At 36.2% G+C, this 115,343-nt stretch carries 113 protein-coding genes and 1 pseudogene (1 of these 114 running past the window's edge); 44 read left to right on the forward strand and 70 right to left on the reverse strand.

The genetic code is table 11. The features are described 5' to 3' along the window. Positions 1 to 222: 222 nt before the first annotated feature. From CHRY9293_RS01220 to CHRY9293_RS01395, 36 genes are all read right to left on the reverse strand, one after another. Positions 223 to 594: a septal ring lytic transglycosylase RlpA family protein gene (locus CHRY9293_RS01220; RefSeq protein WP_122635824.1), complete on the reverse strand. Its 372-nt coding sequence runs from the start codon at positions 592 to 594 to the stop codon at positions 223 to 225. A gap of 484 nt (positions 595 to 1,078) precedes the next feature. Then, on the reverse strand, positions 1,079 to 1,822 hold the full coding sequence (locus tag CHRY9293_RS01225; protein WP_162031245.1) for a hypothetical protein: 744 nt from the start codon (positions 1,820 to 1,822) through the stop codon (positions 1,079 to 1,081). 35 nt (positions 1,823 to 1,857) lie between these two features. Next, a complete protein-coding gene (locus CHRY9293_RS01230; protein ID WP_162031246.1) occupies positions 1,858 to 2,487 on the reverse strand; it encodes a hypothetical protein in 630 nt (209 codons plus the stop codon). A gap of 396 nt (positions 2,488 to 2,883) precedes the next feature. After that, complete coding sequence (gene rimO / locus CHRY9293_RS01235) at positions 2,884 to 4,185, reverse strand: 30S ribosomal protein S12 methylthiotransferase RimO (protein WP_162031247.1); 1,302 nt, start codon at positions 4,183 to 4,185, stop codon at positions 2,884 to 2,886. Positions 4,186 to 4,284: 99 nt separating this feature from the next. Further along, on the reverse strand, positions 4,285 to 4,830 hold the full coding sequence (gene rfbC / locus CHRY9293_RS01240) for a dTDP-4-dehydrorhamnose 3,5-epimerase (RefSeq protein ID WP_162031248.1): 546 nt from the start codon (positions 4,828 to 4,830) through the stop codon (positions 4,285 to 4,287). Between the two features lie 50 nt (positions 4,831 to 4,880). Further along, positions 4,881 to 6,077: a hypothetical protein gene (locus CHRY9293_RS01245; protein ID WP_162031249.1), complete on the reverse strand. Its 1,197-nt coding sequence runs from the start codon at positions 6,075 to 6,077 to the stop codon at positions 4,881 to 4,883. Positions 6,078 to 6,094: 17 nt separating this feature from the next. After that, positions 6,095 to 7,042: a sugar transferase gene (locus tag CHRY9293_RS01250; RefSeq protein WP_162031250.1), complete on the reverse strand. Its 948-nt coding sequence runs from the start codon at positions 7,040 to 7,042 to the stop codon at positions 6,095 to 6,097. 96 nt (positions 7,043 to 7,138) lie between these two features. Then, entirely contained in the window at positions 7,139 to 7,885 is a 747-nt protein-coding gene (locus CHRY9293_RS01255; protein ID WP_162031251.1) for a glycosyltransferase family 2 protein, read from the reverse strand. 1 nt (position 7,886) lies between these two features. Then, positions 7,887 to 8,906: an NAD-dependent epimerase/dehydratase family protein gene (locus CHRY9293_RS01260; RefSeq protein WP_162031252.1), complete on the reverse strand. Its 1,020-nt coding sequence runs from the start codon at positions 8,904 to 8,906 to the stop codon at positions 7,887 to 7,889. A gap of 19 nt (positions 8,907 to 8,925) precedes the next feature. Beyond that, positions 8,926 to 9,651: a glycosyltransferase gene (locus CHRY9293_RS01265; RefSeq protein ID WP_162031253.1), complete on the reverse strand. Its 726-nt coding sequence runs from the start codon at positions 9,649 to 9,651 to the stop codon at positions 8,926 to 8,928. An 11-nt stretch (positions 9,652 to 9,662) separates the two neighbouring features. Further along, positions 9,663 to 10,484: a glycosyltransferase gene (locus tag CHRY9293_RS01270; protein WP_162031254.1), complete on the reverse strand. Its 822-nt coding sequence runs from the start codon at positions 10,482 to 10,484 to the stop codon at positions 9,663 to 9,665. 11 nt (positions 10,485 to 10,495) lie between these two features. Further along, a complete protein-coding gene (locus CHRY9293_RS01275) occupies positions 10,496 to 11,566 on the reverse strand; it encodes an EpsG family protein (RefSeq protein ID WP_228455436.1) in 1,071 nt (356 codons plus the stop codon). Between the two features lie 26 nt (positions 11,567 to 11,592). Next, a complete protein-coding gene (locus CHRY9293_RS01280) occupies positions 11,593 to 13,935 on the reverse strand; it encodes a GumC family protein (RefSeq protein ID WP_162031256.1) in 2,343 nt (780 codons plus the stop codon). Positions 13,936 to 14,030: 95 nt separating this feature from the next. Further along, positions 14,031 to 15,089, reverse strand: coding sequence for a glycosyltransferase family 4 protein (locus CHRY9293_RS01285; protein ID WP_162031257.1), 1,059 nt, complete (start codon positions 15,087 to 15,089; stop codon positions 14,031 to 14,033). Between the two features lie 4 nt (positions 15,090 to 15,093). Further along, positions 15,094 to 16,374, reverse strand: coding sequence for an O-antigen translocase (locus tag CHRY9293_RS01290; RefSeq protein WP_162031258.1), 1,281 nt, complete (start codon positions 16,372 to 16,374; stop codon positions 15,094 to 15,096). Positions 16,375 to 16,469: 95 nt separating this feature from the next. After that, a complete protein-coding gene (locus CHRY9293_RS01295) occupies positions 16,470 to 17,096 on the reverse strand; it encodes a DUF3575 domain-containing protein (protein ID WP_162031259.1) in 627 nt (208 codons plus the stop codon). Positions 17,097 to 17,113: 17 nt separating this feature from the next. Beyond that, positions 17,114 to 17,656: a sugar transferase gene (locus CHRY9293_RS01300; RefSeq protein WP_228455437.1), complete on the reverse strand. Its 543-nt coding sequence runs from the start codon at positions 17,654 to 17,656 to the stop codon at positions 17,114 to 17,116. 198 nt (positions 17,657 to 17,854) lie between these two features. Further along, on the reverse strand, positions 17,855 to 18,991 hold the full coding sequence (locus CHRY9293_RS01305) for an aminotransferase class I/II-fold pyridoxal phosphate-dependent enzyme (RefSeq protein WP_162031261.1): 1,137 nt from the start codon (positions 18,989 to 18,991) through the stop codon (positions 17,855 to 17,857). Between the two features lie 65 nt (positions 18,992 to 19,056). Beyond that, positions 19,057 to 20,073 carry a GNAT family N-acetyltransferase gene (locus tag CHRY9293_RS01310; protein WP_162031262.1) on the reverse strand — a complete coding sequence of 339 codons (1,017 nt, stop codon included), beginning with the start codon at positions 20,071 to 20,073 and terminating at the stop codon, positions 19,057 to 19,059. Then, positions 20,055 to 20,792 carry a GNAT family N-acetyltransferase gene (locus CHRY9293_RS01315; protein ID WP_162031263.1) on the reverse strand — a complete coding sequence of 246 codons (738 nt, stop codon included), beginning with the start codon at positions 20,790 to 20,792 and terminating at the stop codon, positions 20,055 to 20,057. The genes CHRY9293_RS01310 and CHRY9293_RS01315 overlap by 19 nt, the downstream gene beginning before the upstream one ends. Further along, the gene (locus CHRY9293_RS01320) at positions 20,770 to 21,384 is read right to left on the reverse strand and encodes a sugar transferase (protein WP_162031264.1); all 615 of its coding nucleotides are present in this window, start codon (positions 21,382 to 21,384) and stop codon (positions 20,770 to 20,772) included. Before CHRY9293_RS01320 ends, CHRY9293_RS01315 begins: the two co-directional genes overlap by 23 nt. A 1-nt stretch (position 21,385) precedes the next feature. Continuing rightward, positions 21,386 to 22,582, reverse strand: coding sequence for a glycosyltransferase family 4 protein (locus CHRY9293_RS01325; RefSeq protein WP_162031265.1), 1,197 nt, complete (start codon positions 22,580 to 22,582; stop codon positions 21,386 to 21,388). A 4-nt stretch (positions 22,583 to 22,586) separates the two neighbouring features. Beyond that, complete coding sequence (wecB, locus tag CHRY9293_RS01330) at positions 22,587 to 23,726, reverse strand: non-hydrolyzing UDP-N-acetylglucosamine 2-epimerase (protein WP_162031266.1); 1,140 nt, start codon at positions 23,724 to 23,726, stop codon at positions 22,587 to 22,589. 15 nt (positions 23,727 to 23,741) lie between these two features. Continuing rightward, positions 23,742 to 24,875, reverse strand: a complete 1,134-nt coding sequence (locus tag CHRY9293_RS01335) for a polysaccharide biosynthesis C-terminal domain-containing protein (RefSeq protein WP_162031465.1) — start codon at positions 24,873 to 24,875, stop codon at positions 23,742 to 23,744. 50 nt (positions 24,876 to 24,925) lie between these two features. Continuing rightward, entirely contained in the window at positions 24,926 to 25,333 is a 408-nt protein-coding gene (locus CHRY9293_RS01340; RefSeq protein ID WP_228455438.1) for a WxcM-like domain-containing protein, read from the reverse strand. Positions 25,334 to 25,374: 41 nt separating this feature from the next. Further along, positions 25,375 to 26,406 (reverse strand): polysaccharide biosynthesis protein, encoded by a 1,032-nt coding sequence (locus CHRY9293_RS01345; RefSeq protein WP_162031268.1) that lies wholly within the window; start codon positions 26,404 to 26,406, stop codon positions 25,375 to 25,377. Further along, positions 26,403 to 27,470, reverse strand: coding sequence for a glycosyltransferase family protein (locus CHRY9293_RS01350; RefSeq protein ID WP_162031269.1), 1,068 nt, complete (start codon positions 27,468 to 27,470; stop codon positions 26,403 to 26,405). The genes CHRY9293_RS01345 and CHRY9293_RS01350 overlap by 4 nt, the downstream gene beginning before the upstream one ends. A gap of 193 nt (positions 27,471 to 27,663) precedes the next feature. Then, positions 27,664 to 29,013: a hypothetical protein gene (locus CHRY9293_RS01355; protein ID WP_162031270.1), complete on the reverse strand. Its 1,350-nt coding sequence runs from the start codon at positions 29,011 to 29,013 to the stop codon at positions 27,664 to 27,666. Beyond that, on the reverse strand, positions 29,006 to 30,301 hold the full coding sequence (locus CHRY9293_RS01360) for an oligosaccharide flippase family protein (RefSeq protein ID WP_162031271.1): 1,296 nt from the start codon (positions 30,299 to 30,301) through the stop codon (positions 29,006 to 29,008). The genes CHRY9293_RS01355 and CHRY9293_RS01360 overlap by 8 nt, the downstream gene beginning before the upstream one ends. Before the next feature lie 20 nt (positions 30,302 to 30,321). After that, the gene (wecC, locus tag CHRY9293_RS01365) at positions 30,322 to 31,530 is read right to left on the reverse strand and encodes a UDP-N-acetyl-D-mannosamine dehydrogenase (protein ID WP_162031272.1); all 1,209 of its coding nucleotides are present in this window, start codon (positions 31,528 to 31,530) and stop codon (positions 30,322 to 30,324) included. A gap of 23 nt (positions 31,531 to 31,553) precedes the next feature. Continuing rightward, the gene (gene wecB, locus CHRY9293_RS01370) at positions 31,554 to 32,675 is read right to left on the reverse strand and encodes a non-hydrolyzing UDP-N-acetylglucosamine 2-epimerase (protein WP_394351016.1); all 1,122 of its coding nucleotides are present in this window, start codon (positions 32,673 to 32,675) and stop codon (positions 31,554 to 31,556) included. A 6-nt stretch (positions 32,676 to 32,681) separates the two neighbouring features. Further along, the gene (locus CHRY9293_RS01375) at positions 32,682 to 34,037 is read right to left on the reverse strand and encodes a nucleotide sugar dehydrogenase (protein ID WP_162031273.1); all 1,356 of its coding nucleotides are present in this window, start codon (positions 34,035 to 34,037) and stop codon (positions 32,682 to 32,684) included. Positions 34,038 to 34,075: 38 nt separating this feature from the next. Beyond that, the gene (locus tag CHRY9293_RS01380) at positions 34,076 to 36,424 is read right to left on the reverse strand and encodes a GumC family protein (protein ID WP_162031274.1); all 2,349 of its coding nucleotides are present in this window, start codon (positions 36,422 to 36,424) and stop codon (positions 34,076 to 34,078) included. A 10-nt stretch (positions 36,425 to 36,434) separates the two neighbouring features. Beyond that, positions 36,435 to 37,148 carry a polysaccharide biosynthesis/export family protein gene (locus CHRY9293_RS01385; protein ID WP_228442069.1) on the reverse strand — a complete coding sequence of 238 codons (714 nt, stop codon included), beginning with the start codon at positions 37,146 to 37,148 and terminating at the stop codon, positions 36,435 to 36,437. Between the two features lie 189 nt (positions 37,149 to 37,337). Beyond that, entirely contained in the window at positions 37,338 to 38,144 is an 807-nt protein-coding gene (locus tag CHRY9293_RS01390) for a polysaccharide biosynthesis/export family protein (RefSeq protein WP_162031275.1), read from the reverse strand. Positions 38,145 to 38,193: 49 nt separating this feature from the next. Further along, complete coding sequence (locus CHRY9293_RS01395; RefSeq protein WP_162031276.1) at positions 38,194 to 40,161, reverse strand: polysaccharide biosynthesis protein; 1,968 nt, start codon at positions 40,159 to 40,161, stop codon at positions 38,194 to 38,196. A 1,265-nt stretch (positions 40,162 to 41,426) separates the two neighbouring features. Here CHRY9293_RS01395 and CHRY9293_RS01400 point away from each other — a divergent pair. The 4 genes from CHRY9293_RS01400 to CHRY9293_RS01415 all read left to right on the forward strand — a co-directional run bounded on the left by CHRY9293_RS01400 (position 41,427) and on the right by CHRY9293_RS01415 (position 46,186). Further along, positions 41,427 to 42,341 carry a hypothetical protein gene (locus tag CHRY9293_RS01400; RefSeq protein ID WP_162031277.1) on the forward strand — a complete coding sequence of 305 codons (915 nt, stop codon included), beginning with the start codon at positions 41,427 to 41,429 and terminating at the stop codon, positions 42,339 to 42,341. Between the two features lie 310 nt (positions 42,342 to 42,651). After that, a complete protein-coding gene (locus CHRY9293_RS01405; RefSeq protein ID WP_162031278.1) occupies positions 42,652 to 43,623 on the forward strand; it encodes a PIG-L deacetylase family protein in 972 nt (323 codons plus the stop codon). A 22-nt stretch (positions 43,624 to 43,645) separates the two neighbouring features. Then, entirely contained in the window at positions 43,646 to 44,632 is a 987-nt protein-coding gene (locus tag CHRY9293_RS01410; RefSeq protein ID WP_162031279.1) for an ATP-grasp domain-containing protein, read from the forward strand. Between the two features lie 54 nt (positions 44,633 to 44,686). After that, complete coding sequence (locus CHRY9293_RS01415) at positions 44,687 to 46,186, forward strand: glycosyltransferase (RefSeq protein ID WP_162031280.1); 1,500 nt, start codon at positions 44,687 to 44,689, stop codon at positions 46,184 to 46,186. Positions 46,187 to 46,424: 238 nt separating this feature from the next. Here the strand turns inward: CHRY9293_RS01415 and CHRY9293_RS01420 are convergent, their stop codons facing one another. From CHRY9293_RS01420 to CHRY9293_RS18855, 5 genes and pseudogenes are all read right to left on the reverse strand, one after another. Continuing rightward, a complete protein-coding gene (locus CHRY9293_RS01420) occupies positions 46,425 to 46,892 on the reverse strand; it encodes a regulatory protein RecX (RefSeq protein ID WP_162031467.1) in 468 nt (155 codons plus the stop codon). Between the two features lie 59 nt (positions 46,893 to 46,951). Further along, positions 46,952 to 48,217: a serine hydroxymethyltransferase gene (gene glyA, locus CHRY9293_RS01425; protein ID WP_162031281.1), complete on the reverse strand. Its 1,266-nt coding sequence runs from the start codon at positions 48,215 to 48,217 to the stop codon at positions 46,952 to 46,954. A 159-nt stretch (positions 48,218 to 48,376) separates the two neighbouring features. Further along, entirely contained in the window at positions 48,377 to 49,129 is a 753-nt protein-coding gene (bla, locus tag CHRY9293_RS01430; RefSeq protein WP_162031282.1) for a subclass B1 metallo-beta-lactamase, read from the reverse strand. 54 nt (positions 49,130 to 49,183) lie between these two features. Next, positions 49,184 to 49,732 carry a hypothetical protein gene (locus CHRY9293_RS18635; protein WP_228455439.1) on the reverse strand — a complete coding sequence of 183 codons (549 nt, stop codon included), beginning with the start codon at positions 49,730 to 49,732 and terminating at the stop codon, positions 49,184 to 49,186. A 21-nt stretch (positions 49,733 to 49,753) separates the two neighbouring features. Then, a pseudogene (locus CHRY9293_RS18855) lies at positions 49,754 to 50,332 on the reverse strand (glycosyltransferase family 39 protein); the annotation flags it as partial. A 237-nt stretch (positions 50,333 to 50,569) separates the two neighbouring features. Here CHRY9293_RS18855 and CHRY9293_RS01440 point away from each other — a divergent pair. The 6 genes from CHRY9293_RS01440 (at position 50,570) to CHRY9293_RS01465 (ending at position 55,081) form a co-directional block, all read left to right on the forward strand. Next, positions 50,570 to 51,820 carry a site-specific integrase gene (locus tag CHRY9293_RS01440; protein ID WP_066436467.1) on the forward strand — a complete coding sequence of 417 codons (1,251 nt, stop codon included), beginning with the start codon at positions 50,570 to 50,572 and terminating at the stop codon, positions 51,818 to 51,820. Positions 51,821 to 52,397: 577 nt separating this feature from the next. Then, positions 52,398 to 53,471: a DUF932 domain-containing protein gene (locus CHRY9293_RS01445; RefSeq protein ID WP_066436458.1), complete on the forward strand. Its 1,074-nt coding sequence runs from the start codon at positions 52,398 to 52,400 to the stop codon at positions 53,469 to 53,471. Positions 53,472 to 53,477: 6 nt separating this feature from the next. Continuing rightward, a complete protein-coding gene (locus tag CHRY9293_RS01450; protein WP_228455441.1) occupies positions 53,478 to 53,930 on the forward strand; it encodes a hypothetical protein in 453 nt (150 codons plus the stop codon). A 2-nt stretch (positions 53,931 to 53,932) separates the two neighbouring features. Beyond that, positions 53,933 to 54,427: a DUF1281 family ferredoxin-like fold protein gene (locus CHRY9293_RS01455; protein ID WP_162031283.1), complete on the forward strand. Its 495-nt coding sequence runs from the start codon at positions 53,933 to 53,935 to the stop codon at positions 54,425 to 54,427. A gap of 4 nt (positions 54,428 to 54,431) precedes the next feature. Next, the gene (locus CHRY9293_RS01460; RefSeq protein WP_162031284.1) at positions 54,432 to 54,869 is read left to right on the forward strand and encodes a hypothetical protein; all 438 of its coding nucleotides are present in this window, start codon (positions 54,432 to 54,434) and stop codon (positions 54,867 to 54,869) included. A gap of 17 nt (positions 54,870 to 54,886) precedes the next feature. After that, positions 54,887 to 55,081: a 3-isopropylmalate dehydratase gene (locus CHRY9293_RS01465; RefSeq protein WP_162031285.1), complete on the forward strand. Its 195-nt coding sequence runs from the start codon at positions 54,887 to 54,889 to the stop codon at positions 55,079 to 55,081. A gap of 246 nt (positions 55,082 to 55,327) precedes the next feature. Here the strand turns inward: CHRY9293_RS01465 and CHRY9293_RS01470 are convergent, their stop codons facing one another. The 17 genes from CHRY9293_RS01470 to CHRY9293_RS01550 all read right to left on the reverse strand — a co-directional run bounded on the left by CHRY9293_RS01470 (position 55,328) and on the right by CHRY9293_RS01550 (position 67,075). Continuing rightward, the gene (locus CHRY9293_RS01470) at positions 55,328 to 55,774 is read right to left on the reverse strand and encodes a response regulator (RefSeq protein ID WP_162031286.1); all 447 of its coding nucleotides are present in this window, start codon (positions 55,772 to 55,774) and stop codon (positions 55,328 to 55,330) included. Next, positions 55,771 to 56,049, reverse strand: a complete 279-nt coding sequence (locus tag CHRY9293_RS01475; RefSeq protein ID WP_162031287.1) for a hypothetical protein — start codon at positions 56,047 to 56,049, stop codon at positions 55,771 to 55,773. The genes CHRY9293_RS01470 and CHRY9293_RS01475 overlap by 4 nt, the downstream gene beginning before the upstream one ends. Before the next feature lie 275 nt (positions 56,050 to 56,324). Next, positions 56,325 to 56,618, reverse strand: coding sequence for a helix-turn-helix domain-containing protein (locus CHRY9293_RS01480; RefSeq protein ID WP_162031288.1), 294 nt, complete (start codon positions 56,616 to 56,618; stop codon positions 56,325 to 56,327). Then, positions 56,599 to 56,910 (reverse strand): helix-turn-helix domain-containing protein, encoded by a 312-nt coding sequence (locus tag CHRY9293_RS01485; RefSeq protein WP_162031289.1) that lies wholly within the window; start codon positions 56,908 to 56,910, stop codon positions 56,599 to 56,601. The genes CHRY9293_RS01480 and CHRY9293_RS01485 overlap by 20 nt, the downstream gene beginning before the upstream one ends. A 177-nt stretch (positions 56,911 to 57,087) precedes the next feature. Further along, positions 57,088 to 57,369 carry a molybdenum ABC transporter permease gene (locus CHRY9293_RS01490; protein WP_162031290.1) on the reverse strand — a complete coding sequence of 94 codons (282 nt, stop codon included), beginning with the start codon at positions 57,367 to 57,369 and terminating at the stop codon, positions 57,088 to 57,090. Between the two features lie 130 nt (positions 57,370 to 57,499). Further along, positions 57,500 to 57,949, reverse strand: coding sequence for a DUF3872 domain-containing protein (locus CHRY9293_RS01495; RefSeq protein ID WP_162031291.1), 450 nt, complete (start codon positions 57,947 to 57,949; stop codon positions 57,500 to 57,502). Positions 57,950 to 57,962: 13 nt separating this feature from the next. After that, positions 57,963 to 58,523 (reverse strand): conjugal transfer protein TraO, encoded by a 561-nt coding sequence (locus CHRY9293_RS01500; protein WP_162031292.1) that lies wholly within the window; start codon positions 58,521 to 58,523, stop codon positions 57,963 to 57,965. Between the two features lie 26 nt (positions 58,524 to 58,549). Continuing rightward, positions 58,550 to 59,443 carry a conjugative transposon protein TraN gene (traN, locus tag CHRY9293_RS01505; RefSeq protein ID WP_162031293.1) on the reverse strand — a complete coding sequence of 298 codons (894 nt, stop codon included), beginning with the start codon at positions 59,441 to 59,443 and terminating at the stop codon, positions 58,550 to 58,552. Between the two features lie 24 nt (positions 59,444 to 59,467). Next, positions 59,468 to 60,808, reverse strand: a complete 1,341-nt coding sequence (gene traM, locus CHRY9293_RS01510; protein ID WP_162031294.1) for a conjugative transposon protein TraM — start codon at positions 60,806 to 60,808, stop codon at positions 59,468 to 59,470. Further along, positions 60,795 to 61,079: a nitrogen regulatory IIA protein gene (locus tag CHRY9293_RS01515; RefSeq protein ID WP_162031295.1), complete on the reverse strand. Its 285-nt coding sequence runs from the start codon at positions 61,077 to 61,079 to the stop codon at positions 60,795 to 60,797. The genes traM and CHRY9293_RS01515 overlap by 14 nt, the downstream gene beginning before the upstream one ends. 18 nt (positions 61,080 to 61,097) lie before the next feature. Further along, positions 61,098 to 61,526 (reverse strand): hypothetical protein, encoded by a 429-nt coding sequence (locus tag CHRY9293_RS01520; protein ID WP_162031296.1) that lies wholly within the window; start codon positions 61,524 to 61,526, stop codon positions 61,098 to 61,100. An 11-nt stretch (positions 61,527 to 61,537) separates the two neighbouring features. Beyond that, a complete protein-coding gene (gene traK, locus CHRY9293_RS01525; RefSeq protein WP_089874077.1) occupies positions 61,538 to 62,161 on the reverse strand; it encodes a conjugative transposon protein TraK in 624 nt (207 codons plus the stop codon). A gap of 19 nt (positions 62,162 to 62,180) precedes the next feature. Further along, positions 62,181 to 63,176, reverse strand: coding sequence for a conjugative transposon protein TraJ (traJ, locus tag CHRY9293_RS01530; RefSeq protein ID WP_002978499.1), 996 nt, complete (start codon positions 63,174 to 63,176; stop codon positions 62,181 to 62,183). A 2-nt stretch (positions 63,177 to 63,178) separates the two neighbouring features. After that, a complete protein-coding gene (locus CHRY9293_RS01535) occupies positions 63,179 to 63,811 on the reverse strand; it encodes a DUF4141 domain-containing protein (RefSeq protein ID WP_002978496.1) in 633 nt (210 codons plus the stop codon). Positions 63,812 to 63,838: 27 nt separating this feature from the next. After that, the gene (locus CHRY9293_RS01540; RefSeq protein ID WP_162031297.1) at positions 63,839 to 66,343 is read right to left on the reverse strand and encodes a TraG family conjugative transposon ATPase; all 2,505 of its coding nucleotides are present in this window, start codon (positions 66,341 to 66,343) and stop codon (positions 63,839 to 63,841) included. 82 nt (positions 66,344 to 66,425) lie between these two features. Further along, positions 66,426 to 66,758, reverse strand: a complete 333-nt coding sequence (locus CHRY9293_RS01545) for a DUF4133 domain-containing protein (protein WP_162031298.1) — start codon at positions 66,756 to 66,758, stop codon at positions 66,426 to 66,428. 11 nt (positions 66,759 to 66,769) lie between these two features. Next, positions 66,770 to 67,075, reverse strand: a complete 306-nt coding sequence (locus tag CHRY9293_RS01550) for a DUF4134 domain-containing protein (protein ID WP_162031299.1) — start codon at positions 67,073 to 67,075, stop codon at positions 66,770 to 66,772. Between the two features lie 255 nt (positions 67,076 to 67,330). Here CHRY9293_RS01550 and CHRY9293_RS18645 point away from each other — a divergent pair, with 255 nt between their 5' ends. From CHRY9293_RS18645 to CHRY9293_RS01585, 7 genes are read left to right on the forward strand one after another with little or no spacing between them, the layout of a single operon-like run. Continuing rightward, positions 67,331 to 67,546 (forward strand): helix-turn-helix domain-containing protein, encoded by a 216-nt coding sequence (locus tag CHRY9293_RS18645; RefSeq protein WP_084089399.1) that lies wholly within the window; start codon positions 67,331 to 67,333, stop codon positions 67,544 to 67,546. Positions 67,547 to 67,555: 9 nt separating this feature from the next. Continuing rightward, the gene (locus CHRY9293_RS01560; protein WP_162031300.1) at positions 67,556 to 68,452 is read left to right on the forward strand and encodes a hypothetical protein; all 897 of its coding nucleotides are present in this window, start codon (positions 67,556 to 67,558) and stop codon (positions 68,450 to 68,452) included. After that, positions 68,449 to 68,739 carry a hypothetical protein gene (locus CHRY9293_RS01565; RefSeq protein WP_162031301.1) on the forward strand — a complete coding sequence of 97 codons (291 nt, stop codon included), beginning with the start codon at positions 68,449 to 68,451 and terminating at the stop codon, positions 68,737 to 68,739. Before CHRY9293_RS01560 ends, CHRY9293_RS01565 begins: the two co-directional genes overlap by 4 nt. Beyond that, positions 68,729 to 70,504 (forward strand): DUF2326 domain-containing protein, encoded by a 1,776-nt coding sequence (locus tag CHRY9293_RS01570; protein ID WP_162031302.1) that lies wholly within the window; start codon positions 68,729 to 68,731, stop codon positions 70,502 to 70,504. Before CHRY9293_RS01565 ends, CHRY9293_RS01570 begins: the two co-directional genes overlap by 11 nt. After that, positions 70,505 to 71,317 (forward strand): endonuclease, encoded by an 813-nt coding sequence (locus CHRY9293_RS01575; protein ID WP_162031303.1) that lies wholly within the window; start codon positions 70,505 to 70,507, stop codon positions 71,315 to 71,317. 40 nt (positions 71,318 to 71,357) lie between these two features. Next, positions 71,358 to 73,499 carry an ATP-dependent nuclease gene (locus CHRY9293_RS01580; RefSeq protein WP_162031304.1) on the forward strand — a complete coding sequence of 714 codons (2,142 nt, stop codon included), beginning with the start codon at positions 71,358 to 71,360 and terminating at the stop codon, positions 73,497 to 73,499. Positions 73,500 to 73,502: 3 nt separating this feature from the next. Continuing rightward, a complete protein-coding gene (locus tag CHRY9293_RS01585; protein WP_162031305.1) occupies positions 73,503 to 75,323 on the forward strand; it encodes a UvrD-helicase domain-containing protein in 1,821 nt (606 codons plus the stop codon). A 23-nt stretch (positions 75,324 to 75,346) separates the two neighbouring features. Here CHRY9293_RS01585 and CHRY9293_RS01590 read toward each other — a convergent pair whose 3' ends face one another. Genes CHRY9293_RS01590 through CHRY9293_RS01600 form a run of 3 tightly spaced genes read right to left on the reverse strand, consistent with a single transcriptional unit; the run spans position 75,347 to position 77,198 of the window. Beyond that, positions 75,347 to 75,982 carry a conjugal transfer protein TraD gene (locus CHRY9293_RS01590; protein WP_162031306.1) on the reverse strand — a complete coding sequence of 212 codons (636 nt, stop codon included), beginning with the start codon at positions 75,980 to 75,982 and terminating at the stop codon, positions 75,347 to 75,349. Positions 75,983 to 75,985: 3 nt separating this feature from the next. Further along, complete coding sequence (locus CHRY9293_RS01595; RefSeq protein ID WP_162031307.1) at positions 75,986 to 76,426, reverse strand: DUF3408 domain-containing protein; 441 nt, start codon at positions 76,424 to 76,426, stop codon at positions 75,986 to 75,988. Positions 76,427 to 76,430: 4 nt separating this feature from the next. After that, positions 76,431 to 77,198 (reverse strand): ParA family protein, encoded by a 768-nt coding sequence (locus CHRY9293_RS01600; protein ID WP_162031308.1) that lies wholly within the window; start codon positions 77,196 to 77,198, stop codon positions 76,431 to 76,433. 730 nt (positions 77,199 to 77,928) lie between these two features. On the opposite strand from CHRY9293_RS01600, the gene mobA reads away from it, so the two are divergent. Both mobA and mobB read left to right on the forward strand, forming a co-directional pair. Beyond that, on the forward strand, positions 77,929 to 78,366 hold the full coding sequence (gene mobA, locus CHRY9293_RS01605; RefSeq protein WP_162031309.1) for a conjugal transfer protein MobA: 438 nt from the start codon (positions 77,929 to 77,931) through the stop codon (positions 78,364 to 78,366). Positions 78,367 to 78,368: 2 nt separating this feature from the next. Continuing rightward, positions 78,369 to 79,652 (forward strand): conjugal transfer protein MobB, encoded by a 1,284-nt coding sequence (gene mobB, locus CHRY9293_RS01610; RefSeq protein WP_047098922.1) that lies wholly within the window; start codon positions 78,369 to 78,371, stop codon positions 79,650 to 79,652. A 1-nt stretch (position 79,653) separates the two neighbouring features. On the opposite strand, the gene CHRY9293_RS01615 is transcribed toward mobB, so the two are convergent. From CHRY9293_RS01615 to nhaA, 3 genes are read right to left on the reverse strand one after another with little or no spacing between them, the layout of a single operon-like run. Continuing rightward, a complete protein-coding gene (locus CHRY9293_RS01615) occupies positions 79,654 to 80,958 on the reverse strand; it encodes a DUF389 domain-containing protein (protein ID WP_162031310.1) in 1,305 nt (434 codons plus the stop codon). Positions 80,959 to 80,972: 14 nt separating this feature from the next. Further along, the gene (locus CHRY9293_RS01620) at positions 80,973 to 81,839 is read right to left on the reverse strand and encodes an ion transporter (protein ID WP_162031311.1); all 867 of its coding nucleotides are present in this window, start codon (positions 81,837 to 81,839) and stop codon (positions 80,973 to 80,975) included. Between the two features lie 9 nt (positions 81,840 to 81,848). Continuing rightward, positions 81,849 to 83,180 (reverse strand): Na+/H+ antiporter NhaA, encoded by a 1,332-nt coding sequence (gene nhaA, locus CHRY9293_RS01625; protein WP_162031312.1) that lies wholly within the window; start codon positions 83,178 to 83,180, stop codon positions 81,849 to 81,851. A gap of 207 nt (positions 83,181 to 83,387) precedes the next feature. Here nhaA and mobC point away from each other — a divergent pair, with 207 nt between their 5' ends. After that, the gene (gene mobC, locus CHRY9293_RS01630) at positions 83,388 to 85,397 is read left to right on the forward strand and encodes a conjugal transfer protein MobC (RefSeq protein ID WP_162031313.1); all 2,010 of its coding nucleotides are present in this window, start codon (positions 83,388 to 83,390) and stop codon (positions 85,395 to 85,397) included. Here the strand turns inward: mobC and CHRY9293_RS01635 are convergent. After that, on the reverse strand, positions 85,371 to 86,015 hold the full coding sequence (locus tag CHRY9293_RS01635) for a TetR/AcrR family transcriptional regulator (RefSeq protein WP_228455442.1): 645 nt from the start codon (positions 86,013 to 86,015) through the stop codon (positions 85,371 to 85,373). The two genes, mobC and CHRY9293_RS01635, sit on opposite strands and share 27 nt — an antisense overlap. 69 nt (positions 86,016 to 86,084) lie before the next feature. On the opposite strand from CHRY9293_RS01635, the gene CHRY9293_RS01640 reads away from it, so the two are divergent. From CHRY9293_RS01640 to CHRY9293_RS01710, 15 genes are all read left to right on the forward strand, one after another. Continuing rightward, positions 86,085 to 86,546, forward strand: a complete 462-nt coding sequence (locus tag CHRY9293_RS01640; RefSeq protein ID WP_162031314.1) for a pyridoxamine 5'-phosphate oxidase family protein — start codon at positions 86,085 to 86,087, stop codon at positions 86,544 to 86,546. A 95-nt stretch (positions 86,547 to 86,641) separates the two neighbouring features. Beyond that, entirely contained in the window at positions 86,642 to 87,466 is an 825-nt protein-coding gene (locus CHRY9293_RS01645) for an RteC domain-containing protein (protein WP_162031315.1), read from the forward strand. Between the two features lie 115 nt (positions 87,467 to 87,581). Beyond that, on the forward strand, positions 87,582 to 88,145 hold the full coding sequence (locus CHRY9293_RS01650; RefSeq protein ID WP_162031316.1) for a helix-turn-helix domain-containing protein: 564 nt from the start codon (positions 87,582 to 87,584) through the stop codon (positions 88,143 to 88,145). An 89-nt stretch (positions 88,146 to 88,234) separates the two neighbouring features. Beyond that, positions 88,235 to 90,649 carry a heavy metal translocating P-type ATPase gene (locus tag CHRY9293_RS01655; protein WP_162031317.1) on the forward strand — a complete coding sequence of 805 codons (2,415 nt, stop codon included), beginning with the start codon at positions 88,235 to 88,237 and terminating at the stop codon, positions 90,647 to 90,649. 98 nt (positions 90,650 to 90,747) lie between these two features. Then, the gene (locus tag CHRY9293_RS01660; protein ID WP_162031318.1) at positions 90,748 to 90,969 is read left to right on the forward strand and encodes a heavy-metal-associated domain-containing protein; all 222 of its coding nucleotides are present in this window, start codon (positions 90,748 to 90,750) and stop codon (positions 90,967 to 90,969) included. A 262-nt stretch (positions 90,970 to 91,231) separates the two neighbouring features. After that, on the forward strand, positions 91,232 to 91,435 hold the full coding sequence (locus CHRY9293_RS01665; RefSeq protein WP_162031319.1) for a hypothetical protein: 204 nt from the start codon (positions 91,232 to 91,234) through the stop codon (positions 91,433 to 91,435). A 245-nt stretch (positions 91,436 to 91,680) separates the two neighbouring features. Then, the gene (locus CHRY9293_RS01670) at positions 91,681 to 92,559 is read left to right on the forward strand and encodes a DUF3347 domain-containing protein (RefSeq protein WP_162031320.1); all 879 of its coding nucleotides are present in this window, start codon (positions 91,681 to 91,683) and stop codon (positions 92,557 to 92,559) included. Positions 92,560 to 92,570: 11 nt separating this feature from the next. Beyond that, on the forward strand, positions 92,571 to 92,876 hold the full coding sequence (locus CHRY9293_RS01675) for a phosphoribosylpyrophosphate synthetase (protein WP_162031321.1): 306 nt from the start codon (positions 92,571 to 92,573) through the stop codon (positions 92,874 to 92,876). A 16-nt stretch (positions 92,877 to 92,892) separates the two neighbouring features. Then, positions 92,893 to 95,034 (forward strand): heavy metal translocating P-type ATPase, encoded by a 2,142-nt coding sequence (locus CHRY9293_RS01680; protein WP_162031322.1) that lies wholly within the window; start codon positions 92,893 to 92,895, stop codon positions 95,032 to 95,034. A gap of 6 nt (positions 95,035 to 95,040) precedes the next feature. Next, positions 95,041 to 95,694, forward strand: coding sequence for a DUF3347 domain-containing protein (locus tag CHRY9293_RS01685; protein ID WP_162031323.1), 654 nt, complete (start codon positions 95,041 to 95,043; stop codon positions 95,692 to 95,694). 10 nt (positions 95,695 to 95,704) lie between these two features. Continuing rightward, positions 95,705 to 96,229: a DUF305 domain-containing protein gene (locus tag CHRY9293_RS01690; protein WP_162031324.1), complete on the forward strand. Its 525-nt coding sequence runs from the start codon at positions 95,705 to 95,707 to the stop codon at positions 96,227 to 96,229. A 25-nt stretch (positions 96,230 to 96,254) separates the two neighbouring features. Further along, the gene (locus CHRY9293_RS01695; protein ID WP_162031325.1) at positions 96,255 to 96,674 is read left to right on the forward strand and encodes a hypothetical protein; all 420 of its coding nucleotides are present in this window, start codon (positions 96,255 to 96,257) and stop codon (positions 96,672 to 96,674) included. Between the two features lie 33 nt (positions 96,675 to 96,707). Beyond that, on the forward strand, positions 96,708 to 97,163 hold the full coding sequence (locus tag CHRY9293_RS01700) for a heme-binding domain-containing protein (protein ID WP_162031326.1): 456 nt from the start codon (positions 96,708 to 96,710) through the stop codon (positions 97,161 to 97,163). Between the two features lie 12 nt (positions 97,164 to 97,175). After that, positions 97,176 to 99,449 (forward strand): multicopper oxidase family protein, encoded by a 2,274-nt coding sequence (locus CHRY9293_RS01705; protein WP_162031327.1) that lies wholly within the window; start codon positions 97,176 to 97,178, stop codon positions 99,447 to 99,449. 264 nt (positions 99,450 to 99,713) lie between these two features. Beyond that, positions 99,714 to 100,535: an RteC domain-containing protein gene (locus CHRY9293_RS01710; protein WP_162031328.1), complete on the forward strand. Its 822-nt coding sequence runs from the start codon at positions 99,714 to 99,716 to the stop codon at positions 100,533 to 100,535. Positions 100,536 to 100,540: 5 nt separating this feature from the next. Here the strand turns inward: CHRY9293_RS01710 and CHRY9293_RS01715 are convergent, their stop codons facing one another. Both CHRY9293_RS01715 and CHRY9293_RS01720 read right to left on the reverse strand, forming a co-directional pair. Beyond that, positions 100,541 to 105,985 carry an N-6 DNA methylase gene (locus tag CHRY9293_RS01715; protein ID WP_162031329.1) on the reverse strand — a complete coding sequence of 1,815 codons (5,445 nt, stop codon included), beginning with the start codon at positions 105,983 to 105,985 and terminating at the stop codon, positions 100,541 to 100,543. Continuing rightward, positions 105,972 to 106,409, reverse strand: coding sequence for a DUF1896 domain-containing protein (locus CHRY9293_RS01720; protein ID WP_003002387.1), 438 nt, complete (start codon positions 106,407 to 106,409; stop codon positions 105,972 to 105,974). The genes CHRY9293_RS01715 and CHRY9293_RS01720 overlap by 14 nt, the downstream gene beginning before the upstream one ends. Positions 106,410 to 106,636: 227 nt before the next feature. Between CHRY9293_RS01720 and CHRY9293_RS01725 the strand changes: the two genes are divergently transcribed. The 9 genes from CHRY9293_RS01725 to CHRY9293_RS18650 all read left to right on the forward strand — a co-directional run bounded on the left by CHRY9293_RS01725 (position 106,637) and on the right by CHRY9293_RS18650 (position 111,494). Beyond that, entirely contained in the window at positions 106,637 to 106,966 is a 330-nt protein-coding gene (locus CHRY9293_RS01725; protein ID WP_162031330.1) for an ArsR/SmtB family transcription factor, read from the forward strand. Positions 106,967 to 107,023: 57 nt separating this feature from the next. Beyond that, positions 107,024 to 107,488 (forward strand): DUF6428 family protein, encoded by a 465-nt coding sequence (locus tag CHRY9293_RS01730; protein ID WP_162031331.1) that lies wholly within the window; start codon positions 107,024 to 107,026, stop codon positions 107,486 to 107,488. 29 nt (positions 107,489 to 107,517) lie between these two features. Then, a complete protein-coding gene (locus CHRY9293_RS01735; RefSeq protein WP_162031332.1) occupies positions 107,518 to 108,291 on the forward strand; it encodes a metallophosphoesterase family protein in 774 nt (257 codons plus the stop codon). 17 nt (positions 108,292 to 108,308) lie between these two features. Next, a complete protein-coding gene (gene gcvH, locus CHRY9293_RS01740; protein ID WP_162031333.1) occupies positions 108,309 to 108,686 on the forward strand; it encodes a glycine cleavage system protein GcvH in 378 nt (125 codons plus the stop codon). Positions 108,687 to 108,693: 7 nt separating this feature from the next. Then, positions 108,694 to 109,725, forward strand: coding sequence for an ACR3 family arsenite efflux transporter (arsB, locus tag CHRY9293_RS01745; RefSeq protein ID WP_162031334.1), 1,032 nt, complete (start codon positions 108,694 to 108,696; stop codon positions 109,723 to 109,725). Positions 109,726 to 109,812: 87 nt separating this feature from the next. Continuing rightward, complete coding sequence (locus tag CHRY9293_RS01750; protein ID WP_003002379.1) at positions 109,813 to 110,229, forward strand: bleomycin resistance protein; 417 nt, start codon at positions 109,813 to 109,815, stop codon at positions 110,227 to 110,229. An 82-nt stretch (positions 110,230 to 110,311) separates the two neighbouring features. Next, on the forward strand, positions 110,312 to 110,677 hold the full coding sequence (locus CHRY9293_RS01755) for an ArsR/SmtB family transcription factor (RefSeq protein ID WP_003002377.1): 366 nt from the start codon (positions 110,312 to 110,314) through the stop codon (positions 110,675 to 110,677). Positions 110,678 to 110,682: 5 nt separating this feature from the next. Beyond that, positions 110,683 to 111,285: a mercuric transport protein MerTP gene (gene merTP, locus CHRY9293_RS01760; protein WP_003002375.1), complete on the forward strand. Its 603-nt coding sequence runs from the start codon at positions 110,683 to 110,685 to the stop codon at positions 111,283 to 111,285. Continuing rightward, positions 111,285 to 111,494 (forward strand): GDCCVxC domain-containing (seleno)protein, encoded by a 210-nt coding sequence (locus tag CHRY9293_RS18650; RefSeq protein WP_078704224.1) that lies wholly within the window; start codon positions 111,285 to 111,287, stop codon positions 111,492 to 111,494. The genes merTP and CHRY9293_RS18650 overlap by 1 nt, the downstream gene beginning before the upstream one ends. Before the next feature lie 92 nt (positions 111,495 to 111,586). On the opposite strand, the gene CHRY9293_RS01770 is transcribed toward CHRY9293_RS18650, so the two are convergent. The 3 genes in view from CHRY9293_RS01770 to CHRY9293_RS01780 are tightly spaced (at most 6 nt apart) and all read right to left on the reverse strand, a layout consistent with a single transcriptional unit that may run on beyond the window. Next, complete coding sequence (locus CHRY9293_RS01770; RefSeq protein WP_162031335.1) at positions 111,587 to 112,468, reverse strand: ORF6N domain-containing protein; 882 nt, start codon at positions 112,466 to 112,468, stop codon at positions 111,587 to 111,589. Next, positions 112,458 to 114,551 (reverse strand): type IA DNA topoisomerase, encoded by a 2,094-nt coding sequence (locus CHRY9293_RS01775; RefSeq protein ID WP_162031336.1) that lies wholly within the window; start codon positions 114,549 to 114,551, stop codon positions 112,458 to 112,460. The genes CHRY9293_RS01770 and CHRY9293_RS01775 overlap by 11 nt, the downstream gene beginning before the upstream one ends. A gap of 6 nt (positions 114,552 to 114,557) precedes the next feature. Continuing rightward, on the reverse strand, positions 114,558 to 115,343 hold the 3' portion of the coding sequence (locus CHRY9293_RS01780; RefSeq protein ID WP_162031337.1) for a DUF3945 domain-containing protein. 675 nt of this gene lie beyond the right edge of the window; only the last 786 of its 1,461 coding nucleotides appear in the window; its start codon lies beyond the right edge, outside the window; it ends in the stop codon at positions 114,558 to 114,560.

Below are 115,343 nucleotides of genomic sequence, written 5' to 3' on the forward strand. Positions count from 1 at the left end.
TACGCATGGCAGCTCGATTGCCGATCGAACCACTCTCCACTTCTTGTACTACAGAGAGTTTAAAGGATAGGCTATAGTCTTTTTGACTACGTTTTATATACTGATTATTAAGATCTTTCATAACATTACTGTTTTTGTGTAACGCTATGTTAGGATCAGACATCTATATAAAAACAAAAAGCCAGCTGAAATAGCTGGCTTTTTTTAATTTAAATCATAAATTTAATCGACAATTTCATATTCAATCGGAATAGTACCACTGGCAATATTTCCGATCTCATCGAACGCTGCTTTAGACATATCTAAAGATCTTGATGCATGGTAAGGTCCTCTATCATTAATTCTTACTACTACCTCTTTACCATTGTTCAAATTGGTAACTCTAACTTTCGTACCAAATGGAAGCGTTCTGTTCGCTGCGGTAAATTTAGAATTATCAAAAATCTCACCGTTAGCGGTTTTTCTACCATTAAATTTATCGTGGTAGTACGATGCATAGCTTGTTTTTTTCGCATCTTTGGTATTATTACTAAAAGAATAAACACCAAGGGTTGAAATCATCATTATGATTACGAGAATGAATCTTTTCATCATTTTGAAATTTTATGGGTTATGACGGAGCAAAAGTATTAGGAATATTCTAAAGTCCCTACTCGGACTGTTAAAAAACGTTAATGAAAAATTAAATAAACCTTAAAAACCCCTGTAACCTACTACTAAAAGGACATTTACGCAACACTGTTAAAAAACGTTAAAATAAAATCAAAAACGTTAATAAAATTAACTAATTTACACATAATTCTCACCCATACAATACCAATAATAACCTGTAAATCAAATTATTAAATAAAATAAGCAATAAATATAAAGATACTTTAGAGAATGAATATTCATATATTTAGTAGGACTATAAGATAAGTAATCAAACACTCTTCTTAGAGGGAAATTTATCGATCCTGCATTATACATCTGAAAATATGGATTAATAATTTATCCATTATTCACTCTCATTTTCTATACACTAAAAAACCAATGAGAAATTTCTCATTGGTCCCGTGTTTATTATAAATAAATCTTGTTATTTAAGATATTCTAATACATAATCATAAGTTCCACTTGGGTATACTATAGACATAGTAGGTGAACCTGTAATAGCATTCCCAGGGGTTGCAACTACATCATATGAATATAAATCTCTGGAAAATACTGTTCCAGTACCTGCTTTATAAATAGTAATGGAATACAATGAAGTCATTCCAGTAGGTGCAGGAATATTAACGGCTGTCGATGCTCCAGTCGCAGTAAAACTACCTTTAATTGCAAATACTTGTGCACTATTAACTAAAGTATTTGTCATCGTTTCTGTAGTTAAAATATCGACTTTTGGTGAAGCTCCACTACCACCAACTGGTCTCCAAGTACCTCCATTTGTCGTTCCCGATTTATTATCATAATACCAATATCCTGCAGTTAACACACCTCCTTCCGTAGTACCTACACCTGCTTGTCCACTGGTGGCCGTATTAAAAACCATAAGCCCATCGTAATGATTAGGATAATTGTTAGGAATACCAAAAGGAGTTTGTCCTCCAAAAGTGGTAAATAACGTTAAGTCAGTACGGGGATATAATAGCCCCTTTCCCTTCTCCGGTGAAAGATTAAAGGCAGGGTTGGAAGAAGCATCTATAAATGCAGAACTATTAGCTGCTGATGAATTAGCGTTACTATCTGCTATTCTTACCTGAGCATTAAAATAGCTACCAATAACCAATGGGACTACAAAAAGTAGCTTTTTTATATTATTATGTCTTGTTAATTTCATGTTTTGAGTATTTTTAGTCAGTTTAAGTAATCATATTAAAATCCTGTAACCCAATCCCATTCTCCACCTCCAATATATAGTAATATCCCTGAGCCACCCGCTTGAACTTGAGCTGTTGTCTGATTTCTCGGAGCCGGGTTAATATCAATATTACTTAAACCAGCATTGGAAACATAGACTTTTTTACCTACATCAATTCCTGTAGTAGGAAGTGTTAAAGTATGTCCGGAAGTAGCAATTCTCAATTTAATATAATCATCAGTTGCTAAAACTGTATAATCTGATGTAATTTCAGAAGTTACATTAAATGTTGTTGCAACAGTACCACTTCCTAGTCCTTTCCATTGTGAATTAGGAGCGTCATAATAATAGTAACCTGTCGCAGTTACATTTACTACTTTACCAGCTGCAGATCCATCGAGTGTATTAACAAATACGATAGTTCCGTTTTGTGCAGCAACATATGCAGCATCCTTAGCTGTTAACTGGCTTCTTGACATACGAGGGACCAACAGTCCGTCAGGTTTAGTGTTGTCAGCTGTATTAGCTACAATATCTAAAGTCGCATCTGGAGCGGAAGTATTAATCCCCACTCGTCCTTGCTGAGCTTTAGAAAGTGTGGTAAGACAAACTAACATAGCTGTTGTTAATAAAATTTTTTTCATAAGTCTTTAAAGGTTTTAAATTACATTTTCATCAATGTTATTTATAATAAACAGGATAATTATCCTAAATTTTTTTTTCTTTAAATTATAAAGAAAATGAACCATTTGAAAGGGAAAGACAGCTCATTTCTTTTTTTAAATATCATGATTCCAACAACATACTCTAAAACGCCATGATTTCTCTACAAATTTAATATTTTTATTTAAAAATCATAATTTTATATCAAAAAGATTTATATATATATATAAACAATTATACAAAACACTGATTATCAATGAAATAAAAACATTAAAAAATTAAATTTTCTACTTAAAAAACTATTGTTTTTCAAAAAAAACCAACAATTTATTTATTTTGAAAATATATTACAAAATAAACACCATAAATAGAATTATTTAAATAAGTACCCCATACAAATCAAATTCTTCTGCGGATGTAATTTTTACATATGCAAATTCACCAATTGATATATAAGTATCCGTTGCAGATACTAACACTGTATTGTCCACATCAGGAGAATCATATTCTGTTCTTCCTATAAAATACTCTCCTTCTTTTCTATCAAAAATACATCTGTAAGTATTCCCAATTTTCTCTTGGTTTTTCTCCCAAGAAATTAAAGATTGAAGCTCCATAATCTCCTCTACTCTTGCTTCTTTAATTTCTTGAGGAATATTATCTTCCAGTGAATAGGCCGTTGTATTCTCTTCATGAGAATAAGTAAAACATCCCAGTCTATCAAACCTTTGTTCTCTTACCCAATCTTTTAATTCCTGAAACTTTTCTTCTGTTTCACCCGGATATCCTACAATAAGAGTCGTTCTAATTGCCATACCAGGAACTTTTTCTCTGAACTTATCGAGTAAAGCCGTTGTCTTTTCATGTGTTGTCCCTCTTTTCATAGACTTTAATAAATCAGAATTGATATGCTGAAGAGGAATATCAATATAATTACATATTTTATGCTCTACCTTGATAATTTCCAATACATCTTCAGGGAAACCACTCGGAAAGGCATAATGCAATCTAATCCATTCTATTCCTTCTACTTTTACAAGCTCTTTTAGTAAATCTGCAAGGGCGCGCTTTTTATAAAGATCCAGTCCATAATAAGTGAGATCTTGAGCAATTAAAATTAATTCTTTGGTTCCTTTTTTTGCTAACTTTTGGGCTTCAATAACCAATTTCTCAATCGGTGTAGAAATATGCCCTCCTCTCATTAAAGGAATTGCACAAAACGAACAAGGTCTATCACATCCCTCAGAAATTTTTAAATAAGCATAATGTTTCGGAGTTGTTGTAAGCCTTTCTCCCACCAATTCATGCTTATAATCTGCTCCCAAGTGTTTTAGGAGTATGGGTAAATCTCTTGTTCCAAAATATTGATCAACATCCGGGATTTCCTTTATAAGATCCGGTTTATATCTTTCGGAAAGGCAACCTGTAACAAAAACCTTTTCCACCTCACCTCTATTTTTTGCATCTACATAATCGAGAATAGTATTGATAGACTCTTCTTTAGCATTGTCAATAAATCCACAGGTGTTAATCACGACAATATCTCCCTTCCCTTCATGAACAACTTTCTTGCCATTTGCTTCGAGTTGACTCATTAAAACTTCAGAATCATATACATTTTTGGAACAGCCCAAAGTAACCACATTAATTTTTTTCTTCCCTACGGATTTTGTACGCATCTTTTTGATTTTGAGTGTGCAAAGATACGAAATATTGAAGATTTTAGGCTAAAAAATAAAACCACTTTAATAAAGTGGTTTTCAGAATACTATTATAATTTAAAAATTTCTTTCTTTAAAGCTTTCAGCCTTTTGATCTTTCTCTGATAGTATCATATCTTTTTCCTCTATCTTCCAATCTATATTAAGATCAGGATCATTGAATTTTACACACCCTTCTGATTCTTTGTTATAAAAATTATCACATTTATAAGAAAACACTGCTGTCTCTGTCAACACACAAAAACCATGTCCAAATCCTCTAGGAACATATAATTGCAATTTATTTTCAGCAGTAAGCTCAATTCCAAACCATTTTCCAAATGTCGGAGAATCTTCTCTCAAATCCACCGCTATATCCCAAACTTTACCTTCTAAACATGATACCAATTTAGCTTGTGCGTGTTCTCCTTTTTGTAAATGAATTCCTCTCAATACACCATACGAGGATTTTGAAATATTATCTTGTACAAAGTGCCCATTCAACCCTGTAAGTTGTTCAAACTTCTCTTCGTTGAATTTTTCAAAAAAATATCCTCTCTCGTCTTCAAAAATTGTTGGTTCAATAATGTAACAATCTTTAAGGGGAGTTTCTTTAATTTTCATAAAATATAAGTGTATCGTAATTTATTATGCAAAGATATTATAATAAATGATTATTTATCATAGGTAAAAATGAGAATATCTCCAGGCAAAATTGTTTCAGTATATTTTTTTGAGGTCAGTAAGGATATTATTTTCCCTGAATCATTATTTACTTTACTTAGGAAAGATTTTAATTTATATTCTAAGGTAATATCTTCAGTCAATGATTTATTTTGAACAATGACAAATTTCTTTGTGCCATTTGACAAAAAAGAAACTAAGGCATTTTTACCATATGTTGAAAAAAATCTAAATTGTTTTGGAGTAGCATTTAATTTTGTTGTTCCTGAGGGAATTTCATCTCCTATATGATATACTTCATCCGATTGTGCCCCTGCAAACACCCATGCTACCTTTTGAATCTGCTCATTCACTGTTTTTACAATATTGTAAGTAGGTGTAGGATTTCCTTTATCATCTACAATAGAAAAGCCATATTTTTCTTTCACCCAATTATATTCATAGGTTAATGTCCAATATGCAAAATACTGAAGGCCTTGTGCTCCATATAATAAATTACCCAGTTGCTGGAGTTTAATTCCTGCTAAGGTTGGCTGTGCATAATTGTAATGAATCGTAGAACATGCAAAAGCCCAAAATGGAATTTTATTTTTTTTGCTAATATATCGTATATCTTCTAAATTTGAATACCAATCTCCTCTTAATATATTATTGATAATAGGATAATGATCAAATGATAAAAAATCCACAGGTACTTTATTCAGAAACTCTGCCAAATAATCTCTGTAACTAAGACCATTAATAACTTCACGACCAACATAGTTAGGAAACAAATTCACATATACAATATGCTTATCGTCATATGATTTAATTTTTTTAACAAGCTTGAGTACATTATCAAATTCTTTGGGAACAGGTTCATCAGCTACATAATATCCATAAAGAGCCGGATGTTTTTTAAAAAGGGTAACTGCTTTTTCTGTGTCCGAAAATAAAGAGGGTACTCTAATCACCAGTTTTGTCCCTGCCAATTGAGCCGCATCTAGAGCTTCTAGAGCTTCTTGATCATTATTATACACTGTATAACAAATATTTATCCCTGCTTTTTTCATATTGAGAAATTGTTCCTTCGTTGAGTATTTACCATGAGGAACACCATGAAAAGCAAAAATAGGAACTTGAATATTCTGTGAGAATATTATATTATATACCAATAAAAAACAAAATAAAATCCATTTATCAGCCATATAACTAAGTTCATTTATTAATTACTATTTAAGGAAAATATAACTTTTACAGTCTTCAATAAAATTTTAACATCTAATAGCGGAGAAAAATTTTTGATATAATATAAATCGTATTCAAGTTTTTTTAAATTATCCTTAGGAGTTGCCTTGGGTAAATTGACTTGAGCCCACCCCGTAATTCCGGGCTTTACTAAATGTCGTAAATCAAAATAAGAATTCTCTGCTACAGATTCTTCTACATATTTTTGTTGTTCGGGTCTTGGCCCTATCAAGCTCATATTTCCATTCAAGACATTGAATAACTGAGGTAGCTCATCAATCTTGGTTATTCTTAAAAATTTCCCAAAAGCTAAAAGTCTCTCATCATTATTTTTAGTAAAGTCACCACAGTGCTCATTTTTCATAGTCCTGAGCTTATATATACGAAATTTTTTAGAATTCTTACCCACTCTTTCTTGAGAGAAAAAAACGTTTCCGGGAGAATTCATAAAAACAAGCAATGATCCAAAAAGAATTACAGGAAGTGCCACCGGCAATAATAATACTGATACGGAAAGATCAATTATTCTCTTTAGAAAAAAATCATTGCTTTCCAACCCAATAGAAAAAACATCATCCACTAAATATTCATTCGCATTTAATTTTACAAGTGGAATTCTCCCATTTACTCTTTCATAAAATTCATGGACTTCATATACTTTAATCCCATGAAGTTTTGCTTCAATAATTTCATTAGTTATTTTTTCAGGAAGGTGATTTAGATTTGAAGTTTCGATAACAATAGTTTTTATATTCAACTTTTCGATATATTCGAGTATGCTTTTATAATTACTCTCCGAGTTAAAAAAAACAGATTTATGAGATTTTTTAAAACTTTCTTCTTTTAAAATTTTTCTTGTTATACTACTAATATTAATAAAAAGATATCTTTCATTATGGTTAGAAAGATTTAAATATTTTTTCATGCCGCCGTGTTTCTCAAAAATCTACATTTTATTTCCACATATTACTTTGAAATACAAATATAATTTTTTATAAGGTTTTAAATATAATAAATTGCTTCAAAAATGTTGAAAAATTTTAAGCATCCATCTTCTATATGGATAATAAAAAGGAACTTTTATAGTATGTTTTTCAAAAGCATTTAAAATTTCCTGTTTTCCTTTTTTTATATTGGCAAAACTTTTATTAGATTCTCCACCTAACCTCATTTTTAAAATATAATTATCCAAATAAAATGATGAAATTTTATGCTTTTCCAAAAACCTCAACATAATTTCAAAATCAGCAGCTATTCTATAGGTAAGATCAAAGAGTCCATATTTATTGTAAATACTTTTTTTTACAAAAAAGCTAGGGTGTGCAGGATGCCATCCACTAATAAAGGATTTTTTATTACCTGTTCTCCATTTTCGGATAATCTTATTGGTATCATCTTCTTTTACATAATAGAGGTCCGCAAAAACAGAATCTACTTTATTTTTATTAAAGCAATCTTCTACACTTTCCAAAATACTATTAGAAATATAGAAATCATCAGAATTGAGTAATCCTACAATATCACCTGTTGACATATTGATTCCTTTATTCATCGCATCATAAATACCCTTATCTTTTTCACTTATCCAACGTAGCCGGCCTTCAAAATGGGGTTCATATGATCTAATAATATCTAAAGTTTCATCAGAAGAACCTCCATCCACAATGATATATTCAATATCCTTATGAGTCTGATTAAGAACTGACTCGATAGCTGTTCTTATATATTTTTCGCTATTCCAGCAAACAGTGATAATACTTATTTTCATTTTAAACAGAATGTTCAACCGTTTTTTTTTGGACCTGCTCTGAAATCCATTGATATGTTTTTTCCATTCCCACTCTTAATGGCTGGGAAACTTCCCATCCTATCTTTTCTTTGTAAAGTTTATTGTGCGAATTTCTACCTTTTACTCCTAAAGGACATTTAAAACCATATTTATCAAAAAATTCTTTTCCTTCGAGATTATTTATATAGAGCTTTTTTTGAGAAATGCCAATAGCCATTTGGGCAAGCTCATTGATAGAAACCATCTCTTCACTCCCTATATTGACAGGTTCTGAAAAATCAGATTCCATTAATCTTATCACAGCCTCAACGCATTCATCTATATAAAGAAAAGATCTTGTTTGTTTTCCATTTCCCCAGACTTCAATTTGTCCCCCATCCATTTCTTCAGCCACTTTTCTGCACATAGCTGCTGGTGATTTTTCTTTACCTCCGAACCAAGTACCCTGAGGACCAAAGATATTATGGAATCTAGCAATTCTTACATTTAAGTTATAATTTCTATTATATGCCAAATACAACCTTTCTGAAAATAATTTTTCCCAACCATATTCCGAATCCGGATTCGCAGGATACGCAGAGCTTTCTTCACAATTTGGATTATTAGGATCTAATTGATTATGCTCAGGATACATACAAGCAGAAGATGAATAAAAAACTTTTTTTACTTTTTTTAGTACACATTCTCTTGATACATTCAAGTTAATTATCGCAGAATTATGCATTACATCCGCATCATGCTCACCAGTGAAAATATATAATGCACCTCCCATATCTGCTGCAAGCTGATATACTTCATCAACTCCGTCTTCGATAACCAGTTTTACAACTTTAGGATCTGTAAGATCTCCAACAATAAATTCATCACAAATTTCAGAATGATCAAAATACTCATGTTTTTTTATATCACAAATTCTTATATGATGCCCTTCATTCTTTAGTCTTTTCCCAAGGTGCCCTCCAATAAAACCTCCTCCACCAAGTATAACAATTTTTTTCATATCTGAGATTATAGTTATTTTATATTATCCTTTTTAAAATAAGTAGAATATTTTTGCAAAAATAATATCTTGCTTTTAATTTCTGTCTAATATTTCTTTTTTTTAAACTTGAATTATTATAATGTACTCTATAAATAAGAGTATTATCATCAAGATGATAAATAGATCTTAATATATTTGCAGATATTGCCATCCATAAGTCATGAGCTTCTATATAAGTCGGAAATGGAAGAACATATTTCAGTAATTTCTTATTCAGCATCATGGTACACCCATAGTATGCCGATTTTCCTTTAAAGATTCTCAATATATTTCCCAAATTTCTATTTGAATTTTCACTTTCTAATCTAAGAAATTCTGTATTATTCACTGACTCATTATTAACTTGAAAATTGGAAGCAACTAACAAAACTTTTTTTTCCTTTATTATTTCTAATAATCTATTTAACCTACCATTAATCCATATGTCATCTTGATCCGCCAAACATATATAATCATTCTTAGCCAAAGATAAAACGTTTTCAAATGTTTTTACGTGTCCTTTATTTTTTTTATTACGAAACACTTTAATATATTCACTCTTAAACATGTTAATAATATCTAATGTATTATCGGTCGACGTATCATCCACAATAATCAGTTCATCTCCGTGAATAAGCTGACTTAGAATAGACTCTATCTGTTCTTTTATATATGAACTTCCATTATAAGACGCCATACAAACGGATATATTCTCTCTCATCATACAATAACAGGTTAAAAAAGTCTTCGTCTTAAGAATGCAAAGCTTTTGTATTGCAAAGATAGTCTTAATAGATGGGGCAAATCCACAAATAAAGTAACTAAAAAACGGTTTTTTATTTGTTTAAATATCTTAATATCCTTCATAAACAATGAATAACGAAATAAGGCTTTGTCTTTTGAGTTGGTATTCGTTGAAAAGTCCTGTTTCAATTTAATAGGAATTATATGCAAATTTTTCGTAAAATATTTTACTCGTCCCATAAATTCATGGTCACAAAAATCCAGACGCAGCTTACTATTATATCCCCCTACTTTATGAAAAAAATCCGTTCTCACCATAATCCCGCTATTTATACATGAATTTCCTCTCGTTGTAATATAAGAGTCGGTAATCTCATCATACAGAAAAGATCTATATAACCTGTATCTGCTTGGAGAAATTAATTTTTCTCCTCCATAAATTAAAGGTACTGATATATCTTTCTCTAAACTTGAGAATTTTTCATACACAGAATAGAAATTTAAAGGTAGATATGTATCTTGATCAAGAAAAACAATATGATCAAAGGTATTATTTTGGGCAAAATCAGCGATCACATTATACGCTCTTGAAATACCTACATTATCGGGATTATGTATATAATATATGTGGATATCAGCATTTGTTTCATCATCCGCATTTAGTTTCCACTCAAGAGCATCAGTATTATCATATATAAATAGATGAAGCTTTTTATTAATCTCTTGACTATTTATAAAAGATCGCGTTAGATTTTTATAAACAACAGATTCTTTATAATCTTCCCTAAAACTTACTATACTATATAGGATCATTGTTTTATAATTTATAACCATGAATCATATGCTTTAAATATATCTGCAACATCTATTAAATAAAATGTCTGTATACAGGAAAAAACAACAATCAAAGCCCATCCTATTATTTTCATCTTATCCGGAAAAATATGGACAATCATTGGATACAATAAAATTTGAACTACTGAATACATTTCAAAAGCTCTGGTAGAGAACACCTGCGCACCAGATACACTCAATATCAAAAAAAGACAAATAGAAATAATATGTATTTTAAATAATAGATCAAAGTATATAAATCGTTCTTTTAATGTTGAATAAAACATAGAGAAAATAGCTACTATAATCATGGCAAACAACATTTTAAAATTCAAAACATTAACTTTCCCTTCTTTCATCCATTCCATTGCTTTTATATAATATTCTACTTTAGGAAATATTTTATCCAGCAATAATATGGTAATCAAGTTAATATTAAATACTACCAACACAATGGAAATAATAATAACATAATAATAGTATTTAATAGGCACTCTAAAAGTATAACACATCCAAGGTAAAATATACAATATACTTGATGAATGAAAAAAGAAACATAACAATAGTTTAATAAAAAATTGAAGATGCTCTTTTTGTTCAATATTTTTAATAGAAAGAAGAAAGAATCCCGCAGCAATACCTGCCCGAATAGTTGTCATCTCATGCATTAAAAATAAGTTTCCAAAATATAATATTACACTTAAAAAAATATATTCAGAATATTTTGCAATAGCCCTAATTTTCAAACTAACCCCTAGTGTTGCGAAGAACACAAAGCAAGCCTTCGCAACATCCATGTTACTATTATAAAATTGTCTGAAAAAATCAGGAATAAAAAACATACACCATTCTAAATGATTTTTCTCTAGGAAAACTGAAAATGTTGGTTCTACATATCTGAAATTTTTCAAATACATATAATAATCCCGATCTATTCCTATTCTTGACCCCGCAAATAAGGACAATATAATAGCCAAGATTATACATATTATCTTTTTATATTTAAGTTCTGCAACAAAAGATAATATACCTGAAAAAATAAAAACAATATAATAAACCATTAAAATTTAGTCTGCTTATTTATTTTTTATGATTTCTTAAAAAAATGCCACCATCTATTTTCTTCTTTTGAATAACCATATTGATTTCCATAGGCAAAGTTTGACTTCTTAATATCATTTAAAACGAAAACCACACTTTTTAGTTTTTCATTTTCTATATTGATATTCGCAAAGTTCATATAATCTTTTAATGATTTATCTGATCTCACCACATACACTGTAGAATCCACTAAATGAGAAATCAGGAATGAATCCGTTACTGGCATTAATGGAGCTGTATCCAAAATTACATAATCATATTTTGATCTCACTTCATTTAATAGTGTTTCATATCTGTCATTTTGTAAAAGATCATTAGGATTAGGAGGTATAGCTCCTGAGTAAATAAAATCTGTCCCTGAAATAAATCCACTCGGATGGATTATATTTTCCACATCATTGATATCTCCATTGAGATACTCCGTCAATCCTTGTGCTAACTTCATAGACGGGTTATATCTTTGTAACTGTGGATTCCTAATATCACTACCAATCACCAAAACCTTCTTCTTGGGAGTTGTAAGTGCTAAAGCGAGGTTTACAGAAACAAAAGTCTTTCCTTCTCCTTTCATAGAAGAAGTCACCATAATTATTTTTGCATTCTCTTTACCTCTTAATATAAATTTAAGATTAGTGACTAAAATTCTAAAAGCTTCGGCTAATGGAGATAAATCATTCCCTTTTATCAATTGATCGGATTTTTTCAATGCTTTAGGGATTTCTGCAATCACAGGAGTACTGGATAGCTTTTCTATATCACCTCTTACAATAATCTTATTATTTAAAAGTTCTTTTACAAGTATTAAAATTGTAGATAATAAAAATCCTGTGATAAGGGCTCCTCCCATGATCATCATTTTCCGTGGTGCCACAGGCTTTTGCAAAGCATACGCTTTATCTACTACTCGTGCTTTGTCTGAAGTGATAGCCATAGATATTGCAGCTTCTTCTCTTTTTTGTAATAACAATAAAAAAAGATTTTCTTTAATTTGCTGTTGTCTTTCTATATTCCTAAACATTCTCTCTTTTCCAGGAACAGTAGCTATTGATTTACTTGCTTTAAAAGATTCTTCTTCCACACTATTTCTGCTAATTTGCAAAGCACTTCTTTCCTTAACCAACCCTTCTTTAATAATGTTTCGAAGATTAGATATTTGAATGTCCAAATCCTTTATAACTGGATTCGATGGAGTAGCACTTTCTAATTTTGTATTTCTTTCTTGGACAAACTTGTTGTAATTATTTATATTGGCTAAAGCAACAGGATTATCTATCCCAAGATTTAAAGGTATAAGTTCATTTTTGGATTGGTGAGTAAAATAACTTGTTAACATTTTATTCCATTCCAACTGGGTGTCAATTTCTATAAGCTTCTTTTTTGATGCTTGTTCTGTCTGTAAATTAATAGAGGCATCACTCTGAACATCTACTATTTTATTTCTTGTTTTAAAAGATTCCTTTTCCGATTCTACATCCCCAAGTTCTTTAGAAATAATGCTAATTCGATCATCAATAAAATTTTTAGTCTTTTCGGATTCAACATTTTTATCATTTATAGCATAAAAATTATATTTTTTAACAATTGCATTAAGTATATCGATTGCTTTTTCTTTATTTATATGATTCATGCTAAGCCCTATAACCGTAGCATCTTTATCAAGCAAAGTAACAGCTAGTCCATTTTGATAGAAGTCTACAGCATCTTGAAAATCGATATATTTAAAATAAATTTCTTCTAGATCTAACTTTTGAGTCTTTTTTTTATCAAAACTACCATTCTTTGTGATAATTATATCTGCGTAAGGTAATCTAATGAGTTTATTAAAATTACTTTTGATATCATTGGAAAGCTCATCGGAGGATAAAGTGATGACATTGCCTTGCACTTTGATAGTAACTGGCTTTTTAGGTTTCTCTCCATATATATTTTCCCTCACCAAAAATATTTGGTAAGGATTAGTATCTTTATATAATTCTAAATCATAAAATCCTTGTTCAGCAAAAACTGGTATCTGTAGTTTAAGGTCTTTTACAACATCTTCAATAATTTTTTTAGATTGAAAAATTTCAAGCTCATTTTCAATACTATTAGTACCCATTCCTCCAAAACCTGGCATACCTTGCAAAATACTTATATCTCCAGCATCAGACATTTTTTTGGCATCCTTGATTAAAACAGAAGTCTGCACCTTAAAAACTGGTGCTTTTAATTTGATATAAAAAAGGGATATAATAAGAGCAAAAACCATACATCCAAAAATGAGTGTCCATCTTTTCAGATAGGGATGTATCAATTCATGCAAATCAAAATCTTTATTATTAATCTTCATAGTTAAGCGGTCTACAATCTAATTTATTTTAAACGTCACAAATATATTACAATTTGACTGAATACGAGAGGGTATATTCTCAAGCATTATGAATATTATATTTCTTTAAAATAGTCTATCATTTTTGATGCTACATTATTCCACTCAAAAACCTTAATATCTTCATATGCATTATCCATCTTATCTGTAAACTTATTATTTATTACCTCAAGAACTTGATCTGAAATAGCATGAGGGTTTCTTATAGGCACCATCCATGAATTTAAAGATGATGCAGGAAGGTATCCCGTAGTAATCACAGGTATTTTACAAGCCATAGCTTCTATGATAGGATAGTGCACCGCTTCCAACTGAATAGTTCCCGCACAAATATACATATCCAAAGATTTATAAAAATTGGCTAAATTTTGATCTCCATGAGGATTCAAAACTTTAATTCCATCATTTTTTTCTAATTCCTTATCTCCAAAAGCAATATGTAATTCTATATTGTCTATTTTTTTTTGTAATATTTTAAATGCTTCTATGATATATATTGTTCCTTTGTATTCTTCTTTACGCCCAATAGTTCCTAAAATAGTTTTTTCCTGCTTTAGTTTTGTAATAGCAGGACTATAATTCTGCATATCAAGCCCCGGATATACAAACATATTCGTTTTAATTTCTTTATAACTAAGGTACATAGGAGCATTTACTATCATATTAAGACCTAGTTTATAAGATCTCTTACTAATCCACTTAAAAAACCGAGTCTTGATATCTTTTTTATAATAGTAATCGGGTTCATATGCTTGTATATAATAAAACTTCTTGGCTTTAATATTAGATTTTTTCACAGGGTATGCAGTAAAGCTATGAGTAGCAAGAACAATATCTGCTTCTAAAAAATTCATTGCTTTAATAAGTGCTTTTCTTAAATATAATGGTCCAAATAACGGGGAAATCGCGTCACTATTATTATGATTCTTAATCTCTCCTAAAAGATTATAATAAAAAACACGCGCCTTTGTAGGAAAATAAGGCTCTGAAGTTTTTTCATATGCTAAAAAACTAACATCATGTCCATATGCAATCCAATAATCAGCCAATTTTGAAAGTACCCTCCAACCACCGGCATTTCCAAAAACTCCAACTAAAGGTATTAGTATTTTCATATTATCATTTTTTTAAAAGAATACTCTTAAATATCATCAACATCACTACAAAATAAATAAAATAGTTGATACAATAGGCCTGTGTTGCACCCAAAGCTCCATTATGATTTATTAAAAAATAGGATATTACTATTTGTAAAACTGAAAATGAAATTTCTGTAATAATATATATTTTAGTCATTGACTTAGCCACCATTACAAAAGCTAGAATCCAACTTACTATTTTAAAAAAATCACCCAAAAGTTGCCACAAAAATAAGTCTTTAATGGGATAAAATTCCTTTGTAAACAATACCGATATCACTAGATTTTTCAAAAGAAATATGGATATCAAACTCACAATAAGTAAGGGTGAAAATATTTTATACGTTTTTATAATCTCATTTTTTAGGGCAAGTTGATCTTTTATTTCAGAAAGTCTCGGTAAGTAATATACGCTAAATGTGGAAGTAAACACCATTAAATATAAACCTGATATTTTGTTGATTGCTTCCCAATATCCAGCGTCTGTTATAGAATAAGCATCAATCAAAAATCTTCTTATAATCAGTTGACTAACGGGAACCGTCCCTGCAGCTACAATAGCCATAGAGGAATAAAAAGCATACTTTTTTATCATTTCTTTATTCCAAGCTCCCCATAAAAAGCTTTTCTGAAACCACCCTAATTTTCTTATATAAATAATGGTAAAAAAAACCACTACTGCCTGATAGCTCACTATAGATATTAAAGCTCCTCTAATATTAAACAAACTAACTAAACAAATAGTAAAAACCAACCCGATAAGACTGGTTACGATGTTGACAACAATAAACATTCTAAACTCCTTATAACCATTAAGGACAGATAAGAAAAAATTATTAATGGAAAGAAAGAAAAGACTAATACCAAATAAAATAAAAATATAATAGTATTGACTATCCAGAAGAATCAAAGTACTTAAATAACCAGATAGTAATATAATTATAAAGCCTATAAAAATTGATAAATAGGCTGTTATCTTAAATCCATTACTTAAAACAGATCTTAATACATGTGGTTCTTCTTGATACTCTGCCACATACTTTACAACTCCATTATTAATTCCTCCGGCTCCTAACGTAGTTAAAATGGTGGTAAAGTTTTGTAATTGTCCCATCATAGCAATTCCAGATGGTCCAATAATGGTTGCAAGCACTTTTACAGTAACATAACTTGTAACAAGCTTTATCAATGTAGAAATCCCTGTTAAAGAAAAAACTCTTAACAGATTAGCAGATTTTAGTTTTTTAATAAATGGGTTCAATGAATTGATTAGTTTTTGTCACTTTTCTACCCCTTCCCCTCCCTAGAAGAGCAATGGGAAGCATAAATAACTACTTATGCATATTTAATATATTATTAATTCAGATGATACGTCAACATCAACCCTCCTCTCGTTGGAAGAAACTCTCCACTTTTATTCCATTTTTTAGCCCCATCATTTCTTTCACCTGTATCTTTATAATATCCTTTATAAAAGGATTGTACAGTTCCTATTCCCAAGAATAGCTCCAATCCTAGTTTTTCATTGATTTCAAAGCGATATCCGGTATCTACTCCCACTATAAAAGCAAATCCTTTTTGATATCTTTCCGTCATTCGAACAGTACCATCAGGTAGTATTTCAGCATTACCAAATTCGTCTTGTACTGTTGTTTTATTCCAATAATTCCACTTTTGTAGATCAAATGTAGCCATGGAAAAATATCCTCCCACATACCATTTTTTCATGGCTTCAGTGAAATAGTATCTTCCTTCTAAAGTTCCCATATACACTTCGAGTTTTTTTCCAGCAAAAGATTTCCACGGAGAAATAAAGACCTCTCCCTGTAAAGTAATCTTTTCGGTTATAGGTTTTTCAATGGCCGCATTCAATACTCCAATGGGTACTAAAAGAGGGTCAACTTTTATATCTATCTGAGCAGACAATAAAGAGATAACACCCATAAAACTCAATATGTATAATTTTTTAAGCAATAATTTCATAACATTTTTTAATTAAATTATTTCATTCTAAAAATTGAAAAAACCTTCAGTAATATAGATAGGTCTTTTCTAATAGAAAGATTATAATAATATTCTAAATTCATTTTAACCTTATCCGGAAAAAGTACATTATCATTATAATTCACAGGATTTTCCTGCTGATTCAATAATTCTTCCTCATTGCTATATTTAATTCCGGCCTCACTGATAAGTCCTGGCTTTAGTTGAAGTATAAGGCGATCATTTCCTTTTAACTTGTCATAATACCCAGGAATATCTGGCCTAGGTCCAATGAGGGACATATCACCTTTTAAAATATTAAATAACTGGGGAAGTTCATCCAATTTACTTTTTCTTATCCAACTCCCTATTTTTGATTTTCGAAAAGTTTTAGGATGTATTGTTCGAAATTTATAAATATTGAACAGGTAGGCGTTTCTTCCAATTCTCTGTTGAACAAAAATCCCAGGGAATCCTGTATCATAAGAAGTTATTACGACTAATAAAATCAGTATAGGAATCAGAACAATAACAGCACTAATTGTTATGCTGTAATCCATAAGCATTTTCCAGAAGGGATATTTTCTCACAAACATTGAATTACAACAAAGATATGAAATCTGTCAGAATTTGTGTTTTTTTGTAGGTCAATATTTCAAGATAAAATCATCATAAAAAACTAAACCAAAGTAGCCGTAAAACTACTCTGATCTAGCCTATTTATATTTATTTTATGAATATTATTAAAATAAATAATACTATTTAGAAAAAAACTTTTTTATTGATTGGGCAATTCTTTCTTTTTCGGGATCTGTAAGATTTGATCCAGAAGGTAAACACAATCCTTTTTCAAAAAGCTTTTCAGCAACTGTTCCTCCATAATAAGGGGCGTCTGCAAAAACCGGTTGCATATGCATAGGTTTCCATAAAGGTCTTGATTCTATATTTTCTTCTAAAAATTTTAATCGAAGATCTTCACGGGTTTTACCTGTTTTAGCATCATCAATAGTTATTGCAGTGAGCCAATGGTTAGAATAAAAATCTGTACTAGGTTCAGAAAGAATATTGACACCATCTACATCTTTAAATAGTTCCACATAAAAATTATTCATTGCTCTACGAGCATTTACCCTATCATTCAAAACCTCCATTTGCCCACGACCGATACCTGCCGTTATATTACTCATTCTATAGTTATATCCTATATGCGAGTGTTGATAATGAGGTGCATTATCCCGAGCTTGAGTAGAAAGAAAAACGGCTTTATCTTTATCTTCTTGAGTATGGCAAACCAAAGCTCCTCCTCCTGAAGTCGTAATAATTTTATTTCCGTTAAAAGATAAAATCCCAAAACGTCCTAAAGTGCCACAAGCTTTACTCTTGTATTTTGATCCTAAAGCTTCAGCTGCATCTTCAATAATAGGAATTTCATACTTCATGGCAATCGATATAATTTCATCCATTTTAGCAGGCATTCCATACAGGTGCACAATTATAATTGCTTTAGGCTTTTTACCTTTAGATATTCTATCTTCTATTGCCTGTTGTAAAGCTATTGGACACATGTTCCAAGTATCTTCTTCTGAGTCTATAAACACCGGAACTGCTCCCTGATACGCAATAGGGTTAGCAGATGCCGAAAAAGTAATAGACTGACAGATCACTTCATCACCGTGTATAACACCACATTCAATAAGTGCAAGGTGCAATGCAGCAGTGCCTGCTGAAAGAGCCGCCACTTTTACATCAGCATTTAAAAAATGTTCCAAATCTTTCTCAAATCCGTCTACATTCGGACCTAAAGGAGCAACCCAATTGGCATCAAATGCTTCATGGATATACTTTAATTCATTTCCTCCCATGTGGGGAGAGGAAAGCCAGATTTTTGAATTCATATTATTTTATAAAATTAATAATCATAATTAACTCATTGTACAAAGATTAGATAAGATTGCTCTGTCTAACTTCTATATAATGGAAAGAAATTTGAGTGTTCTTTATCCTTTGATAATTGATCATATACTTCAGTATTTACGATATATTTCCATACCGAAAACTGTTTGAAGTTTTTTGAAAAGGCAGATTTAAATTTAAATAAAGAATCATCATCACTTCCTCCTACTCCGCCTCCTAAATGTAAGCTTTCCGCAGAGCTTTCATTTCCTACTAAGCGGGCTTCATCCAAAATCAACTTCATGGGAGTATCCTTAATATACTCTTCTGTTGTCCCTGCTAAATGGTATTGCATTATTTTATCTGTATGGGTAAAAATAGCTCCTGCTATTACCTTATCATTATTTTTTGCTACTAATAATCTTGCCTGAAAATCATCATTATTCAAAAAATCATAAAAATATTTTTTAGAAAAATAATAATTAGGACTCGCACTTACACGATCCATCGTTTCATAATAAATCGCTATAAAAGCATCAATATCATGAGAAGTACTCACAGATTCAACAATAATTTCTTTTCGTCTCAACTGATTGAGCTCAGATTTGAGTGACTTTCTGTATGCTTGACGTTGTTCTACCTGATCAATTGTCAAATCTATAGAAACTGTTTTATTTAAATCCAATATCTCTCCCAAGCCACCCAAAATATCTTTTTGTTCTGATATCAGAGGATGAAGGCGAGAAAAAACAGAAATAATATTATTCTGTGTACAATAATCAATAAATGATGTTTTAAAGAAATGAATAAGTTCATTTTTTGAAACGTCATTGTTAAAATAAGATAAGGGTCCCGAATATCCATATACTGAAGTCAAATCAACATATTTTGTACCTTCAATTGGCCGGATCACTACTGGTAACGCAATAAATTCATTATCACTATAAAAATATAGCAATTGGGTATCAAAATCAGTATCTATCTGATGAAAGTATGAGGTGTGATGAAAATCAAAAACCTTAGCTTGCTTAACTATCTCATTCCACCTCGGGGAATTATTTTGGATTACTTCGAAATTAAACATTGTATTTTATCAATTATACTTGAAATATTTCCACGCATTCTTGTTGAAGAATCAAATTTCATATTATTAACTATAGCATTCTCATTTTTGACTGTTCTATAAATAAATTGAGCAGAAGACTTATATTGTAATGCAATAGTATCGTGAGCAATTATATAGGAGTCATTGACAAATGTTGCCACTTTATGATCATTATAATATAAACTTTTAAAATTATTTATATCCTCATTTATTTTAAAATCTCCATTACAATCCTCCTTCTTTTTACTTTGAAGAAAATACCAATCACTAGTACTTACGTCTAATAGTCCCAGCTTATTATACCATTTTTTAGCAAGTACATTTGATTCGAAAACATCTAATTCTAGATATTCAAAACCTTCTAATGTAACAAATGGCTTTGTAAGTACTTCTCTTAAAGTATCTGTTCCTATTCCGCCTCCTCTAATTTCTTCTTTAAAAAAAATATTATTCAGAAACAACGTCTTTTCTATTTTTTTTAAATGTAGAAATCCCATAATACTTTCATCTTTGAAGACTCCAACAATATAGTCATTTTTACTTTCTAAGACTTTTTTAAAATAATCCGGAAAATTTTCATCAAAATACATCAACTTTCCGTACAACTCTGTTCCTAGAAATATATCTCGATGCATTGTTACTATTTCTTCTAGATAACGAGCATCTTTTAGTTCACTAACAATCAGATCTTTCTTCATCTAAATCTTTCATTATGGATCTTGGATCCATTATTACACCTTCTGATTTAAATACTTTTTTTATAGTTAAGAAAAAGATTTTTAAATCAAAAGAAAAAGAAATGTTATTTACATATTCTATATCATATGCCAATCGGTCATCCCATTTTAAAGTATTTCTCCCTTGCAGCTGGGCCCAACCCGTAATTCCGGGTCTTACAGTATGTCTTATTTTTTCTTCTTGAGTATAATAAGGTAAATATTTTTCCAAAAGAGGCCTTGGACCTATCAATGACATATCCCCTTTCAATACATTGATTAATTGTGGGATTTCATCCAATGATGTTTTACGTAAGATACTACCAATCGTTGTCAATCTTTCTGAGTCTGGTAACATATTACCCTGGCTATCTTTTTTATCGTTCATTGTTTTGAACTTGATCACTTTGAATCTCTTTTCATTTCTGCCGGGACGTGTTTGAAAAAAGAAGGGCGTCCCTTGATTAGCAAAATATAGTCCTATTGTTACTCCAATAAAGATAGGAGATAAAATCATCAACCCTATGAAAGCTGTTGTAAAATCTACTACCCTTTTGAAAAAGCTTTTATACATTTTAAAGTATTCTTTTTATTATTAACTGATATGATTTATCAACTAAATATTCGTTATGCAATAGTGAAATACAATTTTCTTGAAAAGTTTTCAAATTCTCAGAAACTAATGTATCCACCGCCTTATTCATAGCATGAATATCTCCTGCTAACACTTTCAAACCGCAACCATTTTTCTCTACAATATCACCAATATCAGTATTAGGATCTGTAGCCGTAATTACCGGCTTTTGCATTTCAAGATACGATAATAATCTTGATGGAAAATTAGGTATTAAAAAATTTTCATCTAAGAAAATCAATCCTATATCACTAGAAGCTAATAGTTTATCATAATCTTCTTTGGGTAAGCTTTGTAATAACTTTGCATTTGGAGGATTATTTGTTTCAAACCATTGTTTAATTTTAGGAAATTCAGTACCGTTACCTACAATTAAGAAAAAGGCATTTTCATTTTTTGTTCCAGCAATAGTTTCCAATAAAAAATCTACCCCCTGAGGCTTTCCTAAATTTCCACCATACACCAACACCCTTTTATCGATTGGGATCTGATATTGTTGACGAATACTCTTTTTTTCTTCATCAGTATAATTAATCTCAATAGGTTCAATCGTATTTGGATTTACTTCTACTTTTTGAGAATTGATTTCAGGATTATGCCTTAAAATAAACTCAGCATTTGCAGGAGACATACAACCTATAGTATCCGATATTTGATATAGTTTTTTTTCTTTATTCAAAAACTGACGGTGTAAAAAACCTTTTTCTTTCAGCATTCCAATATCTACTGCATTTTGAGGAAAAATATCCTTCAAGAGAAGATAGGAATACGCATGATCTCGTTTTTTGATGTATGAAATTACTTTTGCAAAAGTAATCGGAGGAGTTGAATATAAAACTAAGTCAAATTTTTTATCTGAAGCATATTTCTTTATAGCAAGAAGATACTGATATTCTATTGCTAATGTCCCAATTCCTTTCTCAATTATATGGGCTTTTTGAATGTTAAGTGTTTTAACTTGAAGAATTGATACCCCATCTTTTACTTTATAATTCGTAGATATTCCCTTTCGTCTTTCCACAGGAGTCACAATGGTAACATTATGCCCTTCATTTCGAAATTTACGAAGTAAATCTTGATAAATTCCTCTATCTTCAACGGAATCAATTTCTACAAGGGTTAAAAAAAGTACATTCATCTGTTTAAATTTCTTCTGACCAAACGGTTCTCTTAATATAATCAGTATATGAAATAATGATACGAACTACTTTTTCGGAAACATTCGGCATCGAATAATCTGCTACATTACGAAAATTACGTTCCTCTCCTACTTTTTGTCTTAGGACTTGTGTCAATCCTTGCATAATACGCTCCGGAGAAAGGCCAACCATCATTACAGAAGCTTCTTCCATTGCTTCCGGACGTTCATGAGCCTGACGAATATTAAGAGCTCTGAAATTCAATATAGAAGATTCTTCAGAAATCGTCCCAGAATCAGATAACACGGCATATGCATATTTTTGAAGTGCGTTATAATCATGAAAACCTAGAGGTTTCAAGAATTGAATCTCCGGACGCATCTCCATCTTCATTTTTTCAATCATACTTCTTGTTCGAGGATGTGTTGAAACGATAATTGGATAATTATACTTCTCTGCAATCGCATTTAAAGAAGTCATCAATCCTTTAAAGTTTTTTTCCGAGTTTATATTTTCTTCACGATGAGATGATACCACAAAAAACTTACCTTTCTCTAAATTTAATTTATCCAAAACATGGGACGCTTCAATTTCAGGTAAATAATGATTAAGTACCTCATACATGGGAGAACCTGTTTTAATAATTCTGTCCGCAGGCAATCCTTCTCTTAGTAAATATTCACGAGCAATATCCGAATAAGTTAAGTTAACATCTGCCGTATGATCTACAATTTTACGATTGGTTTCTTCCGGTACTCGCTGATCAAAACATCTGTTACCTGCTTCCATATGGAAAATAGGAATATGACGTTTTTTAGCTGGTATCGCGCACAAACAAGAGTTTGTATCTCCTAAAACCAAAAATGCATCAGGTTGTAACTCCTCTAAAAGCGGATCAATTTTAATTAAAATATTTCCAACAGTTTCTGTAGCTGTTTTTCCCGCCGCTTCTAAAAAATAATCTGGTTTACGAAGTCCCAAATCTTCAAAGAAAATTTGATTTAATTCGTAATCATAATTTTGTCCGGTATGAACAATGATATGGTCTACAGCTTCAGACGCATCCAATGCTGACAATACTCTTGATAATCTTATAATTTCTGGTCGTGTCCCCACCACCGTCATTACTCTTAGCTTTTTCATTAATTTGTAATATTTTTAAACTTCTAAAAAATAGGTATCTGCATCTTCCGGATTAAAAGGTTCATCAATCCAAAATATGGTATACAAATCTTCTTCTCCTATATTTTTAATATTATGAGTATACCAAATAGGCATATCCACATATGCAGGTTCTGTTCCATCCAGATAAAAATCTAATGTTTCATCTGTATCTATTTTTCTTAATTGTATCAATGCTTTCCCTTTAATAACAGCAAAACGTTCTATTTTACGGGTATGATAATGATTTCCTCTGGTAATCTCAGGAACAGTTGTAGAGAACGAACATTGTCCACCTATTCCCAAACGAATTACTTCAACAAAAGCTCCCCTAGGATCTGTATGCTGTACAAATTTTACAGGATAATGAGTTTTGTGATCGATATAGGAACGATAGGTATTGAATAAATTATGTTCAAACTGATTGTTCAAAACCGGAATTTCTCCTCCATCGAAATATCTTGTTTTATAATCATTTAGTAAAGCCAAAACCTCCGAGACCTTCTTTGTTGAGGTAGGTTCGATTAATAGCTCAGGATTACTTTTCTCAGAACGGATTTCATTAATAATTGTATAGACTAATTCTTGTACATAAATAAGCTTTACCTCTCCATCCGTAGCAATAGTAGGAGTTTCTCCATGTGTTAATTGATAGCAGAAAGTCGCAATAAACGAGTTATAATAAGGTTTACCAAAAGCCCCAAATACATTCGGAATAATTAGACCTGTTACATTTCCCCCATTTTCTTGTGCCCAATTCGCAATGGCCTGACGACCTTCTCTCTTGGATTTTCCATATAAATTATCTCTTTCTTCTTGTGTAGAAGAGGAAATTAATACATGGGCTTTTGAATTTGTTCTTTTTAATGAATCTACTAATTTTTGAGCTAAACCCACATTCATTTCGTAAATAAATTGTTCTGAATCATGACGATTTAATGCCGCCAAATGAACAATTACATCACATTGTGAAACAAATTCATCTAATTTATCAGTTTCTTCAAAATACTCTTTCTGAAATTCTACACGTTCGAATTCCTCAGGAAACAATCCTAACGTATTATATAAATGGCTCCCTACGAAACCTTTTTGTCCTGTAATTCCAATCTTTTTTGGCGATTGATTATTCATGATTGGTGATGTGTTACTCATTTATTATATATAATCTACTATTCTAATCCTTACATTTCGAAGTAATCTAACTCAAAACGATACTCATCATGTATTTCTCCGAGCTTATAATCTGCAAGTACTAATAACTTACTGTTCTCTTCTTCGGCTTGTATCGCTGTAATACAACCTGCCGGAACATGAAGATAAGTTAAGGATTGATCATCCAGCATAAATTTCTGAATCGGTAATGTTTTGGATGGTTTATCAAAATCATCTACTTGAATAACAGAAATTTCAAATTTACCTTTCATTGCAGCAAACCAACGTTGCTCAATTTTATGTCCTTGCCAACCTCGAATAAAACTTGTATTATGATTCTCTATGGTATAAATACGTTTGACATTCTGTGTATCAAATTCATTATTATAAGTAATTATCCCTCGTTGATCTTCATATTTATCTCCTTGGTGTATCATTTTATCCGTCATTAGTTTTAAGCGTTATAAAAATATGATTACTAAGGATATTGCATCACATCTTCCCCAAAAATTTCTTTACGAATTAAGGGTAATTTTGAGATGAGTTTTTTCAAACCTTCTACTCCTTCTTGCTCAGTATTATGTGAATGATAGTCCTCTATTTTTGAGATATCTTCTTCCCCTTCAGAAAAATATTTCGCATAATTCAAATCACGATTATCCGCAGGTACACGGTAAAAATCGCCCATATCTTCTGCTTTCATCATTTCTTCTCGAGTACAAAGTGTTTCATATAATTTCTCCCCATGTCTAGTTCCTATAATCTTGATAGGAACTTCTTTACCTGTTAATTCTATCAAAGCTTTAGCTAAATCACCAATTGAACCAGCAGGCGCTTTATTGACAAATAAATCACCCGGATTTCCATTTTCAAAAGCAAATAATACTAAATCTACAGCGTCTTCTAATGACATAAAAAAACGAGACATATAGGGATCCGTAATGGTAATCGGTTCTCCTTTTTGAATTTGATTTAAAAACAAAGGAATTACAGACCCCCGAGAGGCCATTACATTTCCATAACGTGTTAAACAAACCACCGTATCTTGTAAGTTACGTGCTTCTGCTACCGCTACTTTCTCCATCATGGCTTTTGAAATTCCCATCGCATTGATAGGATATGCTGCTTTGTCAGTAGACAAACAAATCACCTTCTTTACATGATTTGTCGCTGCTGCACGAATTACATTTTGAGTTCCTTCTACATTTGTTTTTACAGCTTGCATGGGAAAAAATTCACATGATGGCACTTGTTTCAATGCTGCTGCATGAAATATATAATCAACACCTCTTGTAGCAGGCTCTACTGAAGTATACTCTCGTACATCTCCAATATAATACTTAATTTTATCGTTTTTATACAAGTTACGCATATCATCTTGCTTCTTCTCATCACGAGAAAAAATACGTATTTCTTTAAAATGATCTGTTTGTAAAAAACGGTTAAGTACAGCCGTTCCGAACGACCCTGTTCCCCCAGTGATGAGGAGAGTTTTATCTTTTATTTTCATTTTATAAATATCTTTTTATCTAATAACTTTATGTTATCATGTTTTTTTTTGAGATCAGTAACAGTTAGATTATCAAAAAAACATTTCAAACTATCATAATCAATATCAATAGACCATCCCATGTTGTTTTTTTCAACTAATGTCGATAAAAAAGTATTCTTTGAACACACAATAGGTATATTAAAAAAACCTGATTCATAATATTTATTTGGTAAAGCTACTCTTTCATTTTCTAAAGTATTATCATAACAAACAAAATTAATATTTGTCCCTTTATATATTCTTTCCAGATCATCGGGATTTCTAAACTTACCATGAAATTGTATATTATCATAGCGAGATGCATAATCTTTAACCAAATTGTTTACTTCTTCACTTCCTTCACCATAAAAATTAAGCTCGATATAGTTTCTTTCTGAAATAATATTAAGAACGTTCTCTAATATATTTTTATATCTAAGTGCACCTACATAAGCGATAGATATATTTTTTTCATAAATACTTCCAATCGGATTAACAAGATTATAGGTTTTAAACTTATTCTCAATAATAGATATTTTTTTTTCAGAAATAAAAGAATAATATTTCAAATAAAAACCTTCCGAGGTGAAATTAATTTTATCGGAATAATTACATACTAAATAATCTATTCTTTTTTGAATATTTCGCAAAATACCTTTGGAATATAACCATTTAATATCACTGATTTCATAAACTTTATAACTTCTAATAAAAAGTAGAGATAATATACCAGAATCCAAACCAAAAGAATAAATGTCATATTTAGAAAATACTTTACGTACTAATAATATTATAAGTTTAGTATAGAGTCCTATACGATTTATATATATACCATCTTGAATTTCACCTATAATTTTTATTCTTACCTTATCATCTAATAAATTAATATAATTTTTTGTATCATATTTATTTCTTTTAAAGCTATAAACTTCAACATTTTCATATTGTTTTGAAAGTGATTTAATTCTATTAATAATTCTTGGTTGATTAATAGCTTGTGAAATAACAAGTATTTTATTTGTTTTTTTATTCTGATAGCTCATTTCATTCATTTTATTTTTAAATCAAAATATATTCTTCGATTATTATAAATAAGAGTTACTTGTAAACAGATTTTTCAGTATATCAATCTATTTATACATTAGATTTATATACTTTATAAAAATTTGCTCTCGAAAAGACAAACTTAATTATATATAACAAGTCCCTTTTTTTCGTATTATCCATAATAAAATATTATATTTTCAACCTGTTTACAGTAATAAAAAGACTAATAAAAGGAATAGAAATAATAACATATGTTACTAAAATGTCTAATCCGGATCCTCTTACAAACTGTAAGAAAATGGTATACACAACCAATCCTAAAATTAATTTGAGAGAAAGTTTTTTATTTAAATTAAAATAATTTGAATAGAATATTTTTTCAAGAACATACACGATTAATATCAATCCTATAAAAAAGAAAATACCAAAATTCCATAACAATTCTGAATAAACCAATACGGGAAAAGTAATATAAAAGTCTTTACCTGTATAAACCAAAGGAGAATAAAGCTGTATCATAGAATCTGGCTTGTAATCGAATACCTGGCGAGGAATGGGAACGAATAATGCTTTTAAAAATGTTTCTCCATATAATGTTTCTTGCTTATCAGACATGTATAAATCTGCTGCATTTAGGGCATTACCATATACTGCATTTACCTCAAAGTTTTCTGCTACTGCATCTTTAAATAAATCCGAACTCACATAATCTGGTATATATTTTACTGCATCAATAATATTGTTAGTATCATAGCTACCATACCCTCGATTAATAGATGAAACTATAATAAAAAAGAAGAAAACGGAAAATGCAAAAGTACCCAACAAAATAGATTTTAAATTTATGCTAAACTTTATTGGATTATATACATTTTCTATAAAAACAACAATAACTAGAATAAAAATAATTTCTCTTTTTGATTCATAACTTACAAGTGCAAAAACGATCAAGGATATGAAATAATATATAATCCTAAAATTAACTTTATTAGAGGATAAGTATATCAATATAAAAATGAATGAAACCACCTTAGGTAAATAAGAAAAACTTCCTACCCCTCCTACAAATGATAAATCAAATTCGATGAAGGAAAAAATCAAGAAAACCAAAATAGCTAATACCAATACTGATTTTTTAATTTTTAATTTCTCGTAGCTTTTCTCGAAATTAAATTTCCTATATTTATAAGTAAAATAATTACCTACTTCATACACAATATAATTACAAAAAAGCAAATAGGCATTTGCTAAATTAAAGTTTTCTGCGGTATTAAAAATTCTTATCATATGCTTAAGAATTCCGTATTCACCATCTAAAGTAAAACTTCCTATACCACAGTTGATACATACATATGTTACAATAAGAAAACTAGGTTTTAGATATTGAGTTAAAACTTTATACTTATTAGTTTTATTCGTTAAATAGATGAACCATCCATACTGAAAGAGATAAATGAATCCCATCACATTTCTCAACTCCTCATCCCTCAGTATGAAAACGATTATTAATATTAATAAATTGACAATAAAATTAGCCATATCTATTTAATTTTTTATGATAATATACAGCCATAAATACCAAAAATAGCAAATTAGCAATCAAAGTTGCCCATGCCATTGACATAGCTCCTCCCAAAAACTTATCATTTACCATAAGATATATACCTAACCCAATGATGGTCATATCTCTAAACAATCTAAATACAAACATAATCCAGTTTTTACCTACTGACATATATGCCTGCGAGTACACACTATTTAAGCTTATAAAAATGGTAGAAAACAACGCTATATATAACACCGAATTTATTTTCGAAAATGATTCTCCGTACACGTTTTTAATAGTTCCTGAAAATAAAAATATAATGACTATAGGAACTAGTGTAAATACAAGATTCAGCATCAACATTTTTTTGATAACATTATTGTGATTTTTTTGATCTTTTTCTTTTGACAAATTAGATAAAATCACATTTCTTAATACCACCGGAATAAATAAAACTACTGAAGACCATTGGATCGCAGCTGTATACACCCCCAATTCAGAAAAATTAGAAAACTTAATAATTAATATTGTTAATAACCAGGAAGTTAGAGAATATACCATCTCCTGAAGTGCTATTGGCAAAGAAAAATTAATAATCGATTTATAACTAATCTCATTGGTCTCACTTTCTTCAATAAAGTGGTATTTTTTCTTAATTTTTCTAAGTAATAAATAATACAAAAAGTAATTAAATATCTGAGAAATAATTAAGGAAAAAATAGCGCCTTCTAATCTATAAAACCAAGTAAAAATAACACTTGTAGCAAAAGTAAAGAGGCCAACAACCGTATTTATTTTAGCCATATTCTTATATTCTCCAAACCCTGAAATAATTCCAATTTGAAGCGTAGTAAGTGCATTGAAAATTACCCATACAGAAACATATCTGATTAGATTTGTTAAATGTGGCGTTTTTAAAATATCTTCTGATACAATCTTTGGCAGAATGATCATAAATAATGATATTGTTAAACTCAGAATAAAAGTAATCTTAATAGATTTAGTAATAAATTGATGAATTTGTTTACTTCTACTAGAAGCCAGATCAGCAATATATTTTGTAGCAGTATAGCCAAGACCAAAAGTTGTAAAGATTGCAATCGATACAATGGTGTTCTTTATGGCTCCATATTCACCAAAAATTTTACTTCCTAAAATTCTAGCGACAAATATAGATCCTAATAAACCTAATCCTCTTAAAGATAAGTTGCCTATAATAGCCCAAACAGAATCTTTATAGATAGGATTATTAAATCTCTCTATTAGTTTATTGACAATCATTACATGTTTTTATTCTAATCTTATTTAGTAACCCCACAGAAATCCAGCACCTGCTGATTTTCTTTAAATGAAAGATTTTTAAATTCATTATGAGCCACTAATAAAACAATAATATCCGCTTTTGCTGCAGCTTCATTATAATCAGTTAATTTAAAAACTTTATGTTCATGTACATTGGGTTCTACGATATATAAATCTGCATCACCAGAATCCTGAAGTACACGTTCTGTAATATGAATAGCCGGAGATTCTCTCAAATCATCAATATTGGGTTTGAAAGCGAGCCCCATTAATGCAATGGAAGGCTGGCGTCCATATTTCAATTCGAACTCCAGACGTGTATTCTTTACCTTCTCTGCACACCAAAATGATTTATAATTATTCGTTTCACGTGCTTGTGCAATAATACGCGACTCCATTGGAAAATCTGCTGTTAAAAAATAAGGATCAACAGCAATACAATGTCCTCCTACACCACATCCTGGCTGAAGAATATTAACTCTTGGATGTTTATTTGCTAAATTGATCAGCTCCCATACGTTAATATTGGCTTTATCACATATTAAAGACAATTCATTCGCAAAGGCAATTTGTACATCTCGAGATGAGTTTTCGGTTAGTTTACACATTTCCGCAGTACGCGCATTAGTAGGATGTAATTCTCCCTTTACAAATTGTCTATAAAATGCCAGTGCTTTCTGGGTTGATTCTTCATTTACACCTCCAATCACACGATCATTGTTGACCAATTCATACATTACATTACCTGGCAATACTCTTTCAGGACAATATGCTAAATAAATTTTTCCTTCTAATTCTGGACGCTTTAAGAAAATTAAGTCCATCATTTTTTCAGTGGTTCCAACTGGGGATGTAGACTCTACAATATATAAGTCACCTTCTTTTAAAAGAGGAATAATTCCTTCTGTAGCTGCTTTAACATATGAAATATCTGGCTCATAATTCCCTTTAAAAGGTGTGGGTACAACTACTAAATAAGTATCTGCAACTACAGGTTTAATATCAGCTTTTAAATAGCCTTCTTTTACTGCTTTTGCAACAGCTTGATCCAAATCGGGTTCTACAATATGAATTTTCCCTTCATTAATTGTATCCACTACATGTTGAGAAATATCTACTCCATGTACTGATACTCCATTATTGGCAATCAATGCCGATGTAGGTAATCCTATATATCCTAAACCGATCGTTACTACTTTTGGTTGCATACTTCTATTTTTAATTTTAAATGCTAATATTTTGTTTTAATAAATTGAGCAATACGCTGAGACGCTTTTCCATCTCCATAAGGATTATGTAAAGCAGACATATTTTGATAGCGTGTTGTATCTGTTAATAAGCTTTGTGCTTCAGAAATAATTTTATTTTTATCTGTTCCTACTAATATAACAGTTCCTGCCTCTACAGCTTCTGGACGTTCTGTTGTATCACGCATTACCAGTACTGGTTTACCCAAACTTGGTGCTTCTTCTTGCACTCCTCCCGAATCCGTAATAATCATATAAGATTTTGCCATTAGCCATACAAAAGCAGGATAGGCTAAAGGTTCAATTAACCTGATATTACTAATCCCTGATAAAATTTCATATACCGGTCCTTTAACATTTGGATTCAGATGCACAGGATAAATAATCTGAACATCAGAATTGGCCATTGCTATCTCTTTTAGAGCTTCACAAATATTAATAAAGCCTACTCCATGGTTTTCTCTACGATGTCCTGTAACTAAAATTAATTTTTTGTCGGAATCAACGATTGACTTAACAGTTTCAATTTCATCATTTTGTATTACATTCACTCTTTCCGAGCTATCCAATAAGGCATCAATTACCGTATTTCCTGTAATGATAATATTGTTCTGAGAAACATTTTCATTTAACAAATTATCTTTAGATTGCTCGGTAGGAGCAAAATGATAATCCGAAATACGACCTGCCACTTGTCGATTGATTTCCTCTGGAAAAGGAGAACGTTTATCATGAGTTCGCAAACCGGCTTCCACATGACATACTTTTGCACCTGAATAAAAACCGGCTATACTCGCTGCCATTGTTGTTGTAGTATCTCCATGCACATAAATAAAATCTGGCTTAAAGTCCTCTAAAACGGTTCTCATTTCGGTAATGATATCAGCCGTTAATGAATACAGATTTTGATTAGGTTTCATTAAATTGAGATCATAATCCGGCTGAATATCAAAAAATGACAATACCTGATCAAGCATTTCTCGGTGCTGAGCCGTTACACAAACTCTAGTCTCAAATTCTGTATGTTTTTTAAACTCTTTTACTAATGGTGCCATTTTAATGGCCTCTGGACGTGTACCAAATATAATTAGATGCTTTGTTATCATAATTATTTATAACCTATTATCTACTTCTTTTAAAATTCCCTTTACATCATATATAACACCTCCTTCTTTTAAAAACTCATATAAATCTAATCCTAAAAATTCATTATGAGCCACTGTAAGAACGATAGCATCATATTTCTCTATTTCCGAAGCTATACGAACTTGGTCAATATCCGAATCGGATTTGACTCCGTATTCATGCATTACTTCTGCAGGGTTTGCCCAAGGATCATATGTTGTAACCTCGATATTATAATCTTCTAAACCTTTAATAACATCAACAGCTTTAGTATTCCTTACATCGGGACAGTTTTCTTTAAATGTAATCCCCAAATTCAATACCTTAGCTTTGCTAATATTAATTCCCTTTTTAATCATTGTTTTTACCACTTGAGATGCTACAAATTCTCCCATAGAATCATTAAGCCTTCTAGCAGTCAATATTAACTCAGAGTAATAGCCCATATCCTGAGCCTTTTGTGCCAGATAAAATGGATCAACTCCAATACAATGTCCGCCCACTAACCCAGGTTTAAATGGAAGAAAATTCCATTTAGTTCCTGCAGCATCAAGGACAGCATGTGTGTCAATATCCAACAAATTAAAAATTTTGGCCAATTCATTCACAAAAGCAATATTAATATCCCGCTGGGAATTTTCAATTACTTTAGAGGCTTCAGCAATTTTAATCGTCGGTGCTAAATGCGTTCCTGCAGTAATTACTGATTTATATAAATGATCAATTAATACTCCTACTTCCGGTGTTGAGCCCGACGTTACTTTCAATATTTTCTCTACAGTATGCTCTTTATCTCCAGGATTAATTCTTTCGGGTGAATATCCCGCAAAGAAATCTTCATTAAATTTCAATCCAGAAGCTTTTTCTAGCACGGGAACACATTCTTCTTCTGTCACCCCTGGATATACTGTCGATTCATACACCACAATATCTCCCTTTTTTAAAACTTGTCCTACAGTAGCGGAAGCTTTATAGAGCGGTGTTAGATCTGGACGATTATACTTATCTACAGGTGTGGGAACAGTCACAATATAGATATTGGCATCTTGAATGTCTTCTATATTACTTGAGCAATATAATCCCTGTTCTATGGCAACAGTAGGCGTTTCCGATTCAAAATTCTTCTCAGAATTTCTTAAATGAAACGGATTTCCTTTCAACAAAACCCTTTGAAGTAGATCTTCCTCCACCTCTAGTGTAGAGTCTTTTCCATTATTTAATTCTGAAATCCTTTCTTCATTGATATCAAATCCTACCACAGGGTATTTTGTTGCAAATAGACAGGATAAAGGCAAACCAACATACCCTAATCCTATGATTCCAATTTTAAATTTTTTATTCATCATGGTGATTTTGTTTTATTAAAGCTAAAATAACAATATTAGTATTTTAATTTATTTTTTTTTAAAAGCTTCTTAAACCAATTGTCCTGTTTATCTCTGGAATAACCATAACCATAACCATAATTGTAGGCATATCCATATGTTTTTGAAACATCATTAACAATAAACGATACATTTGGTATTTTTGAGTCTTTTACTAATCCATTAACAAAATCTAGCATCAAACTTCGGGTTACTCCTGCTCTCACTAAATATAAAGTGGCATCAGCAACGTTTGATATACTAAGAGTATCTGAAACAAGCATCAAAGGAGCTGAATCTATAATGATATAAGTATATTTAGTAGACATCTCATCAATCAGCTTTTGATATCTTCCATTAGAAAGTAACTCCTGGGGGTTCGGGGGGATACTTCCAGAATAGATTACATCACAGTAAGGGTTTGAATCAGAGGTATGAACAAGTTCATCTACTTCCACAGAATCATCATATAAATATTCCGTAAGTCCTTTTCTTTTTACTTGTTCGTCATCATAACGTTGAATCTGGGGATTCCTAATATCCGATCCAATAAGGAGAGCCCTTCCATTTTTGTTTGCTAAGGTAAGAGCAAGATTCACGGAAATTAAGGTCTTACCTTCCCCTTTCACAGAAGAAGTTACCATGACTATCTTAGCTGTATCTTTTGTAGGTAAGACAAACTTAAGATTAGAAACAAGTACCCTGAAAGCTTCAGCAAGTTCTGAAAAGTCATTTTTCATCACCAAATGATTTTCATTATTCTTCAACTTCGGTATATCTGCTAAAACACCTAATGGCGAATGCTCTTTAATATCTTCTCTATTATAAATCTTATCATCCCACATGAAAATTAAATAAAAGATAACAGAAGGGAATAATATACCTAACAATATAGCTCCTAAAAAAATAATATTCTTTTTTGGGGAAACCGGGATATCTTTAGTAAATGCTGGGTTTACAATTTTAGCTTTAGGAACATTTACCGAAAGATTAATTGCATTTTCTTCTCTTTTCTGTAACAAGAATAAGAAAAGTTGTTCTTTAAGAGCTTGTTGTCTCTCTATTCCACGGTAAACTTTCGATTGTTGAGGCACCCTTCCTATAGCTCGATTATCTTGTGAAATTCTCCCGTTAATCTGAGATATAGAAGCTTGAACAGTAGCTTTTTGTTCATTAATATTATCTCGCACAATCTCCTTCAAAGAACTTAGTTCTTTATTCATTTCTATTACAGCAGGGTTCTCATTCGTTGCTTGCTTAAGAGTTTTATTTCTACTAATTACAAGAGTATTATACTGATTAATAGCTTGTTCCAATGATGGATTAAGTCCTAAATTGGAAGGCATAAGCTGACTCGTATTCTTAGAGGCTTCCGTCTCCAAAGAGTTAATAAGATCGAGCTGTGTTTGTTGTTCAAGAAGAGCCTTTGTATTGTCACTTGTATTTTGAAGGGCCAATTGAGCTTGTGCTTGAAGATCAACAATATTATTTTGATTTTGAAAGTCTTCTTTTTTATTTTCAACACCAGAAAGATCACGCGTTATAACTTCTAGTCGTCTATCAATAAACTCTTGGGTATTCTGAGCTTGCAAATTCTTATCTCTTAATCCATCAAGATTATATTGACGAGTCACCTCATTAAGAATAGCTTCAGATTTTTCCGGAACAGCACCAGTGGCACTAATATTCATAAGTAAAGCCTTCTGATCCGGAAGATCAACCTTGATTTTTTTCTCAAGCTCTTTCACCTTTTCAAGAGGAGTCGTAAATGAAATCCTATACTTCCAATGAGGTAAAAGGTTAAAATGTTTTCTTAATACCACAACCCCAAAGTTCAGCTTAACTGGTTGATTAAAAAAACCTTTTACTGTACCATCTTTATCATTCCATAAGGTAAATTGACTGCCTTTTATCTCTGTCACTATATATTCTGATGATACAAATTTTTTCTCATCATTATAACTTAAAATTTGAGCTGTAATAGGTATCGCTCCAAAAAACTCAGCATCTTTAATTTCTCCTTCTCTAAAATATTGAATATTAAGATTTAGATTCCTTACTACACGAGTAAGGATTGGACGAGAAATAACTACCGCAGCCTCACTTTTTAATTCATCTGAATTTCCTAATCCTATCCCTAGATTATCAAGATCTGATAAGGCGGAAGAAAGATCTGTCTGCTTCTTATCAAATTTAAGAATAGTTTCTGATTGATACATTGGCACAGAATAGCGGATATATGTATATGCTACAATTAAAAATAATAACACCGACAAAACAAACCACGGCCACTTACTTATATATTGTCCGAAAATTTTTCTAAGGTCTAATCCTTCTTCCTTTTCTTGAAATTCTATCTGATTCATAATTTGATTATCATTTTAATAACGCAACAAGAACAGCTGCTACCCCTACAACAGAAGCTACAATCTGGAAGGTAAGGGCTCTATTTGGATTTGTGTTTGCCTGTATTTGTTTATTTTTGTCTGGTTGTACATAGAGTACATCATTTTGTTTCATATAATAGTATGGTGAAGTTACAATATCTGATCTTGAAATATCCAAATTAATAACCTGCTCATTTCCATTATCTTCAGTTCTGATTAGTTTAATATTTCGGCGGTCACCATTATCCGTCATATCCCCAGCTAAACTTAATGCTTGGAAAATATTCAGCTTCTGGGTTGTACTCTCCTTTTGTCCAGGACTTTTAACCTCACCTAAAATACTTACATTAAAGTTTTTAAGATTAATGGTAATCAAAGGATCAAGAAGATATCTTTTCAACCGATTTTCAAGTATTTCTTTTAATTGTATTTGGGTCATTCCCTTACTATAAATATTTCCTAACACCGGAAAATTAATATATCCTTCCGAGTTTACTACATATTCACTCGGTTCTACATATTGATTGAGTCCATTTACTGAAGGGCTACCTACCTTATTAGCAGTATTAAGGTTGAAAGGTTTCACTGCATTTTCATCAAGAGCAGAAACCAAAATCTGAAGAACATCACCTTCCTGAATATGTAATCCTTGAAACTTAGCCTGGGCTATTTCTTTATCCATATTATTATTATTTTCAGACATATAAACCATATTTTGCTTAGGTTTACAAGCGGTCAATAAAAACAGGAAAACTATAAAGTATTTTATATTCTTTTTATTCATAACATAATTATTCAAAATTCATAGCAGTCAAAAACATATATTAATATATTTCTGAACTAAATAGTTTATTTTTTAATTCGTTTATGCTTGTTTAATTAACAATAATAATTATTTTGTAAGAGCCAATATACCAATCGCTAGAGACGCTATTACTGATGCTACCGAAATATACAATGCGGTATTAGGATCTAATCTTGCCGCTTTTTCTCGTATAACACTTGGTTGGATATAAATGACATCATTTTGCTTTAAATAGTAATAAGGAGAATTGATAAAATTGGCACTTGTAAGATCAATTTTTTCCTTCGTAATTTGTCCATCTATATTTCTTACTATCAAAACATTATTTCTCAAACCAAAAGGTGTAAGATCACCCGCTAATCCTAAGGCACTTAATAGTGTAGTATTTCCATCCGGAATAACATACGTTCCAGGCTTTGTCACCTCACCAAGGACAGATATTTTAAAATTAATAAGCTTAATATCCACCATTGGATCCTTCACATATTTTTTTAACTGATCAGTTAATTTTATTCTAAATGTTTCAATGTTTTCATTCGTTGTATTGATTTGCCCTAGTTGCGGAAATGTAATATTTCCCTCTGTGTTTACAATATACGTAGGACCAGAAACCGGTAGCTGCTGAGCAAGGTTATTAGAACTTGGTATAGAGTATTGTGTAACAGTACTACTGGATGAATAGTTTTGATTGAATGGCTTCACCACATCCAAATCTTTTGCAGATACGCTAATAATCAATTGATCGCCAGGCTGCAAAGTATTACGGCTATTTTTGATAGAGTTGTCTAATACAATATTATCAATATCCTTCATATACCCAAGCTCCTGTTTTCTTGTCGTACAGGAAAGCAGTCCCATAACCAATACACCATAAATAAAGCATTTCAAATTCATTCCAGATAATTTTTAACAAAATGTGATTAACTATTTATATTTTTTAGATTTACATATTTTGGAGGCCGTTTAGCTTTATTTCAGATTTTTTATCCAAAACTTCAAACTCCGAATTATTACTTATAAACTCTGGAACAATCGTTTTTAATATTTGTACGACTTGCAATCTATCTTTCTTTACTGCAGCTACTATGATTTGTCTAGATAAAAAGTCTACTTCCTCAAATTCCATTAATGGATCTTTAGAAATCATAATCTTTTCATGGTGAGTAGGAATGGTCGTAGTATTACTACTCAATAACTCCTCATACAACTTCTCACCTGGCCTTAATCCTATGAAAGTAATTTTAATATCTATGTCCGGAGTATATCCAGATAGTTTAATCATTCTTTTTGCTAGATCCAGTATTTTTACAGGTTCACCCATATCAAAAACATAAATCTCGCCTCCGTTACCCATTGTACCTGCTTGAAGAACCAATTCACAAGCTTCCGGAATTGTCATAAAATATCGGATAATATCCGGATGGGTAATTGTTACGGGTCCCCCTTTTTCAATTTGTTTTCTAAAATGTGGAATCACAGATCCATTAGATCCCAATACATTTCCAAAACGGGTAGTGATAAATTTAGTGGTATTCCCCGGCGTGTTTTGTAAAGATTGTACAAAAAGCTCTGCCGCCCTTTTTGAGGCCCCCATTACATTCGTAGGATTTACAGCTTTATCCGTAGATACCATCACGAAACGATTTACGTTATATTTTTTAGATAATAAAGCGACATTCTTCGTCCCTAAAATATTCACAAAGATCGCTTCATGCGGATTCTCTTCAATAATGGGAACATGCTTATAAGCTGCCGCATGATATACCATTGAGAATTGGTAGGTTGCAAATATCTGCTCTAACCTATTATTATTCGAAATATCGGCTAATACAAACTTAAAGTTTTGCTCCGGGAATTTTTCCAAAAGTTCAAGTTCAAGCTCATAAAGAGGAGATTCTGCCTGGTCGATAACGACAATAAGGGAAGGTTTAAATTGAGAAACCTGTCTTACGATCTCGCTACCTATAGATCCAGCACCCCCTGTTACCAATACTATTTTATCAAAATGTCTACTTTTAACTTCTTCATTTTCTATTCTAATAGGCTTTCTATTGAGTAAATCTTCAATTTGAAGATGGCTAATACCACCCACTAAATCGGATTCTCTCATTTTACTAAGGGTAGGAGATTTCAATACCTTTAACCCTTTATCTAATGCCAATGTCATCCACTCTTCAATTTCTTGCTTGGACATGATTTCTTTAATCAATAGCACTGCATCAAATTGTTTTATCAATTTCTCGTTCGCAAAAAAATGTTTCTTATTATATATTTTATGCCCTAGTAATATAGCTTTACGTGAATCTGATCGATTAGTAAGAAAACCTGCTAATCTATAAGGGTAATTAGGGTTATGCATAATAGCCCTCGCTAAGGATACAGAGACATCCCCTACTCCCACTACCGCTACTCTTATTTTAGATGAAGCTCCTTTAATATCTATCAACAAACTGAAAAATTGTTTTGTGACCATTCTAAAGAAGAACATCATAGAAACAGAAATCAAAAAGTATAAAAAAAGATTAGGATATAAATATAAAGATTTACCTAAAATCAATTCGGTTGCATAATTAATTACCAGAAGTGATATAAGTGTACTTCCAGAAGATAAAATAATCTTAAAAAAATCGAAAAAAGTTGAGTGTCTAATAATCCCGGCATATGTTTTAAAAACATACATAAATGAAACATTCACTAAAATAAGCAGAAGCCTTTTTTCTGTTCTATACTCTACAAAATTCGACTTCACATTCAATGTATTAAAAAATATATTTGAAAGAAAAATAGAGAATAAAACAATAAGAATATCAATAAGAATAACAAGCCATCTAGGTACATACCGTAGCTCAGTAATTTTTACAATATTATCTCCATTGTAAAGTGCGCCGAAAGCATCAAAAAGCTTTTTCATCAACATTAAGTGATTTTGTTAATTGCGCAAAGATAATGGATATTATTTACATTAAATACCCTGTCGATAATTTTATTTTTCATGTGCATCCTTTATGTTTAAAATATTTTTTTATTTTTTTTCAAAACACGAATATGCATTATTCGTGCCAAGATCATTTTTGAGTTCTTTCTTTTTTTTACATAAATTATAAAAAATAAATCAATTTATTAAAAATAATCTACACATATAAATTATTAGCGTATTTTTTCAACAAATACTTTTTATACTAAAAAAAGTTACCCACAATATAACATAGCACTAAAAAATACTGACCAACAATAAAATAAATTCACAGTCATTATAGGAGCAAGTTACAAATTAATCCGTAATGAATTAAGTAAATTTTTCACCAAACATAATTTACTTTTCATCCTCTTTACCAACCTTATTTCACTTATAGCAGAACATCCCTTTTAATAGTTAGTCTGGAAAGAAATAAAAAAAATAAGAGTAAAATTTTAGATAAAATATTTCTAATAAAATAATATGGGACATCATTTTTTATAAGGAAAAGCAAATATGAGTGTTTAAACTGTATAAAATTAAACAGTCTAAAAGTCATTTTAGATGTATGCCACCAATTTTACCGATAAAAGTTATTTAAAGTCTTTAAAATAAAAAATCATTAAATATGATCTATGAAATAAAAAAACAAAAACACTATAATTTATATACTATTTTTATAAGGAATTTAGAATATTTCCCCACTAATTTGGATTAATATATGTTCTTTTAATATTATTTGTAAGAATGTTAGAAATTTCTTTTTCTAATTTTTAATTCCCTTTTTCTGACAAATGAGATTCATTTCTATATAAATCAAGATGATGAATATAATTATCACAAAACGTTATCAAAATTGGTAATGAAAATAAGAATTGTACAAGCTTAAAGAGCCCATTTAGAGTTATCATAATAATGTTTTTACAAATCACGTAAATAATAAGATAAATTTATATCTTTGAATAAGTTACATTTGTATTTATATTCATTTTCAATATAATAGGCCTGTCGGGTGTTTAGGTGAACAGAAAATATTGAATAGAAAATAAAAAGTAGTATAATCTCCTTTACTAATCAATGTAGCTTATTGTAAATTAATAAAGTACATATCAGTTTTAATTTTAAATAAAGTGATTTAAAATAGACTAGTAACCATCATTGCTAAGTCATATAAATATCATTTGAGTGTAAGAAATAGTGTAATCTAATTAAGCTCCAAAATGAAAACACCCTCCCTACCATTATTAATATTAGCTTATGTGTTTTTCTTTTTTTCATATCAAACACTTAATGCTCAAGTATTACCACCTCCAGAAAATGAAATTGTATTAAAAAATGATAGTACAGCTATATACAAAAAAGATAGCACCACTCTATATAAAGACAGTACAAGGCTATATATTACGGCACAACAACAATATACAAGTTTTGACCGTACAGTAACCTTGAATCAATCTTCAGCAGGCATAAAATTAAAAAAGGTAAATTATACCCTGATCAGTAATCTTGAGATAGCATATAGCGATACTCGATCAGGATGGCAATCATCTAGTGAATTCTATTATACCCCTAGAAATAAAAAAACCTATCAATATGCTTCTTTTTCTATTTCAAACGCAGTATGGTATCCTAATATGACCGCTGGTCTATCCAATTATTATATAGGAATAAAAAAACTGGAAATTGAAAACGGAGTAAAATACATATCCCTTTCAAATCAAAAGGATATCTGGATGATAAACACCGGACTAAGCTATGCCTTGAATAAAAACTTATTTCAGGCCCGATGGATATACCTCAACAATGGTATATCAAACAATGATTTTATTTTAGGATATCGATATTATTTTAATGAGAATGAAGTCACAGCCATCAACGTACTGTTTGGAGATAATAATATTATCCCAGAATTTCAAAACATCCCCGGGGTAGCAGCGGTTAAACAGTATCAGGCATATTATGGATTTAATTTTAATACTACATTTCGTATTGTTAAAGATTTACATCTAGGAATGAATTACACCTATAAGCATTTTAATGAAAATGAAAATGTCAATAGCTGGGACTTACATATAGTAAGTTTGGGTATTACTTATAAGCTCAAAAAGCGCAAAGCAACTCCTAATATTCCATAAAATAAGATTCGTTGAACATAAAACCAAAGCATCAATATAGATTTTAGTTGGTAAAACCAATAGCATAAACTCAACTAAAAGCGCCACAATAAAAAAACTAATAATCAAACATTTATATATATGACTCAACTACTATATTACCTATTATTTTCTATTTGTATATACAAAAGGGGGACTTTCGCAAACCACCCCACCTATTAGTGTTAAAAATTTCACATTAAAAAATTAATTATTAACATAAATTACATTAATTTTATGTTTTTAATTGATTTAGTATTCGATCGTGTCAAAAAATTTAATTTAAAAACAGATGGAAATTATATTAGTTGGTAATCAAAGCTATACCAAAAAGCTATCGTCAATTATAAAGCAAGAATTGTATTTACAAAGTCTGCAACTCAGTTTCGAAAATATCTCATCCAAAGATTTTCGTGAAAACTCCAATCAAATTTTTATTATTGTTGCTCGAAAAACCTCTTTCCAACCTGCTATAAATGCTTTTGTTTATATAAAAACCCACAATCCTTCAGCTTATATTATTTTACTGGTTGAGGATAAAAATATGGAATTAATGGAAGCCGCGTTAGAATACGGCATCAATAGCTTTTGGGTACTTACCACAATCAACGAACATTCTAAAGAAAAACTTATCAATAAACTTAGGGTACTGGTTCAACAGAAAAAGACAAACAGAATACTTGCTATTGGAGCTCATCCTGATGATGTGGAAATTGGATGCGGTGGAACTATTCTTAAACATATTTCAAAGCATGACGAAGTGCTTATCTTAACTTTGACCAAAGGGGCAGCAGGTGGGGATACGGAAAAACGTTCTCTAGAAGCAAAAGCAGCCTCTGAATTCATGAATGTGCGCTTAATAATAAGCAACTTGAAAGACACTTCTCTTTCGGACGGACCTAAAACTATCCGAGTCATTGAAGAAGTCATTAATAGCTTTCAACCCGATATTATTTATACTCATAGTATAAATGATAATCATCACGATCATAGAAATGCGCACCTTGCTACTATAATTGCCGCTAGAAAGATTGATAAAGTGTATGCCTATCAATCCCCTTCAACCAATATCAATTTCCGTCCTCAAAAATTCGAATCAATTGATAATTTTATAGATTTAAAACTGCAGCTCATTGCTTTATACGAAAGCCAAACAAAAAAAGCAGTGTATTTAAAAGATGAAGTCATTAGAGCTACTGCCACCTACTGGGGGCGCTATTCAAACTATCAATCAATAGAACCTTTTGAAATTATTAAATCATAAGTAATCATAAATAATTTAAAATATGGCTGTGAAGATATTAATGACAGGTGTTGGAGGTCCCGCTGCAATTTGCGCTTACAAAGCCTTAAAAGACAAAGATTACGACTTCTTTATGGCCGATATGGATCCATTAGCAACTGGTCTTTATTTTGTAGAACCCTCTAAAAGATTTGTGATTCCGGGTGGTATTACACCAGAATTTAATCAAACAATTTTAAAACTGTGTGAACAACAAAAAATAGATATACTTATTCCTACAGTGGACGTAGAATTGATTCCTATCATGGACATAAAAGAATCATTTGATCGAATAAATTGTCACATCATCAGTTGTAGTAAAGAAGTACTCCATACAACATTAGATAAGCTTAAGCTAATGGAAAAATGCAGAGAAAAAATACCCTTACCTCAATTTCAATCCTTAGAAGAATATATAATAAATTCAACGATTCATTCGAATAAACTCGTATTTAAACCCCGCAGTGGTAGTGGATCAAGAGGAGTTATTATTACCTCTAATCCGGAACCTGAAGTTTTGCAGAAGCTAAAAGAAGGAAATTACATGGTTCAAGAGTTTATTGAAGGCACAGAGTATAGTGTAGATGTAATGGTTAATCAAAATGGATTAATAGGAGCAGCTGTAGTGAGAGAGCGACTTAAAATAGACTCGGGAGTGGTAATTGCTTCCAAAACTATTAAAAATGAACGAATACAAGAGTATTGTATAAAGATAGCCCAAACCGTTGGCATTACATATAGTGCTAACATTCAAGTCATCGTAGATAGTACAGGAAATCCTTATTTAATTGAAATCAATCCAAGATTTTCAGGAGGATTGAGTTTAGTAATAGAGAGTGGACCTAATATTCCGGCAATGTGTGTTGAGCATGCGCTTTCGGGCAAATCAATACAAGCTCTTGATTATAAAGAATTGACTATGGTTCGTTATTATGAGGAAATATTTATGCCCAATTCCGAACTTATAAAACACCAAAAGTATCCTATATAAAGAGGTGTAAATATCAAAAGAGAAGTTTCTGTAAGACCAAAATAAATTATTGATATGATTATAGTTCTGAAAATTATTTTGACTCTTTTTGTCCTAATAGGTGCTCTTCCATTATTTGCATCTCTATATCAGTATATTTTGATCATTTTTCATGCAAAACAGAATCATTATAAGTTAACGGAAACCATTACACCTCGTGTAAGTGTGGTAATACCATGTTGGAACGAAGCTGAAGTAATTGGCAATACGATAGAGCATCTTTTATCTATAGACTATCCTTTAGAATCTTTAATATTATACATCGTAGATGATGCCAGTACTGACAATACATTCGAAATAGTTAAAAATAAATCGGAATTATATCCTCAGAATATACGCTACATAAAAAGAGAAAAAGGCGGGCAAGGAAAAGCACATACTCTTAATGCAGGGATTAAAGTAATATTGGAAGAAGGTTGGGCAGAAGCTATTTTAATTATGGATGCTGATGTCCTTTTTGAGAAAACAACCCTAAGAAAAATGACCCGACATCTTGCAGACCCAAATGTTGGAGCTGTAATGGCTTATATAAAAGAAGGATCAACATCTAATTCTTTAATTAATAAATTTATTGCATTTGAATACATCTGTGCTCAGGCTGCTAGCCGAAGAGCTCATAATGTATTAGGAGCTACTGCATGCGTGGCAGGAGGTGCTCAATTATTAACAAAAGAAAACTTGATTGCTATTGGCGGGAAAATTGATACTACATCCTTAGCAGAAGATACTTTTACTGCTTTTAAAACTCAGCTCGCAGGAAGGAAAGCCATTTTTGACCCTTACGCCATCGTTTGGGCAGAAGAACCTAATAGCCTGGTAGCATTATGGAAGCAAAGACTTCGATGGGCAGTGGGTAATATCCAAGTAACTCGAGCTTTTAAACATATATGGTTTAATAAACAAGCCAAAGGTCTAGGCTCATTTAGCTTTGCATTTATATGGTTTACAATTCTTCTCATGCCTCTATTAATGATACTTGTTTCTATAGGACTTGTCGGATTATTTTTCTTAGATTCCTATTATTCATGGGCTTTATTTAAACAATTTTGGCTATTAAATACTTTTACTGATTTCTTTATTATATTGACCTGCCTTTTTTTAGACCCTCAAACATCGAAAAGAACCTATCTTCAAGGTATTTTATTTCCCGGTATAATATCTTTGGGGTTGATTATTCTTTCGGTTCATCCCGACTTTATGAATCGTTTTTTAGATATGATAGTACGTAATTATAATGAATCAGGCCTGCATCCAGGGCTAAACATGAGAACTATTCTCATTATTTTCTTGTTATACTTATGGGTTTCCTTATGTATGGTCGTCTCTTATATGGCCTACTATACCGAAAAAAAAGGAGGACCCGCTTTTATTTCACGTACTTTATTATTAATCGGAGGATATGGTCCATTCCTTTGCGCTATCACACTCGCTTCCTACATAAGAGGATTAAGCCAATCAGAATTTAAATGGGATAAAACAGAGAAAACAGGAAATTTAAAAGTTCATAATTTATAAATGAAAAAAAAAGAAACCAATAAAACTTACACTCATGTGAAGAGAGAATTAAAAGGGGAAAGGAAAATATCTTTCTTCCAAATTCTATCTATTATAGTTCTTTCAATCCTCTGTATTATTTCAGCTATTTTTTCAGATGATAGCTCTTATATCGCCATATGGATCAGAGAATTATTTACACCATGAGCCTATTATATTTAAATAAAAGGATAAATAAGCTTATGAAGAGGTATTTTAATTAAGCTTCTATCACATCAAGAATAACATTATATTCAAATCCTTTATTAATTAAAAACTTTATTGTTTTCATTTTTTTTTGATAATCATCCAATCCTATCTGCTTAAAGTAATAATCTTCATAATTTTTCTTTATCACTTTTTTATAATCATTGTCATCTATTTCATCAAAACATGTATCAATAAGCTTGGATGTTATTTGTTTCTGCTTGAGATTCATTTTAATTTTATTTTTCCCCCAAGATTTGATATAAAATTTGCCTCGGATATAGCTTCTTGTAAATCTTTCTTCATTTAAATAATTTTCTTTCAAAAGATATAGAACAATCTCTTCTTTAGCTTCATCAATTAACAAAAACTCCTTCATTTTTTGCTCCACTTCAGCATGACAACGATCTTGATACACACAATAGCTCACAAGCTTTTGTCTTATCTCATCAAAAGTGAATAATTTTTTATTCATGATCATCATATATGAAAAAAAGAATGGACAAATGCCCATTCTTTTATATTATAAATAAAGTAAAATTAATAGTTAAAAAGGTTTTTGCCTTCCATAAGCTCATTGACCTTCTTTCTTACTCCAGCAATTACCTCTTCATTCTTAATATTGTCAACGACTTCTGAAATCAATTCAGCAATAGTATCCATATCATTTTCTTTCAACCCTCTTGTAGTAATGGCTGCAGTCCCTAATCTAATTCCCGAAGTTGTAAAGGGTGATTTATCATCAAAAGGAACCATATTTTTATTACATGTTATATCTGCAAGGACCAATGCTTTTTCAGTCTCTTTTCCATTAACATTTTTATTTCTAAGATCAACAAGCATTAAATGATTATCTGTTCCTCCACTTACAATATCAAACCCTCTATCAATCATTGCTTTTGACAATGCCTGAGCATTAGATTTTACTTGTTTAGCATAGATTTCAAATTTCCCGTCTAAAGCTTCTCCAAAAGCAACTGCTTTTCCTGCAATCACATGCTCCAAAGGCCCTCCTTGAATCCCCGGAAAAACAGCTCCGTCCAATACTTGGCTCATCATTTTGATTTCTCCTTTAGGGGTTTTGTGTCCATATGTATTTTCGAAATCTTTCCCCATCATAATCATCCCTCCTCTAGGCCCTCTTAATGTTTTATGAGTTGTTGTGGTTACTACATGACAATGTTCAAATGGAGAATTTAATAATCCTTTTGCTATCAAACCTGCAGGATGTGCAATATCAGCCCAAAGAGTTGCTCCAATTTCATCGGCTATTTCTCTGAATTTAGCATAATCTAAATCTCTTGAATATGCTGAAAAACCTGCAATCATCATTTTAGGTCTCTCTCTTAGCGCCACTTCTCTCATTGCATTATAATCAATCAGCCCTGTTTCCTTTTCAACGCCATAAGAAACAACCTCATACTGGATTCCTGAAAAATTAACTGCTGAACCATGAGTTAAATGCCCCCCCATTGAAAGATCCATTCCCATGATTTTATCCCCTGGTTTCAAAACAGCAAGATATATAGCCGCATTAGCCTGTGATCCGGAGTGTGGCTGAACATTCACATAATCCACTCCAAAAAGCTCTTTTGCCCTGTTGATCGCTAACGTTTCAACCTCATCTACCACTTCACAACCTCCATAATATCTCTTCCCGGGATATCCTTCTGCATATTTATTTGTCAATACGCTTCCCATCGCTTTCATTACGTTTTCAGAAACAAAATTTTCCGAAGCAATAAGTTCTAATCCATGGCTTTGTCTTTGTTTTTCCTTCTCAATCAGGTCAAAAATAATATCCATTTTACTTTTAATTTTTGAAATTTTTCACCTCAAATGTACGGAATTTCCATCGAGATCTCAACATGAAAAAAGATGATATTTAAATGAGTAATTTAGATATCAATGCGTTTTAGAAGTTCTACTCTTCACAAATTTTCACATGAATTACTTTCAATTAAGCTATTCCGTAAATAATGTAATGGTATAATCAAGTAATTCTTTTCCTCCTATTTTCCCATGCCCGGGAATAACAATTTTCACATCCGGATATTGAGATTTTAATTTTCGAATGGTTTCCGGCCAAGCTTTTACATTGGCGTCTTCAAGATTCCCCTTTAAAGCATCTACCTCTTTAATTAAACAGCCTCCGAACATAATATCTTCTTTAGGGTAATATCCTATCACATTATCCCTGGTATGTCCTTCCCCATAAAATTTGGCATATACTTTTTGATTACCTATATTCAAAACCAATTCATTATTAAAGCTATGATTAGGAACATTAAATCCTCTTTTTTTAGCAAATTCAATAGTTTTTGCATTGGCATAAGATGGAATATTATTTTTATTAAATTCTTTCAGACCTCCAAGACAATCTTCATGAAAATGAGTAGGAATAACAGCATTGATTTTAGAATGCAAGCTATTTTTAATCCAATAAATCAACTCTCCGGAACTCTTATCATCAACAGGAGTATCAAAAATCACCACGTTTCCATTCTCCTCCACAATCATCCCATTACAAGTAACCGTTCCGTATGTTTCTGATCTATAATATGAAATATGCTGATATACATGATCTGATAATTGCCTAATGATCAAGTCATCAGATTTAAATAGCACTTTAGGCTCTTTATCCGGCTTTGACTCATGCGAACTACAATTTAAGTTTAATAATAAACCTAAGCATAAAATAAAATGTATTGGCTTCATAAAAACTTTTTTCATTACTTCTAATAACAACTATAGAGAATCGATAATCAGACATTAATATCTATTTTTCAATTCATTAATTTCATGTTGAATCCTTTCATTCACATTAATTTTTGCATCTTGAAAACTGAATATTCGTGTTCCTTTCTCCCTTGCAAATGTATTGATTATAGAGTCTACAACCTGAGATTTTTTAAAATAAGATCCTGTTTCCTTTATTTCATCTTCATTCTTAGCATATTCTTTAATTCGAATTAAGTTTGAATAATGGGTACTAAAATCAAACCAGTTGATATAATCCGCATTAAAAGAAACAGCATGTATTCTTTTAGTTGAATAATAATTAATTGCTCCTGCTTGTCCATAATTATCACAAAGAACTAGAGTGCTCCCCGATTTTGAAAGTTGAGAATATTCTTTATCCACTTTACCGGCAAGTTCTTTCCATCCTTGCATATCGGCAAAATCTTGTGGTAGTGAATGATCTTTTCCATCCTCCCATCGTAGTAAACCTAATTTTCTATACTTATCTGCATGTTGTATAATATATTTCGGATTTTTATTGGGAAAAGCAACCCCATATAAAGGTAAGAAAAAACACACCGGTATTAAAATACTTACATATCATACCACATTACCTTTCCAACTACTATTAAGAAGATGATGCCCAAGGAAAACCGAACCAAAAGCAATATAAATAGGATAAAGACCTATAGTATAATAGTCTTTAGCTTTAAAAATCAAAAAGAAGGAAATGGTAAATACATAAATCCAGAAAAAAAATCTAAATTTTTCAAAAGGTTTGTAAAATACAAGTGCATAAAATCCTAGAATAATAACAAAAATTACTCCTAGAAAAAACAATATTTGTGATTTCATAAAATCAAGCCTACTAACATTGACCAATTGTCTCTCAGAAAGCTCTTTCATATGGTGAATAACAGGAAAATCATTCTGATATTGCCATACTATATTGGGTAAAATAATCATTAGTACTAATAGCCCAGAAAAGAATAAGTGCCTATTAAAAAAAAATTTTCTCTGGGGTGTTAATAAAATAGCCGGAATCATACCCAAAAGTGAAAAAACAATATTGTATTTATTTAAAAATCCGATTCCCAAAACTAAAGCTCCCCAATACAACCATTTTACCTTTTCAGAATTTATATACTTTAAATAAAAAAGATTAGTAAAAAGCAAAAATAAGCAAAACGGTTAAAACCTTTGCTATACAAGGCTTTATAAAAAGAGTAGTCTTAGTTCGGAAGTCGGTGTCTGATAGGTTTTGGGCTTAAATTGACAAGGTTCGGTTACTAATTCGTTACCGATTGATAATGGTAACAGTATAGTTTAACTGATTATATTTCAGTCTTTTGCACCCATTTCTATGTTTCCTTGTAACTCAATGTAATTTAATTTTAAACGTTAAACATTAGAGTTATGGAGCAGACAAAAAAATCGACGTTCAAACTGCTTTTCTATTTGAAAAAGAACGAACTGAAAAAGAACGGTAATGCCCCGATTATGGCACGTATTACCATTGACGGAACCCCGAAGACTTTCGGTACAAAGTTAGAAATTGACCCCAATAATTGGGATTTAAAACACGGTCGTGTTCAGGGCAAAAGTGCGCAGGCATTAAGCATCAATAAAAAACTGGATAATATACGTGGGCGCATCGACAAGATTTATGAAGATATGCTGAAGCACGAGGGCTTTGCAACCGCCCAAAAAGTGAAACTGTCTTTTTTGGGTGTCGGTGTAATGGATGATGCAATACTAAAAGTCTTCAATGACCAAAATGAGGATTTTAAAAAATTGGTCGAAAAGGAAGAACGCTCACAAAGCACCTACAACAAGTATATCACAGTTTACAATCATCTTACCACGTTTATAAAGGAACGCTATCATCGTGACGATATGGCTTTTCGGGAATTGACTTCCGATTTTATCCGGGAGTTTGATTTTTACCTCCGGTATGATTTGCAGTCCTCCCACAATACAGTTTGGGTGTACACGATGCCTGTATTAGCCCTTGTGGAACTGGCTATTAAAAAAGGCTTGATACGTGATAATCCTTTTCAGGATTACGAAATCAATATGGAAGAAACCGACCGGGGCTATATCCTTAAAGAAGATGTTGAAAAGCTGATGATGTGCGTACCATCGCACCAACGGTATGAACTTGTAAAAGACCTGTTTATTTTCAGTTGCTTTACAGGACTTGCTTATGCGGATATTAAGAAACTGACAAGGAACAACATTCAATCATTCTTTGACGGTCATCAGTGGATTATCAGCAGGAGAAAGAAATCAGATATTGCTTCAAATGTTCGGTTAATGGAAATCCCTAAACGTATCATTGAGAAATATCAGGGTACGACAAGGAATGAATTTATCTTTCCGGTTCCGACCAATGCAACCTGCAATACTCACATAGGCAAACTGGTTGAAAAGGCAGAAATCATTACGGAGCAAAAAGTAACTTTTCACACGGCAAGGCATACTTTCGGAACAATGTTTTTGACCGAGGGCGTACCGCTTGAAAGTCTTAGCAAAATGATGGGGCATAAAAATATTTCCACCACACAGATTTACGCTAAAATCACAAGCCAAAAAATCAGTAAGGATATGGATTTAGTTACCCCTAAATTCAAGGCAATGGAAGAAGCGTTTATGATGGCAATCTAATCAGCTTTTATCTAATCTCAATGAGCAGAACTTAACGGTTCTGCTTTTTTTATGCCTATCTTTTTGTGTAGGTAAAGCACATTTATTTTCCTCTACGCAATCCAACGCTGTAAAAGAGCTTATTACCTACTTCAGAAATAGAAAATTGAAAAACGAAACCCTTATCTAACGCTCCCTGCTATTCCATTTTTCAAATCCCTATTACAGGCTATCATAGCCTGGTCATTAATGCCATAAAAATTTAGAACAGAAAATTTCCACAATCAACCGGTAAAAAGGCAGCTAAGTTATAGCGGGCAGCCACCTCACACGCCCAACCAAAAGACTACGGCATAATGGCAAGGCAAAATGCTGGCTTCGCCGAATTGCTGTGTGTTGCCTTGCCACCCTCCGGGACTTATTCCGTTTCCTTTCGGTTTTACGCTGTTGCCCGCTTGGATTATCTGCTTTCTTTTTTCCGGTTTTTCTTTTGGAAAAATTTATGCGAAGCGAAGCGGAGCAAACCACAACGGGAAGCGGGAAACGAGAAAAGCGAGTGAGTAAATAACATTTTTTCAAACATCAAAATTTTAGCATTATGGCACACAACATCAATTTCAACGAGCAAACAGGACGTCATTCATTCTTTAGCGTTCAACAAAAAGCGTGGCACGGTTTGGGGCAAATCGTAGAGCAATACCCAACAAGCGAGGAAGCAATAGTACACGCAGGTTTAGATTACGAGGTTATCAAATCCCCACTGTTTACACAGGGCAGAACAATGAGCATAGGCGAAAACGGAGAACTGATTGAAGCCAATGACATCTTAGTACCTAACAGTTTCGCCACCCTCCGCACCGACACCAATACACCGTTGGGTGTAGTAGGCAAAGACTACCATATTGTACAAAACCGTGAGGCGTTCAATTTCTTTGATGCTATTGTAGGCGGAGGCGAGGGAATATTGTACGAAACCGCAGGAGCATTGGGTAACGGGGAGCGTATTTTTATTACTGCCAAGCTGCCCGACTATATCCGTGTAGGTAACGGCGACGATGTTACAGAAAAGTACATCTTCTTAACCACAAGCCACGACGGTAGTGGAAGTATTACCGCAGCGTTTACACCTATCCGTATCGTATGTCAAAACACCCTGAACGCATCATTGCGGAGTATGACCAATGTAGTGCGTATCAAACACACGTCAGGAGCAAAACAACGCCTCGAAAATGCTCACAAGGTTATGGGGCTTGCCAACACACTAAGCACGCAGTTAGAGAACATCTTTAACGATTGGGCTAAAGTAAGGGTAACAGACCGAGAAGTAAGAAAGCTAATCCAGTTGGCACTTTGCCCGAACAAAGAAACGCTTAACCTGCTCAAAAAAGGTGCGGAAGATGAAGTTTCCACCGTGTTTAAAAACACCGTAGATGATGCCTTTGAATACGCTATGATAAGCGACACCCAACAAATGGCAACTACCAAAGGCACATTATTCGGGGCTTACAATGCTGTTACAGGTTACTTTCAGAATGTACGCAATTACAGGGATGGCGAAGCCAAACTACAATCTATTGTAATGGGCGGTACAGCACAGCTAAAGACACAAAAAGCCTTTGAACTGTGTACAGACTTTGCCTATTCAGGAGCAGAGATTTTCAACTTCAATTAATCAACAATGGCGACTGCCTGCAAAGGTGGTCGCCTATTAAAAACAAAAGATATGAAAGCATTAGATAAAATGGACAACCTTGATAAAGCGGGCTTATTATGCAAACTGTTTCCCGCAGAACTGGAGAACCTACAAAACGCTATAAAAACGCAATGCGACTACTTCCTGCAAAATGAAACCGCCTTTCGTGAGTGTTGGTATCAAAAGGGATTTTTCACGGCTGAATTTTGGTACAGGCTTGTGCAGAATGCACAAAAAGGTATAGACAAAACCGAACCACTTTGGAAACGCCCGCACTGGTTTACAGACCATTTTTTTGACGGACACCATTCAATTTTCGCTATTCACAGCCTGATTGAATATACAGAGGATGCACAATGCAACCCGCAATTAAAACAAGCGATACACTTGCTTTTCGGAAGTGACAAATTTTTACAGATAACCTTAAACGATAAGTAATTATGGCTAACTGGTGCAACAACTGGGTTGTTTTTGAGGGAACAACCGAAGCAATAGAACAGATAACACAGCTATTCAAATCAATGGCTGAACAGGAGCAGAAAGACAACTGCGGACAACTGCCCGATTTCGTACAGGACACGCACGGCGATTATTTCTACAATATCAGTCAGGACAATGAAAGTGCGGGCGTGTTCCAGTATGAAACAAAATGGTCGCCAAACACGGAAGCCGTTAAGCAGATAGCCGAACATTTCAAAGCGACTTTCACACAGGACTATGAAGAATTAGGTTGCTTAGTATATGGTCAGGCAATATTTGAAAACGGCACGCTTAGGGATGTCTGCTTAGACAGTCAGGACTTTGACAGCTATGAATTAGACGAGGAAACCGACACCTACCATTTTGAGAGCAAGGAGTACGACAGCGAGTGGGAAATACTCGAAACCTTGTTAGAGCGTAAAATCGAAAATCAGTTAAACACCACTAAAATTTAAAACGATGAAACTATCAGATAAAGCGACAGCACATATTTTGGTTAAAGCCAACACGAACAGCGAATGGGATAATTGCGAGTTTGCAATTATCCACTTATCCGAAGAATGGAAACAGGAACAGGCAAAACGGCTTGCACTGGTTAAGCCGTTAGAGGGCAATCACTATTTCTGCTCAATGAACTACTATGATACGGCAGTAGATTTTTACTGCACAGGAGAAAATGAGAACCCGAATATTCAAGAACTGCTAAACGGTAAGGAATGGGTATTTGTGGAGCTTGACGAGCAAGAGCAGGAAGCGTTTACCGTACCCGAAAACCGACTGGACTGTTACAGGCTTATATTGCGGGCAAACGGTACAGGCTACTATACGGCATACGGGAAACATACGAGCGAAGAATTTTGGACAGATGAATTTTTACTAACCCAATTAATTGCTTAACCCAAAAAATCAGCACGATGAAAATCAGAGATAAAAATGGGAATTGGATTGAAGTTACTGACCTTAAAAAAGCTATTCGGCAAACTGGGTGGTATAAAGAATATCAGCATAACCCACCAGTAGAAAGCGATAAGGAAAGGCAGGCATATTGGACAGATATGCACGAAAAATTATTAGCTTTAAAAGAACGGTTAGCCAAACCGAAAAATTAACGCCCCCGCCTAACCCGAAAAGTCGGGCGGCAAAAGGACAGATCCTCCCGATGGTCGGCAGTCTTTTTGCACCAAATAGGTGCAATCCCCTTTGTCAAAATGCACAGCTACACTGTTTCCTTTCTTCTTCATTTTACCAAACAGGTTGCGACCTTATTGCGTGGGATATTCGTTATCCCATATTTATAATTGTGGGATTACTTTCTTTCGTGAGTTCGGCGGAAAAGAAAGTAACAAAGAAACCTGCTATTGCGGAAACTGTTTGTAATATTCTTTGGCTACTTCAGCAACACCTGCGCTGAAATAACTCCCCCCCTCGTTTATAATGGTTATGGCTTTTTTAAGTTCTTCGGGGTCTGCACCTTTCAATATATACCCTTTTACTCCACGTTGCAACATCTTTACCACATCCTGCACATCATCGTTAATGCTAAAAGCCAAGACTTTGGATTGCGGGTATTTTTCATTCAATGCTTTAGCGGTTTTAAACCCGTTCATTACGGGCATATTTATATCAACAACCATCACATCAGGAATAACTTCGCTTTGTGCCATTTTTTCCATTGCATCTTTGCCATTGTCCGCTTCAAATAATACTTCAAAACCAAAACCCATTAGAAAGTCGCAGATGCCCTTTCTAAGCATATCGTGGTCATCTATCATTGCTACCTTGATTATTTCTTGTTTGCTCATTTTCTTTTGCTTCTTTTGATAAGGTTAAAAAATCCATTGGGAGCTTTAGATAAATTTGCCGTTCGATTAGCGTGAGATATGCCATCATTGACAGCAATATTCCTAACTTTAAAACGGTCAAGCCATTCTTTAAAAGGTGCTATCTCGTTAGGTTTAAAACTTACAATTTCCCCATTTTTAAGGGATATAATAAAAACATCAATACAGAGAGAGAATGCCGATAATTGCGATGCAGGATGTTCAAATTCGGGGTAAAATACAGGTTCATTTTCCATAATCTCAATGTTTTAAGAAGTGGAGCCCTGCACAAAAAAAGAGCGCAGGCAACTACGCTTACCGCACATTGAGGCACTGGTATGCCCGACAACGAATAAGCGAGCGCCCACGCCTTTGACGTGAGCGTTCTTACTTATCTGTCCCGTTGTCTAAAAATTACCAGTTTTCAATGTGGGACTTAAAGCAAAAACACTTTAAGTATTTTCTATATTTTCGACAACAAAGATACTAAACTTGTACTTTTTTGACAGCATATAATACAAAAAGAATACGGTCAAACTGTTTTTTGGGAAATATAATTTTGTTGCAGTATCGTCTGAATATCGCTTTCCTTGTAAATAATCTTGCCGCCTATTTGGATGTACGGTAGAATGCTATCATCACGATACTGCTGTAAAGTGCGTTTACTGATATGGAGCAGCTTGCACACATCTTCGCCCGACAGATAAATTTCTCCGTTCATTACAGGGCGGTAGTTTTTCAATATGCTTTCGATACGGCTTCTTAGCTGCGCTATCATTTCCTGATGGGCAATGATTTCTTCATTGTCATTCGTGAATAAATCCATTTTCGGCAGTATTATACGGCTGTCCGGCTTCGAGCAAAGCATGTACATCCGAGCGTTTATAATAATTCTTACGGTTCAGTCTGGAATAGGGCAATAACCCTTTGTCCTTATACGTCTGCAAAGTGCGCTTGGTAATGTTCATCATCAGGCACACTTCCTGGTTATCGAGCCATTGCTCTTCTTTAAAAATGGGCAGGTATTTCTGTGTAGTATTTTCGGTCAGTTCCAAAAGTGCTTTTAGTTCATTTTTCATTCCCTCCAGTGCGGTTTTTTGTATTGCGATTACTTCCATTGTTTGCTCCATTTTGCTATGGAAGTCGAATTTATAAAGGCTTATTGCTACATTGGAAAACATTGCAGGGTTTGGCTTTAAGTGGCAGTGTTTGTCGGTTTACTATCCTGTATAAAACAAAAAATCGGATAACCTTTTGGGCTATCCGATTTGCTTTAAAACGGTATGCTAAAATAATTATCTCCGTTGTGCAGGTTGTTCGGTTTTTACTTCAGGCTGCTGTTTCTCCTTTTTCTCACGAGAGTAAACCCACAACGATAACAGACCGAAAATAATCAGTGCGTAAGCTATCCATTTACCAACCCTTTCAATCAATTTAATGAAAACCGAACTTTCATAAGATGAAAAACCCTCTGCTCCCATAGGGCTGCGCCTGTAAAACTTTCTCCGGTTAATCCAGTAACGAAGTCCCAAGCCTGCAACCAAAAATATGATACCTATAACCAATGATGCGACCATAACAAAAACACTTTATTTCCACTGTTTGAATTTACGAAAAATATTTGTTTCAGCCTGTAAACAATGTGTATTAAATGCGAAAACGGCTTACCCATCAGATAAGCCGTTTTTTATGATTGGAATACTACTTTTAATCGCTGCTATTGAACTGAAAAGTTACCTGCTTTTCGTTCCCGAAACTGTCCGAAATCCAAACGTCAAAGGACTGTGAAACGGCAGATGTTGATGTATAATACAGCCTGAACTGCTCCGTTGGTAACTGGTACAGGTCATTGGGCTGATACGGCGGTTCATTGTAGTATTGCAACGTTCCCTGTCCATCAAATTGAAAGTAGCGGAGGAAATACTGCGTATTGCTGTAATTACCGCTTCGTTGTATGGTTATCCTTATTTCTACCGTTTGCCCGTTGGCAACGTCTTTCGGAACTGGCATTACCTTAACCTCGAAAGGAAAATCTTTTTGTATTTCCAATTCATCATCTTTGCTACAAGATACCAGCGAAATGGAAGCTGTGAGGATTGCCAACAGTATATATATTGGCAGTAACCCCATTCTGAATTTATTGAATATTGCTATCATTGTTTCTTACGTTTTAAAAGTTAAACCTTAATCCCACACCTGCGGACGGTCGGAACTGCCGTAAATCCGTACCCCATAACACCTTTGTACGCCCTTGCAGGACGAATACAAATCGGTCGGACAGGTACGTTTCAAAGGTCAGTCGTCCGCCAGCTCCATAGATGAAATTGTCTTCGTCCAATATCTTCGCTCCGTCATACAACATCGGTTCGCCACGGTTGATGCTTTCATAACCTGCTACGGCAGTTATTCCGGCATTCAGTGTAATGTTCTTCCGGGCATCGCCCAAAAGGAAGAAGCTGTAACCGCCCTCGGCTGTAAAAGTTTCCTGCGGTATGCGGAGGTCTTTATACTCGTGGTATTGGTGCGTATATTCCAACGCCCAAAGCTGGTAATTGCCGTTCTTACCGTTTACGGTCATTGCTGCGCTGATGTAGTAATCATTGCCAATCTTGTCATTGGATAGTACGCCTGTACTTATTTCCAACCCTTTCTGTTTAGGCAGCATTCGTTGTGCCTGTGTCGTTGTGATACCCATTAAAACAAGCATCACGGTATAGATATACTTTTTCATTTTCTTGCTATTGCTTTAAAGGGTTATTAAAATTTCAGGTGCATATCGTCAATCAAACGGGCTTTGATTAAATCCGAATTTTCCACCTGCAATGTCTGATGCCTGCCGCCGTTCTTCTCGAAAATCTCAATCAGTAGCACCTTGTCATCGGCAATGGTAAACTGGTCTAACAGGAACACGTTTTGTTCGGTTGATTTTCCGGCAATGCCGTCCAATGGCTTGTAAGTTCTCAACGGCGTTAAAGGGCGTTCCTGTACTACGGTGCGTTTCGCTACCTTTTTATCCACGACTTTGAAATTGATAAAATCAATCTGAAATGGCACATTGGTAAGGTTCCTTAATTCTGTGTGGAAATAGTATTTGCCGTTGTGTATGTAAATCCCTTTCAGGATAAACTGAATGCCGAAACTTTTAGCCCCGATATGTTTTACAATGCGCTTGTCTTTCTTGTAAATTGTTTCCAGCAACAAGCCCGCCAGTGATGGCGAATTGTTGCCCAGTTCTTCAAAAAGCACATCGTTACCGTTGGCTTTATCCACTGCTTTTTGCATCGTAAGCAGGTCATAGCTCAACGCTTCGGGATAAGCACTGTAAAACACATTAAAACTGTAAAATCGCCCGTCATTGGTAATGACGGAAAAATTTGTTTCCGGCTCAAAATCCCTTACCGATGCTTTTACACGCAATACGTTTTCCGCATCTTCGGCTTTACCTGCAATCAGGTATTCGCTGCCCAAATCCACGTAACGGATAGCGGTCGGGAAAATCAGGTGTGAAGTTTTATCGTAGGTAACTTGCATTTTATACGGTTCTATCTTGCCCAGGGTAAGCGGCGTTCTGATGGTGTCCTGTGCATAAGATGTTACGGCAAAGCCGAGTATCAGGGCAATAGCCCAAAAGGTTTTTAAATGATTTTTCATTGTTTTATTTATTTGAGTTCAACATTATTTTTTTGATACGAGGAAGACCTGATAACCCGCTTTCAGCGTAACCTTTGGCGTTCTCACTTTCTTGGCGAAGTAGCCCGAAATACCCTGTACCACGCCACGGCTTAGGTCTGCGGCAACCTGCTGTCCGGCATTCTGCGTGAGCATTACGCTTGTTCCTCCCGTCTGGCTCATATTGCCCGCCATTTCGGTAAGCGCATTCATTTCCGGCGAATACGGAACGTACAAGCCTTGCTGTCCGTCCAAATCGTAAATAGTTATATCTACCGGGATGATATTGCCCTCCAGTTCTACGGAGGTAACTTTCAATTGTAGCCTGCCATTCTGAAATTTGGCATTAGCCGTTACAATCGTCCCTTTGGGGATGGTACGTTGCGGAGTTTTGGCAGGCTCCAACAAGCGTAAGCGCACACCCGTTTCGCCAACTACCGTTTGGGCTTCGTGTACACAGGCTTTGATACTGTTTTTAGGCTGTACTGCCTGTTCAATAGAACCTGCGGTATAGAACCCACGGTTTTTGGTTTGGCTCCAATCGGCTGCAAAGGCACTGTCTGACGGTTCACGGTATAGGGCTGAAACAATATTCTTTCTTGTTGGTGTGAACGATACAAATTGCTCTTTTTGATTTGCACCCGCAGCACCCGGAGCAGCACCATTGGCTGGAGCAGCATTTCCGGCATTGTTGTTTTGCGGAAGATACTTTGCTGCCATTTCATAGGATTTCTCCATTAGTTTGAGTTGGTCGTCAACGGTGGCCACAGGTGGCACATCTTTTTCCGACAACTTTGCTTTTAGCTCGTCCACTTGCTTACGCAATTCCATTGTTTCCGAATTGTTGTCCTGATAGAATGAACCCAGTGTGCTTTGTGCATTACGGTAGCTGTTCAATGCCGAATTTCCGTTTCGTCCCGAATTTCTGCCACCACTGCCAAAGCCGTTACTTTCCACATCTTCTTCAGGCAAACCTTTTTCATCGTCAGCAGATGCAGTGTCTTCCGTATTCCAATAATCAGAAAGCGTGGTCAGTGCATTGCGCTTTTCCTGCTCTTTACGTTCAAGCATTTCCTGCTCATACGCCTTGCCTTTATCGGCAGGCATTCCCGGTTCGGTAGCCTGCGGCACGGCATCGTTCAGCCCGATATTTTCGACCGCCTTTTTGTCTTTCGACGGTTTGAATATGAGGTACATACAGCCGAGAAATACCACGCCCATCAAAAGGAATATGATTGGCTTTTTGAGCTTTTCCTTATTACCCTTTTTATTATCGGGCAGATTTGATGCTATGTTATGGTCTTCTCCCTCCACGAGAAAGCTGACCCTCTTTTCATTTTCTTTCATAAATCTGATTTTTTAAAATTGTTGATACACTATCCTGCAACCTTGCAGGGTTTTTACTTTTGAGGACAGGGTTCTCGATATGCTCAATGACCATATCGTTACCGGACTTTGAGGTATCGTACATTACTTTGCCAATGACCGCTACGGTAAGCAGCAGATAACCCATAAAGAAGTACAGCGTATATCGGTGCTGTTTGCGTAAAGGCAACGCCCGCCAACGGTCATCCAGCTTGTCAAAGTACCTGTCCATATTTGCTCTTAATTTTTTCATAGCCTTACTATTTCTGTGTTACAGCTTGAAACGCTTTGGACTTTTACCTGCCTGTTGCTTTGGCGCATCATTGACCAGTGCGACCGCTTCGGTTAATTTAGGTGCGGACATTACGGACAGGTTTGCCAGTTCCGATTTTTTGAGTAGTTGCCCAAAGCCGTCTTTCTTGGCTACTTCCATACGGTTCAATGAAAATTTGCCATTCAGGTACTTTACCCACATACTGCATTCTACACGGGGCTTGTCATCGCCCGACCATTGCAGGTAGCCTGTCAGCAGTAAGTCCTGCCTTGGCAAAGTATCTGCACCTTTTTGGCAGCTTTCGAGGTATTCGCTGATGCTGTCTTTCAGCTTTCCGGCATACGCACCTTGCGTATGGAAATATCCGTTGTATCCTTTATCGGTAAGGATTTTTGCGAACGTGCTTAAATCTGATAATGCTTCCATAAGATTGTTTTTTAGCGTTCGATAACCTCTATATCCTTATTTTCCACGACTGCAAATTTTTCAATATTGAAGCCCTGCGGATTGTTGTCGGAACGAACGGAGTTGACGAGATAGCAGGTAGTAATCAGGTTACGTCTGGTTACATTGCTTGACCGGATAATAAATTGTTTGGCATAGGTGCGCACTGCATACGGGTAGTTGTCGAAATTGCACACGACACTATCCACCTCAATGCGTTGCTGCACGTTCCCCGAAATGATACGGCTGTAATAGCCCTTTTCCGACAAGTCTTTGTAGTAATCAAAAGCACTTTTATCGGCAAGGTTAAATGCCCTGCTCATATTGCTTTCAATAGCGTTCTTGTCGGGCGCAAGCGTAAAGAACAGTTCGTGAAATCTCCTGACGTGTTCCCTTGCTTCAACCGGGCGGTTGATGCTCGCATCCTGCGACAAGGCAAGCATCAGGGATTTGCCGTTATCCAGTACATAGATTTTTTGGCGTTGTTCTTCTGCAAAGCGGTAGGAACGCCATACGGCGTAACCTACCACGCTAATGCAGAGAACCGCAAACACAATGGCATATAATCTTATCTGCCTAAAGCTGTTTTCGATATTTCTTAGCGTTTTAAATTCCATTTTTTAGAATGATTAATGTTTATTTATTCATCAGTTTACCGCCGATGTTTCCAACTGTTGAGCCTGCACCTGCTCCGGCGATGTTTCCGGCTTTCATTGCTGTAGAGTTTACATTGCGGGTAAAGTTTCCTGCGCCTCCGGCTTGGATTACCCAACCTGTTACTGTCGGGATAGTGAAGTACCCGATGATGCCGATAATCATAAAGATGATGTACACGGTATTGCTCGTATCAGGTATATAGGTGGGGTCGGCAAGCATTGCTATATCCCGTTCTAAAATGAGGGATTGTATTCTTGCCAACATTGAGCTGAACAAATCCGAAACGGGAAGCCACAGGTAAACGCTGACGTACCTCGTGAGCCATTGCGAGAGCGTGGACTGAAAGCCGTCCCACACGGAAATAGCAAAGGCTATTGGTCCGAGTATGGAGAGGACTATCAGGAAAAACGTTCGTATGGTATCAATGACCAAAGCCGCCGCCTGAAAGAGAATTTCCAATAGATTACGAAACCAATCCTTTATGGCTTTTTCAATCTTATAGGCTTGCCTGTCCATATACATACCCGCCATTGTTCCAATGTCAGAGGGCGACCAACCCAGTTCGTCCAGTTTTTTATCAAACTCTTCGTCTGATACCATATAGGCGGTTTCGGGGTTCCTGACCATTGCCTCATATTCCAACTGGTCTTTCTGCTGTTGCAGTTTGTTCAGGTCAAGCACCTGGTCTTCCAGTATTTGGTGGGTTCCTACTACCACCGGGCTAAGTACCGCATTGATGGTTCCCAGTACGATGGTCGGGAAGAACATAATACAAAGCCCTAAAGCGAACGGGCGCAGCAAAGGGAACATATCAATAGGTTCGGCACGGCTTAAAGCCTGCCAAACCTTTAATGCCACATAGAACAATGCTCCCAATCCCGCCAAACCCTTAGCTACTGCCGCCATATCGCCTGCAAGCGGCATCATATCGTCATAAAGCGAACGCAGGAGTTCGTGAAGATTATCCCATTCCATTTTTACCAGTATTTTTGGTTAGCAGTTCCGTAGAGTTGAAGCACTCTTTGGGCATCGTTTTTCTTTTTCGCTCTTAGGTAGCTTACAGAAATGTTCTTATTGGTGTAGTAGCGTACAAGGCTGTGGTAATCCTTTACCTCTTTGTACACTCTGTCGATAATATCCATACGCTCTTTGTCATTCAGCGAAAGGCTTGATGAGGTTATAATCTGCTTCAATTCTTTCAGCAGTTCGGTACTTTCATTGAGCAGTGCCGAATAGCCATTACCGATAGCGACCAATTCCTGCGGTGTGAAATTTGGGTCGTTCATCATTTTACCAAAATTTTGCACGTACATTTCGGACACATCGCCCACCAACAATACCGTTTGTTGCACCTTACGGGCATCTTTCACAAGATTGTTGATAGCTTTCAGCTTGTCATAATATTCCTTACCCTGGTCGTACACTTTCTTCACTTCGTTGAAGTTCTTTATCACATTGCTCACGGTCGAAGAAGTCTGTATGATTTCGTTCGCAGAGTTGATAATTCCTGAAGCCAGGTTTGCAGGGTCAGTAACTACAAACTGGGCTTTTGCTGACGGTGCTACGGCGAGCATTAATGCCGTACACACCAGATACAATACTTTTTTCATTGTTTCTGAATTTTAAAATGTTAATGACTATTGATTTACTTTGTCCCGCCTTTGCATTGCGATATGCTTAATGGCGAGTTCTACATTACCGTCCAGTTCGGAAGCAAGCTGCATTACTTCCATTTTTTCGGTTTCTTCGGTTGTGTAAGCGAGGTATTCCTCCAAACTAACTTCAGTGGCATAGACTGCCGAGTGCGTACCACCTAAGCCAATCCAAACCTCTTTGTACAGTCGGCTTGCATCGTTGTTCATATTGATGGAAAGTACCTGCCCTTTCTCTTTGTCCGTAAGTCCGAGCATCGCCTGTATATCATCAAACTTGTTCATATACTTGCGTTGGTCAAGCAGGATTTTACAGTCGGAGTTGTTGATGATACTTTCCTTGACAATAGGCGACTGGATAATATCATCGACCTCCTGTGTTACGACAATGGCTTCTCCGAAGAATTTGCGGACTGTCTTAAAGAGATACTTGATGTACTCTGCCATTCCCTCTTTTGCAATCGCTTTCCACGCTTCTTCAATCAGGATGAGTTTGCGGATACCTTTGAGCCTCCGCATCTTGTTGATAAAGACCTCCATAATGATAATTGTGACTATGAGAAAGAGGATTTTGTGGTCTTTAATCGCATCAATTTCAAACACGATAAAGCGTTTGGAAAGCAGGTCTAACTGCTTGTTGGAGTTCAACAGGTAATCATATTCGCCACCCTTGTAGTAGGGTTCGAGAACATTCAGGAAGTTGGCAATATCAAAGTCTTTTTCCCTTACCTGTTTTTCCTCCAATACCTTACGGTAATCACCTTTTACATACTCATAGAAACCGTTGAACGACGGGTACGCATCTTCCGTTTTGATACGTTCGATATAACCGCTTACCGCATTGGAAAGGGCAACTTCTTCAGAACGGGTTGGCGGCTCATCATCACGTTTCCATAAGGTCAGTATCAAAGTCTTGATACTTTCCCGCTTCTCAATATCGAACACGCCGTCATCGGTATAGAAAGGGTTAAAAGCAATCGGGTTATCTTCGGTATAAGTGAAGTAAACACCGTCTTCGCCTTTGGTCTTTCCTTTGATGAGTTCGCATAAGCCCTGATAAGAGTTACCAGTATCTACCAACAATACGTGTGCGCCCTGTTCGTAATACTGCCGTACCATATGGTTAGTGAAGAACGATTTACCCGAACCCGACGGACCAAGTATAAACTTGTTCCGGTTCGTGATGATACCCCTTTTCATAGGCAGGTCGGAAATATCCAAATGGATAGGTTTTCCTGTAAGCCTGTCAGCCATCTTGATGCCGAACGGCGAGGGCGAATTGTGGTAGTTGGTTTCTTCCGTAAAGAAGCACAAGGCAGGCTCAATAAAAGTGTAAAAACTTTCCTCACTGGGAAAGTCGCCCGCATTGCCGGGCATTCCTGCCCAATACAAAGTGGCTACGTCCGTAGTGTTGTGCCGAGGCTTACACTCCATCAGTGCCAGTGCGCTACCGCAATCATTCTTTAACTGCTTCAGTTCCGCAGGGTCTTCCGACCACGCCATAATGTTGAAGTGCGCACGGATTGAAGAAAGCCCGAAGCTGTGGGCTTCGTTCAGGTACTTTTCTATCCACTCTTTGTTGATTTGGTTGGCACGGCTGTACCTTGCCAGTGAGTGCATATTCCTTGCGGACTTTTCAAACTTTTGCAGGTTGTCTTCGCTGTTATCCAAGAAAATGTACTGATTGTAAATGTGGTTGCAGCTTAACAGCAAGCCCACAGGTGCGGCGAATGACAGGCGGCAATCGCTACGGTCGGTAGATAGCTTTTCAAAACGGGTATCTGCCGATACCGTTCCGGGCAGGTCATCCGTATCGGAAAGTGTGTGCAGGCTTAACCTTTTGTTGCCGATGCGCACCTCTTCGTTTCCGAGTGCGATGTCCTGCATTGGTGTTCCGGCTCCCCTCGATAACGTGAGGTACTGTTCCAGTAATCCCTGTGTATCTTCCGTTCCGATAATGTCCTCTTCGGTCAAACGCCGCAGGCTAACAAAACCGCTATCGTTCACAATACGTTCAAACTGGGCGACCGCCTCCATAAAGCGGTGTATCGTTTCTTTGTTCCTGATTTCCTTTGGTATCAGTGTGCCTTTGCAAAGCGAACTGAAGTTGCTCTGCATCCGCATTCTTTCCTTTGTAGTCTTTGTCAGGAACAGGTAACAGTAATGGTTTAGGAATGGTCGCTCGTTGAAATGACGTTGATAAGACTTCGATAAAAAACTCTGGTCTTCGATTGCCAAATCAGGTGCATAGCTTTCCTTGATGTACCAATCCTGTTTGTGAATGACCGTAAAATCAGGGAGGGTTTTAATTGCCTTGTGCCAGGCGGAGTGTATGGCTTCATATTCCGCAGAAGCAACCGTAAACAGTTCCGGCAAGCGCACTTCAAAACAGGCGGTAATGTCCGCATCTTTGGATAAGATGCAGTTGTTTTCTACTGCCAACAATGGAAATTTGTTTTCCAGAGTGGTGGTCTTTGCTACATTTTTCATTAGGATCTATTATTTTTTTAATGGTTATGAAGCTATCTGGAGCATATTTAAATTCTGTTTTTTTGGTATGCTCCAGATGGTCTCATACGGCAGTCTGTTTAGGAGTGAATTTTAAATAGCGGTGTACAGGCTTGCGGCGAACGATGTAGCGGGGATGCCGTTTGTTGGCTGCTATCTTCATCAATCCGTGTTCGCCGTACTTCCTGTTTAGCGAAAAGGTCTGCCATACAATGAGCGATGCACCGCCTGCTCCGAGGAACAGGCAGATGTAAGAGTTTACGCCAGCCATATACAGTATCATCACGAAGATGAGCGTACCGAGCAGTCCACCAGCGAAGATGAACAGATATTGAGCTTTTAGTCCTTTAAACTCTACTGTTCGTCCAATGCCTTTGTTTATGTTGTAACTATTCATAAGGCAAGGGATTAAAGGAAGAATGAACGCAGGATAGTAGCCGCAACGATTAAGAAGATACACGCACCGAACCACGAAGCCGCCGTTTTGCTCGTATCAGGGTCGCCCGAACTGAACTTGTTGTACACTTTAACCCCTCCGATTAGTCCAACTACCGCACCTATGGCGTAAATTAATTGGGTTGCGGGGTCGAAGTAACTTGTTACCATTTGGGTAGCCTCGTTGATACCTGCCGAGCCGTTTCCCTGTGCGAATGCACCAATTCCTGACAGCAGAGCCACGGCTGCCAGCAAAACTTTTTTTCTTTGTTTTTCCATAATTGAAACACATTAATTTGTTACTGTTTTCCCGCACCTTGCGGGCTTTCGGGACAAAGGTGTTATGGAAATTGAGGCGGTCTAACAAAGTGGCAGTCAGAGGAAGTGTTTGGCTGTGAGTGGCTTTATTGGTGTAAATCTTCAGAGGAGAAGTACTAATGATGAGATGCTTTTTATGCAATTTACAGTTGGTTCAATGCAACTTTTAAATTACATTTGTACATTCGTAATAAAGTCTATTTTAATCATTTTGAGATGAAAATATCAGGCAGACATATTGGAGAGATGTTGAAGGAAGCCAGAGAACAAAGGCAACTAACTCAAGAACAATTAGCCCAAAAAGTGGGAAAGAAAAGGAGTTATATTTCTAAGGTCGAAACTGATTATGGCAATAATATCAAACTTCAAACTCTTAAAGAGATTGTAGAAAAGGGATTTGACGGTACGGTTAAAATTGATTTGGAACTCTGATTTGTGTATATGGATAAATTATTAAAGAATGCTTTTAAAATACAAATTCAATCCAAAGAAGGATTTGAGTTCGAAGAATTTATTGATGAATTGTTTCTTTTGAAATACGGTGTAGATAACTATACGCCCATCAGGAGGAATAAAGATAAAGGCAATGACGGCACTATTTTGCCTGAACAAAAAATATTGGCTTGTTATGCACCAAGAAAATATAGCAAAACTGATTTTGAAACAAAAGTTTTAGGTGCAGCAAGCAAAGAAGGAGATTTTGAAAAATACCAGAAAAACTGGAAAGACAAATTTCCAAATTGGGAAATGTATGTAAATCACGAAGTATCACCGGAGCAATTTACACTAATTCAGGCTTTGGATGGCAATACTTCGATTAAGGGTATCAACCAAATTCTTTCTATTGTTGATGAACTTGTATCAAGTAAAAAACGAAAACTTGCAGCCTATTTGGGGATTGAAAACTTCTTTATACAGGACTATATCCAGGAAATCATTAACGATTTATTGAATGCTTCAAACGAAGAAGATAAGGCTCTGCATTTTGACAGGAAATCATTAGTCCCTCCCCAAAAGAAAATCGAACTCAACTTTAAGCAGGAAGATTGGGACGGGATGAACTCGGAAATGGTATTGGTTATGGCGGAATTTAATACGATTACCAATATACTTTCAGGATATAACGATGATGAAATTAATACCCTGAAAAGAAGGATTATAAATGATTACAATAAACTTTCAGGCAGTTTTAAGGAGAGGTTATATAACCTGACTGACCAATATACAACGGCGTATGGAAACATTAAAGATGATGAATATCTAAAATGCGTAAAATCCTTATTGTTATATATGTTTGAACAGTGCTTAATAGGCAGAAAAACAGAAAATGAACTATGATATTACCGCAGCCGGAAAGCAATCTTAAAACCAACCTTATGGTATTAGGAGCAGATATTATAAGTATTATGGGAAATTTCCCTTTTAAAAACAAATACGTCATCGTGGATGATATAATGAATAAGTTTTTAAACCGGGATAAAGATAGAACACCCGACCTTTTTCTGTATGCTTTAACCTTTTTGCATACGATTGGCAGTATTGAGAAAAAAGGGTATAAAATCAAATTGGTAAAGAAAGAAAGGCAAGAAGAAAATCAAACAAGTTTATTCGACAATGTTAATTAGAATATATTCAGAAACTAACCTTATAGATGCCGTTCCATTTCACAATGGAGTAAACATCATATTGGGTAAATACTCTGGGGATAAAGAAGCAAGAGGGATTAATGGTATTGGTAAATCCACATTGGTCAGACTTGTTGATTTTACCTTATTAAGCGGCAAAGCGGAAAAAAGATTTGCTCAAAAAAAATATGACTTTTTACGGAATGATGAACACTCTATTACTTTAGAATTTGAAGTGCAAGAACAAAAGTATTTTATTAAGAGAGGCTTTGCCGATACTAAAAAAATATTTTTCGGGAAGCGACCCGATATTCTTGATGAGTATGAAAAATCTGAAATGCCAAAATTGTTAGAAGGGATATTTTTCCCGACAGAGAACAACGAAGTGTTCTTTGAAGGAAAAAGGTATGGAACGTTGATGGAATTTTTTGTTAAGGATGACTTGCAAAGTCAGCAGAGAGTTGACCCTTTAAATTTTGTTTCTTACAATGCCAATGCAAGAGAAAAGGCATTGTATAATTTTTATTTGCTTAATCTTCCAACTAAAACACTTTTAAAGTATAATGAAGTTTCTTCTGAATATGAAAGGTACAATAACACAGTAAAATCGTTATCTGAAAAAGTTAAAGCAGATACAGGTAAAGACATTCAGGAGTTTAGAACCGAGCGGTTAAAAATTGAAAAAGATATTTCAGCACTTGAGAATAGCCTGAAAGAATACAACTTCCTTGCTAATCACAAGGAGATAGAGCAAAAACTAAATCAGATTATATCCGAAATCAATGAGCAATCTATAATCTATCATAACACAAACCGGAAATTAGAAAAACTGAAATCCTCTTATAATGATGTATCATCTATTGACCTGGACAAAATTCGTAAGCTCTACAATGAAACGGTAGCAACGTTTGGCAACTTTGTAAAAAGAAGTTTGGACGAAGTCATAGACTTTAAAAAGCAACTGCTGGCAAATAGGAACAAATATTTGTTAGAAGAAGAAAAGAAATTACAATCATCAATAGACCAAAGTTTAAAACAGCTTGAAAAATTAGAGAAGAACAGAAGCCAATTATTTTCTTTGTTAAAAGAAAGAGGAGCATTGGACAGGATTGAAAGTACTTATGAAAGATTAGTGAATGAAAAAACACTTTTAGAACGAAACACTTCCATTGTAAGAGAAATTGACGAAATCGAAGAAATATTAGGGAACTCTAACATTGTTATTGCTGAATTAAAAAGAGATATTGTTAGTGAGTTAAATAAGCAGCAATCATATCTTGATGAGTTAAGATTGTTATTCCAACAAGTTCTCGAAAATGCTATTTATTTGGATGAAGAATTTGATAATTCTTATTTCAATATCACATTGAACTCTACTTCGCCAAGAAACCAGTTACCTTTTAAAATAAGTTTAGAAATTCCAAAAGCAGATGCTTTAGGACAAGAGCGTTTGAAGATTGTAGCATATGATTTAATGGTATTCTTAAAGAGTAGGATTGACAAACGGAATATCCCCGATTTTCTTGTACACGATGGTGTATTTCACGCCATATCATACAAAACAATATCCAATGTCCTAAACTATATGTACCACAAATCAAACGAGTTGCATAACTTTCAATACATCCTTACTTTCAACGAAGATGAAATTGATTTAAACGGGGACGAAAGTAAGTTCGGTAAGTTTGATTTCGACTGGTCTAAACAAGTAATTGCTGAATATTCAGATACCGAGCAAGAAACAATTTTTAAACGATTTTTTTAAATGGCTAAATATCAATTACCCCCTTTAAAAGATGAAAGGTTATTCGAGGAACTCACGTGTGATTTATTCAATTTTGTAGAGAATACCTCGTCATATGAGAATACAGACTTTCAGACATTTGGTGTGAAAGGACAAAATCAGAAAGGCATTGACGTTTTTTCTACTAAAACCAAAACGGTAATACAGTGCAAGTTGAAAAGCATTGAAAGAAAAGACGAAACTATCAGGAAAAATCTAATTCAGGACATAAATGCCGATTTAGAAAAAGCGAGGGATTTAGCGATTGATTTCGACAAATTTGTTTTTGTTTCTACATTTCGTGACGATGCTCAAATACAGGAATACCTAAATCAAATTAAAAAAGAACAGGAACTACCATTTCATTTATATTATTGGGGATGGGATACCATAACAAAACATATTGAACAATCAGAGGCTTTATTACATAAGTATTTTCCAAAGTTTGTAAAAAAATCCAAGCCTATAAAACCAAAAATTGAATTACCAGACGGAGCGTTAGGCAAAGAGCTTTCCAAGAAGAACTATATTGATTATTTAAAAAAGCGATATGGCGATTGGAAACAAGTTGAATTAAACAAAAAAGGGGAAAAATTTAATTGGGCTGCATTCACTATTTCATTGTCTAAAAGATATAAAGCATCAGGGATTAATTATATTGATGTTCGACACTTTGATGATTTAGCATCGTATCTAAAAAGCCGAATTGATGGTACAATAATGGGAAAAGTGAACAAGTCTAAAGGAATAAAAAACTATTCTGTGTTTGAAGAGTTCTCGGAAACTGAAATCTAAAAATATTAGTAGATTTCAAACTTAAAAACCTTATCTTCTAATGTATATCTCTAAAGTCAGCCTGGTCAATTATAGGAATTTTGCAAATGCAAGTTTTCAATTCAACAAAGGAATAAATACCATAATCGGAGAAAACGGTTCTGGAAAAACAAATGTCTTTAGGGCAATAAGGCTGTTATTAGAAGATGCCTCCTTGCAATATGCTTATAAACTGACGGAAGGAGATTTTAACAGGTCTTTGGATAAGGGAAAATGGAAAGGTCATTGGATTATTATCAGTGTTGAATTTGATGAGCTTAACGATGAAGAGGCAATACAATCCTTGTTCATTCACGGTGTTGGAGTTGCCGCAGAAGATTATGTGAAAAAAGCTACTTACAACCTTTTCTTTCGTCCTAAAGCTGACATCAGACAAAAACTTTCCGAATTAGCTGAAGGAGATGCTGTTGGATTACAAACGATACTCAATAGCATCACAATTCAGGATAATTACGAAACTTTCTTTACTGGAAAAAGCACTGCTGATTTTAATGACCCTAATGTATATAAGGAACTTGTAGGCGATTTTGAAAATGTGGTTTTCCCATCTACGATTGATGCTTCTAAATTTGGCTCTAAAATTCCGCATCAATTATCTGTTTCCAAAGAAATCTCTTTTACATTCATCCAAGCCTTGAGAGATGTAGTAAGTGACTTTCATAACAATAGAACTAATCCTTTACTTACTCTATTGAAAAACAAAAGTGGAGAAATCAAAGAGGAAGATTACCAACCTATCAGCGATTTGGTTGAGCAATTAAATGAAAGCATTGAAGATTTGCCCGATGTACAAAATATAAGGTCAGATATAAAATCAACCATTCAGGATGCCGTCGGTCTTACCTATTCTCCATCTTCATTATCCATTAAATCAAGTGTTCCCAATGAAGCCGAAAAATTGTTACAATCATTGAAACTTTTTATCGGAGAACCCGGCGAGGAATATGAGGGCGGTATTCACGAATTAAGTTTGGGAGGTGCTAATCTAATATTTTTAACCCTAAAATTACTTGAGTTTAAGTATAGAAAATCAAAAGATACATTTGCCAACTTCCTTATTATTGAGGAACCGGAAGCCCATATACATAACCATATTCAAAAGACCTTATTTGACAAATTGGATTATGGAGATACTCAAATTATCTATTCTACTCATTCTACACAAATTTCCGAAGTAAGTAATGTTGAGAATATAAACATCCTTGCAAAGAAATTAAATTTTGCGGAAGTATATCAACCATCAACTGGTTTAACACCTGAAAGCATCAATCAAATACAGCGTTATTTGGATGCTGTAAGAACCAACCTGTTATTTGCAAAAGGAGTAATATTGGTGGAGGGCGATGCAGAAGAGATTTTAATCCCTATAATGGTCAAAAAAGTATTTGGTGTAAGTCTTGACGAACTTGGAATTAGCCTCATCAATATACGAAGCACAGGATTTGAAAATGTAGCCCAGCTCTTCCACGATAACCGGATAAAAAGAAAATGTGCAATTCTAACAGATTTAGATGATGCGATTTGTGATACAACTATCAATGAAGATGATAGCGACCGATTAAAAAAATACAAGAGAAAAGTTGAGGCATCTAAACAAAAGGGATTAGAACGTAAAGCCAAATTAGATGTCTTTGAAGCAGGGAATGATTGGATAAAGGCATTTTATGCTGACTATACTTTTGAAGTTGATTTTATAACCGAAGGCAACGAGGAGGAAGTAATAGCTATAATTGACCAAGTATATACAGACCAACCAACAAGAGTACAAGCTAAAACTGATATTGAAGATGATGGTGTTGCGGTTTATGGAAAGCGTGTGCTTACAATGGCTAAACAGGAAGGTAAAGGTTGGTTTGCTATAATGTTAGGCAAGCATATTTCTTTTAAGACGGAAATTCCAAATTACATAGTTGATGCCATTCTTTTCGCCAAAGAAACATACTCCAACAATATTATTGCCGACATCATTGAATATAGGATGAACAAACATTTTGATGATGACGATGCTTTGGATTTTTCATCTTGTAGGGAGAGCCTAACGAAGTATAGAGCCGAAGAAGCAACTTTAGATGACCTTGCTTTTGACTTGGACTTGGTAATATCAGATGACCAACTATTAACATTCATAGATAAATTGAAATAGGCTATGTTCATTTGGGAAAAAGGAAGTTTGAATGAGGAGCAAGAAGTTGCAATCTTGGAGAAAGACAGTGTACTCTTGATTGCCTGTCCTGGTAGTGGAAAAACGAGAACGCTTACATACAAAATCGCTTACGAATTAAGCAGGCTAAATTCCAATAAAGAGTTCGTTATTGCAATTACATACACGAATAACGCTGCTGATGAAATTAAAGAACGGGTTGAATTATTGGGGGTTGATACTAGACAATTGTGGATTGGCACTATTCACTCATTCTGTATGGAATGGATATTAAAACCTTACCATTTATATTCTGACAGGTTAAAAAAAGGATTTAAAGTTTGTAATTCCTTTGATACCGAAAAGCTCTTAACCGAATTATGTAAAAAATATAGCAATCCAAAAGTTACTTTTTATGATTTTCAATATTATGCTACCATAAATGGCACATATAAGTTTACATCAAAAAATAGCAATCAGAATAAGCATATCAAAGCTATTCTTCAAGAGTATTTCGGGATATTAAAAGAAAATAATCAATTGGATTTTGAGCAGATACTTTTTTATGCTTATGAATTATTGAAATCAAAACCAATTATTAGTACTATCCTTTGTAAATTGTTTCCGTTTGTTTTGATTGATGAATATCAAGATACTAAAGAGATACAATATCATATAATATCAAAAATATTAAGTGCAAATAATGGGTGTTCAAAAACATTAATCGTTGGCGACCCTAACCAATCTATTTATCATTCTTTAGGTGGTTATCCGATGCCAAAGGATGAATTGGAAAAACTTTTAGGGTTTGACTTGATACAGTTGAGTTTAGATAAAAATTATAGGTCATCTGAAACCATAATAAATTACTTCGATTATTATAAAACATTTGCTACTCCTATTATAGCATTCGGAAACGAAAAAGATTATAATAGTTTAATCACATATAATTTATCGGTTTCTTTAGATAATTTGATAGAAGAAATTGCAAAATTGATTTTGTATAATGTCCGAGAAGCCGGAATTAGCCCTAACGAAATTTGTATTGCAGCACCTCAATGGGTACAGATTGCAAGTATTACAAGAAAGCTAATGATTAGACTTCCGGATTTTAGTTTTGATGGACCGGGAATGGCTCCGTTTTCCCGGGATATTGAGAATTTTTGGTTTAAAGTTTCAAGAATAGTTTTGACAGAGCCATCGCCTTATATGTACGTTCGCCGTTTGCGTTGGGGTAAAGAAGTGTTGAATGAACTTGATGCTGCGGGAGTAGATGTATCAAACTTATCAAATAAAGAATTTTTGAAAATCTGCAATTCTATTGAAGTAAATGAAAATGATGGTTTAACCTACTTACGCTCTTTCTTTGAACGAATTTGTGAAAGTCTAAGAATACAAATTCAGAATTTCCCTTTACTTGAAGAACATCACACATCATTTTTTGCAAGCTCTGAAAATAGAATACAACGACTTATTGATGAGGGAAATCCATTTATCGGGGAAATTGAGAATTTCAGAAAAGTATTCAGGCAAAGAGATGGAATAACAGTTTCTACTATTCACGGAGTAAAGGGAGAAGAATATGATACAGTAATAGGCTTTGCTCTCCTTGATGATTATGTCCCGCACTTCAACGATGCGAACGGATATGAAAATTCCAAAAAATTACTTTATGTTTTAGCTTCAAGAGCCAGAAAAAATTTGCATTTAATTTCTGAAACATCAAGGGGTATAAATTATTATAATCCAGAGGGGAAAAGCCCAACTCCTCATTTGCTCGAATATAATTATGAATATTCGATTGTTGCACTTGATAATTTCGATTGAATAAATAACAAAAGGGAGTTTGCTCACACAAACTCCCCAATGTCAAAATCACTCAAATCACTTTTCCGCAAAGTGGAAGAACTGTTCTCCGTTTCAGAAGAGAGTGTACTATCCAAAAGTTCGGCAATTTTTCGGGAAGCACCCTCAACGGAATTTTCCAGCAGGCTGAATAATTCAGTTCCCTGCAATCTTTGAACTATCGCAACCGCTGTTTCTTTTTGGGATTGTTCCAAATTTTCTTTTTGGAGCAATGCGCCTACGGAGCTTAGTTCGTCATAGGTAACCCCTTGGGCAAGACTGTCATCGCCACCGGATATTCCGTACCTGTTCCATTCTTCTTCCTCTTCCTCCAAATCAGGCATATTACTGAAGACTTCGTCCAGCTCTTCCTGCGGAATTTGAATACCTACGTTTTCATTTTCGTCGTATTCAATGTCTAAATTATCGGGGTTTATCTCTACTTCCTCAATTTGGCGTTCATTGGCAGCGTTTGGCAGGGAATGGCTTCTTACAGGCTTGGGCTGACCCATAATATCGGGCAGGTTCGGGTTAACCTTTTCCTGTGCTGGCTTTTGCTCCGTCTTTTTCCTGATAACAATCTTGTCCTGCACAAGCAGGGCAATGACTATGAGCAGGCATATCACAATTACTGTTTCCATAGCTTATAAAATGGGTTTGTACTTATCATTGAAACTCTTGGTAATTTGCTCGCCAAATTCCTGAAAATGGTAATCCAGCAAATTGTCTAAATAGCCGTATATGGTAATCTTATCTTCGCCTATAACCTGTACAATGCGTGACATCTTTTCGTGAAAATCCGGTCGGATATAAACCGTTTTCCCGTCACGGGCATTGGTGTCCGGTTTTTTGAAAAAGATACTTTCATAATCTGCTTCGTTTGCCCTTTTGGTTCTGCTCTTTTCTTTAACCGCAGGTTTCTCCTGTGCCAGTTCTTTAGGCTTAATCTCTTCCTTTTCGGATGCTTCGGTCGGCGGTTCCGGTGGAAGCTGTAAGCCCTCTTTTTTTATGCCATCCACCATCAGGTTCATCATCAGTTCCTCGTTAATATCGGGCGTGGCTTTTTTCTTATTATCTTTCTCCATAGGGCTATAATTGAATGATTTTTAAAAATTCGTCTATGAACAGGTCTAACTGACTGGCTTTCATCAAACGTTCATCGGGAGGCATTACGGTAGAACGGAAAACGGTTTTGCTGTCCGTTTCGCTTTCTTTGCGAAAACGAGTGCTGTTCTTGATTTGGCTTTGCATCAGGCTTAATCCTAATTGCTCAATCAATTGGTTATACACGCCATATAAGGGTGTGCTTTCCCTGCCATCCACCTGGTTCCAAAACAGGTTAATGGTTTCTATGGACGTTTCTCCTTTTTTCATAATCACATCCTGCAAAAGCTGTGTGAAGATGAGCGTACTTTCCATTACCACACGGTCTGCCGTGATGGGCGTAAAAATGTGGTGCATTCCTGCCAATGCTTTCAGAATGCCGGGTGTGTTCACGGTTCCGGGCAGGTCAAAAAATACCACATCAACCGGAACGGAAGAAGTGTTTACAAATTCGTGAGCAGCCTCCAATACACTATCCGCCTTGTGCTGCATAATCGGATAGGCTTTTTTGTTGATGGTGGTAAATTGTTTGTACGCCAGCTTTTTCAAAGCCTCATTTTCCATTACCATTGCCAAATCCCTTGTCTTCATTTTCATAAGGCTGTGCTGCGGGAAATCCGCATCAAATACGGCTACGTTGTAGCCCAACCGATAGTGCATCGTACTTGCAACAAGCGTTGTAAACGTGCTTTTGCCGACACCGCCTTTTTGAGATGAAAAGGCGATAAATACTGTTTTGTGTTTTGCATTCATATTTCTACTGTTTTTAATTATTTATATATCCATTTACTTATGTCCGTATATCCGCAGTTATCTACCTGTGTACTACTGTATATAGGCTTGTCGCTCTGTACATACTTTTATAGTTAAGCAGGTAATGATGCACCAAGCTATGTACCTGAATACACGCTTATAGCTGTATGCAGACAAGTATGTTTGTAGCAACAGACTTGTTTATTTATGTGCCTGAATATGTCCGTACTCAACTGCATAAGCAGGTATCTCAATAGGTACTTTTTCATATCCGTACAGTCATATTTTCCTACATAGCTGATTGCGTACTTATGTTGTTACCTGCATAGCTAACTATGCCCTTATATCTGTTTATAGGCACAAAGAAATGTAGATATATAGGTGCTTTTATCATCGTGGCAGTGTTTGGCGTTCAAAGGCACTGTTTGTCCGGGTGTCGCATTGCAATACTCTCTTAAAGAGTTTTTTACTTTGTAAAATGATTTTTATTAACGGATTTATGCAAAAGTCTTTAGACAAATCGGAGGGTAACGGGAACGGCATCGAGCCGTTTTTCCCTGTTACATTCAATCCGTCCCGTAGGGCGGATTTTTGTGTTCATCGGAACACGGCAAGTTGTGTTTTGAGGCACTCGAAACCGAGTTCGTGCCCCAAAACAACTTGCCCTTTGCAGGGGACAGAAAACACCTTCCGAAGTCAGGGTTTTGTGTGATTTAAAAATGGATTAGTGATGAACGACAACAGTAACAAAAAACAGAATAAGGGCGGGCGGATCCCAAAAACCGACCCTAGCGTCCACCGCCACGTTTTCCGTCTTACAGATGAAGAAAACGCCAAACTTTTATCGCTTTTTGAAGCATCGGGAATGCCCAATAAAGCAAAGTTTATCATCTCCCTGCTGTTCAGTAAGGAAATGAAGTCAGTTAAGATTGACAAAGGAACAGTTGATTTCTATATGCGATTGACTTCGTTTCACAGTCAATTTCGCTCCGTAGGTGTGAACTATAATCAGGTTGTGAAGCTACTGTACAAGCATTTTTCCGAGAAAAAAGCCGCTGCATTCCTTTACAAACTGGAAAAACAAACGGCTGAAATGGCGATGCTCTGCCAAAAAATCATTCAGCTTACTGAAGAATTTGAGGAAAAACATCTGAAAAAACAGCGTTAGAAATGATAGCAAAAATCGGAAGAAGTGAAAATCTGTACGGTGCATTGGCGTATAATAATCTGAAAGTGGAGAAAGAAAACGGACAAATTCTGTTTACCAATAAGATAATCGAAACGCCAAACGGAGCATATACCGTTTCTCAATTAACCCAATCTTTTGAGCCGTACCTCATCGCAAATCGCAATACGCAATATCACACCTTGCATATTTCGCTCAATCCCGACCCGAAAGATAAGGTAAGCGATGACCAATACAGGGAAATGGCGGAAGAATATATGCGGGAAATGGGTTACGGCGAACAGCCTTTTGTAGTCTTCAAACACACGGATATTGACCGCAGTCATATCCATATTGTATCGGTCTGCGTGGACGAACAGGGCGTAAAGATTTCGGATAAATTTGAGAAAATACGGTCAATGAATGTGTGCCGTGAGTTGGAAAGAAAACACGGTTTGATACCCGCAACAGATAAGGAACGTAACCAAACAGACAAGGTTTTCCGTCCCGTGGATTATCGGGCAGGCGATATAAAAAGTCAGATTGCATCGGTCATTCGACACCTGCCGAACTACTATCAGTACCAAACTTTGGGAGAGTATAACGCTTTGCTTTCCCTGTTCAACATTACCGCCGAGAAAATCGAGGGCGAATTGCAGGGAAAGATGCAGCAGGGCTTATTATATATTCCGCTAAATGAAAAAGGCGAAAGAGCCGGACATCCGTTCAAGGCTTCGCTTTTTGGAAAGAACGCAGGGCTTCCGGCTTTGGAATTGCATTTTGCGAAATGCAAAACGGCTTTGAAAGATAGCCCGACCAAACAGACCCTAAAATCTGCCGTTACCATTGCCCTGCAATCCACAAACAACGAACAGGCTTTTAAAAAGCAATTAGGAGAACAGGGTATTAATGTTGTAGTGCGAAGAAACGATGCAGGACGTATATACGGAATGACCTTTATCGACCACAATTCCAAAATCGTATGGAACGGTTCACGTTTAAGCAAGGAACTTTCCGCCAATACCTTTAATGATTATTGGAACAATAACATCAAACCCGATATTAAAGAACCTGCCGTATCACAACCAAAACTATCCACATCAAATGATGCGGATCTTCCTGCGGAAGAACCACACCATTTGTTCGACTTTTTACATACTGAAAAACACGAAGACGGTTTGATTGAAGCATTGGGCGGTTTATTGCCCGAAGCACAGGGCGAAGATTACGAGGAACAAGATTTTGCCAATAAAATGAAGAAGAAAAGAAAGCGTGTCAAAAGAAGATAATTTATAAAAACTCATCTTGCACCAATAAAACTTCCTGACTGCTTAACCGTTCATTCAGCCATTGTTTTATTTTGTCTTTATCTTCATTTTTGAGTTTCTTACCCGCATTGTACAATACCAAGAACTGAACTTTTGTGCTATCGGTATTCGGATATTTTTCAATTTTTCCCAATTTGATATTCTTAAAATCGGGAAAAAGTATGTTCATTTCTTTTACAAGATTTGGTTCGCTGACTTTGTATTTATCCAACTCTTGTCGTAAATTATTGATGGTTACATCTTTCTCGGAAACAGAAGCATTCTGCTTGTTTATTTCACTCAATATTTCGGATTTGATGTCTTCCTCGTTCTGCCGGAAACTCAATACGGTATTATGAATACCTTTTTCGTCAAGCAGGCGATTATACATTGCTATTTCATCTTTGCCCAACTTCTTATTCAGGAAAGCGATGTCCACCGTTCGGGGACTGGCATTGTAGTTCAGTTTTTTATAAATCACGGTAAAGCCCCGGCTACTAAATTCTGAATTGATGAAATCCTCGACCGTATTGGTAAATTTTTTCTCGTTGAAAAGATTGTAAGCCAAGTAAAAGCTCGGAACTATCATTATCATCACCAATGTGGTTATGCCCAATCGGATTTTTCTTTCATAAAGCCTGCCTTTAAAGCTCGTAGCGGGATATTTCAAATATTTGACCACAAAAAACGTGGCTATACAAATGAAAAAGCAGTTGATGGTATATAGATAAAACGCTCCTGCAAAATAGGACAAATTAAACGTTGCCAATCCATAACCTGCGGTACACAAAGGTGGCATCAATGCCGTTGCAATAGCCACGCCCGGAATTGGATTTCCTTTTTCTACCCTTGTAATGGCAATCACGCCGACCAACCCACCGAAAAAGGCAATCAGCACATCGTAAATATTGGGAGAAGTTCTTGCCAACAGTTCTGATTGTACATCTTTGAAAGGGCTTAAATAGAAATAAAATGCAGAAACAAGCAAGCTCACTACCGTAGAAATCAATAAGTTTTTCATCGACTTTCTAAGCAGGGCAAAGTCGTAAGTCCCCAACGCAAAACCCGCACCTACAATCGGTCCCATCAGCGGAGAAATCAGCATCGCTCCGATAATTACGGCAGTCGAATTTACATTTAGCCCGATAGAGGCGATGATAATGGCACAAGCCAAAATCCACAGGTTTGAGCCACGGAAAGAGATGTTGGCTGTTACGTTTTCGAGTACTTTGTTTTTTTCTTCCTCTCCGTTATGAAGATTGATAAAGTCAAATATTTTATTGCTCATAAGAATTGTTAAGTTTAGGAATTGAGATAATGCCCGCAACTGTAACAATATTTGGCATCATCCCGATGACCTTCCTTATTGCAATGAGCACACACTATACCGTTCAATTTGTTATGTTCTTTTTCCTTGCCGATGGATTTTCTTACCTCTTTTGCAATCTCTACACCTACAATTCCGGTAGGCACAGCGATGATACCATAACCGGTAACCATTAGTAGCATTGACAAAAACTGCCCCAAAGCAGTAGTCGGCACCATATCGCCATAACCTACGGTGGTCAGCGTAACAATAGTGTAAAACACACTTTTGGGAATACTCGTAAAACCGTTTTCCGGCCCTTCAATGTAATACATCAATGTACCAATCAATACGGCAATGATTAATACGGTGTAAAGAAATACCATTATTTTTGCTCTGCTAGCCATCAGTGCCACTTTAAGTTTTGCAGACTCTTCCACAAATTCAATGAGGCGAAATACCCTGAACAGTCGGAGTAATCTTAAAATCCTGAAACTACTTAAAATATGACTGCCCTTGATAAAGACAGAAAGGAACATTGGCAATATAGAAAGCAAATCAATGATACCGTAAAAGCTGAATATATATTTTAACGGTTTTTTACTTACAAAAATCCGTAACGCATATTCCAACGTAAAGATGATGGTAAAAATCCATTCTAAAACGATGAGTTCCCTGTGGTAAGTATGGTCGATACCTTCGACCGTTTCTGCCATTATGGTAAAAACGCTTAGCAAGATAGCTATGAGCAAGCCTACGTCAAAAGCCTTTCCAGCAGGAGTATTCACACCATATATGATGATATACATTTTCTGACGGAATAGGTCAAGTTTACTCTTGGGATTGTCAAAATAGTTCGGCATAAGCAGGTTTTAGTTTTTCTTACTTTGTTTGCTCAATACCATATAACCCAATACACCGCCAATAAGAGAGGCTATAAAAATACCAACCTTTGCCTGTACCTTGTATTCTTCGTGTGTGAATGCCAATTCGGTTACAAATAAGGACATCGTAAACCCGATAGATGCCAGCAGTCCTAATCCCAAAAGGTTTTTCATATTCATACCATCGGGAAATGGGGCTATCTTCAATTTTGCACAAAGCCAAGTGAAACCTACTACGCCTATAACTTTACCCAGCAATAAACCCAACGCTACACCGGTAGCTACATTGGTGCTGAACAGCTCATCAACATCAATATCCAATACAGAAACACCTGCATTGGCTAAGGCAAAAATGGGAATGATAATAAAGGTTACAAAAGGGTGCATTGCGTGTTCCAGCTTCTGCAATGGCGGAATGGCGTGGTTTGTATCTGCATTTACATTTTCGAGAATGTGAAGTTGCTCATTGGTCAACGTAGGGACTTTATTATTGGGGTCTGCACTTGCAAACCTTCCCAAATGTTTTTTTATTCTTTCAATGAAAACATCTTCCTTTATTTTCACATCAGCAGGTATGGTAAATGCCGCAAGAACAGAGGCTATGGTTGCGTGAACACCGGACAATAGGAACGCTGTCCAAACACCGCCAATACCCAAGATTGCATAGAATAAAATGCTCCTTACACCCATTTTGTTGCCAATGTACATTGCTAACAGAAAAAGCAAACCGATAGCCAAATTCATCATAGAAATATCGGAAGTGTAGAAAAAAGCAATCACTAATACCGCTCCCAAATCATCAACAATAGCCAATGCCGTTAAAAAAACTTTTAGAGCCAACGGAATACGATTGCCCAAAAGATACAGAACACCCAAAGCAAAAGCAATATCCGTTGCCATAGGAATACCCCAACCGCTTTGCACTTCGCCTGTTGGGTTTAAGCCGAAATAAATAAGGGCAGGCACAAGCATTCCGCCTATTGCTGCGGCAATGGGGAGCAATGCTTTTCTCGGGTTGGATAGCTCTCCGGCTACGATTTCCCGTTTCAGTTCCAATCCCACCACGAAAAAGAAAATTGCCATCAATCCATCGTTTATCCAATGGTGGAAACTGTATTCCAGATAGGTGTTTCCGTTAAACTGAAAACCTAATTTCTGTTCAAAAAAATGGTGGTACTCGTGATGCCAAGGCGAATTGGCTAAAAATAAAGCGATAATTACACTGATACCTAATACCAATCCACCGGATTTTTCCTGTTGGATAAATCTCTGGATAGGCGAAACAACCCTGTCAATAGGAGCTTTCTTGATTTCGTTCATTTCAATTTCGTTATACGGCTGTAAAAGACTTGGAAAGCAAGTCTTCCGATAAAATAAAAGCACAAATTTACAAAATACCATACGATTACAGGCATATAATCGATACAATTCAGCCAAACACTGCCACGTACCGCCAATGCCTGCCACAATCTTATAGCCAAGCTATACAGCCCATAAATTCACGCCCGAACATTAAAACTTAAAATAATGCAGGAAGAAGACGATTTACGAGGGCTTGCCAAGATTATGGCATTTATGAGGGCAGTGAGTATCCTATTGGTACTGATGCACCTTTATTGGTTTTGCTACGGTTTCTTTTTGGAACGTGGCTGGACATTGGAAATCATCAACAAAATATTAGGGAATTTTCAGCGAACGGCAGGGCTGTTTTCGCATACCTTATATACAAAAGCCTTTGCTTTGGTTTTGTTGGCATTAAGCTGTTTGGGAACAAAGGGCGTAAAGAATGAAAAGATAACGTGGACTAAAATCTACGTGGCATTGGGCGTTGGGTTTGTGCTGTTTTTTTTGAACACACCTTTATTAAAGCTACCTCCGGTAATAGGTACATTTTTGTATATCCTTACCATTTCGTTAGGCTATATCGCCTTGCTAATGGCTGGTGTGTGGATGAGCCGATTGCTCCGTACCAACCTGATGGACGACGTTTTTAATAACGAGAATGAAAGTTTTCAGCAGGAAACAAGGTTGATGCAAAATGAATATTCCGTCAATCTACCCACGAAGTTTTATTACAAAAACAAATGGAATGACGGTTGGATTAACGTAGTCAATCCTTTTCGGGCAACGATTGTGCTGGGAACGCCTGGCTCGGGAAAATCGTATGCTATCGTAAACAACTATATCAAACAGCAGATAGAGAAAGGTTTCAGTATGTATATATACGATTTCAAGTTTGACGACCTTTCTACCATTGCGTACAATCATCTACTAAAGAACAGGGATAAATACAAAGTTCAGCCGAAATTTTATGTGATAAATTTCGACGACCCACGCAAGAGCCACCGTTGCAATCCACTCAATCCCGACTTTATGACGGATATTTCTGATGCTTACGAAGCGGCATATACCATAATGCTAAACCTTAACCGAAGCTGGATACAGAAACAGGGCGATTTCTTCGTGGAAAGCCCGATTATCCTGTTAGCCGCCATTATTTGGTATCTGAAAATATACGATAATGGTAAGTATTGTACATTTCCACACGCAATAGAATTGCTGAATAAAAAGTATTCGGACGTGTTCACTATCCTTACCTCATATCCCGATTTGGAAAATTATTTGTCGCCCTTTATGGATGCCTGGCAAGGTGGAGCACAAGACCAGTTGCAGGGACAAATCGCATCGGCTAAAATACCATTATCAAGAATGATTAGCCCGCAGTTGTATTGGGTTATGACAGGCGATGATTTTTCACTGGACATCAACAACCCGAAAGAACCGAAAATTTTGTGCGTGGGTAATAATCCCGACCGTCAAAATATTTATTCGGCAGCACTGGGTTTATACAATTCGAGGATTGTAAAACTGATTAATAAAAAAGGACAATTAAAGAGTTCCGTTATCATAGATGAGTTGCCTACGATTTATTTTCGGGGCTTGGATAATCTTATCGCAACGGCGAGAAGTAATAAGGTAGCTGTATGCCTGGGCTTCCAGGATTTTTCGCAATTAACAAGGGATTACGGCGACAAAGAAAGCAAGGTTATTCAGAATACCGTAGGTAATGTTTTCTCCGGTCAGGTTGTAGGCGAAACGGCAAAGAGCCTTTCGGAACGCTTCGGAAAAGTATTGCAGAAACGCCAAAGTATGACGATTAACCGTAATGATAAATCAACTTCCATATCCACACAGTTAGACAGCCTTATTCCGGCTTCCAAAATTTCAACCTTAACACAGGGTATTTTTGTCGGTTCTGTATCGGATAATTTTGACGAGCGCATCGAGCAAAAGATCTTTCACGCAGAAATCGTGGTGGATAATGAAAAAGTTGCTTCCGAAACCAAAGCCTACCAAAAGATACCGCAAATCTTATCTTTTGTTGATGAGCAGGGCGAGGATAAAATGAAGCAGGAAATTGAAAGTAATTATAAACAGATAAAATCCGACATCCTAAATATTGTAGTCAGCGAAATGAAACGAATTGAGAACGACCCCAATTTACAGCACTTAGTTGTTGGTAAAGACAGGGATTAGTATTTCCTCAACCATTGTCATCAGTCTTTTTTTACTAATATTTTCAGGCCTGATTAAATTTTCAGTTCTTATAAGGTCAAAGGGAAGCATAAGTGTAACATTGCTTACCTTACTTATTTTTTCACCTCTTGATTGTGCGTTGTTAAGTATCGCCTTTACAGCACTTAAATATTTTTCAATTGCCTGAATATGAATAACTGGCTCACGGCTGTTTTCCTTATCCTGCATTCTTAAATAGTAATAATTGTTTATGGCTTCAGCTCCAACTTCGTTGTAAGCTTTCTGATAAAGTGAGAGTAACTGGAAAAAATCTTTTCTTAAAGTTCCATTATCTTGTACCTGACTTAGAAAATCTGCATCAAACAATTTCTTTGTCTTATAAGCATAAATATCTTGTAATAAATCAAAAGGTGATGCCCATCGACGGTACAATACTGTTCTGCTCGTCTTCGCTTCATCAGCTATCTGTTGGAAAGTTAAGCTTGTCAGTTTATTGGTAGCGGCCAAGGTAATAGTAGCATTATACAAGCTTTCCAGTAACTCTTCTCCACGTCTTCTACTTACTTTAGCCTTATCCATAACAAAAGTTTTGTCAAAGATAAAAAAAATAAGGTACAATGTGTTCCTAATTTAAAAAATACCTTATCTTTGCATAAGATACATTATGTACCTTATAATTTTATTAAAATGGAAAATACAAAACAACAAAATGACCTCGTAAATGAAGAATTGAGGGACTTCTTTCAAAAACATCACGATAAGCTTCTTTGCACAGCCAATAAAAATGGTGAACCCTCAATTTCATTAATGGGAACCCCAAGACTTACCGAAAATGAAACTATTGAATTTGAGTTAAGCGATGACCCTTCGGTGACACTCAACAATATTTTAGAAAATAAAGCGGTTGTATTTATGGTATATGAGCCTGCGCAAAGAGCAAGGGATTATAAAGGGGTAAGAATTTATGCAAGTGTTGTAGAAGTGCTTACAGAGGGAGAAAAACTTGAAATGATTAGGACAAAAATTAGAGAAAGGTTTGGGGAAGCAAAAGCATCGGAACTGGTTGCAACTGTCACCTGTGAAATCAAAAAATTACGTCCTGTTGTAGACAGGGGGCAATTATGGAATGAACCACCCTTAGAAGACTAGTAATCAAATACAAAAGTGAGCCTTGATAAGAGGTCTGAGAAATCATCAAATCCTAAATATAAAGTAGGCATTGATGATTTCTTTCAATTATATTTATGGAGAAATTTTATCAAGAAACACTACATAAACTTGAAACGGCAATCGACGAATTAGAGATTGAAGCCGATAACTCAATGCAACGAATAGAAGCCGTTATGCAGCTTGTCATTCAAAGCCTTGCCGACTTAAAGGAGTTTGTACTGAAAAACGACTTTAAGAATATGGAAGAAGAAATCCATTTTTTCAAACATCAGAAACCTGTTATTGTTTCAAAGCTCATTTACTATAATGCCATCTATAAAATCGAAACAAGAAGACCATATGGAAATAAGCGCATCAGGAAACATTTTACCAAAGAACTGAAAAAGCTAAAGAGGTTCTTTGATAGTAACATTGATTTTTACAAGTATTACCGCAGCAATAATTCTTTCGTTGACGAGAAGTTTTTTGTACGTGGCAAGCACGATATAAGGCTATGGTTGGACACTTTTTATTTTGAGGCAGACCATCGCTTTTCTACTTCGCACGATTACAAGGTTGCCAAGATAATTGCCAATGACCTGATACAAGTTTATTTGGAAGATAGACTGAATAACATCAATGAAAAAAAAGGTTCAGACAATTCGCTGAAATGGACGGCAAGCAAAACAGCACTAACCGAACTCATTTATGCACTGTACGCCCACGGTGTATTTAACAGTGGGAATACAGACATAAAATTAATTGCCAAAGCATTTGAAGATGCCTTTAATATTGAGTTGGGCGACTTTTACCACACGTTTATGGAACTCAAAGCCCGTAAAATAAACCGAACAAAATTCCTTGACAACCTGTGTGAAGCACTGATTAAGAAAATGGATGAGCAGGACGAAAAACAGTAAACATATATGTACAACGCCTTTATTCCTCGTGACAAGAAGTCAAAGTAATTAAACTTAAATCGTAAATTTGTTTATTGCTTTTATATTAAATACAAAATGTGGGCAGAGAATAAATATGAATACACTCTTTATAAAAAATATGGTCTGCAACCGCTGCATTTTAGTGGTGCAAAATGAATTGGAAAAACTCGGTTTAGGCATTAAGAATATAAAATTGGGCGAAGTAACCTTAGCCCAAGAGATAACCCCTGCAAAAAAAGATGCTTTGGTAAAAACTTTAGAGCCATTGGGATTTGAGATAATTGACGATAAAAAAAGCAGGATAATAGAGAAGATAAAGAACACTATCATTGACTTGGTACACCATCAGGATAATGATGTAAAAATCAATCTTTCAGATGTATTGAGTGATAAATTGCATCACGATTATAATTACCTGTCCAATCTGTTTTCAGAGGTAGAGGGTACAACTATTGAAAAATACTTTATTGCCCAAAAGGTTGAAAAAGTAAAAGAATTGTTGGTTTATGATGAGCTGTCTTTGAGTGAAATTGCTTTTCGTCTGAACTATTCCAGTGTAGCCTATTTAAGCAATCAATTCAAAAAAGTTACCGGGCTGACACCGAGCCATTTCAAACAGATTAAAGAGGATAAGAGAAAGCCGTTGGATAAAGTGTAAATAAATTTTACAAATCAATTCCAAAATTTCACAATAGCACCCGTTGATATAATAGCCAATTTTGCATTGTTAATTAAAGCAAGCAGAATATGGCAACTAATAATAAAGAAACAATATACATTCCACTGGAGGATGTAGAAAGCGAACATTGTGCATTAATCGTTGAAAAAGGGTTGGCACAAGTAAAAGGCATAGAAACCCACAAAGTAGAGCTAAATAACCGCAGGGCAGCTATTAAAGTAGATAACGGCGAAGCAGTAGCCGAAGCGGTTAAGGCAATTAAAGATTTAGGCTACGGAGTTCCTACGGTTAAAAGTTCTTTTCCTGTATTGGGTATGACCTGTGCATCTTGTGCAGGTAGTGCCGAAAGCATTGTTAAATACCAACCGGGAGTAGTTGATGCTTCCGTGAATTTTGCAACGGGCAATCTTACGGTAGAATATCTACCCAATATGACCAATGCTTCCACGCTGCAAAAAGCAGTACAAGGAGTTGGTTATGACTTATTGATTGAAGACGAAACCACACAGCAGGAAACGTTAGAAGCTATCCACACTGAAAAATTCAGGAAACTCAAAAACAAAACCATTTGGGCAATCATCCTCTCCTTGCCTGTGGTGGTAATTGGTATGTTCTTTATGGATATGCCTTATGCAAACCTAATAATGTGGCTTTTCTCAACTCCGGTACTTCTCTGGTTAGGAAAAGACTTTTTTATTAATGCGTGGAAGCAGGCAAAACACCGTTCTGCCAATATGGATACATTGGTTGCATTAAGTACAGGTATTGCTTACCTGTTCAGTGTATTCAATATGTTGTTTGCAGACTTTTGGCATCAAAGAGGGCTACACGCCCACGTTTATTTTGAAGCCGCAGCAGTAATTATCGCATTTATCCTCTTGGGGAAACTGTTAGAGGAAAGAGCTAAAGGCAATACATCTTCAGCCATTAAAAAACTAATGGGCTTACAACCTAAAACGGTTATTGTGATAGAAGCTGACGGCACAGAAAGACAGAAGGCTATTGAAGATGTAAGCGCAGGTGATATTATACTCGTAAAGCCCGGCGAAAAAATTGCGGTGGACGGTATGGTAACGTCAGGTAATTCCTATGTGGACGAAAGTATGCTAAGCGGCGAGCCTGTACCTGTGTTGAAAAAGGAAAATGAAAAGGTATTTGCCGGAACGATTAACCAAAAAGGCAGCTTTCAATTCAAAGCGGTTAAAGTTGGCAAAGAAACAATCCTTGCACACATCATCAAAATGGTACAGGATGCGCAGGGAAGCAAAGCTCCGGTACAGAAATTAGTAGATAAGATTGCAGGTATTTTTGTTCCGGTAGTGATGGGTATTGCTACCCTTACATTTATCTTATGGTTGGTATTAGGGGGCGAAAACGGAGTTGTGCAAGGCTTGTTGGCAGCCGTTACGGTATTGGTTATTGCCTGCCCCTGTGCTTTAGGCTTAGCGACCCCGACCGCTATTATGGTAGGCGTTGGCAAAGGTGCTGAAAACGGTATTTTGATTAAGGATGCGGAAAGCCTTGAACTGGCTAAAAAAGTAAACGCAATTGTATTGGATAAAACCGGAACCATTACCGAGGGAAGACCGCAAGTAACAGATATTGCTTGGCTGAACAATGACGATACCACCAAAAATATTTTATTACGCATCGAAAAGCAATCGGAACATCCATTAGCGGAAGCAGTAGTAAAACATTTGAACGGAGCAGGAACCGCAACTTTATCATTGTTCGATAGCATTACAGGTAAAGGCGCAAAAGCAGACCATAACAACGAAACCTATTATGTAGGCAATAAAAAGCTATTGGCAGAAAACAACATCGCTATTGCTGACGAATTACAAAACAAAGCCGAAGAATGGGGCAAACAATCCCAAACCGTTATTTGGTTTGCAAACAGCAAACAGGCTCTTTCTGTAATTGCCATTTCCGATAAGATTAAAGAAACATCGGTGCAAGCTATCCGGGAAATGCAGGATATGGGTATAGACCTGTATATGCTGACCGGAGATAATGAAGCGACCGCCAAAGCCATTGCAGCGCATACTGGCATTAAGCATTACAGAGCCGAGGTATTGCCACAGCATAAAGCCGATTTTGTGAAAGAGCTACAAAGCAAAGGCAAAGTAGTGGCAATGGTAGGTGATGGTATCAACGATAGCACTGCATTAGCAACAGCCGATGTAAGTATAGCAATGGGTAAAGGTTCGGACATCGCAATGGACGTAGCCAAAATGACCATCATTTCATCCGACCTTACCAAGATACCACAGGCAATACGTTTGTCAAAACAAACGGTAGCCACCATTAAGCAAAACCTGTTTTGGGCGTTTATTTACAACTTAATTGGTATTCCGGTGGCAGCAGGCATCCTTTACCCAATTAACGGCTTCTTGCTAAACCCGATGATTGCGGGCGCAGCAATGGCGTTGAGCAGCGTAAGCGTAGTAAGTAACAGCCTGCGGTTGAAGTGGAAGAAGTAAAACAGTAAAAATCACAAATCAAATAAGAAATTACACAATAATTCTGAACCAAATAACACTGAAATTTGCATTATCAATAACTCTAAAATTTATTAGCAATGGAAAATAAACAATTTCAATTCAAGACAAACATTAATTGCGGCGGTTGTATAGCATCTGTAAAACCACACCTGGACAATGCAGAGGGCATCTGCCATTGGGAAGTGGACACCAATAATAAGGACAAGTTGCTTACCGTGAAGTCCGAGGGCATTACCGAGCAGGAAGTAATATCCACCGTGCAAAAGGCAGGCTTCAAAATAGAGCCTTTTAACGCATAAGCCCAAAGCCTTTTAAAATGCCCTTTTCCTGACCGAATTTCTATGAGGTTGGGTTGCTGAAAAAGGGCATTTTATCAATTCTGAAAAAGGGTGATAGGTTATTGCTTATATAGCATTTTTTTGTCCATATAGCAAAAAAAACGTAAAACGATATAAAAAACCAATCTAATTTGTAACTTTGTTGCGTTGAAAAATTATAGAATACATATAGGCATTTTGACATTGTTCTGTCTGGTTTTCTTTATGATGCCAAGCCAGAGCTATGCCTGTTCCAAAAATTCAACAAAGACCGAACGGTCTTCCTGCTCAAAAGAGAAGTCCCAAAAATCAGAACACAAAAAAGGTTGTAAGGACAAATCCTGTAAAAAATGCAAAGGTGACAACTGCGGGGGCGGTTGCACACATGGGTCTTGCAGGTGCGGTGCTTCAACAACTTCGGTATACATACCAACCCCAATCGAATTAAAAGCAAAAAATCCATTTGCAGCAGCTAAAAAGCAAAAATTCGGCTTCAAGGAAGCCTATTATTCTTCGGGCTTTTTCTCCATTTGGCTACCGCCTAAAATAAGCTAAAACTATGGCTTGATAGCCATAGGTGTGTCTTGTCAAAAGCTGTTCCGGCTTTTGCAAACTTCCTATTTGTAGCATTTATCTAAAATTTCAAACAGAAAATGGGTTTGCTAATGCCCCATTTCCAAAAATGTAATTATTATGAAATCATTATCAAAAATAGTGATGGTAATCGCTGTATTACTATCATCAATAAACAGCTTCGCACAAGTAAAAAATGCGAAAACAGAAACCGTAAAAATTTATGGTAATTGTGGTATGTGCAAAACCACCATCGAAAAAGCAGGCAATGTAAAAAATGTAGCGAGCGTGGAATGGAACAAAGATACCAAGATGGCTACACTCAGTTATGACGGCGACAAAACAAATCAGGACGAAATCCTAAAACGTATCGCTTTGGCTGGTTATGACAGTGAGAAGTTCCGTGCGCCAGATGACGTATATGCTAAACTAGCTGGTTGCTGCCAGTATGATAGACCAGTGAAAACGGTTGCCAAAAACAAGGAGGCGGGAATGGACATGAATGCCGGACATGGCAATCACGACCATAGCCAAATGGCAGCACCCGCTAAAAAAGTTGCAGCTAAAAACCAATCACAGCTAAAAGCTGTATTTGACAACTACTTTTCAGTGAAAGACGCTTTGATAAAAACCGATGCGGCAACCGCATCCGCCAAAGCTGCTGAATTGTCAGCATCTATTAAAGCAGTTGATATGAGTAAGCTATCGGCAGAAGAGCATACTGTTTGGATGAAAGTAATGCAAGACTTAGCAGCCAATGCAGAAAGTATTTCAAAATCAAAAGATGTTGCAAAACAGAGAAATGCTTTTGCTACACTATCGGGCAATATCTACACTCTGGCTAAAGTATCCAAGCAGGATGCGCCTGTTTATTACCAACATTGTCCTATGTACAATGGCGGGGCAAACTGGTTAAGTAAAGAGAATGCGGTTAAAAATCCGTATTACGGCGCACAAATGCTTACCTGTGGCAGTACCGTTGAAACCATCAAACAATAAGTCTGAAAGCTATGGTACAGTACAATGACATGGTGCAGGCTCTTAAAGACCTAAAACAACGGGGGTTCGATATGGATTTTAGTCTTTTGTCAGACTGTCTGTATTGCGCATCAAAGAGCCTGAAACTAAAGCCGGAAGACTTTACGGTATTAGAAACACATCGGTTTGAAAGCATAGACAGCAGTCCTGATAACAATGCCGTGATTTATGCCATATCGTCCACTGACGGTAAGAATAAAGGGGTACTTGTTGATGCCTATGGTACTTATGCCGAAGAAATGACCCATGAGATGGCAAAAAAATTAAGTAAAACTTAACTTTAAAATCTCTTTTATGAAAAAATATACGTGTCCTATGCACCCGCAGGTGCTTAAAGGCGAACCGGGGAAATGTCCGCTTTGCGGAATGGATTTAGTTCCGTTGGGTGGAGCAAAAAAAGAAGCTCAAAGCCATCACGAACACCAACATCACGACCATAAAGAACATTCGCATCATAGTGAAACCCATAATCATTCCGATAGTGGTTACGACAAACATGAAGGGCATCATACCCACGATTTCCTTAAACGTTTTTGGGTAAGTTTAATTATTACCGTTCCCATTTTGCTCTTATCGGAAATGATACAGCATTGGTTCGGTTTTACTATCGCTTTTCCGGGAGATAAATATGTACTGCTGACATTGGGAACAATTATTTACATCTATGGCGGAATGCCTTTCCTGAAAGGTATGATAGGCGAAATCAAAGCCAAAGCCATCGGAATGATGACTTTGGTAGCCATCGCTATTACTGTCGCTTATGTATATTCTGTAGCCGTGGCACTGGGATTGAAAGGTATGGATTTCTTTTGGGAATTGGCAACCCTTATCGTGATTATGCTTTTGGGGCATTGGCTGGAAATGCGTTCTACTATGGCAGCTTCAAAAGCATTACAGTCATTGGTGGCACTTTTACCAAACGATGTTACGGTGGAGCGAAATGGTGAAGCCATAAAAATAAAACTCGAAGACCTAAAAAATGGCGAAACCATTATCATCAAACCCGGTGAAAAAATTCCTGCCGATGGAACCATTGTCGAGGGAGTTTCTTACGTAAACGAAAGTATGCTCACAGGCGAAAGTGTTCCGGTGAAGAAAGAAAAAGACGGAAAAGTAATTGCAGGTTCTATCAATGGCGAAGGTGCGTTAAGGGTTACGGCAACGGGAGTAGGAAAAGACAGTTACCTCAATAAGGTTATCAATTTAGTTCAGGATGCACAGGCAGCAAAATCCAATACGCAAAACCTTGCCGATAAAGTAGCCAAATGGCTTACTTATATTGCAATTGCGGTTGGGGTTATCACCTTTATTTATTGGTTTAGTAGTAGCGGAGATATTGCCTTTGCATTGGAACGAATGGTAACCGTAATGGTTACAGCTTGTCCCCATGCTTTGGGGGTGGCAATTCCGTTGGTGGTCGCCATTTCCACAACACTTTCTGCTACCAATGGCTTGCTCATTCGCAACCGTACCGCTTTTGAAACCACCCGGAAATTATCTACTATTATTTTCGACAAAACAGGAACGCTTACCAAAGGTTCTCACGCTGTTGAAAAGGTCATCCCATTAACCGATAAATATGCTGCCGAGGAAATGATACAGTATGCAGCAGCCGTTCAGCAATATTCCGAACACCACATTGCAAAAGGTATTTTGAAAACTCTAAAAGAAAGAAACCTTGAACTATGGAAGTCGGAGAATTTCAGCTATATGGCAGGTATAGGTGTAAAAGCAGTAGTAAATGGAAAGGAAATAGTAGCGGCAGGACCTAATTATTTCAAACAAAACAATCTTACAGAGCCTGAAACGCCAAAAGAAATCAATCAAAGTATTGAAACAGTCAATTATGTTTTTATTGATGGTGAAGTAATAGGGATTATCACGTTGGCTGACAGTATTCGTGAGGGTTCACAAGTAGCCATTGACGAGTTAAGAAAGATGAATATCAAATCCATTCTGCTTACAGGCGACAATGAAAAAATTGCGGCAGCGGTATCTAAACAGTTGGGAATGGACGGTTATATCGCCAATGTACTGCCTCACGAAAAACAGGAAAAAGTCAAGGAATATCAAGCCAAAGGTGAAGTGGTTGCGATGACTGGAGATGGCGTGAACGATGCACCTGCATTAGCACAGGCAGATGTAGGTATTGCAGTAGGTTCAGGTACAGATGTAGCAGCCGAAACAGCCGATATTATTCTGGTAAACAGCGACCCAAGAGATGTGGTAAAAATGATTGGCTTCGGCAAACTAACTTATAAAAAAATGGTACAAAACCTGATATGGGCGGTTGGCTACAACGTGGTTGCAATCCCTCTTGCCGCAGGCGTACTTTACCCCAAATTTATTTTAAGCCCCGCTATGGGTGCTGTTCTGATGAGCGTAAGCACCATTGTAGTGGCTATTAATGCAAGTTTTTTAAAAATCAAAAAATAAATAAAAATGAAAAATATAACATTATCAATCGTTGCAGTTATCATGGCATTTGTAACAGTGTCATGCAATCAGACTTCCAACAAAGGTGAAAAGTCTTCAAATGACAGTGCTGTTGTATCAGAAGAACAGTCCTCTGCTCAACCAAAAGAAAATGATACAGTAACAACTCCTGCTGCTACCGATACATCAATAGACGAAACGGCAAAAACAACCACCACAACCTTTTCTATTTCACCCATAGTTACCGATTACCTATCATTAAAGAACGCGCTTGTATCAGATAATGACAAAGCTGCCGCCAATGCAGGAAAAAAGCTGTTGGGTACTTTGAATAAGGTGGATATGAAAGCTATTCCAGCCGATAAGCATAAAGAGTTTATGGAAATTTTTGAAAGTGCAAAAGAAAATGCTGAGCACATTGGCGAAAATGCCGGGAAGATAGACCACCAAAGAGAACATTTAGCATCGCTTAGCGAAGATTTGAAAGACCTGGTTAGTTTGTTCGGCACATCACAAACATTGTATCAAGACCATTGCCCGATGTTCAATGACGGGAAAGGAGCTGTTTGGTTAAGCGAAAGCAAAGAAATCAAAAATCCTTATTACGGTTCAAAAATGATTAGCTGCGGTAAGCTACAGCAAACAATTAACGGTAAATAAATTCAGGGTTATGGAAAATATGCAGAACAACCACCATACAGGTCATGCTTCAGGGCATGGTGCGGATAATTCAAGCCATGCTTCAGCTATGTACAAACGCTTTGCTGTTATGGCTGTCGTAATGTTCGGTGCAATGTATTTTATTATGTACGCTATGATAGACGGATTGCACAACCTTATACCCAATATTAACAATTTATATATGACCCTGCTGATGACCTCGGCAATGTTACTTATCGAATTAGTGGTAATGAAAGTGATGTACGCTAACAGGAAAATGAATTGGGTGATAGCCATAGTTTCAGTCGCCGTTGGCATCTTTTCATGGTTTGGTATCAGGGAGCAAATCAATGTGGGGGACAAACAATTTGTAAAAGGTATGATACCCCATCACGCAGCAGCAATATTGATGTCCGAGAAGGCAAAGCTAACCGACCCGGAACTGATACAGTTGCAAAAAAACATACTTGAGACCCAAGCGGAAGAAATTGAATTGATGAAGCGCAAGCTGAAAGAGTTTGAAGAAAGTAAATAATAAAATTTCAAAAAATAGTTTCAACATGAGCAAAATAATAATTGGCTTTATTTCTTTATTAACCTTGCTATTCACCGCTTGCGGGCAGACAGGGTCAAATAAGGATGAAGCAGCACAGCATCATTCGCAGGCAACTCCGGCAAGCCACGAACATAATGCCCAAATAGGTGAATTGGTTCCATTGGATGAAGTCTGCATGGTAAATGATGCCTATATGGGCAAAAAGCAGTTTGACGTAAAATTTGAAGATAAAACGTACTATGGCTGCTGCGAAATGTGCAAGGAGCGTATTCCAAAGGATGCCACCGTGCGGGTAGCAATAGACCCTTATTCCCATAAACAGGTGGATAAAGCCCTTGCGGTAATTGCCGTTACAGGAAACAACGGTGAAGTGTCCTACTTTGAAAGCAAGGACAACTACACGAACTATTTAAAGAAACAGTAGCCAAATTTTAAATTAAGTAACAATGAGATATTTATGTCTTTAACGAAGAAAATCATATTGGGGTTGACTGTTATCTTAATCGGCATACAGTTTTTTCAACCTTTACGGAACCAGTCGGATGAAGTAACAGCCTCCCATATTGAAAAAGTATATGCCGTACCGCAAAACGTAAAGACTATCCTTGTCCAGTCCTGTTACGACTGCCATAGTAATAATACCCGTTACCCGTGGTATAGCCGTATCCAACCCGGAACGTGGTATATGGCGCAGCATATAAAAAAAGGTAAGGAGGAACTCAACTTTAGCGAGTTTGGCGAATATTCTGCCCGCAGGCAGCGAAATAAGTTCAGGACTATGGCGGGGCAGGTTAAGGACGGAGAAATGCCCTTATCGTCATATACACTCATTCATCGAAATGCAGTATTGTCGCAAGAGGATAAGCAGGTTTTGATGAAGTGGTTTGAAACAATGGAAGATAGTATTAAATAAAATTTAAAAATAATGAACAGACATAAAAAAATATCCATAAGGATACTGCAAACAGTACTGATACTGCTTTGCACACAAACCCTATTCGCACAGAAAGTAGTGCGATACGAATTATACGTAAAAGACACGTTGGTAAGCTATGCAGGAAAAGAAAAAAGAGCGATTGCGGTGAACGGGCAAATTCCGATGCCTACGCTCACTTTCACCGAGGGTGATACTGCCGAAATTGTAGTACACAATCAGTTAAAAGAAAGTACATCATTGCACTGGCACGGCGTGTTCCTGCCCAATAAAGAGGACGGAGTACCGCATCTTACACAACAGCCGATTAAGCCCGGTACTACCTATACCTATCGTTTCCCTATTATTCAGCACGGTACGCACTGGTATCATTCTCATTCAGGATTACAGGAGCAGATAGGAATGTACGGTAGTTTTGTAATGAAAAAACGTGAGGATGATAAGACCTTTAGGAAAGGGATTGACGATTTGCCTACCGTACCCATAATCCTAAGCGAATGGACAAATTATAATCCCAACAATATTAACCGGATGTTGCACAATGCCAATGATTGGGCTGCCATCAAAAAAGGGGCTACGCAATCATACGTTGAAGCTATCAGAGAGGGGAAATTTGGCATAAAAGTAAAGAATGAATGGAAGCGGATGCTGGCAATGGACGTAAGCGATGTGTATTATGATAAAATCCTTATTAATGGCAGCAATTCGCCGGAGCTAAAAACGGTTGACGGCAAAACCTTAAAAGCAGGGGATAAAGTGCGGCTCCGCATATCCAATGGTGGCGCATCTTCCTATTTCTGGCTGCGTTATGCCGGGGGTAAGATTACCGTGGTGGCAAATGACGGTAACGATGTGGAACCCGTTGAGGTGGATAGGTTAATCATTGCGGTTTCCGAAACATACGATATAGTAATTACCATTCCTGACGATGGTTTGTCGTATGAGTTTTTAGCTACAACCGAGGACAGGACACAATCGGCAAGCTATTTTATAGGTAACGGCATCAAGCAGCTTATTTCTCCACTTCCCCGTTTGAAATATTTTGAGGGGATGAAGATGATGAACGATATGATGAAGATGAATGGCGACCTGGACGATATGGGTATGAATATGAGCCTGAACCAAATGGATATGAATGTGGTAATGTATCCCGAAATTACGGGAGAAGCAGGCAAGAAAGCAGACCACAGCAAGCACGATGGTATGAACATGGATAATGACCCCAACCGTTATAATGCAAATGCGTTGGGAGATATTGTTACCTTAAACTATGCCATGCTCAAATCTCCCTACAATACAACACTTCCCAAAGATGCGCCTGTAAAAGATGTAAAATTTACCCTTACCGGAAATATGAACCGCTACGTTTGGAGCATGGACAATAAGGTGCTTTCCGAAACGGATAAAATACCCGTTAAGAAAGGGGAAATACTGCGTATTACTATTCATAACAACTCTATGATGCGCCACCCGATGCACCTCCACGGATTTGATTTTAGGGTATTGAACGGCAAAGGTGAAAATGCACCGCTTAAAAATATCATTGATATTATGCCGATGGAAACAGACACCCTTGAATTTGCAGCAAACGTGGACGGCGACTGGTTCTTCCATTGCCATATCTTATATCACATGATGTCGGGAATGAACAGGGTGTTTGCCGTAGGCGACTACCAAAACCCATACTTACCCGATAAGGCTAAAGCCTATAAAGCATTACAGAGGGAAAGCAATATGCCCCATTTCATGGCGCAGAATGATTTTGCCACCAATGGTAATGACGGAGAGGCAATGCTCCAAAACGCAAGATGGAGTTTGGGTACAGAATGGCGTTTAGGTTACAATGATATGCACGGTTATGAAGTTGAAACCCACTTGGGGCGATATATCGGTAAAATGCAATGGCTCATGCCGTTTATTGGCTTTGACTGGCGTTATCGTAAAATGGGGATAGACGAACACGAAACAAACTTATTCGGACAAAAGAATGAAAAAGATACACGCAGGGCAGTTAGCTTAGGTGTTATGTACACGCTGCCAATGCTTATTAATTTTCAGGCAGAAGTATATCATGACGGCATTGTACGGTTATCGTTGATGCGAGAGGATATTCCTATCTCGAAAAGATTAAGAGGCGGCTTTATGGTCAACACAGATTTTGAGTATATGGCAGAACTTAGATATATAGTAAACAAAAATATTGGCATCCGTACCCACTATGATAGTGATATGGGGCTTGGTGTGGGACTTGCGTTGACTTACTAAAATTGCAATAAGCACCAATGGTTGTAAGCCGCAAAACCGTTAAATAATATCGGCAAAAAAACAGGTGGTAGTGATGCGGGGTTAGTTCGTAATAATTAACCTGCATCATGCTACAACCCATTAAATTATACAACAAAATCTAAGTATCTCCATCAGCAACACGATAGGGGTGAAATTCTATAAGTAGTAATTGCATAATAAGCTAATATGAACAGTATTAGCTTTTCTATATTAACGAACAATGTGTATTTCAAAATGAAGCGAATGGAGAAATTTTACAATGAAATCTATCTTAAGTTGGAAACTGAAATCCAAGAACTGGAAATTGAAACTGACTTCCCCATAAAAAGAATAGAAGCGGTTATACAGCTTATCATTCAAAGCCTTGCAGACTTAAAAGAGTTTGTGCTGAAAAATGACTTCAAGAATATGGAAGAAGAAATCCATTTTTTCAAATATCAGAAACCTGTTATTGTTTCAAAGCTCATCTACTATAATTCCATTTATAAAATCGAAACGAGAAGACCGTATGGAAATAAGCGTACCAAGAAATATTTTACCAAAGAGCTGAAAAAGCTAAAAAGGTTCTTTGAGAACAATCTCGATTTTTACAAGTATTACCGCAGCAACAATTCTTTCGTTGACGAGAAGTTTTTTGTACGTGGCAAGCACGATATAAGGCTATGGTTGGACACTTTTTATTTTGAGGCAGACCATCGCTTTTCTACTTCGCACGATTACAAGGTTGCCAAGATAATTGCCAATGACCTGATACAAGTTTATTTAGAGGACAGGCTGAATAACGTCAATGAGAAAAAAGGTTCAGACAATGCGTTGAAATGGACGGCAAGCAAAACAGCACTTACGGAACTCATTTATGCACTATACGCCCACGGTGTATTTAACAATGGGAATACAGACATAAAATTAATCGCCAAAGCATTTGAAGATGCCTTTAATATTGAGTTGGGCGACTTTTACCACACGTTTATGGAACTTAAAGCCCGTAAAATAAACCGGACGAAATTCCTTGACAACCTGTGTGAAGCACTGATTAAGAAAATGGACGAACAAGACGAAAAGTAAGCATATTACAATACGCCACGGGGCAAATGAACACCTTTTGTCCGTATAATGCTTTCCTGAACCTTTGGGGCTTCTTTCTGCTTCTCTGCCTGCTCCGGAGCATCTTGTTTGGTTTCAGGCGTAATAGATAGCTGTATCTTTCTTTCCACGGCTGCCAGTTCCGTTTTAAGCTCACTCAATCGGCTTTCCTTAGACCAAGTACCGTTAACCACTTCCTGAAGTATAGGCAGGTCTTTTTGTATTTCCGCAACCTTATCTTGTTCCTGCTTAATAAAGCCTGGCAGTTTTTCCAAAGCCCTCAAAAAATTCATTGCAGCAGTTTCAGGGTCTTTTGCCATTAGACCATTATTGTAGGTGTATTTGATATTGCCCTCGCCCTGTACCAGAAAGCGGTTTACCCTAATATCCACACCCTCTTTTTCTGATATTTCAGTTTTAACCAACAGCGTAAAACTATACAAGCTGCCTATTTCCTCATACTGACCTGCGGTGCGGGCTTTGTCCGCAATCTCGTTAAGTTTTGAGCCTATTTGTTTCGGGTTTGCATTGGGTGGTAAGCCCTCCAACAGCACAGGGTTTTCGATTGTACCGTCCGAACGCTTTTGCAGGCGTTGCTGTAAATTTTCCCAGTCTGTACTCATCCGGTTCAAACGGGATTGAGTGCTTTGCAACATTTCCGTATAATCCTGCACCTTAAATTTGGCACTGGATTTTGAACGGTTGAACGCCTGTTTTTCGCTTTCCAGTCCGGCAATCTGCTTTTCCAGTTTGGCTTTATCCAACAGGTCTGTATTTCCTGACAGGATTGCCACATATTCCGAAAAGTTCATTCCCGATTTTTCGTCCATACTTCCCTCGTCAATTGTTCTTTTGGTCAGGTTGTTGGTCTTTAACTGGTCGATGAAAAGCTGCTTATTATACAGCAGGTTGAACTTGTAACTATCCAACGATTTTTCAACGGCATAGATGATAACAGCCACTTTATTATCGGCAAAGAATTTAGCAATCTCGTTGCCTTTACGGATTGCCCGCCCGTCCCTTTGGGCAAGATCTGACGGTCGCCACGGTGTATCTAAATGATGAACGGCAACGGCTCTTTTCTGTGCATTGACACCCGTACCCAACATACTGGTAGAACCGAAAAGCACACGGATTTTGCCCTCGTTCATCCGATTGATAAGGTCTGTACGCTGCTTATCATTTTTCGCTTCCTGGATAAACCTTACTTCGTGCGCAGGGATGCCGTGGTCTTCCACGAGCTTGCGTTTGATTTCGGAGTACACATTCCATTCGCCGGGCTTGTAGGTTCCCAAATCCGAGAAAACGAACTGCGTTCCTTTCTGTGCATTGAACTGGTTATAATACTTGGCGATATTTGCTGCACAATGCGAAGCCTTGTTGTCGGGATGGTCGTCGTAGATACCGCTTACCATACGCATATCGAGCGACATCTTGCGGGCGTAATCGGTAGCAATAAGCATTTTTGCTTTTTCCTCCCTTTGCGATAATGGTTCTCTACCGAGCAAAGTAGCATCGCCCGTTTTGGCAAACTGCATCAGGCTTTGGATAAAGGCTTCTTGGTCGGGCGTTGGCGGTATGTTGTACAATACCTCGTTCTTAGTGGGGCGGTCAATACCAATATCCTTAGCCGTTCTGTAATCCGTTATTTCAGAATAGAACTGTGCCAGTTCCGGCACTTTGATAAAGTAGCGGAAACGCTCTTTTGCTACAATATTGTTAGCTACCGAAAATTCATAATCGGTCGTTTTCCGTGCATAGATAGCTGCCCACGCATCAAAGGAATGAATACCCTGTTTTTCCAATGCACGGGGGCGCAGGTATTTAAACAGCAGGTACAATTCCGTTAATGAATTGCTGATGGTTGTACCCGAAAGAAAGGTTGCACCCATATCCGCATTGGTACGCTCTTGAATGGTGCGGATTGCAAACAGCAGGTTCAGTGCCTTTTGGCTGCCATCCACGTTACCCAGTCCGGCAACCCGTGTATGACGGGTGTTGAACATTAGGTTTTTGAACTGGTGGCTTTCGTCCACAAACAAATGGTCTATACCCATCATCTTAAAGTCCACAATATCATCTTTGCGGTTTTCAATATCGTGTTGCAGCGTTTTCAGCTTTACTTCAAGATTTTCTTTTCGCTTGATTACCCCGGCGAGCATTCCCCTTGTCACTTCCTTGCCTTGCGATTTCAGGGCATCGAGGTTGCGCTCTACGCTGTCTAATTCTATTTCGAGAATTTCCTTTTGTATTTCGGGCGATTGAGGTATCATTCCAAACTGGTCGTGCGTAAGTATCACACAATCCCAGTCGTTGTTTTTAATATCCCCGAAAATCCGCAGGCGTCTCTTTGGCGTAAAATCATCAATACCTGGATAAAGGATTTTAGCGTGTGGATAGGCTTTGCGGTAGTCTTCGGCAATGGCAGGTATATTCGCTTTCAGCCCGATAATCATCGGCTTATGGGCTAATCCCAAACGCTTCATTTCCTGCGCTGCGGCACACATTATCAGCGTTTTCCCTGCGCCTACTTCGTGGTCGCATATAGCACCGTTGTTCAGCTTTATCATCCAAATGGTGTCCTTTTGGCTTGAATACAGGTCTTCAATGCCCAATGCCTTACGGTCTAATCCCGGAAAGTCCTGATGGCTGCCGTCATAGTGCGGGCGGACGAAACAGTTAAAAGTATCGTTGTACTGGTCGGTCAGCCTGTTTTTAAACTCATCGTTTTGTGCGTGTAGCCAGTCGGTAAAGGCGGTACGGATTTCATCAATCTTGGTGTTCGCCATTTGTATGGCTTCCATATCCCGTACTTTGACCTCTTGGTCGCCAACCAGTACTTTTTTGGTAATATCAGGCGTGGTATTGACAAGGGCGTGTTTGAGCAGGGCAATACCGTCAAACGTGCGGCTTTCCGCTTTGACGGCATATTTTTCCCAAATGTGCATATTGCCCTGATGACACTTTACAGAAAAGTCGTCGGAGCTTTCGGAATAATGAACCAGTACATCCGCATCAAACAGGTGCGAAGCGAAACGGGCATAAATCCCAGTAGGTATCCACCGTTCGCCGAGGTTAAAATCCAATTCCTCAAAGTCAATACGTTTTGGTCGGGCTTCCTCTAAAGCGTTAAGGCTTTCTTTGGCTTCGGTATCATCGGGATTGTTTTCGAGATAGGCTCTTACGTCGTCGGCTTTCTCAACTACGTTACCTGCAATCCAACGTTCAGCTATTTCGTATTCCTGTTGTAGCGGATTGAAGAACAACCGCCCGTGCAGGGCTTCTTTAAGGGTATCGGTAGGCAGGCTGCTGATTTCGGACATAAAGTCCAAATCCACATTTCCGTATTTGTTCAGCGAGGCGGCTAAAGCCTCTTCGGGATTTTCGGTTGCTAACGTAGTGGTAGAAAAGCTAACGGGACGGCTGAAAATATCCGCTTTGTGGATTACGCCGCCAATGATACGCTCCAGATAGGGGATTTCTTTGCCTGCGCTGTCGGTCTTTATCAGCTTGGCATTGTCGGCAGCATTGAGATTACCGTATTTTTTGACAAAGCCATCGTACAGGAGGTTCAGCGTTTCCCTTTCTTCTTTATGCTCGGTCTGCTTTTCAGCTTCTTTTTGGTACAGGTTGATATAACTGTCCCTTACGGCTATATAGGCTTCGGCTCTTGCTTTCTGTGAGCTCGGCAATTGCAACGGATGAAAGGTTGCTGTTGCCTTGTCGTCGTTCCTTTGCACATCTTGCAGATAACCAACCCAACCGTTATCTACCACAAGGCAATCGTTACGGTGGAATGATTGCAGTTCGCCAGTGTACGGGGCAGGTTCAGGAATAGCATTAATATTGGTAGTGGCAATGGCTGTCTTATCAGACTGGCCATTACCGTTTGTTTGTGAAAACAGGTCGCCAATAGCTTCCTGTTTTTTGTCGTTTACTTGGTGGCTTCCATTGGCAGCACCATTAGATTTTAGCGGTGTGTAAGACTGCTGCCTTGCACTACTGAACAGGTCTGGCTGACGACTTGTTGTACCTCTTCTTTTTTTAGTGCTTTGTCTTTTGGCTTGGGTAGTTCTTTTAGGTGGAGCAAGAACCATTATAGGTTCGCCCGCACTTTCAAACAGGTCAAAAATACTTAGTTGCTTTAATTCCTGCGGGCTTTCCTGACGGAGTACCGGAGTGGATACAGATTGCGGTTTTTGCTGAATGATTACAGGGTCGATAACCGGAGGTGTAACCTTTGGTTCAATCGGAATTTGTATAACAGGCTCATCGCTGCGTTCGCCTCTGTATAAATTCAAATTCAGGTGCTTTCCAAAATCTTCGGAAAGCATTTGCTTCAAATCTTCGGCAATCCCCTCAACACCGTCTTTATGCGTATAGATTAAGGCAGGTTGCCCGTATGGGTCGGTATCTAATTTTTGGTCGGTATGGATAATTCTTGCACTATCCTGAAAGAGCGCATTGCCCGGCGTATTGTATTCGGTTGGCTTGCTTTGGCAAAACAGATCTTCCCTGTCGGTCAGATTTTTTTTTGCCGTATTTTTTTGTAGGATAATAAGGTCGCTGCCTACTTCCGTACCTGCATATTCGGTAAACAGGTTGTTGGGCAATCTTACAACCGAAACCAAATTATTATCCTGCATTAACGCCCTGCGTATGGGTTCGTTCTTAGGGCTGTTCAGAATGCCCTGTGAAGTAATATAAGCCAACAAGCCGCCCTCACGGAGCATATCAGCACCTTTCAGAAAAAAGTAATTGTGTATGCTTCTGGCAGCTTGTTCCTTTGCGCTGTTTCTACTGCGGGAATAAGAAAGGTCAAATACAGAAGTATCGCCAAAAGGGATATTACTGGCAATTATATCATAGCTGTTTTGTTCCCTTTCGGGGATTTCTTCAAAACCGTTTATACGGATATTGCTATCGGGGTAAAGCTGCTTTAAAATCTTGCCTGTAAGCAAGTCCTTTTCATAAGCGGTAACACTGGCTGTTTGGTTTTCCGAAAAGGATTGGATGAATGAACCGATACCTGCGGAGGGTTCGAGGAATTTATCAATGTGCAGACCATTATCCCGCAAGGCAGATGAAATGGCATCTATAACCTTTGGCGGTGTATAAAAAGCCGTCAGTACGGAACTTTTCATACTGTCCACATACCTGCGGTATTGCTTATCGTCTTCGGAATTTTCTTTGAGTAGTTGGTGGAGTTCCTGCGTGAGTGGAAAAAGGTCGTGTTCTGTTTTTCTCCAATGATTGATATCTATTTTGTTTTCTATGGGGTTCAGAACGAATTTAAGACCGCCAAATCCGCTGTATCGCATCATTAGCAGTCTTTCGCCTACGGTGGCTTGCCGTTTCTCCTTTTCCAGTTTAAAAACAATTCGCAGGGCATCAATATTCTGTTGGAGATGGAACCGTTTACTGAAGCCCATTTTCCTCAATCCATATTGAGATGGTTCCAGTCAGTTCGGTGTAGAGTACATCAAACTCATACCCATAGGCGAAATCATCGGTTAATTTGTATCCTGCGAAAACAGGCTCACATACAGGGAACATTTTCAGGGCGAACAGTCGCAGTTCCTCGTCTGCCATTATGGTATCAAACTCATTGCATACCACTTTGAAAACCGTGTCGAACTTGGAGAAGTGCAAGCCCTCAAAAAGTATGTAATTGGCTATTTCGTCGCATTGCTCAACGGCGTTTCCCGAACGGAAAGCACCTTCGTAAGCATTGGCAGCCCACGAAGACCGTTGGTCTATAAATTTTTGGTCGTGTGCCTTTTCGGGAAAGCTGCTGTTTAATAGTTCTTGCAGTCGTAATCTGAAAAACGACAGGTCTTTTTGCTGTACATCCATACTTTATTTTGTTTTGAATTTTACTTAAATCCTAAAATTAGAAGCAGGAGCAAATGCCTTTGATAATGTTGCAGGGTTTGGCTTTGAAAGGCAGGATTTGGCTATTTACAATAGAAATTTGAAATGATAATTTGTACAGAATTGGTGCTTGGATATATGTTTTTTCACAAACTATTTTTGTGGTTTAAATATTTATCGTAATATTGCGATGTAAAATTAAGTGTATTATGGGCGTAACAAAAACTGAAATATTTACAGAGCAGCAAAACAACTTGGCAACCTCTTTAAAGGCATTGGCTCATCCTGCCCGTATAGCTATCCTACAATACATCATTAAACAGAATGCTTGCATTTGTAATGACTTGGTGGAAGAATTAGGATTGGCACAGGCTACCATTTCACAACATTTGAAAGAACTGAAAAGCATTGGCATCATCAAAGGAAGTATCGAGGGAACCAGTGTATGTTACTGCATTGATGAAAATGTTTGGCAGAAGCTAAAAAATGAACTCAATATGTTCTTTGTAGATAATGTAGGGGTTGATAAATGCTGTTAAGCATTTTTTTAAATGTATCAATCGTAATAAAGCAATATAGCAATTAAATAAAAAACAATGAAACTATCAAACATCAAAGAAATCTTACCAGCATTAGATAATGTTGAATTTCAATTAGAGAACGGAACATTTGTACCGGAACATTTTCACGTTACAGAGGTAGGCGTTATTACCAAACACTTTATTGATTGTGGTGGAACGATTAGAAAAGAAAAAGTTGTCAATTTCCAATTATGGAATGCTAACGACTTTGAACACAGGTTAAAACCAACCAAACTATTAAACATCATCAAACTATCTGAAGAAAAACTGGGTATCGAAGATGCCGAGATAGAGGTAGAATACCAAAGCGAAACGATTGGTAAATATGATTTGGATTTTAACGGAAACCATTTTGTATTAAAGAACAAACAAACCGCTTGCCTGGCGAGTGATGCCTGCGGCATTCCTGCGGAAAAACAAAAAGTAAACTTGGCAGAATTAAAAGATGCTTGCTGTACGCCTAATTCGGGATGTTGTTAACCTAAACTATCATATAAAAAATCAATAAAATGAAAATTGCATTATTCAGCGACATTCACGCCAATCTACCTGCATTAGAAGCATTCTTTGAAGATGTAGAAAAAAGAAACCCCGACAGTATTTATTGCTTAGGCGATTTGGTAGGATATAACATTTGGGCAAACGAAGTAGTAAACGAAATCCGTAAAAGGAAAATACCAACCATTGCAGGAAATTATGATTTTGGCATCGGACGTATGAGCAATGATTGCGGATGTGCGTACAAAACAGATAGTGAAAAAGGCAACGGCAGCGTATCTATTTCCTTTACCAACTCTATTATGAAAGATGAGGAAAGAGCCTATTTGCGTACACTTCCGGCACATATCAAAGTAGAATTTCAGTTGAACGAGGACAAACTCAATTTATTATTAGTACACGGTAGCCCAAGAAAGATAAATGAATACTTATTTGAGGACAGGGAAGAAAAAAGTATGCTTAGGATAATGGAACAAGCTGATGCAGACATAATGTGTTTTGGGCATACGCACAAGCCATACCACCGTATTTTAAATTCGGACATTGACGGACAAAATCATTTCAGACATGCCATAAATATAGGTTCGGTAGGAAAGCCGAAAGATAGCGATGTAAGAGGTGGTTATGTAATGCTTATAATCAATGAAGATAGTTCTGTATTGGATAAAGACAGTATCAGTGTAGAATTTATACGCTTTGATTATGATATTGAAAAAGCCGCAAAAGCAGTTGAAGAAAGCCCATTACCCAACGAATACGCAGAAAATTTAAGGAGAGGTTATTAATCTAAAAAATCAGAAAAATGGAATTTCCAAACGATTTAAAATATTCAAAAGAACATACGTGGATAAGCGTACAGGGCAATACAGGTACAATAGGTATAACAGAATTTGCACAAAGTGAATTGGGCGAAATCGTATATGCAGACTTACCGAATGTTGGATATAGTTTTCAGCAGGACGAAGTATTTGGCTCTGTTGAAGCGGTTAAAACGGTCAGCGATTTATTTATACCTGTATCGGGTAAAATCATTGAAACAAACGAACTACTATTGAAAGCACCTACACTTATCAATGACAACCCTTATAAAGATGGTTGGCTGATAAAAATTGAAATCAAAGACATTACAGAATTAGAAAATTTATTGACATCAAACCAATATAAAGAACTTACAAATTAGCCAAGCTATGCAACCAAAACTAAAATTCTTAGACAGATACTTAACCTTATGGATATTCCTTGCAATGGCAACAGGTATAGGGTTGGGGCATTTCTTTCCGGGTATCTCAAAAATTACGGACAGCCTATCCGTAGGCACTACAAACATTCCATTGGCAATAGGTCTGATACTGATGATGTACCCGCCATTGGCAAAAGTGGATTATTCATTATTGCCCCAAGCATTTAAGGATAAAAAAGTAATCGGTATATCCTTATTGCTCAATTGGGTTATCGGTACAATATTGATGTTCGGGTTAGCCGTTTTGTTTTTACGCAATGAACCCGATTATATGACAGGTTTGATATTGATAGGTTTGGCAAGATGTATTGCAATGGTAATCGTATGGTGTGACTTAGCTAAAGCAAACAGAGAATATACAGCTATGTTAGTGGCGTTAAACAGTGTTTTTCAGATAATAAGTTACAGCTTCTTAGTTTGGCTGTTCATCAATGTATTACCAAGCAAATTAGGATTGGCAAATTTCAATGTAAGCGTATCAATGAAAGATGTTACAGAAAGCGTATTGATATACTTAGGCATTCCTTTCTTAGCAGGTTTTATAAGCCGTTACGCAATGGTAAAATCAAAAGGTATAGAATGGTATAACAGGAAATTTGTACCCCGAATATCGCCCATTACATTATATGCTTTACTTTTTACTATAGTATTAATGTTCAGTCTGAAAGGAGATAAAATATTAGAACTGCCAATGGATGTGGTAAAAGTAGCTATACCGTTAATCATCTATTTTGTACTGATGTTTTTCGTCAGCTTCTTTATCAACAAATCCCTTAAAGTTCCTTACGACAAAAACGCCTCAATCGCATTTACAGCCACAGGAAACAACTTTGAATTGGCAATAGCGGTAGCAATAGCCGTTTTCGGTATTCATTCCCCACAAGCGTTTGTAGGCGTTATAGGACCGTTGGTAGAAGTTCCGGTACTAATTCTATTAGTACGTGCAAGTTTATGGTTAAAGAAGAAGTATTACAGTTAGAAACAAGCAAAAGTTATGAAATGGCAATATGATTTCAACAGATGTACAAAAAATATAAGGTTCAATAATTAAAATAATATCGCGAAAATGATAAAACTAATAAAGACCATACCTGCATTTCCTGTTCGGGATATTGAAAAAGCAGTTGCCTTTTATAAAGCCCGATTGGGCTTTGATTGCAGACATATGGAAGAAACCTTTGCAATATTAATTAGGAATGGTATAGACTTACATTTATGGGCTTCCTGTAATTATAGCTGGAAATGGAAAAGTATTTTTTTATTTCTCAAACCGATTAGTAGCGGAGCGGAAAGTTTTTTGGCAGGTACACACAGTTGCCGGATTGAAATAAAAGGCATTGACGAACTGTATAAAGAACTAAAAGAAAAGGAAGTATTACACAATGAAAAAACCGAAATAGAAACCACTTACTACGACACAAGAGAATTTGCAACTTTGGACTTATACGGAAATTTACTAACCTTTTACGAAAATATACAGTAGGAACAAACAGTTCAACCAAGCCGGTTTTAACTTTTTGTATTTTAGCAATTGCTTAAATAAGCAAATTAACTATATTTGCAACATGGATAGTACTTCTTGTATAAGACAACAGGCGGACATTAAACAAATCAATCGCTGTAAAGAACGAGTTTCAGAACTTCACGGTTCGTTTGACTATTTGTCGAATGGACTTGAATTGGCGGGAAACAATGTAAGACTGAAAATCCTGTTTCTGATTTATGAAGAAAAACGACTATGTGTTTGTGATTTAAGCGATATTCTCGGTATGACAATTTCTGCAATTTCTCAACATTTACGAAAGCTCAAAGACCGTAGACTAATTGAAACGGAAAGAAAAGCACAAACTATTTTTTATTCATTGACAAAAGAGTATGAAAAAATGTTGACCCCATTTTTTGAAATACTTGATGATAATAAAATTTTATAAACTATATGAAAACGGACAACAAACTAATCGGCACTGGACTTTTTACAGCAATTGCTGCGTCATTATGTTGCATTACGCCTGTTTTAGCTCTAATAGCAGGGACAAGCGGGATTGCTTCAACCTTTTCTTGGCTCGAACCTTTCCGACCATATTTTATTGGCTTGACAATTTTAGTGCTTGGTTTTGCTTGGTTTCAAAAGTTGAAACCCAAAAAGCAAATTGACTGTGAATGTGAAATAAATGAAAAACCGAATTTTATGCAAACAAAATCATTTTTAGGAATTATTACTGTTATGGCGGCTTTACTTTTGTCATTTCCCCTTTATGCCCACATCTTTTTTCCAAAGACCGAAAGTAAAGCAATTATTACCCAAACTTCCAAAATCCAGAAAGTTGAGTTTACAATCAAAGGGATGACTTGTTCAGGTTGTGAACATCATATTAAAACAGAGATTAGCAAACTAAAAGGAATTATCGAAGTTGTCGTTTCCTATGAGAAAGGCAACGCTATTGTTAAGTTTGACAACAAGCAAACAAGTATTGCCGAAATCGAAAAAGCTATCAATTCGACAGGTTATAAATCACTAAAAAGTAAAGTTATATCATAATGGAAATTAAATTAAAATCAATAATAACTTGCCCAAACTGTGGACACAAAAAAGAGGAAACAATGCCAACAGATGCTTGCCAGTATTTTTATGAATGTGAAAATTGCAAAACAAGATTAAAACCATTACAGGGGGATTGTTGTGTGTATTGCAGTTATGGTACTGTAAAATGCCCGCCAATACAAGCAGGAAATAGCTGTTGTAAATAAGAGAAGCTTAATAATTTACTTTAGAAAGCTACTTGTCTAAATTTGTGAGTATAACCTATTTAGCGAAAAACCTCCGAATTATCAGAGGTTTTTTATTCATTATTTAAGATTTGGAGCATCCTGCCGACTTCAATATCCATTCTTGAAAACGCAAACCATTTTTTGCCCAGGTCTTTGAGTGATGCTCCTATATGGTAGAGTTCTGCATTATCAATAATCAAAAATCGGTCGTGGGCATCGGAGAAAACCTCAATAGTTACTGGAGGATATTGGCTATTGTAGCGTTGTAAGTCTAACCGTAACTGATTGCTGATGCTTTTGGTAAGGATTGTAGCGGTTACATTGTTTTTACGCTTACCCAGTAAAATAAGCACCGTATCATCCACGTAATTATCAAGCAGGATAATTGAGCTTACGGCACTTCGGATAATATCGGAAACAAAGGTGTAGGCATCAAATACCTGCCCGTTGTAGAAAATGCCTTTTTCGCTGTGCAGCTTGTCGCTTTCCAAAGCCTTAAAAATCTCTTCAAATTTTTGGTCGGCTTCCAGTTGCTTTAATTCGATATTATCCAAACGATGAAACAAAGAAGCGTTGCTGATAAGCATACGCCTCATTTCTACAAAGGCTTCCATTATTTCCACACTCATTTTAACGGCTATATCAGACCGGAGTATGGCAGATGCCATTGCAACGCCCTGTTCGGTAAAAACATAGGGCAAATAACGCCTGCCACCGTAATTTAAACTTGAGGTTCCAATTTGGAACCTCAAGTTTTCAACTTCCTCTTCGGTCAGTTGAAAGCAGAATGATACAGGAAAACGCTCAATATTCCGTTTAACGGCTTTGTTCAGGTTCTTTGTTTCTACCTGATATAAGGCAGCGAGGTCGCTATCCAACATTACCTGTTTGCCCCGGATAGTATAAATCAGGTTCCTGATTTCTTTGGGTACGATTGACGGTTTATTTTCCATTGCGTTTACTGCTTTTGTTTTTCTCAAACTCAAAGGAACTTTCAGCGTTTTCTTTCAGAATGATGTAAGCATCGAATTTCTTTCCCGCTTTGCTTGTCATTCCTTTAATAAGAGAGGTTTTGCCTTTATTGACAAGGCTTGTTACATTTTCGATACTGATTTGTACACCGCAGACGGTGCGGAACTGTACCCAGTTACAAGCCTCATCAGGGCATTTCACAATCTTGTCACGGATAATAAGCTGCTGACTTTTGCATTTCGGGCAGGTCAGATTGGGTTGGTTAGTGCTTGCAATAGAGGTTTGCAGCAATTCATCAGTAATAGATTTGGCATAGGTTTCCATTTCCTTTTGGAACGTTCCGGCATCCGCTTCGTTATTTTCGATTTTCTGCAATGCCAGTTCCCATTCGGCGGTCATTGCCACATCCGCAATTTTCCGGTCTTTAACAAGCCCATACACCTGTAATCCTTTTTCTGTAGGGATTAAAGAACGTTTATCCCGTTGGATATAATTACGGGTAAACAGGGTTTCGATAATGGCGGCTCTTGTTGCAGGGGTACCGATACCGATATTTTTGAGGGCTTTGCGCTCTTCTTCGTTCTCAATTTCTTTCCCTGCGGTTTCCATAGCCGACAAAAGCCCGGCTTCGGTGTAAAGCACTGGCGGTTTGGTCTGCTTTTCCAAAACGGCGGCTTCTTTTATGGCAAATTCGTCACCTTTATGCAGTTCAGGTAATTCCTGCACTGGCTCTTCGCCATCATCGGTAAAACTTCCTTTTATGGAACGCCAACCCGTTTCCTGTATTTTACAGCCTTTTGCCGTAAAGTCGTAATGCAATACCTGTAATAATACATCGGTTATTTCTTTAACACAGGCTTGCGATATGGCTTCGAGCAACCGAAGCGCAATCATATTGTAAATCTTGTTTTCGTCTGTGTTGAGTACGGACGGTACTTTATCCGTAATCAACAAACCGTGATGGTCCGCCACACGGAGGTCATTCACGATACGTTTGTTGAACCGTCCCCATTTGATTTTGGTAAGGGCTTGCTTGCAATCCTCACGGTTCTGCAATGCCCGCACAAGGTTGGGAATTTCTGCCCACATATCTTCAGGAATGTATTTGCTTCCTGTACGTGGGTACGTGATAAACTTCTTTTCGTACAGGCTTTGTGCGATGTTTAACGTTGCTTCAGCAGATAATTTCAGCCTTTTGTTGGCTTCCTTTTGTAAGCCTGTCAGGTCGAAAAGCAAGGGCGGTTGTTCTGTAACGCTTTTGGTTTCTACCGAGGTAACGGTTGCCGTTGCGCCACGCTGAATAGCTTTAAGGGTATCATCGGCAAGCTGCTTTTCGTCCCATTTGGTTGCGGAAATACTTTTGAAATCAACCTGTGCTTTATTGTGCGATAATTGTATCTGCCAGTATTTCTTAACCGTGAAATTCTTATTGTCGAGGTAGCGTTTGCATATCAAAGCCAGTGTGGGCGTTTGTACTCTTCCGAGCGAATAAATGCCGTTTCCTGCGGCAATGCTCAATGCCTGTGTAGCATTGATGCCTACAAGCCAGTCGGCACGGCTTCTGCCTTGCGCTGCTTGATACAGCCCGTCAAATTCTTTTCCGTCTTTCAGGTTGTCGAAGCCTTGCTTTATTGCCTTTTCGGTAAGCGAACTTATCCAAAGGCGTTCAAAAGGTTTGTTGCATTTCAGGTATTCATAAATGTACCTGAAAATGAGTTCGCCCTCACGACCTGCATCGGTAGCAACGATGATGCTGTTGCTTTGCTTAAAAAGCTGCTCAATGACTTTCAGTTGCTTTAATGCGCCAGTATCGGCGGTGTACCCTTTGTCTTTTTTGACCTTGCGGACGGTCAATAAAAACGGATTAGGCAATATCGGCAGGGATGCCTTGTCAAATTTAGAAATGCCGTAATCTTCGGGCATTCCCAGTCCAATTAAATGGCCGAATGCCCACGTAACAAAATAGCCGTTACCTGTCAGGTAGCCGTCCTTTTTATCGGATGCTCCCAACAAGCCAGCTATCTCCCTTGCTACGCTTGGTTTTTCTGCAATGATTGTTTTCATACTGTATTACATTTTTCTGCCTTTGGATTTTGCAGACTTGTTGTTCTGTTGTTCCTGCTGCTTTTCATTTTTTGGTGTTTGCTGCCCGGAATTCAAAGGCTCTTGGACATTCTTGGTCGCTTCGTTGGTTTTGCCCTCCGAATTGACGGCAGTCTGCGTTTTATGGGTTTCGGCAGGTTCTACCCGTGCTTTATACTGACCGGGAAACTCAAAATTGGTCTTCCCTGTATCTTTGTCGAAAGTGATGTAACCCTTATACGGTTGGTCTTTTTTATCTTTCAGTTCAACATATATGGTTTGTCCGGCTTTGAACTTGTTGTACTGTTCATCGTCCAGTTCTTTGCCCCTGAAAGTTCTTGGGGCTTCCTGGGGTTGGCTTTGCTGATTGCTTTGTTGGGTAATCTGTTGGTTCGTTTGCGCTTGCTGATTGTTGTTGCTTCTATCAAACAGGAACTCAACGTATCGCTTATCCGCATTGAATTGTACCGTTGCCGAAAACTCCGTTCCTTTGGTAGAAATCATACCCTCTAAATAGAGCGGTTTGCCCTCCATCAACGTTTGCTTTTGTTCCTCATTCAGCTTTACGCCCTTAATTTCATCGGGAATTTTGATAAACTCCGTGCGTAGAGCAATCACGTCATTGGTAAGCCTGTCGATGCTGATAATGGACGGCATCAGTTCACCTGTTTTGGAATTTACCAGATTAACCACACGCCCCATATTACCTGTTTCAAGCAGATTTTTCTTGTCTTCGTCAGTAAACTTGTGACCGAAAAACTCAAAGTGCAGGTA

It is taken from the genome of Chryseobacterium potabilaquae (assembly GCF_902728265.1).
GTDB classification, from domain to species: Bacteria; Bacteroidota; Bacteroidia; order Flavobacteriales; family Weeksellaceae; genus Chryseobacterium; species Chryseobacterium potabilaquae.

Excerpts from the sequence above, each read along its gene's own strand:
- CHRY9293_RS01640 (WP_162031314.1), top strand. The coding sequence starts at position 86,085 with ATGGAAAATACAAAACAACAAAATGACCTCGTAAATGAAGAATTGAGG.
- mobA (WP_162031309.1), top strand. The coding sequence starts at position 77,929 with ATGAACGACAACAGTAACAAAAAACAGAATAAGGGCGGGCGGATCCCA.
- CHRY9293_RS01755 (WP_003002377.1), top strand. The coding sequence starts at position 110,312 with ATGGATAGTACTTCTTGTATAAGACAACAGGCGGACATTAAACAAATC.
- CHRY9293_RS01300 (WP_228455437.1), bottom strand. The coding sequence starts at position 17,656 with ATGGATTACAGCATAACAATTAGTGCTGTTATTGTTCTGATTCCTATA.
- CHRY9293_RS01440 (WP_066436467.1), top strand. The coding sequence starts at position 50,570 with ATGGAGCAGACAAAAAAATCGACGTTCAAACTGCTTTTCTATTTGAAA.
- CHRY9293_RS01420 (WP_162031467.1), bottom strand. The coding sequence starts at position 46,892 with ATGATCATGAATAAAAAATTATTCACTTTTGATGAGATAAGACAAAAG.
- CHRY9293_RS01400 (WP_162031277.1), top strand. The coding sequence starts at position 41,427 with ATGAAAACACCCTCCCTACCATTATTAATATTAGCTTATGTGTTTTTC.
- CHRY9293_RS01500 (WP_162031292.1), bottom strand. The coding sequence starts at position 58,523 with ATGAAAAAGTATATCTATACCGTGATGCTTGTTTTAATGGGTATCACA.
- CHRY9293_RS01360 (WP_162031271.1), bottom strand. The coding sequence starts at position 30,301 with ATGATTGTCAATAAACTAATAGAGAGATTTAATAATCCTATCTATAAA.
- CHRY9293_RS01690 (WP_162031324.1), top strand. The coding sequence starts at position 95,705 with ATGGAAAATATGCAGAACAACCACCATACAGGTCATGCTTCAGGGCAT.
- CHRY9293_RS01735 (WP_162031332.1), top strand. The coding sequence starts at position 107,518 with ATGAAAATTGCATTATTCAGCGACATTCACGCCAATCTACCTGCATTA.
- CHRY9293_RS01775 (WP_162031336.1), bottom strand. The coding sequence starts at position 114,551 with ATGAAAACAATCATTGCAGAAAAACCAAGCGTAGCAAGGGAGATAGCT.
- CHRY9293_RS01585 (WP_162031305.1), top strand. The coding sequence starts at position 73,503 with ATGTTCATTTGGGAAAAAGGAAGTTTGAATGAGGAGCAAGAAGTTGCA.
- CHRY9293_RS01655 (WP_162031317.1), top strand. The coding sequence starts at position 88,235 with ATGGCAACTAATAATAAAGAAACAATATACATTCCACTGGAGGATGTA.
- CHRY9293_RS01275 (WP_228455436.1), bottom strand. The coding sequence starts at position 11,566 with ATGGTTTATTATATTGTTTTTATTTTTTCAGGTATATTATCTTTTGTT.
- CHRY9293_RS01345 (WP_162031268.1), bottom strand. The coding sequence starts at position 26,406 with ATGAAAATAAAAGATAAAACTCTCCTCATCACTGGGGGAACAGGGTCG.
- CHRY9293_RS01315 (WP_162031263.1), bottom strand. The coding sequence starts at position 20,792 with ATGAAGAAAGATCTGATTGTTAGTGAACTAAAAGATGCTCGTTATCTA.
- CHRY9293_RS01480 (WP_162031288.1), bottom strand. The coding sequence starts at position 56,618 with ATGGATTTATTCACGAATGACAATGAAGAAATCATTGCCCATCAGGAA.
- traK (WP_089874077.1), bottom strand. The coding sequence starts at position 62,161 with ATGGAATTTAAAACGCTAAGAAATATCGAAAACAGCTTTAGGCAGATA.
- CHRY9293_RS01490 (WP_162031290.1), bottom strand. The coding sequence starts at position 57,369 with ATGGTCGCATCATTGGTTATAGGTATCATATTTTTGGTTGCAGGCTTG.
- CHRY9293_RS01385 (WP_228442069.1), bottom strand. The coding sequence starts at position 37,148 with ATGTCTGAAAATAATAATAATATGGATAAAGAAATAGCCCAGGCTAAG.
- CHRY9293_RS01220 (WP_122635824.1), bottom strand. The coding sequence starts at position 594 with ATGATGAAAAGATTCATTCTCGTAATCATAATGATGATTTCAACCCTT.
- CHRY9293_RS01680 (WP_162031322.1), top strand. The coding sequence starts at position 92,893 with ATGAAAAAATATACGTGTCCTATGCACCCGCAGGTGCTTAAAGGCGAA.
- CHRY9293_RS01395 (WP_162031276.1), bottom strand. The coding sequence starts at position 40,161 with ATGAAAAAGCTTTTTGATGCTTTCGGCGCACTTTACAATGGAGATAAT.
- CHRY9293_RS01590 (WP_162031306.1), bottom strand. The coding sequence starts at position 75,982 with ATGGAAACAGTAATTGTGATATGCCTGCTCATAGTCATTGCCCTGCTT.
- CHRY9293_RS01475 (WP_162031287.1), bottom strand. The coding sequence starts at position 56,049 with ATGGAAAATGAACCTGTATTTTACCCCGAATTTGAACATCCTGCATCG.
- CHRY9293_RS01540 (WP_162031297.1), bottom strand. The coding sequence starts at position 66,343 with ATGAAAAATGTAGCAAAGACCACCACTCTGGAAAACAAATTTCCATTG.
- CHRY9293_RS18645 (WP_084089399.1), top strand. The coding sequence starts at position 67,331 with ATGAAAATATCAGGCAGACATATTGGAGAGATGTTGAAGGAAGCCAGA.
- CHRY9293_RS01340 (WP_228455438.1), bottom strand. The coding sequence starts at position 25,333 with ATGATACACCAAGGAGATAAATATGAAGATCAACGAGGGATAATTACT.
- CHRY9293_RS01520 (WP_162031296.1), bottom strand. The coding sequence starts at position 61,526 with ATGGAAGCATTATCAGATTTAAGCACGTTCGCAAAAATCCTTACCGAT.
- CHRY9293_RS01380 (WP_162031274.1), bottom strand. The coding sequence starts at position 36,424 with ATGAATCAGATAGAATTTCAAGAAAAGGAAGAAGGATTAGACCTTAGA.
- rimO (WP_162031247.1), bottom strand. The coding sequence starts at position 4,185 with ATGCGTACAAAATCCGTAGGGAAGAAAAAAATTAATGTGGTTACTTTG.
- CHRY9293_RS01685 (WP_162031323.1), top strand. The coding sequence starts at position 95,041 with ATGAAAAATATAACATTATCAATCGTTGCAGTTATCATGGCATTTGTA.
- CHRY9293_RS01750 (WP_003002379.1), top strand. The coding sequence starts at position 109,813 with ATGATAAAACTAATAAAGACCATACCTGCATTTCCTGTTCGGGATATT.
- CHRY9293_RS01485 (WP_162031289.1), bottom strand. The coding sequence starts at position 56,910 with ATGGAAGTAATCGCAATACAAAAAACCGCACTGGAGGGAATGAAAAAT.
- CHRY9293_RS18650 (WP_078704224.1), top strand. The coding sequence starts at position 111,285 with ATGGAAATTAAATTAAAATCAATAATAACTTGCCCAAACTGTGGACAC.
- CHRY9293_RS01260 (WP_162031252.1), bottom strand. The coding sequence starts at position 8,906 with ATGAAAAAAATTGTTATACTTGGTGGAGGAGGTTTTATTGGAGGGCAC.
- CHRY9293_RS01535 (WP_002978496.1), bottom strand. The coding sequence starts at position 63,811 with ATGAAAAAAGTATTGTATCTGGTGTGTACGGCATTAATGCTCGCCGTA.
- CHRY9293_RS01695 (WP_162031325.1), top strand. The coding sequence starts at position 96,255 with ATGAGCAAAATAATAATTGGCTTTATTTCTTTATTAACCTTGCTATTC.
- CHRY9293_RS01470 (WP_162031286.1), bottom strand. The coding sequence starts at position 55,774 with ATGAGCAAACAAGAAATAATCAAGGTAGCAATGATAGATGACCACGAT.
- rfbC (WP_162031248.1), bottom strand. The coding sequence starts at position 4,830 with ATGAAAATTAAAGAAACTCCCCTTAAAGATTGTTACATTATTGAACCA.
- CHRY9293_RS01390 (WP_162031275.1), bottom strand. The coding sequence starts at position 38,144 with ATGAATTTGAAATGCTTTATTTATGGTGTATTGGTTATGGGACTGCTT.
- CHRY9293_RS01320 (WP_162031264.1), bottom strand. The coding sequence starts at position 21,384 with ATGTATAAAAGCTTTTTCAAAAGGGTAGTAGATTTTACAACAGCTTTC.
- merTP (WP_003002375.1), top strand. The coding sequence starts at position 110,683 with ATGAAAACGGACAACAAACTAATCGGCACTGGACTTTTTACAGCAATT.
- CHRY9293_RS01465 (WP_162031285.1), top strand. The coding sequence starts at position 54,887 with ATGAAAATCAGAGATAAAAATGGGAATTGGATTGAAGTTACTGACCTT.
- gcvH (WP_162031333.1), top strand. The coding sequence starts at position 108,309 with ATGGAATTTCCAAACGATTTAAAATATTCAAAAGAACATACGTGGATA.
- CHRY9293_RS01545 (WP_162031298.1), bottom strand. The coding sequence starts at position 66,758 with ATGAATAGTTACAACATAAACAAAGGCATTGGACGAACAGTAGAGTTT.
- wecB (WP_394351016.1), bottom strand. The coding sequence starts at position 32,675 with ATGATAACAAAGCATCTAATTATATTTGGTACACGTCCAGAGGCCATT.
- CHRY9293_RS01715 (WP_162031329.1), bottom strand. The coding sequence starts at position 105,985 with ATGGGCTTCAGTAAACGGTTCCATCTCCAACAGAATATTGATGCCCTG.
- traJ (WP_002978499.1), bottom strand. The coding sequence starts at position 63,176 with ATGGAATGGGATAATCTTCACGAACTCCTGCGTTCGCTTTATGACGAT.
- CHRY9293_RS01560 (WP_162031300.1), top strand. The coding sequence starts at position 67,556 with ATGGATAAATTATTAAAGAATGCTTTTAAAATACAAATTCAATCCAAA.
- CHRY9293_RS01620 (WP_162031311.1), bottom strand. The coding sequence starts at position 81,839 with ATGCCGAACTATTTTGACAATCCCAAGAGTAAACTTGACCTATTCCGT.
- CHRY9293_RS01265 (WP_162031253.1), bottom strand. The coding sequence starts at position 9,651 with ATGATGAGAGAGAATATATCCGTTTGTATGGCGTCTTATAATGGAAGT.
- CHRY9293_RS01335 (WP_162031465.1), bottom strand. The coding sequence starts at position 24,875 with ATGAATAATCAATCGCCAAAAAAGATTGGAATTACAGGACAAAAAGGT.
- CHRY9293_RS01575 (WP_162031303.1), top strand. The coding sequence starts at position 70,505 with ATGGCTAAATATCAATTACCCCCTTTAAAAGATGAAAGGTTATTCGAG.
- CHRY9293_RS01230 (WP_162031246.1), bottom strand. The coding sequence starts at position 2,487 with ATGAAAAAAATTTTATTAACAACAGCTATGTTAGTTTGTCTTACCACA.
- CHRY9293_RS01305 (WP_162031261.1), bottom strand. The coding sequence starts at position 18,991 with ATGAATTCAAAAATCTGGCTTTCCTCTCCCCACATGGGAGGAAATGAA.
- CHRY9293_RS01450 (WP_228455441.1), top strand. The coding sequence starts at position 53,478 with ATGGCGACTGCCTGCAAAGGTGGTCGCCTATTAAAAACAAAAGATATG.
- CHRY9293_RS01570 (WP_162031302.1), top strand. The coding sequence starts at position 68,729 with ATGTTAATTAGAATATATTCAGAAACTAACCTTATAGATGCCGTTCCA.
- CHRY9293_RS01515 (WP_162031295.1), bottom strand. The coding sequence starts at position 61,079 with ATGAAAAAATTAAGAGCAAATATGGACAGGTACTTTGACAAGCTGGAT.
- CHRY9293_RS01495 (WP_162031291.1), bottom strand. The coding sequence starts at position 57,949 with ATGATAGCAATATTCAATAAATTCAGAATGGGGTTACTGCCAATATAT.
- CHRY9293_RS01725 (WP_162031330.1), top strand. The coding sequence starts at position 106,637 with ATGGGCGTAACAAAAACTGAAATATTTACAGAGCAGCAAAACAACTTG.
- CHRY9293_RS01355 (WP_162031270.1), bottom strand. The coding sequence starts at position 29,013 with ATGGCTAATTTTATTGTCAATTTATTAATATTAATAATCGTTTTCATA.
- CHRY9293_RS01650 (WP_162031316.1), top strand. The coding sequence starts at position 87,582 with ATGAATACACTCTTTATAAAAAATATGGTCTGCAACCGCTGCATTTTA.
- arsB (WP_162031334.1), top strand. The coding sequence starts at position 108,694 with ATGCAACCAAAACTAAAATTCTTAGACAGATACTTAACCTTATGGATA.
- traM (WP_162031294.1), bottom strand. The coding sequence starts at position 60,808 with ATGAAAGAAAATGAAAAGAGGGTCAGCTTTCTCGTGGAGGGAGAAGAC.
- CHRY9293_RS01670 (WP_162031320.1), top strand. The coding sequence starts at position 91,681 with ATGAAATCATTATCAAAAATAGTGATGGTAATCGCTGTATTACTATCA.
- CHRY9293_RS01645 (WP_162031315.1), top strand. The coding sequence starts at position 86,642 with ATGGAGAAATTTTATCAAGAAACACTACATAAACTTGAAACGGCAATC.
- nhaA (WP_162031312.1), bottom strand. The coding sequence starts at position 83,180 with ATGAACGAAATCAAGAAAGCTCCTATTGACAGGGTTGTTTCGCCTATC.
- CHRY9293_RS01350 (WP_162031269.1), bottom strand. The coding sequence starts at position 27,470 with ATGAGCTATCAGAATAAAAAAACAAATAAAATACTTGTTATTTCACAA.
- CHRY9293_RS01250 (WP_162031250.1), bottom strand. The coding sequence starts at position 7,042 with ATGAAAAAATATTTAAATCTTTCTAACCATAATGAAAGATATCTTTTT.
- CHRY9293_RS01280 (WP_162031256.1), bottom strand. The coding sequence starts at position 13,935 with ATGAAGATTAATAATAAAGATTTTGATTTGCATGAATTGATACATCCC.
- CHRY9293_RS01415 (WP_162031280.1), top strand. The coding sequence starts at position 44,687 with ATGATTATAGTTCTGAAAATTATTTTGACTCTTTTTGTCCTAATAGGT.
- CHRY9293_RS01700 (WP_162031326.1), top strand. The coding sequence starts at position 96,708 with ATGTCTTTAACGAAGAAAATCATATTGGGGTTGACTGTTATCTTAATC.
- CHRY9293_RS01255 (WP_162031251.1), bottom strand. The coding sequence starts at position 7,885 with ATGAAAATAAGTATTATCACTGTTTGCTGGAATAGCGAAAAATATATA.
- CHRY9293_RS01675 (WP_162031321.1), top strand. The coding sequence starts at position 92,571 with ATGGTACAGTACAATGACATGGTGCAGGCTCTTAAAGACCTAAAACAA.
- CHRY9293_RS01455 (WP_162031283.1), top strand. The coding sequence starts at position 53,933 with ATGGCTAACTGGTGCAACAACTGGGTTGTTTTTGAGGGAACAACCGAA.
- CHRY9293_RS01600 (WP_162031308.1), bottom strand. The coding sequence starts at position 77,198 with ATGAATGCAAAACACAAAACAGTATTTATCGCCTTTTCATCTCAAAAA.
- CHRY9293_RS01445 (WP_066436458.1), top strand. The coding sequence starts at position 52,398 with ATGGCACACAACATCAATTTCAACGAGCAAACAGGACGTCATTCATTC.
- CHRY9293_RS01565 (WP_162031301.1), top strand. The coding sequence starts at position 68,449 with ATGATATTACCGCAGCCGGAAAGCAATCTTAAAACCAACCTTATGGTA.
- CHRY9293_RS01270 (WP_162031254.1), bottom strand. The coding sequence starts at position 10,484 with ATGATCCTATATAGTATAGTAAGTTTTAGGGAAGATTATAAAGAATCT.
- CHRY9293_RS01375 (WP_162031273.1), bottom strand. The coding sequence starts at position 34,037 with ATGAATAAAAAATTTAAAATTGGAATCATAGGATTAGGGTATGTTGGT.
- CHRY9293_RS01245 (WP_162031249.1), bottom strand. The coding sequence starts at position 6,077 with ATGGCTGATAAATGGATTTTATTTTGTTTTTTATTGGTATATAATATA.
- CHRY9293_RS01310 (WP_162031262.1), bottom strand. The coding sequence starts at position 20,073 with ATGTTTAATTTCGAAGTAATCCAAAATAATTCCCCGAGGTGGAATGAG.
- CHRY9293_RS01710 (WP_162031328.1), top strand. The coding sequence starts at position 99,714 with ATGGAGAAATTTTACAATGAAATCTATCTTAAGTTGGAAACTGAAATC.
- CHRY9293_RS01410 (WP_162031279.1), top strand. The coding sequence starts at position 43,646 with ATGGCTGTGAAGATATTAATGACAGGTGTTGGAGGTCCCGCTGCAATT.
- CHRY9293_RS01730 (WP_162031331.1), top strand. The coding sequence starts at position 107,024 with ATGAAACTATCAAACATCAAAGAAATCTTACCAGCATTAGATAATGTT.
- bla (WP_162031282.1), bottom strand. The coding sequence starts at position 49,129 with ATGAAGCCAATACATTTTATTTTATGCTTAGGTTTATTATTAAACTTA.
- CHRY9293_RS01295 (WP_162031259.1), bottom strand. The coding sequence starts at position 17,096 with ATGAAATTATTGCTTAAAAAATTATACATATTGAGTTTTATGGGTGTT.
- CHRY9293_RS01285 (WP_162031257.1), bottom strand. The coding sequence starts at position 15,089 with ATGAAAATACTAATACCTTTAGTTGGAGTTTTTGGAAATGCCGGTGGT.
- mobB (WP_047098922.1), top strand. The coding sequence starts at position 78,369 with ATGATAGCAAAAATCGGAAGAAGTGAAAATCTGTACGGTGCATTGGCG.
- glyA (WP_162031281.1), bottom strand. The coding sequence starts at position 48,217 with ATGGATATTATTTTTGACCTGATTGAGAAGGAAAAACAAAGACAAAGC.
- CHRY9293_RS01405 (WP_162031278.1), top strand. The coding sequence starts at position 42,652 with ATGGAAATTATATTAGTTGGTAATCAAAGCTATACCAAAAAGCTATCG.
- CHRY9293_RS01580 (WP_162031304.1), top strand. The coding sequence starts at position 71,358 with ATGTATATCTCTAAAGTCAGCCTGGTCAATTATAGGAATTTTGCAAAT.
- CHRY9293_RS01770 (WP_162031335.1), bottom strand. The coding sequence starts at position 112,468 with ATGGAAAATAAACCGTCAATCGTACCCAAAGAAATCAGGAACCTGATT.
- traN (WP_162031293.1), bottom strand. The coding sequence starts at position 59,443 with ATGAAAAATCATTTAAAAACCTTTTGGGCTATTGCCCTGATACTCGGC.
- wecC (WP_162031272.1), bottom strand. The coding sequence starts at position 31,530 with ATGCAACCAAAAGTAGTAACGATCGGTTTAGGATATATAGGATTACCT.
- CHRY9293_RS01225 (WP_162031245.1), bottom strand. The coding sequence starts at position 1,822 with ATGAAATTAACAAGACATAATAATATAAAAAAGCTACTTTTTGTAGTC.
- mobC (WP_162031313.1), top strand. The coding sequence starts at position 83,388 with ATGCAGGAAGAAGACGATTTACGAGGGCTTGCCAAGATTATGGCATTT.
- CHRY9293_RS01615 (WP_162031310.1), bottom strand. The coding sequence starts at position 80,958 with ATGAGCAATAAAATATTTGACTTTATCAATCTTCATAACGGAGAGGAA.
- CHRY9293_RS01665 (WP_162031319.1), top strand. The coding sequence starts at position 91,232 with ATGCCTGTTCCAAAAATTCAACAAAGACCGAACGGTCTTCCTGCTCAA.
- CHRY9293_RS01595 (WP_162031307.1), bottom strand. The coding sequence starts at position 76,426 with ATGGAGAAAGATAATAAGAAAAAAGCCACGCCCGATATTAACGAGGAA.
- CHRY9293_RS01325 (WP_162031265.1), bottom strand. The coding sequence starts at position 22,582 with ATGAATGTACTTTTTTTAACCCTTGTAGAAATTGATTCCGTTGAAGAT.
- CHRY9293_RS01550 (WP_162031299.1), bottom strand. The coding sequence starts at position 67,075 with ATGGAAAAACAAAGAAAAAAAGTTTTGCTGGCAGCCGTGGCTCTGCTG.
- CHRY9293_RS01705 (WP_162031327.1), top strand. The coding sequence starts at position 97,176 with ATGAACAGACATAAAAAAATATCCATAAGGATACTGCAAACAGTACTG.
- CHRY9293_RS01460 (WP_162031284.1), top strand. The coding sequence starts at position 54,432 with ATGAAACTATCAGATAAAGCGACAGCACATATTTTGGTTAAAGCCAAC.
- wecB (WP_162031266.1), bottom strand. The coding sequence starts at position 23,726 with ATGAAAAAGCTAAGAGTAATGACGGTGGTGGGGACACGACCAGAAATT.
- CHRY9293_RS01660 (WP_162031318.1), top strand. The coding sequence starts at position 90,748 with ATGGAAAATAAACAATTTCAATTCAAGACAAACATTAATTGCGGCGGT.
- CHRY9293_RS01720 (WP_003002387.1), bottom strand. The coding sequence starts at position 106,409 with ATGGATGTACAGCAAAAAGACCTGTCGTTTTTCAGATTACGACTGCAA.